The sequence below is a fragment of the Streptomyces sp. NPDC020965 genome (genome assembly GCF_044333555.1).
GTDB lineage: Bacteria > Actinomycetota > Actinomycetes > Streptomycetales > Streptomycetaceae > Streptomyces.
In genome coordinates, this window is record NZ_JBIRRE010000007.1 from 1 (window position 1) to 115343 (window position 115343).

The 115343-nt window shown below is 72.6% G+C and carries 95 protein-coding genes, 1 pseudogene and 1 riboswitch (1 of these 97 running past the window's edge); of the genes and pseudogenes, 47 read left to right on the forward strand and 49 right to left on the reverse strand.

Going from position 1 to position 115343, the window contains the following annotated elements:
• The 3 genes from ACH4S7_RS21430 to ACH4S7_RS21440 form a co-directional block, all read left to right on the forward strand.
• A partial coding sequence (locus tag ACH4S7_RS21430; RefSeq protein WP_398522816.1) for an amino acid adenylation domain-containing protein occupies nt 1-5045 on the forward strand: 5045 nt, incomplete at its 5' end.
• A 20-nt stretch (nt 5046-5065) separates the two neighbouring features.
• The gene (locus ACH4S7_RS21435) at nt 5066-12247 is read left to right on the forward strand and encodes an amino acid adenylation domain-containing protein (RefSeq protein ID WP_398523173.1); all 7182 of its coding nucleotides are present in this window, start codon (nt 5066-5068) and stop codon (nt 12245-12247) included.
• A gap of 50 nt (nt 12248-12297) precedes the next feature.
• Nucleotides 12298-13191: a siderophore-interacting protein gene (locus ACH4S7_RS21440; RefSeq protein ID WP_398522817.1), complete on the forward strand. Its 894-nt coding sequence runs from the start codon at nt 12298-12300 to the stop codon at nt 13189-13191.
• Nucleotides 13192-13663: 472 nt separating this feature from the next.
• Here ACH4S7_RS21440 and ACH4S7_RS21445 read toward each other — a convergent pair whose 3' ends face one another.
• The 4 genes from ACH4S7_RS21445 to ACH4S7_RS21460 form a co-directional block, all read right to left on the reverse strand.
• Nucleotides 13664-14536: a carbohydrate-binding protein gene (locus ACH4S7_RS21445; RefSeq protein WP_398522818.1), complete on the reverse strand. Its 873-nt coding sequence runs from the start codon at nt 14534-14536 to the stop codon at nt 13664-13666.
• A 44-nt stretch (nt 14537-14580) separates the two neighbouring features.
• Entirely contained in the window at nt 14581-15549 is a 969-nt protein-coding gene (locus tag ACH4S7_RS21450; protein ID WP_398522819.1) for an AraC family transcriptional regulator, read from the reverse strand.
• A gap of 303 nt (nt 15550-15852) precedes the next feature.
• Nucleotides 15853-16962: a FecCD family ABC transporter permease gene (locus tag ACH4S7_RS21455; RefSeq protein ID WP_398522820.1), complete on the reverse strand. Its 1110-nt coding sequence runs from the start codon at nt 16960-16962 to the stop codon at nt 15853-15855.
• On the reverse strand, nt 16959-17945 hold the full coding sequence (locus ACH4S7_RS21460) for a FecCD family ABC transporter permease (protein WP_398522821.1): 987 nt from the start codon (nt 17943-17945) through the stop codon (nt 16959-16961). Before ACH4S7_RS21460 ends, ACH4S7_RS21455 begins: the two co-directional genes overlap by 4 nt.
• A gap of 490 nt (nt 17946-18435) precedes the next feature.
• Between ACH4S7_RS21460 and ACH4S7_RS21465 the strand changes: the two genes are divergently transcribed.
• The 4 genes from ACH4S7_RS21465 to ACH4S7_RS21480 all read left to right on the forward strand — a co-directional run bounded on the left by ACH4S7_RS21465 (nt 18436) and on the right by ACH4S7_RS21480 (nt 23054).
• Nucleotides 18436-19281, forward strand: coding sequence for a 2,3-dihydro-2,3-dihydroxybenzoate dehydrogenase (locus tag ACH4S7_RS21465; RefSeq protein WP_398522822.1), 846 nt, complete (start codon nt 18436-18438; stop codon nt 19279-19281).
• Nucleotides 19282-19452: 171 nt separating this feature from the next.
• Entirely contained in the window at nt 19453-20613 is a 1161-nt protein-coding gene (locus ACH4S7_RS21470) for an isochorismate synthase (RefSeq protein ID WP_398523174.1), read from the forward strand.
• Between the two features lie 17 nt (nt 20614-20630).
• Entirely contained in the window at nt 20631-22358 is a 1728-nt protein-coding gene (locus ACH4S7_RS21475) for a (2,3-dihydroxybenzoyl)adenylate synthase (RefSeq protein WP_398523175.1), read from the forward strand.
• A gap of 72 nt (nt 22359-22430) precedes the next feature.
• Nucleotides 22431-23054 carry an isochorismatase family protein gene (locus ACH4S7_RS21480; protein ID WP_398522823.1) on the forward strand — a complete coding sequence of 208 codons (624 nt, stop codon included), beginning with the start codon at nt 22431-22433 and terminating at the stop codon, nt 23052-23054.
• A gap of 810 nt (nt 23055-23864) precedes the next feature.
• On the opposite strand, the gene ACH4S7_RS21485 is transcribed toward ACH4S7_RS21480, so the two are convergent.
• The 6 genes from ACH4S7_RS21485 to ACH4S7_RS21510 all read right to left on the reverse strand — a co-directional run bounded on the left by ACH4S7_RS21485 (nt 23865) and on the right by ACH4S7_RS21510 (nt 30388).
• Nucleotides 23865-24641 (reverse strand): hypothetical protein, encoded by a 777-nt coding sequence (locus ACH4S7_RS21485; RefSeq protein WP_398522824.1) that lies wholly within the window; start codon nt 24639-24641, stop codon nt 23865-23867.
• Complete coding sequence (locus ACH4S7_RS21490) at nt 24625-26436, reverse strand: substrate-binding domain-containing protein (protein WP_398522825.1); 1812 nt, start codon at nt 26434-26436, stop codon at nt 24625-24627. Before ACH4S7_RS21490 ends, ACH4S7_RS21485 begins: the two co-directional genes overlap by 17 nt.
• Complete coding sequence (locus tag ACH4S7_RS21495) at nt 26433-27572, reverse strand: hypothetical protein (RefSeq protein ID WP_398522826.1); 1140 nt, start codon at nt 27570-27572, stop codon at nt 26433-26435. The genes ACH4S7_RS21490 and ACH4S7_RS21495 overlap by 4 nt, the downstream gene beginning before the upstream one ends.
• Nucleotides 27573-27783: 211 nt before the next feature.
• Complete coding sequence (locus ACH4S7_RS21500) at nt 27784-28449, reverse strand: hypothetical protein (RefSeq protein WP_398522827.1); 666 nt, start codon at nt 28447-28449, stop codon at nt 27784-27786.
• A gap of 993 nt (nt 28450-29442) precedes the next feature.
• Nucleotides 29443-30216 (reverse strand): fibronectin type III domain-containing protein, encoded by a 774-nt coding sequence (locus ACH4S7_RS21505; RefSeq protein WP_398522828.1) that lies wholly within the window; start codon nt 30214-30216, stop codon nt 29443-29445.
• 25 nt (nt 30217-30241) lie between these two features.
• Nucleotides 30242-30388 carry a hypothetical protein gene (locus tag ACH4S7_RS21510; RefSeq protein WP_398522829.1) on the reverse strand — a complete coding sequence of 49 codons (147 nt, stop codon included), beginning with the start codon at nt 30386-30388 and terminating at the stop codon, nt 30242-30244.
• Nucleotides 30389-30679: 291 nt separating this feature from the next.
• On the opposite strand from ACH4S7_RS21510, the gene ACH4S7_RS21515 reads away from it, so the two are divergent.
• The gene (locus tag ACH4S7_RS21515; protein WP_398522830.1) at nt 30680-31408 is read left to right on the forward strand and encodes a class I SAM-dependent methyltransferase; all 729 of its coding nucleotides are present in this window, start codon (nt 30680-30682) and stop codon (nt 31406-31408) included.
• Between the two features lie 61 nt (nt 31409-31469).
• Here ACH4S7_RS21515 and ACH4S7_RS21520 read toward each other — a convergent pair whose 3' ends face one another.
• A complete protein-coding gene (locus ACH4S7_RS21520) occupies nt 31470-31967 on the reverse strand; it encodes a nuclear transport factor 2 family protein (RefSeq protein ID WP_398522831.1) in 498 nt (165 codons plus the stop codon).
• Between the two features lie 152 nt (nt 31968-32119).
• Between ACH4S7_RS21520 and ACH4S7_RS21525 the strand changes: the two genes are divergently transcribed.
• On the forward strand, nt 32120-32899 hold the full coding sequence (locus ACH4S7_RS21525) for a TetR/AcrR family transcriptional regulator (protein WP_398522832.1): 780 nt from the start codon (nt 32120-32122) through the stop codon (nt 32897-32899).
• A 112-nt stretch (nt 32900-33011) separates the two neighbouring features.
• Here ACH4S7_RS21525 and ACH4S7_RS21530 read toward each other — a convergent pair whose 3' ends face one another.
• From ACH4S7_RS21530 to ACH4S7_RS21545, 4 genes are read right to left on the reverse strand one after another with little or no spacing between them, the layout of a single operon-like run.
• A complete protein-coding gene (locus ACH4S7_RS21530) occupies nt 33012-34415 on the reverse strand; it encodes an XdhC family protein (RefSeq protein ID WP_398522833.1) in 1404 nt (467 codons plus the stop codon).
• Nucleotides 34416-34470: 55 nt separating this feature from the next.
• A complete protein-coding gene (locus ACH4S7_RS21535; RefSeq protein ID WP_398522834.1) occupies nt 34471-36969 on the reverse strand; it encodes a xanthine dehydrogenase family protein molybdopterin-binding subunit in 2499 nt (832 codons plus the stop codon).
• Between the two features lie 32 nt (nt 36970-37001).
• Nucleotides 37002-37559 (reverse strand): (2Fe-2S)-binding protein, encoded by a 558-nt coding sequence (locus ACH4S7_RS21540; RefSeq protein WP_398522835.1) that lies wholly within the window; start codon nt 37557-37559, stop codon nt 37002-37004.
• Nucleotides 37550-38434 carry an FAD binding domain-containing protein gene (locus ACH4S7_RS21545; protein WP_398522836.1) on the reverse strand — a complete coding sequence of 295 codons (885 nt, stop codon included), beginning with the start codon at nt 38432-38434 and terminating at the stop codon, nt 37550-37552. The genes ACH4S7_RS21540 and ACH4S7_RS21545 overlap by 10 nt, the downstream gene beginning before the upstream one ends.
• Nucleotides 38435-38665: 231 nt before the next feature.
• On the opposite strand from ACH4S7_RS21545, the gene ACH4S7_RS21550 reads away from it, so the two are divergent.
• On the forward strand, nt 38666-40318 hold the full coding sequence (locus ACH4S7_RS21550) for a PucR family transcriptional regulator (RefSeq protein ID WP_398523176.1): 1653 nt from the start codon (nt 38666-38668) through the stop codon (nt 40316-40318).
• A 755-nt stretch (nt 40319-41073) separates the two neighbouring features.
• Here the strand turns inward: ACH4S7_RS21550 and ACH4S7_RS21555 are convergent.
• The 12 genes and pseudogenes from ACH4S7_RS21555 to ACH4S7_RS21610 form a co-directional block, all read right to left on the reverse strand.
• Nucleotides 41074-42720, reverse strand: coding sequence for an ABC transporter ATP-binding protein (locus ACH4S7_RS21555; protein WP_398523177.1), 1647 nt, complete (start codon nt 42718-42720; stop codon nt 41074-41076).
• 59 nt (nt 42721-42779) lie between these two features.
• A complete protein-coding gene (locus tag ACH4S7_RS21560) occupies nt 42780-44501 on the reverse strand; it encodes an ABC transporter ATP-binding protein/permease (RefSeq protein WP_398522837.1) in 1722 nt (573 codons plus the stop codon).
• Nucleotides 44498-44656 (reverse strand): hypothetical protein, encoded by a 159-nt coding sequence (locus ACH4S7_RS21565; protein ID WP_398522838.1) that lies wholly within the window; start codon nt 44654-44656, stop codon nt 44498-44500. The genes ACH4S7_RS21560 and ACH4S7_RS21565 overlap by 4 nt, the downstream gene beginning before the upstream one ends.
• A 14-nt stretch (nt 44657-44670) precedes the next feature.
• Entirely contained in the window at nt 44671-45348 is a 678-nt protein-coding gene (locus ACH4S7_RS21570) for a hypothetical protein (protein ID WP_398522839.1), read from the reverse strand.
• 1179 nt (nt 45349-46527) lie between these two features.
• Nucleotides 46528-47919, reverse strand: a complete 1392-nt coding sequence (locus tag ACH4S7_RS21575) for a YcaO-like family protein (RefSeq protein ID WP_398522840.1) — start codon at nt 47917-47919, stop codon at nt 46528-46530.
• Nucleotides 47916-49619 (reverse strand): CocE/NonD family hydrolase, encoded by a 1704-nt coding sequence (locus ACH4S7_RS21580; protein ID WP_398522841.1) that lies wholly within the window; start codon nt 49617-49619, stop codon nt 47916-47918. Before ACH4S7_RS21580 ends, ACH4S7_RS21575 begins: the two co-directional genes overlap by 4 nt.
• Nucleotides 49606-50553, reverse strand: coding sequence for a hypothetical protein (locus ACH4S7_RS21585; RefSeq protein ID WP_398522842.1), 948 nt, complete (start codon nt 50551-50553; stop codon nt 49606-49608). The genes ACH4S7_RS21580 and ACH4S7_RS21585 overlap by 14 nt, the downstream gene beginning before the upstream one ends.
• 166 nt (nt 50554-50719) lie before the next feature.
• On the reverse strand, nt 50720-50860 hold the full coding sequence (gene amiA, locus ACH4S7_RS21590; protein ID WP_398522843.1) for a streptamidine family RiPP: 141 nt from the start codon (nt 50858-50860) through the stop codon (nt 50720-50722).
• Between the two features lie 126 nt (nt 50861-50986).
• Nucleotides 50987-51803: pseudogene (locus ACH4S7_RS21595) on the reverse strand (ABC transporter ATP-binding protein).
• Nucleotides 51800-52804 carry a FecCD family ABC transporter permease gene (locus tag ACH4S7_RS21600; RefSeq protein WP_398522844.1) on the reverse strand — a complete coding sequence of 335 codons (1005 nt, stop codon included), beginning with the start codon at nt 52802-52804 and terminating at the stop codon, nt 51800-51802. Before ACH4S7_RS21600 ends, ACH4S7_RS21595 begins: the two are co-directional and overlap by 4 nt.
• Nucleotides 52801-53745, reverse strand: a complete 945-nt coding sequence (locus ACH4S7_RS21605; protein ID WP_398522845.1) for a FecCD family ABC transporter permease — start codon at nt 53743-53745, stop codon at nt 52801-52803. The genes ACH4S7_RS21600 and ACH4S7_RS21605 overlap by 4 nt, the downstream gene beginning before the upstream one ends.
• Entirely contained in the window at nt 53742-54716 is a 975-nt protein-coding gene (locus tag ACH4S7_RS21610; RefSeq protein ID WP_398522846.1) for an ABC transporter substrate-binding protein, read from the reverse strand. The genes ACH4S7_RS21605 and ACH4S7_RS21610 overlap by 4 nt, the downstream gene beginning before the upstream one ends.
• An 89-nt stretch (nt 54717-54805) precedes the next feature.
• Between ACH4S7_RS21610 and ACH4S7_RS21615 the strand changes: the two genes are divergently transcribed.
• From ACH4S7_RS21615 to ACH4S7_RS21625, 3 genes are all read left to right on the forward strand, one after another.
• A complete protein-coding gene (locus tag ACH4S7_RS21615; RefSeq protein ID WP_398522847.1) occupies nt 54806-56116 on the forward strand; it encodes a hypothetical protein in 1311 nt (436 codons plus the stop codon).
• A gap of 115 nt (nt 56117-56231) precedes the next feature.
• A complete protein-coding gene (locus tag ACH4S7_RS21620; RefSeq protein ID WP_398522848.1) occupies nt 56232-57083 on the forward strand; it encodes a hypothetical protein in 852 nt (283 codons plus the stop codon).
• A gap of 190 nt (nt 57084-57273) precedes the next feature.
• Nucleotides 57274-57618, forward strand: coding sequence for a hypothetical protein (locus ACH4S7_RS21625; RefSeq protein ID WP_398522849.1), 345 nt, complete (start codon nt 57274-57276; stop codon nt 57616-57618).
• Nucleotides 57619-57801: 183 nt separating this feature from the next.
• On the opposite strand, the gene ACH4S7_RS21630 is transcribed toward ACH4S7_RS21625, so the two are convergent.
• Nucleotides 57802-58632 (reverse strand): GntR family transcriptional regulator, encoded by an 831-nt coding sequence (locus ACH4S7_RS21630; RefSeq protein ID WP_398522850.1) that lies wholly within the window; start codon nt 58630-58632, stop codon nt 57802-57804.
• A gap of 152 nt (nt 58633-58784) precedes the next feature.
• On the opposite strand from ACH4S7_RS21630, the gene ACH4S7_RS21635 reads away from it, so the two are divergent.
• On the forward strand, nt 58785-59630 hold the full coding sequence (locus ACH4S7_RS21635) for a (2Fe-2S)-binding protein (RefSeq protein WP_398522851.1): 846 nt from the start codon (nt 58785-58787) through the stop codon (nt 59628-59630).
• Nucleotides 59631-59890: 260 nt separating this feature from the next.
• Nucleotides 59891-60967 carry a DUF2637 domain-containing protein gene (locus tag ACH4S7_RS21640; protein WP_398522852.1) on the forward strand — a complete coding sequence of 359 codons (1077 nt, stop codon included), beginning with the start codon at nt 59891-59893 and terminating at the stop codon, nt 60965-60967.
• A gap of 40 nt (nt 60968-61007) precedes the next feature.
• On the opposite strand, the gene ACH4S7_RS21645 is transcribed toward ACH4S7_RS21640, so the two are convergent.
• The 4 genes from ACH4S7_RS21645 to ACH4S7_RS21660 form a co-directional block, all read right to left on the reverse strand.
• The gene (locus ACH4S7_RS21645) at nt 61008-61544 is read right to left on the reverse strand and encodes an ATP-binding protein (RefSeq protein ID WP_398522853.1); all 537 of its coding nucleotides are present in this window, start codon (nt 61542-61544) and stop codon (nt 61008-61010) included.
• 194 nt (nt 61545-61738) lie between these two features.
• Complete coding sequence (locus ACH4S7_RS21650; RefSeq protein ID WP_398522854.1) at nt 61739-63481, reverse strand: pyruvate dehydrogenase; 1743 nt, start codon at nt 63479-63481, stop codon at nt 61739-61741.
• 228 nt (nt 63482-63709) lie between these two features.
• The gene (locus ACH4S7_RS21655) at nt 63710-65578 is read right to left on the reverse strand and encodes a protein phosphatase 2C domain-containing protein (RefSeq protein ID WP_398522855.1); all 1869 of its coding nucleotides are present in this window, start codon (nt 65576-65578) and stop codon (nt 63710-63712) included.
• A gap of 109 nt (nt 65579-65687) precedes the next feature.
• A complete protein-coding gene (locus ACH4S7_RS21660; protein WP_398522856.1) occupies nt 65688-66128 on the reverse strand; it encodes a hypothetical protein in 441 nt (146 codons plus the stop codon).
• 292 nt (nt 66129-66420) lie between these two features.
• On the opposite strand from ACH4S7_RS21660, the gene ACH4S7_RS21665 reads away from it, so the two are divergent.
• The 3 genes from ACH4S7_RS21665 (at nt 66421) to ACH4S7_RS21675 (ending at nt 68556) form a co-directional block, all read left to right on the forward strand.
• A complete protein-coding gene (locus ACH4S7_RS21665; protein WP_398522857.1) occupies nt 66421-67362 on the forward strand; it encodes a helix-turn-helix domain-containing protein in 942 nt (313 codons plus the stop codon).
• Between the two features lie 115 nt (nt 67363-67477).
• Nucleotides 67478-67960, forward strand: coding sequence for a DUF456 domain-containing protein (locus ACH4S7_RS21670; RefSeq protein ID WP_398522858.1), 483 nt, complete (start codon nt 67478-67480; stop codon nt 67958-67960).
• Nucleotides 67961-68190: 230 nt separating this feature from the next.
• Entirely contained in the window at nt 68191-68556 is a 366-nt protein-coding gene (locus ACH4S7_RS21675; protein ID WP_398522859.1) for a PPOX class F420-dependent oxidoreductase, read from the forward strand.
• A gap of 208 nt (nt 68557-68764) precedes the next feature.
• On the opposite strand, the gene rsgA is transcribed toward ACH4S7_RS21675, so the two are convergent.
• On the reverse strand, nt 68765-69898 hold the full coding sequence (rsgA, locus tag ACH4S7_RS21680; protein ID WP_398522860.1) for a ribosome small subunit-dependent GTPase A: 1134 nt from the start codon (nt 69896-69898) through the stop codon (nt 68765-68767).
• Between the two features lie 402 nt (nt 69899-70300).
• Complete coding sequence (locus ACH4S7_RS21685; protein WP_398522861.1) at nt 70301-72007, reverse strand: lysyl oxidase family protein; 1707 nt, start codon at nt 72005-72007, stop codon at nt 70301-70303.
• Nucleotides 72008-72385: 378 nt separating this feature from the next.
• On the opposite strand from ACH4S7_RS21685, the gene ACH4S7_RS21690 reads away from it, so the two are divergent.
• Nucleotides 72386-73501 (forward strand): nitrous oxide reductase family maturation protein NosD, encoded by a 1116-nt coding sequence (locus tag ACH4S7_RS21690; protein ID WP_398522862.1) that lies wholly within the window; start codon nt 72386-72388, stop codon nt 73499-73501.
• Nucleotides 73502-74572, forward strand: coding sequence for a methyltransferase (locus tag ACH4S7_RS21695; RefSeq protein WP_398522863.1), 1071 nt, complete (start codon nt 73502-73504; stop codon nt 74570-74572).
• Nucleotides 74573-74661: 89 nt separating this feature from the next.
• Here the strand turns inward: ACH4S7_RS21695 and ACH4S7_RS21700 are convergent, their stop codons facing one another.
• From ACH4S7_RS21700 to ACH4S7_RS21730, 7 genes are read right to left on the reverse strand one after another with little or no spacing between them, the layout of a single operon-like run.
• A complete protein-coding gene (locus tag ACH4S7_RS21700) occupies nt 74662-75012 on the reverse strand; it encodes a TcmI family type II polyketide cyclase (RefSeq protein ID WP_398522864.1) in 351 nt (116 codons plus the stop codon).
• A gap of 19 nt (nt 75013-75031) precedes the next feature.
• Entirely contained in the window at nt 75032-75508 is a 477-nt protein-coding gene (locus tag ACH4S7_RS21705; protein WP_398522865.1) for an SRPBCC family protein, read from the reverse strand.
• A 1-nt stretch (nt 75509) separates the two neighbouring features.
• Entirely contained in the window at nt 75510-75770 is a 261-nt protein-coding gene (locus ACH4S7_RS21710) for an acyl carrier protein (RefSeq protein ID WP_398522866.1), read from the reverse strand.
• Between the two features lie 22 nt (nt 75771-75792).
• Nucleotides 75793-77049 (reverse strand): ketosynthase chain-length factor, encoded by a 1257-nt coding sequence (locus ACH4S7_RS21715; RefSeq protein WP_398522867.1) that lies wholly within the window; start codon nt 77047-77049, stop codon nt 75793-75795.
• 28 nt (nt 77050-77077) lie between these two features.
• Complete coding sequence (locus ACH4S7_RS21720; RefSeq protein ID WP_398522868.1) at nt 77078-78352, reverse strand: beta-ketoacyl-[acyl-carrier-protein] synthase family protein; 1275 nt, start codon at nt 78350-78352, stop codon at nt 77078-77080.
• A complete protein-coding gene (locus ACH4S7_RS21725; RefSeq protein ID WP_398522869.1) occupies nt 78349-78777 on the reverse strand; it encodes a cupin domain-containing protein in 429 nt (142 codons plus the stop codon). The genes ACH4S7_RS21720 and ACH4S7_RS21725 overlap by 4 nt, the downstream gene beginning before the upstream one ends.
• 35 nt (nt 78778-78812) lie before the next feature.
• Nucleotides 78813-79934, reverse strand: coding sequence for a SchA/CurD-like domain-containing protein (locus tag ACH4S7_RS21730; protein ID WP_398522870.1), 1122 nt, complete (start codon nt 79932-79934; stop codon nt 78813-78815).
• 239 nt (nt 79935-80173) lie between these two features.
• Here ACH4S7_RS21730 and ACH4S7_RS21735 point away from each other — a divergent pair, with 239 nt between their 5' ends.
• Complete coding sequence (locus tag ACH4S7_RS21735) at nt 80174-81841, forward strand: FAD-dependent oxidoreductase (RefSeq protein WP_398522871.1); 1668 nt, start codon at nt 80174-80176, stop codon at nt 81839-81841.
• A 211-nt stretch (nt 81842-82052) separates the two neighbouring features.
• Complete coding sequence (locus tag ACH4S7_RS21740) at nt 82053-84722, forward strand: SpoIIE family protein phosphatase (RefSeq protein WP_398522872.1); 2670 nt, start codon at nt 82053-82055, stop codon at nt 84720-84722.
• 290 nt (nt 84723-85012) lie between these two features.
• Here ACH4S7_RS21740 and ACH4S7_RS21745 read toward each other — a convergent pair whose 3' ends face one another.
• On the reverse strand, nt 85013-87283 hold the full coding sequence (locus tag ACH4S7_RS21745) for a protein kinase (RefSeq protein WP_398522873.1): 2271 nt from the start codon (nt 87281-87283) through the stop codon (nt 85013-85015).
• Between the two features lie 12 nt (nt 87284-87295).
• Nucleotides 87296-89800: a PQQ-binding-like beta-propeller repeat protein gene (locus tag ACH4S7_RS21750; protein WP_398522874.1), complete on the reverse strand. Its 2505-nt coding sequence runs from the start codon at nt 89798-89800 to the stop codon at nt 87296-87298.
• A gap of 105 nt (nt 89801-89905) precedes the next feature.
• On the opposite strand from ACH4S7_RS21750, the gene ACH4S7_RS21755 reads away from it, so the two are divergent.
• Both ACH4S7_RS21755 and ACH4S7_RS21760 read left to right on the forward strand, forming a co-directional pair.
• Entirely contained in the window at nt 89906-90517 is a 612-nt protein-coding gene (locus tag ACH4S7_RS21755) for a hypothetical protein (protein ID WP_398522875.1), read from the forward strand.
• A gap of 219 nt (nt 90518-90736) precedes the next feature.
• Nucleotides 90737-90997 (forward strand): hypothetical protein, encoded by a 261-nt coding sequence (locus tag ACH4S7_RS21760; protein ID WP_398522876.1) that lies wholly within the window; start codon nt 90737-90739, stop codon nt 90995-90997.
• A gap of 80 nt (nt 90998-91077) precedes the next feature.
• On the opposite strand, the gene ACH4S7_RS21765 is transcribed toward ACH4S7_RS21760, so the two are convergent.
• Both ACH4S7_RS21765 and ACH4S7_RS21770 read right to left on the reverse strand, forming a co-directional pair.
• Nucleotides 91078-91959, reverse strand: a complete 882-nt coding sequence (locus ACH4S7_RS21765) for an aldo/keto reductase (RefSeq protein ID WP_398522877.1) — start codon at nt 91957-91959, stop codon at nt 91078-91080.
• Nucleotides 91960-92070: 111 nt separating this feature from the next.
• On the reverse strand, nt 92071-92637 hold the full coding sequence (locus ACH4S7_RS21770; protein ID WP_398522878.1) for a histidine phosphatase family protein: 567 nt from the start codon (nt 92635-92637) through the stop codon (nt 92071-92073).
• Between the two features lie 73 nt (nt 92638-92710).
• A riboswitch (cobalamin riboswitch) is annotated at nt 92711-92839 on the forward strand.
• A gap of 37 nt (nt 92840-92876) precedes the next feature.
• Here ACH4S7_RS21770 and ACH4S7_RS21775 point away from each other — a divergent pair.
• Both ACH4S7_RS21775 and ACH4S7_RS21780 read left to right on the forward strand, forming a co-directional pair.
• Nucleotides 92877-93101, forward strand: coding sequence for a CbtB domain-containing protein (locus ACH4S7_RS21775; protein ID WP_398522879.1), 225 nt, complete (start codon nt 92877-92879; stop codon nt 93099-93101).
• A gap of 65 nt (nt 93102-93166) precedes the next feature.
• Nucleotides 93167-93934 (forward strand): CbtA family protein, encoded by a 768-nt coding sequence (locus ACH4S7_RS21780; RefSeq protein WP_398522880.1) that lies wholly within the window; start codon nt 93167-93169, stop codon nt 93932-93934.
• A 51-nt stretch (nt 93935-93985) separates the two neighbouring features.
• Here the strand turns inward: ACH4S7_RS21780 and ACH4S7_RS21785 are convergent, their stop codons facing one another.
• Complete coding sequence (locus ACH4S7_RS21785; protein WP_398522881.1) at nt 93986-95398, reverse strand: hypothetical protein; 1413 nt, start codon at nt 95396-95398, stop codon at nt 93986-93988.
• A gap of 150 nt (nt 95399-95548) precedes the next feature.
• Here ACH4S7_RS21785 and ACH4S7_RS21790 point away from each other — a divergent pair, with 150 nt between their 5' ends.
• On the forward strand, nt 95549-95944 hold the full coding sequence (locus ACH4S7_RS21790) for a VOC family protein (RefSeq protein WP_398522882.1): 396 nt from the start codon (nt 95549-95551) through the stop codon (nt 95942-95944).
• Here ACH4S7_RS21790 and ACH4S7_RS21795 read toward each other — a convergent pair.
• Nucleotides 95884-96612 carry a DUF6597 domain-containing transcriptional factor gene (locus tag ACH4S7_RS21795; protein WP_398522883.1) on the reverse strand — a complete coding sequence of 243 codons (729 nt, stop codon included), beginning with the start codon at nt 96610-96612 and terminating at the stop codon, nt 95884-95886. The genes ACH4S7_RS21790 and ACH4S7_RS21795 overlap by 61 nt on opposite strands.
• Nucleotides 96613-96685: 73 nt before the next feature.
• Nucleotides 96686-97912, reverse strand: a complete 1227-nt coding sequence (locus tag ACH4S7_RS21800) for a YihY/virulence factor BrkB family protein (protein WP_398522884.1) — start codon at nt 97910-97912, stop codon at nt 96686-96688.
• 17 nt (nt 97913-97929) lie between these two features.
• Here ACH4S7_RS21800 and ACH4S7_RS21805 point away from each other — a divergent pair, with 17 nt between their 5' ends.
• The 16 genes from ACH4S7_RS21805 (at nt 97930) to ACH4S7_RS21880 (ending at nt 112758) form a co-directional block, all read left to right on the forward strand.
• On the forward strand, nt 97930-99567 hold the full coding sequence (locus tag ACH4S7_RS21805; protein ID WP_398522885.1) for an acyl-CoA dehydrogenase family protein: 1638 nt from the start codon (nt 97930-97932) through the stop codon (nt 99565-99567).
• A 181-nt stretch (nt 99568-99748) separates the two neighbouring features.
• Nucleotides 99749-100996 carry a GAF domain-containing protein gene (locus tag ACH4S7_RS21810; RefSeq protein ID WP_398522886.1) on the forward strand — a complete coding sequence of 416 codons (1248 nt, stop codon included), beginning with the start codon at nt 99749-99751 and terminating at the stop codon, nt 100994-100996.
• A gap of 95 nt (nt 100997-101091) precedes the next feature.
• The gene (locus tag ACH4S7_RS21815) at nt 101092-101658 is read left to right on the forward strand and encodes a GNAT family N-acetyltransferase (protein WP_398522887.1); all 567 of its coding nucleotides are present in this window, start codon (nt 101092-101094) and stop codon (nt 101656-101658) included.
• A 378-nt stretch (nt 101659-102036) separates the two neighbouring features.
• Nucleotides 102037-102120 (forward strand): putative leader peptide, encoded by an 84-nt coding sequence (locus ACH4S7_RS21820; RefSeq protein WP_398523178.1) that lies wholly within the window; start codon nt 102037-102039, stop codon nt 102118-102120.
• A gap of 187 nt (nt 102121-102307) precedes the next feature.
• Nucleotides 102308-104005, forward strand: a complete 1698-nt coding sequence (locus ACH4S7_RS21825) for a nitrite/sulfite reductase (RefSeq protein WP_398522888.1) — start codon at nt 102308-102310, stop codon at nt 104003-104005.
• Nucleotides 104002-104181: a hypothetical protein gene (locus ACH4S7_RS21830; protein WP_398522889.1), complete on the forward strand. Its 180-nt coding sequence runs from the start codon at nt 104002-104004 to the stop codon at nt 104179-104181. Before ACH4S7_RS21825 ends, ACH4S7_RS21830 begins: the two co-directional genes overlap by 4 nt.
• Nucleotides 104178-104876 carry a phosphoadenylyl-sulfate reductase gene (locus tag ACH4S7_RS21835; protein WP_398522890.1) on the forward strand — a complete coding sequence of 233 codons (699 nt, stop codon included), beginning with the start codon at nt 104178-104180 and terminating at the stop codon, nt 104874-104876. Before ACH4S7_RS21830 ends, ACH4S7_RS21835 begins: the two co-directional genes overlap by 4 nt.
• Before the next feature lie 23 nt (nt 104877-104899).
• A complete protein-coding gene (cysC, locus tag ACH4S7_RS21840) occupies nt 104900-105505 on the forward strand; it encodes an adenylyl-sulfate kinase (RefSeq protein ID WP_398522891.1) in 606 nt (201 codons plus the stop codon).
• Nucleotides 105502-106419 (forward strand): sulfate adenylyltransferase subunit CysD, encoded by a 918-nt coding sequence (gene cysD, locus ACH4S7_RS21845; protein WP_398522892.1) that lies wholly within the window; start codon nt 105502-105504, stop codon nt 106417-106419. The genes cysC and cysD overlap by 4 nt, the downstream gene beginning before the upstream one ends.
• 2 nt (nt 106420-106421) lie before the next feature.
• A complete protein-coding gene (locus ACH4S7_RS21850; protein ID WP_398522893.1) occupies nt 106422-107756 on the forward strand; it encodes a sulfate adenylyltransferase subunit 1 in 1335 nt (444 codons plus the stop codon).
• A 219-nt stretch (nt 107757-107975) separates the two neighbouring features.
• Nucleotides 107976-109085, forward strand: coding sequence for an ABC transporter substrate-binding protein (locus ACH4S7_RS21855; RefSeq protein WP_398522894.1), 1110 nt, complete (start codon nt 107976-107978; stop codon nt 109083-109085).
• An 11-nt stretch (nt 109086-109096) separates the two neighbouring features.
• Complete coding sequence (locus tag ACH4S7_RS21860) at nt 109097-109915, forward strand: ABC transporter ATP-binding protein (protein ID WP_398522895.1); 819 nt, start codon at nt 109097-109099, stop codon at nt 109913-109915.
• Complete coding sequence (locus tag ACH4S7_RS21865) at nt 109902-110807, forward strand: ABC transporter permease (protein ID WP_398522896.1); 906 nt, start codon at nt 109902-109904, stop codon at nt 110805-110807. The genes ACH4S7_RS21860 and ACH4S7_RS21865 overlap by 14 nt, the downstream gene beginning before the upstream one ends.
• Before the next feature lie 7 nt (nt 110808-110814).
• Nucleotides 110815-111621 (forward strand): sirohydrochlorin chelatase, encoded by an 807-nt coding sequence (locus ACH4S7_RS21870; protein ID WP_398522897.1) that lies wholly within the window; start codon nt 110815-110817, stop codon nt 111619-111621.
• A gap of 40 nt (nt 111622-111661) precedes the next feature.
• Nucleotides 111662-112498 (forward strand): aldo/keto reductase, encoded by an 837-nt coding sequence (locus ACH4S7_RS21875; protein WP_398522898.1) that lies wholly within the window; start codon nt 111662-111664, stop codon nt 112496-112498.
• A gap of 68 nt (nt 112499-112566) precedes the next feature.
• Nucleotides 112567-112758 (forward strand): DUF4236 domain-containing protein, encoded by a 192-nt coding sequence (locus ACH4S7_RS21880; protein ID WP_398522899.1) that lies wholly within the window; start codon nt 112567-112569, stop codon nt 112756-112758.
• A 7-nt stretch (nt 112759-112765) separates the two neighbouring features.
• Here the strand turns inward: ACH4S7_RS21880 and ACH4S7_RS21885 are convergent, their stop codons facing one another.
• The gene (locus tag ACH4S7_RS21885) at nt 112766-113332 is read right to left on the reverse strand and encodes a DUF1697 domain-containing protein (RefSeq protein WP_398522900.1); all 567 of its coding nucleotides are present in this window, start codon (nt 113330-113332) and stop codon (nt 112766-112768) included.
• Nucleotides 113333-113422: 90 nt separating this feature from the next.
• Here ACH4S7_RS21885 and ACH4S7_RS21890 point away from each other — a divergent pair, with 90 nt between their 5' ends.
• The 4 genes from ACH4S7_RS21890 to ACH4S7_RS21905 all read left to right on the forward strand — a co-directional run.
• A complete protein-coding gene (locus ACH4S7_RS21890; RefSeq protein WP_398522901.1) occupies nt 113423-114667 on the forward strand; it encodes a helix-turn-helix domain-containing protein in 1245 nt (414 codons plus the stop codon).
• Nucleotides 114668-114755: 88 nt separating this feature from the next.
• Entirely contained in the window at nt 114756-114932 is a 177-nt protein-coding gene (locus ACH4S7_RS21895) for a hypothetical protein (protein ID WP_398522902.1), read from the forward strand.
• Nucleotides 114929-115192, forward strand: coding sequence for a hypothetical protein (locus ACH4S7_RS21900; protein ID WP_398522903.1), 264 nt, complete (start codon nt 114929-114931; stop codon nt 115190-115192). Before ACH4S7_RS21895 ends, ACH4S7_RS21900 begins: the two co-directional genes overlap by 4 nt.
• Before the next feature lie 38 nt (nt 115193-115230).
• Nucleotides 115231-115343, forward strand: partial view of a hypothetical protein gene (locus ACH4S7_RS21905; protein WP_398522904.1) — the 5' portion only. It continues 277 nt past the right edge of the window; only the first 113 of its 390 coding nucleotides appear in the window; it begins with the start codon at nt 115231-115233; its stop codon lies off the right edge, out of view.

Consider the following 115343-nt stretch of genomic DNA (forward strand, 5'->3'; position numbering starts at 1 on the left):
TGATCCCCACCACCATCACCAACCTCCACGCACTCCCCACCAACATCAACGGCAAACTCGACCACAACGCCCTCCCCACCCCCACAACCACCACCCCCCACACCACCCGCACCCCCCGGGATGCCCGTGAGGAGATCGTCGTCGGCATCTTCGCCGAGGCGCTGGGGCTGCCGTCCGTCGGTGTGGAGGACGACTTCTTCCGGCTCGGCGGCCACTCGCTGCTCGCCGCGCGGGCCGTCGGCCGGGTCAGGGCGGCGCTCGGTGTGGAGTGCGGTGTCCGGGATGTGTTCGAGGCGCGGACCGCGGCCGGTCTCGCGGCCCGGCTCGCCGACCGCTCCACCACCGAACGGCCCCCGCTCACCCCCGCCACCCGGCCCGACCGACTCCCCCTCTCCTACGCACAGCGCCGGTTGTGGCTGGCGGACAGCGTGCAGGAGCCGGGGACGACGTACAACGTGCCGTTCGCGGTACGGCTCCGGGGCGCGCTGGACGTGACCGCGCTGGCCACCGCCGTACAGGATCTGGTGAACCGGCACGAGGCGCTGCGTACGGTGTTCGCCGAGCATGACGGCGAGCCGTACCAGCGGGTGCTGGCGGCCGACGAGGCCCGGGTGCCGTTCCTGGTGCGGGAGGTGCCGGCCGGGCGGCTGGCCGCCGAGGCGCTCGCCGCCTGCGCACAGGTCTTCGATCTGGCGGTGGATCTCCCGCTCCGGGTGACCCTGCTGAAGGCCGCCGCCGACGATCACGTACTCGTGCTGCTCCTGCACCACATCGCGACCGACGACTGGTCCACCGGTCCGCTGCTCGGGGATCTGGGCACCGCCTACGCGGCCAGGGCCGAGGGCCGGGCGCCGGAGTTCACCCCGCTGCCCGTCCAGTACGCGGACTACGCCCTCTGGCAGCGCGAACTCCTCGGCGACCCCACCGACACCGCATCGCTCGCCACACGGCAGACCGCCTACTGGCGCGACACCCTCACCGCACTCCCCGAGGAACTCCCCCTCCCCACCGACCGACCACGCCCCGCCATCCCCACCCACGGCGGCGACGTGGTGACCTTCGAGGTGCCCGAGGCGACGGGCCGGGGGCTGGCCCGGATCGCCCGGGAGACCGGCGCGACCATGTTCATGGTGGTCAACGCGGCGGTCGCGACGCTGCTGCACCGGCTCGGCGCGGGCGACGACATCCCGCTCGGGAGCGCTGTCGCGGGCCGGGACGACCAGGCGCTGGACGGACTCGTCGGCTTCTTCCTCAACACCCTCGTGCTGCGGGCCGATCTGTCCGGCGATCCGACCTTCGCCGAGCTGGTGACCCGGGTGCGGGACACGGGGCTCGCCGCGTTCTCGCACGCGGATCTGCCGCTGGAGAGCGTGGCGGAGGCCGTCGGTACGACGCGTTCGCACTCCCGGAGCCCGCTGTTCCAGACGATGGTCACCTACCACTCGGTCGCCACGGAGGTGCGGGAGCTGTTCGGGCTGCCCGCCGAGGAGATACCGGTCGAGGTCGGCGGGTCCAAGTTCGATCTGGAGGTGGCGTTCGGTGCCTCCGAGGACAACGGCCGGATCTCCGGCGGTATCCGGTACGCGACGGATCTGTTCGACCGGTCGACCGCCGAGACGTTGTCGGCGCGGCTGGTGCGGCTGCTGGACGCGGTCGCCGCCGACCCGGCGCTTCCGCTGGCGCGCGTCGAGGTGATGGACGCCGATGAGCGCGGGCGGGTGCTGTACGGGTGGAACGACACGGCCAGGACGCTGGACGGACCGGCCACGCTGGCCGGTCTGGTGGCGGCCGGAGCCGGCGATCTCACCGCCGACGCGCTCGTCTTCGAGGGCGAGCGGCTGTCGCGCGGCGCGTTCGATGAGCGGGTCAACCGGGTGGCCCGGCTGTTGATCGAGAACGGGGTGGGCCCCGAGTCGATCGTCGGCGTGGCGCTGCCCCGGTCGTTCGATCTGTTGGTGGCCGTGCACGCGGTGGTACGGGCGGGCGGCGCCTATCTGCCGCTCGACACCGGGCTCCCGGCCGACCGGCTGGCGTTCATGGCCGAGACGGCGGGACCGGTGTGTGTGCTCACCGACCGGGCCTCGCTCGGCTCGCTGCCCCCGGGTCCTGAGCCGGTGGTGCTGGACGCCCCGGAGGTACGGGAGCGGCTGGCCGCGCTGCCCGGATTCGAGGTGACGGATGTGGACCGGCGGGCGACGCTGCTGCCCCGCCACCCCGCATATGTGATCTTCACTTCCGGGTCCACCGGCCGTCCCAAGGGGGTGCTGGTCGAGCACGCGGCGATCGTCAACCGGCTGCGCTGGATGCAGGGCGCCTACCGTCTCACCCCGGCCGACCGGGTGCTGCACAAGACGCCCGCCGGGTTCGACGTCTCGGTCTGGGAGCTGTTCTGGCCGCTGGCCGAGGGGGTCCCGCTGGTCGTCGCCCGCCCGGACGGGCACGGTGATCCGGAGTATCTCGCCGGGCTCATCCGCGAACAGCACATCAGCGTTCTGCACTTCGTGCCGTCGATGCTCCAGGCGTTCCTGGGCGAGGTGGCCGTGGCGTCCTGCCCGACCCTGCGGCTGGTGGTGTGCAGCGGTGAGGCGCTGAGCGGTGATCTGGTGACGCGTTTCCATGCGTCGGCCGGCCACCACCGGGTCGCGCTGGAGAATCTGTACGGGCCGACCGAGGCGGCCGTCGATGTCACCGCCACCTCGTGCCCGCCGGGCACACTGTCGGCGCCCATCGGTTCGCCCGTCTGGAACACCCGGGTCCAGGTGCTGGACCGGGCGCTGCGGCCGGTCCCGGTCGGGGTCTCCGGTGAGCTGTATCTCGCCGGTGTCCAGCTCGCCCGGGGGTATCTGGCCCGGCCGGGGCTGACCGCCGAACGGTTCGTCGCCGATCCGCACGGCGCCCCCGGCACCCGGATGTACCGCACCGGCGATCTGGCGCGCTGGCGCGCCGACGGGCGGCTGGACTATCTGGGCCGCGCCGATGACCAGGTCAAGTTGCGCGGGTTCCGGATCGAGCTGGGCGAGATCGAGGCGGTGCTCGCGGCGGCGCCGGGGGTGGCCCATGCGGTCGTCGTCGTCCGGGAGGACGTGCCGGGCGTACGGCAGTTGGTGGGCTATGCGGTTCCCGGTGACGGTGCCACGGTCGATCCGGAGGCGCTGCGGCGGCACACGGCGGAGCGGCTGCCGGAGTACATGATCCCGTCGGTCTTCCTGGAGCTGGCGCGGGTGCCGCTGTCGCCCAACGGCAAGCTGGACCGGCGCGCGCTGCCCGCCCCGGTGGCGGTCACCTCGACCAAGCCGCGCCCGACCGGCGACGAGAGCCCGGTCGAGACGCTGACCCGGCTGATGGGTGAGGTGCTCGGACGGCCTTCGGCCGGTCCCGACGACAACTTCTTCGAGCTGGGCGGCGACAGCATCGTCTCCATCCGGCTGGTCAGCCAGGCGCGTAAGGCCGGGCTGACCATCACGGCCCGGCAGATCTTCCAGCAGCCGACACCGGCCGGACTGGCCGCGGTGGCGAAGGGCCGCACCGCGGCACCCGCCCGCCTGGTGGACGACGGGGTCGGACCGCTGCCGCTGCCGCCGATCGCGCACTGGTTCGCCGGTCGTGGCGGCCCGTACGCCCGGTTCTGCCAGGCCCGGTTGATCCGGCTGCCCGCCGGGGTGCGGGAGCGGGATCTCGTCCCGGCGCTCCAGGCCGTGCTCGACCACCACGACGGGTTGCGGCAGCGGCTGACCGTACGCCGGGAGGGGATCTGGACGGCCGAGACCCGGCCGCGTGGCGTGATCGACGCGGGGGCGGTGCTGCGTACGGTCGACGTGACCGGCCTGGACGGTGAGGCGCTGCGCCATCTGATCGCGGCGGAGTCGGACCGGGCGGCCGAACTGCTCGACCCGGTCGCCGGGGACATGGTGCGGGCCGTCCACTTCGACGCCGGCCCCGACCGGCCCGGCAGGCTGCTGCTGGTCGCGCACCACCTGGTGGTCGACGAGGTGTCCTGGCAGATCCTGCTGCCCGATCTACGGGCCGCCTGGGAGGCGGTCGCCGGTGGGCGCGCGCCCGCGCTCGACCCGGTGGGGACCTCGCTGCGCGCCTGGACGACGCATCTGTTGAGCGAGGCGCACTCCGCGCGGCGGGTCGCCGAACTGGAGCACTGGCTGGACGCGGACGTCCACGAGCGGACGCTGACGGCCCGTGCGCTGGACCCGGCGCGGGACACGGTGGCGACCGCGCGGGAGCTGACCGTACGGCTCGCGGCGGATCGCACGGCGCCCCTGCTGGACACCGTGCCGGCCGCGTTCCACGGCACGGTCAACGACACCCTGCTGACCGCGCTGGCGCTGGCCGTCGGCGATTGGGCGGCCCGGCACGGGCGGACGTCGGCCGCGGGTCTCACGGTGGAGCTCGAAGGGCACGGCCGGGAGCAGGAGTTGCTCCCGGACGCCGATCTCACCCGCACCGTCGGCTGGCTGACCAGCCTCTATCCGCTGCGACTCGGCGGTGGGGGCTATGACCCGGCCGCCGTGCTCGCGGGGCGGGAGGACGCCGGGGCCGCGCTGAAGGCGGTCAAGGAACTGCTGCGGGCGGTGCCCGACGGCGGGGTCGGCGCGGGGCTGCTGCGGTATCTCAACGCCGGGACGGCCCGGTTGTTCGACCGGACCGCGCGCCCGGAGATCCTCTGGAACTACCTGGGCCGGCAGACCGCGACCCCCGCGGCTTCGGGCTGGGGTCCGGCCGCGGAGTCGGACGTCCTCGCCGTACAGCCCGATCCGGCGACGCCGCTCTCGCATCCACTGGAGATCACCGCGGAGATCGAGAACGGCCCCGACGGGCCGGAACTCCTCGCCACCCTCGTCTGGGCGGGCGAGGCCCTGCCCCAGGACACGGTCGGCGAACTCGCCGACGGCTGGCTCTCCGCGCTGGACGCCCTGGTGGCGTGGGCGGACGGCGGCACCACCGGCGGTCACACCCCGTCGGACCTCGACCTGGTCGATCTCGACCAGGACCAGATCACCATGCTCGAAGCAATGTGGAGGGACCAGCAGTGACGCAGGCGCGTATCGAGGACATGCTTCCGCTGTCCCCCCTCCAGCAGGGGATGCTGTTCCACTCCGTGTACGACCAGGACGCGACCGACGTCTACACCGTGCAGGTGTCGGTGGCGCTGGCCGGTCCCGTGGACGTCGAGCGGCTGGACCGGGCGGCGGCGGCGCTGCTGCGGCGGCATCCCAATCTGCGGGCCGGGTTCTGGCACGAGGGGGTGCCGCAGCCGGTCCAGTTCGTACCGTCCGAGGTGAAGATCTCGGTGGGTCGGGTGGATGTGTCCGCGGAAACCCGCTACTCCGGGGAGCAGGATGGACGGGCGCGGGCGGAGGCCCTGCGCCGGGTCGAGCGGGACGAGTTGGCCCAGCGGTTCGAGCTGCACCGGCCGCCGCTGCTGCGGCTGGTCCTGGTCCGGCTCGGCGACGGCGACCACCGGCTCGTCGTCACCGTCCATCACATCCTGGTCGACGGCTGGTCGATGCCGCTACTGGTCGGGGATCTGCTGGCGCTGTACGCGAGTGACGGCGACGCCTCCGGGCTCGCGCCGGTCCGCCCGTACCGCGACTATCTGAAGTGGCTCAAGCAGCAGGACGGGCCGGCCGCCGAAGCCGCGTGGCGGGACGCGCTGGCCGGGCTCGACGAGCCCGCGCTGCTCGCGCCCGCCGACCCGGCCCGTACGGCGGTGCGGCCCGGCACGCTCGGTGTCGAGCTGTCGGTGGAGTCGAGTGCCCGGCTGACGGCCACCGCGCGCCGGCTCGGCACCACGCCGAGCACGCTGGTGCAGTGCGCCTGGGGTCTGGTGCTCGGCGCGCTCACCGGTCGGCAGGACGTCGTGTTCGGGCTGACGGTGTCCGGGCGACCGGATGAGATACCCGGCGTCGAGTCGATGGTGGGGCTCTTCATCACGACCGTGCCGGTCCGGCTGGCGATGCGGCCCGAGGAGAGCGTGGAGACGCTGCTGCGCCGGTTCCGGGACGAGCAGAACGACCTCCTCGCCCATCACCACCTGGGGCTGCGGCTGATCCAGAAGCAGGCGGGCGGCGGGGAGCTGTTCGACTCGCTGGTGGTCATCGAGAACTATCCGGTGGACCCCGACGGCCAGCCGGAGCTGACGGACGGGCTGCGGGTCACCGATGTGGAGGCCCGGGACGCCACGCACTATCCGCTGACGCTGGCGGTGTCGTTGGACGACCGGGTCCACTGTGAGCTGGAGTACCGCCGGGACCTCTTCGACGAGCGACGGGCGGGGCTGATCGCCGGCCGGCTGGCGGGAGTGCTGGAGCGGATCACGACGGCCCCGGAGACCGCCGTGGGCGCGCTGGAGCTGCTGGCCCCCGGTGAGCGGGAGCGGCTGCTCGACGGCTGGTGGGGCACGTCCCGGCCGGTGGCGCCCGGCACGGTCGCCGACCGGTTCGCGGAGCGTGCCGCGGTGGCACCGGACGCGACCGCCGTCGTCTCCGGTGCGGAGGCGCTGACCTTCGCCGAACTGGACGAGCGGGCGGCCCGGCTGGCCGCGCTGCTCGCCGCGCGCGGGGTGGGCCCCGAGTCGGTGGTGGCGCTGGCCATTCCGCGCTCGGCCGATTCGGTGGTGGCGATCCTCGCCGTGCTGCGGGCGGGCGGTGCCTATCTGCCGCTCGATCTGGACCATCCGGCGGATCGCCTCGCCTACATGATCGAGGACGCGGGACCGGTCTGCGTGCTGACGACCACGGCCGCCGCGCCGCTGCTGCCGGAGGAGGGCGGTCCGGAGCGGATCGTGCTCGACAGCCCCTGGACGGCGGAGCGGTTGGCCACCTTCGACGGTGTGTTCACCGCGCCCGAGGTGCACCCGGACCATCCGGCGTACGTCATCTACACCTCCGGCTCCACCGGCCGGCCCAAGGGCGTGGTCCTGACCCACGGCGGTCTGTCGAACCTCTACGGCAACCACCTCACGGCGGTGTTCGGTCCGGTGGTCTCCGCCGCCGGCGGACGCCGGCTGCGGGCCCTGCACACCGCGTCGTTCAGCTTCGACACCTCCTGGGAACAGCTCTTCTGGCTGATCGCGGGACATGAACTGCATGTGCTGGACGAGGTGGGACGGCGGGACGCGGAGTTCGTCGTCGGCTATGTGCGGGAACACCGGGTGGACGCGATGGACGTCACGCCGACCTACGCCCAGCAGCTCGTCGCATGGGGCCTGCTGGCCGACGAGCACCACCGGCCGGCGCTGCTGCTGCTCGGCGGGGAGGCGGTGCCGGAGGCGCTCTGGTCCCGGGTGCGGGACGCCAGCGGGGTGATGTCGGTCAATCTCTACGGTCCGACCGAGTACACGGTGGACGCGCTGGGGGCGGATCTCGCGGACAGCGCGACCCCGGTGGTGGGCCGCCCGATCGGGAACACCGGCGCGTATGTGCTGGACGCGGCGCTGCGGCCGACGCCGCCGGGCGCCGTCGGTGAGCTGTATCTGGCCGGCCGGGGCACCGCGCGCGGCTATCTGGGCCGGCACGCGCTGACGGCGGAGCGGTTCGTGGCCGACCCGTACGGTCCGGCTGGTGGTCGGATGTACCGGACGGGCGATCTCGTACGGCTGCGGGCGGACGGCGCGCTGGAGTATCTGGGCCGCGCCGACGACCAGGTGAAGATCCGTGGGTTCCGGATCGAACTCGGGGAGATCGAGAGCGCGCTGGAGGCCCTGGACGGGGTCGGCGCGGCGGCGGTCGTGGTGCGGGAGGACACGCCGGGCGTGCGGCGGCTCGTCGCGTATGTCACGGGTGGGGTCGATCCCGTCGAGGCGCGGGAGCGGCTCGCCGTCTCCCTGCCGGAGTACATGGTCCCGGCCGCCGTCGTCGTCCTGGAGACGCTGCCGACGAACGTCAACGGCAAGCTGGACCGGGCCGCGCTGCCCGCTCCCGTGCTGAGTGGCGCGGTGGGTTCCCGGGCGCCGGGGGACGCCCGGGAGGAGGCGCTCTGCGGGATCTTCGCCGAGGTGCTGGGGCTGGCTTCGGTGGGCGTGGAGGATGACTTCTTCGCGCTGGGCGGGGACAGCATCGTCTCCATCCAGCTCGTGGCGCGGGCCCGTAAGGACAAGCTGGTCCTCACGCCGCGCGATGTGTTCGAGCACCGTACGCCGGCGCGGCTGGCGGTCGCGGCCGGACGGGCGGAGGCCGTGGCGGCGACCCCCCGGGTGTCGGGTCCGCTGGTGACGCTGGACGAGTCCCAGCGGGCCGCGCTGGAGCGGGTGTTCCCGGCGGCGGACGAGGTCCTGCCGCTGTCGCCGCTCCAGGAGGGGCTGTACTTCCACGCGGTCTACGACGACCGGGCGCTCGACGTCTATCTGATGCAGAACTTCCTGGAGCTGCTGCACGCGGTGGACGCCCCGGCGCTGCGCTCGTCGTTCGACGCGCTGCTGCGCCGCCACCCCAATCTGCGCTCCGCGTTCTGGCACGACGGTCTGGACGGGCCGGTGCAGGTGGTGCCGGCCGCGTGGGAGCTGCCGTGGCGGGAGTTGGACCTCACGGGTCTCGACCGGGCCGCGCAGGACGACGCGCTGCGGGAGTTCTCGCTGGCGGACGCGGCGACACGGTTCGATCTGTCGGCGCCGCCGCTGATGCGGGTGACGCTGATCAAGTTCGCGGCCGAGCGGTGGATGCTCTGTGTGACGCAGCACCACATCCTGACCGACGGCTGGTCGGAGTCGCTCTTCTTCGAGGAGCTGTTCGCGCTGTACGGACGGGGCGGTGAGGCGGGTGGGATGCCTCCGGTGACTCCGTACCGCGAGTATCTGCGCTGGCTGGCGGGGACGGACACGGACGCTTCGGCGGTGGCCTGGCGGGATCATCTCTCGGGTCTGGACCAGGCGACGCTGGTGGCGCCGGCCGATCCCACCCGGCAGCCGGTGACGGCCGAGGTGGTGGAGATCGAGCTGACGGAGGAGTTGAGCGACCGGCTGCGGACGTTCGCCCGGGGCAGTGGGGTCACCCTGAACACGGCGCTGTCCACGGCGTGGGCGCTGGCGCTGGCGGGGCTGACGGGCCGGGACGACGTGGTCTTCGGGGCCACGGTCTCCGGGCGGCCCGCCGAGATCGCCGGTGTCGATCAGATGATCGGCATGTTCATGAACACGCTGCCGTTCCGGGTGACGCTGCGGGCGGGCGAGCCGCTGCGGGACCTGCTGGTGCGGGTGCAGCGGGAGCACGCGGCCCTGCTGCCGCACCACTATGTGGGGCTTGGCCGGGTCCAGCAGCTCAGCGGGGTCGGCCAGCTCTTCGACACGCTGTACGTGTTCCGCAACACCCCGCTGGACGACGCGGCGCGGGAGGAGGCGGTGGACCGCCACCAGATCGGCTGGACGCACAGTGTGGACGGCACGCACTATCCGCTGACGCTGGCGGTGACCCCGGAGCGGGCGCTGGAGCTGAGCCTGGCCTACCGGCCGGACCTCTACGACCGGGCGACGGCCGAGCGGCTCGCCGACCGGCTGCTGCTGCTGGTGCGGCAGCTCGCGGACGGCGGGGCCGCGCCGGTCGGCCGGCTGCGGACGCTCGTCGACGGCGAGCGGGCGGAACTCCTCGCCGCCGGCGACGATACGGGGCACGAGATCCCGGACACGACGGTGGTCGAGCTGTTCGGCGCGCAGGCGCGCCGGACGCCCGGCACCACGGCCCTCGTCTTCGACGGCGAGCGGTTGAGCTACGCCGAGCTGGACGAGCGCGCCAACCGGCTGGCGCGGGCGCTGATCGCCCGGGGCGCCGGTCCCGAGCGGGTGGTGGCGCTGGGGCTGCCGCGGTCGGCGGAGTTCGTGGTGGCGCTCTTCGCGGTGTTGAAGACCGGTGCCGCCTATCTGCCGCTGGATCTGGACCACCCGGTGGACCGGCTGGCGACGATGGTCGACGACGCGCGCCCGCTCTGTCTGGTGACGGTGGGGACGGACGCGGTGCGCGACCGGGTGCCCGGTGGCTGCCCGGCGCTGGCGCTGGACGCCCCGGAGACGGTCGCCGAACTGGCGGCGCTCTCCGGTGCACCGGTGGCCGACGGAGAGCTGCTGGCGGCGCGCGACGGCCGCCACCCGGCGTATCTGATCTACACCTCCGGTTCGACCGGCCGCCCCAAGGGCGTGGTGGTGCCCTACTCGGGTCTGACGAACATGCTCCTCAACCACCGGGAGCGGATCTTCGCCCCGGCGGTGGCGCGGGCCGGGGGCCGACGACTGCGGGTCGCGCACACGGTGTCCTTCGCCTTCGACATGTCGTGGGAGGAGTTCTTCTGGCTGGTCGACGGGCACGAGGTGCATGTCATCGGCGAGGAGCTGCGGCTCGACCCGGCCGCGCTGACCGCGCACTACGACCGGGTCGGCATCGATGTCGTCAATGTGACGCCGTCGTACGGGCGGCAGCTCATCGACGCGGGTCTGCTGGACGCGGACCGGCACCGGCCGGTGCTGGTGCTGCTCGGCGGGGAGGCGGTGCCGGACTCGCTCTGGTCGCTGCTGCGGCGGACCGAGGGCACCATCGGCTACAACCTGTACGGCCCGACCGAGTACACGATCAACGCGCTCGGCGCCGATGTCGAGGACAGCGCGGACTCCTGCGTCGGCCGGCCGATCTACAACACCCGGGCGTACATCCTGGACAGCGCGCTGCGGCCGGTACCGGCCGGGGTGCCGGGTGAGCTGTATCTGGCGGGCGCGGGGCTGGCCCGGGGCTACTTCGAACGACCCGCGCTGACGGCCGAACGCTTCGTCGCCGATCCGTTCGGCGCGCCCGGGACGCTGATGTACCGCACGGGCGACCTGGTGCGCAGGCGCCCCGGGGACGCCGACGGCCGGATCGACTATCTGGGCCGTACCGACCACCAGGTGAAGATCCGGGGTTTCCGGATCGAGCTGGGCGAGATCGAGTCGGCGGTGGCGGAGGCCGAGGGGATCGCCGCGGCGGCCGTCGTCGTCCACACGAGCCCGACCGGGGTGAAGCGGCTGGTGGCCTACACCGTCCCGGCGTCGGACGGGTCGGGTGCCGTCGCCGATCCGGCGCGGTTGCGGGCCGCGCTCTCCGCGTCGCTGCCCGAGTACATGGTGCCGTCGTCGTTCGTGGAGCTGGCGGCGCTGCCGCTGACCGTGAACGGCAAGGTGGACCACCGCGCCCTGCCCGCGCCGGAATTCGGCGACGGGGGCGGCGGACGCCCGGCGCGGGATGCCCGCGAGGAGCTGCTCTGCCGGGTCTTCGCCGAGGTGCTGGGTCTGGAGCGGGTCGGCGTCGAGGACAACTTCTTCGAGCTGGGCGGCCATTCGCTGCTCGCGATGCGGCTCGTCGGCCGGATCCGCGCCGAACTCGGTGTCCCGGTCCAGGTGGGTACGGTCATGTCCGCGCCGACGGTCGCCGATGTGGCGGCCCGGATCGGCACCGACTCCCGGCGGGACGCGCTGCGGACGGTGATGCCGCTGCGGGAGCGCGGTGAGCTGCCGCCGCTGTTCTGCTTCCACCCGGCGTCCGGGTTCAGCTGGCAGTACACCGGTCTGCTGCGCTATCTGGAGCCTGGCCGTCCGGTCTACGGGATCCAGTCGCCCGGCCTCGCCGGCGCGCTGCCGGAGGTGGCCGATGTCGCCGCGCTGGCGGAGCTGTACCTGGCGGAGATCCGCGCCGTGCAGCCGGAGGGCCCGTACCACTTCCTGGGCTACTCCTTCGGCGGCACGGTCGCGCACACCCTGGCCGCGCTGCTCCAGGAGCGGGGCGAGGAGGTCGCGTTCCTGGGCCTGCTGGACGCCTATCCGCCGGAGAGCGACGACTGGTCGTATGTCGACGCGCCGGAGTGGCGGGCGGAGCTGGAGCGGGAGGAGAGCGGTTTCCTGCTCTCGGTGGCCGGTCTCGGCGACGGTACGGAGCAGGGCCGTGCGGAGGCCGTCGAGGTGATCCGGGACAGCCAGGGCCTGCTGGCCGGTTTCGACGACGCGCTCCTGAACGCGATCGTGGAGACCAATGTGCACTGCGTACGGCTGCTGTCGCGGAGCCGCACCCGGTCGTACCGGGGCGATGTCCTCTTCTTCACGGCGTCCCGGAGCACTGAGCCGGACGACGAGCCGCTGAAGGTGTGGCCCGCTTATCTGGACGGGACGCTCACCGAGCACGTCCTGGACTGCTCCCACGACGAGTTGATGGATCCCGAGCGGCTGGCGGAGATCGGTCCCGTTCTGGACGCGGCGCTGCGGGGGTCGTGCACACCCGCGAAGTAAGTTATGCAAGGCTTACCTAAGTTCATCCTCTGCAGAAGTGAGTCACCACCGTGGAAACCAGCAAACTGCCGGAGATCGAGGTCGTCTACCACGACATCACCGTGCGCACCCTGGAGGTGCTGCGGGTCACCCGGGTCACCCCCCGGATGCTCCGGGTCACCCTCGGCGGCCCCGAGCTGGCGGGGTTCATCGATCGCTCCCCCGCCGATCACGTGAAGTGCTTCTTCCCCGAGCCGGGCGCCGAACTGCCGGTGCTGCCCCGGATCGCGGACGACGGCGACGGCCTGGAGTTCCCGACCGAGCCGCCCTTCCCGATCTCCCGTGACTACACCACGCGCCGCTACGACGCCGAGGCCGGTGAGCTGGACCTGGACTTCGTCCTGCACGGCAAGGGCGTGGCGTCGGTCTGGGCGGAGCAGGCCCGGCCCGGTCAGAAGCTCGGTGTCGCGGGTCCGCGCGGCTCCATCATGGTGCCGTGGGAGTTCGACTGGTACCTGTTCGCGGGCGACGAGACGGCGATCCCGGCCATCTGCCGGATGCTGGAGGACCTGCCCGATGGCGTACCGGCGAAGGTGTTCCTGCTCGTCGACGACGCGGGCGAGGAACACCCCGTGCCCACCCGCGCCGACGCCGAGATCGTCTGGCTGCACCGCGACGGGCTGGCGCACGGCGACGGCGACCTGATGGAGCAGGCGGTCAAGAGCGTCGAGTTCCTGCCGGGGCAGCCGTTCATCTGGATAGCGGGCGAGGCGGGCGAGTTGAAGCCGATCCGCCGCCATCTCCACCGGGATCTGGGCCTGAACCGCGAGTACACCGACGTGGACGGCTTCTGGAAGCGCGGTGTGGTCAACCTCGACCACCATGAGCCGCAGGACGACGACGATGAAGAAACAGCCGAAACAGCCGATCCCGCCGACACCACAGTCACCGGCGACAACGGCTGAATCGTCCCCGCACTCGGTCGGGCCCGGCTCTCGGGAGGGAAAGCCGGGCCCGACCCCCGAGAGGGGGGAGCCGGCCCGGCGCACGCGGGCCGGAGGGGTCGGTGCCCACCGACGTACCCCTGCCGTACCACCCGATCCTGGCGTGCCGGTCGGTACGGGTCCCCGCCTCGCGAGGCTGACGTGGACGGCGGCGGCGGGGCCGTCCACGGGTCGATGACGGCCCTTGGGCCGTGCCGCGGGCGGGCCGGGTGCGCGGCCCCTGGTCGGAGGTCCCGCGCACCCGCGGTGTCTCTGTCGCGCCGGCCCCTCCGGCCGCCGCGACACCGACACCCACCCCCCTGCATGACGCCGGCTCCCCACACGACACCACATCGTGGGAGCCGGCGTCCCGCGCGGGCGTCCGGGAGTGCCAGCGGCATCCGGCGCCCGCACGCCCTGGGTCGGCCGCGTCACGGTGGAACGTGACCGCGGCTCACTCCGCCCGCCACAGCGCGGGAACCGACGGCGGCTCCCAGCCGGGCTGGGCGACATGGTTCTGGAGGCAGAGATAGCCCCGGCCGCCGTAGGTGGCGCGGGCGCCCGCCGGGTATGACGTGCCCACCACCCAGGTACCGCCGGGCGGAGTCGTGGTGGGGCTCCCGGTCGGGGAGGGTCCGGGCCCCTGCGGCACGTTGAGGACGAAGTCGAACGCCGCCTGCCGGGCACCGCCCGCGTCGCGGACGGACATCAGCAGCCGCGGGTCGAAGAGCGCGTCCGTATTGTTGCGCGGCTCGTTCGGGAAGTAGAGCTGGGTGGTCAGCACGGGCCGGCCGGGGGCCTGGAGCTTGACGTGCAGATGCCGGGTGCGGCCGGGGTAGAGACCGGGGACGATGGTGCTGAGCGTGAACGCGCCCCGTGCGTCGGTGAACTGGTGCCCGCGGAACCGGAAGCCGACGTTGTCGTAGGCTCCGTTGACGTCCGCCTGCCAGAAGTCCAGCAGTACGTTGGCCAGCGGGCGGCAGGCCAGACCGAACACATAGCCGCTGACGGTCAGCCGGGTGCCCGGGGTGCCGGAGTCCACGAGCGATATGCGACGCGGGGAGTTGGGCTTGAAGTACGGCCCCTCCATCTGCGGCGGTGTGGGGTCGTCGCCGTCGTCGCACTCCGGGGTCGGCTCCGGGAGCCGCCCGCTCTCCGTCAGCGTGCGGGCCAGCGCGGGGACACCCATCAGACCGAGGGGCGCCGCCATACCCGCCGCGAGCGCCGCGCGGAGCAGCGTCTTGCGACTGGGGTGCCACGCGCCCTCCCCGCCGCTCCCGACCTCACCGGACCCGACCGGATCTCGGGTGCTGTTCTCGCCGTCCATGCCTGCTCCTCGCACCGTGGGGGGATTCGCGATCGGAATCGAACCTATGCGGGGGCCCCGGGCCGGGCGATGGACGGAAGTCGGTGGTCGTGGTGTATTTCCTCAGGCCAGGGCGTGTTGCGGAACTCCCGTCTGAAGTCCCCGGGGCTCAGACCGGTCTCCCGACGGAAGAAGCGGCAGAAGTAGGCGGAATCGGCTAATCCGACCCGGTCGGCCACCTGTCGTACGGTGAGATCGGTCCGTACGAGCAGCCGTTTCGCCTCATGGGTACGGGCCTCCCGGACCAGTTGGCCCGGGGTGCGCCCGGTGGCCGCCTTGACCGCCTCGGAGAGGTATCCGGAGGTGACGCCGATCCGGTCGGCGCAGGTGCGCACGGACCAGAGCGCCGGATCCGTACCGGCGATGAGCCGCACGAACTCCTCCGCCACCGCGCCGGGCCGGCCGGGCGCGCCCTCCGGGGCCGGGTCGCCGCCGGAGGGCAGCCGGGAGGCGCGGACCACCAGGATGTGCAGCAGCGACCGGAGCACCGTCTCGAACCCCGGGGCCCCGCGCCGGTACTCGTCGTCGAGGTCGGCCAGCAGCCGGCCGGTCCGGTTCTCGGTGGCCGGGTCGAGGCTCAGCCACGGCCGCTCCGCGAGACGGCGCAGCAGCTCGCGGTCCCCGGGGTGGTCGAGCAGGAAGTCCTCGGTGAACAGCACCACCGATCCGTCGAGCCCTTCGACGTCCTCCCAGTGGTGGACCTGCCCGGGGACGAGGACGCACAGGTGCGGCGGTCGCAGCTCCCAGCGGGCCAGGTCGACCACATGGGCGCCGGTGCCCGCGGTGACGTGGACGATCTCGTAGAAGGTGTGCCGGTGCGGGAACGTGGCCCGGGACATCGGCCCGATGGAGTCGAAGCTGCCGACCGCGAACGGCATGGCGTTGGGCAGCGGCACCTCCAGGCGGTGCATGGGGAACACCCCCTCCGGCGGGATCTCGCAGGGCGTCCCGGGGGGCACCGTGGTGCCGCGCATCGCTCGCTCTCCTCACGTTCGGCGCCCCTTCAGGTCCAGACCAGTTGGCGCGCCCACACGATGGCACGCGCGCGGCGGATGCGGAACAGGACGTGAACAGGACATGAGGCCCCCGTGCCGGCGGTGGGCCCCGGTCGCCCTCGGGGAGGGTGACCGGGGCCCGTTCGCCGTGTCCGGGGTGTGCCGGGCGGTCGCTCGGCGGCGGCCCGGTGTGGAGTGCGGGCGGGCGGTCGACGGGGACCCGGTGTGCAGTGCGGGCGGTCGCTCGGCGGCGGCCCGGTCTGAAGCGCGCCGGACGGTCGCTCAGCGGCGACCCGCCCGCCATTCGTGGGTCAGCAGCCACATCAGGTAGAGACCACCGATGGCGGCCGTCATGATGCCGACGGGCAGTTGGATCGGAGCCAGCACCCGCTGGGCGGCGAAGTCGCTGACCGTCAGCAGCAGCGCACCCATCAGCGCGGCCGGGACCAGGGTCACCCCGGCGCTGTGGGTGAGCCGGCGGGCCAACTGGGGAGCGGCGAGGGCGACGAAGGCGATCGGGCCGGCTGCCGCGGTGGCGGTGGCGCAGAGCAGGACCGCCAGCACGATCAGGATCAGGCGGGAGCGCTCGACGGGGACACCGAGGGATTTCGCGGACGCGTCCCCGGCCTCCATCATCCGCAGATGCGGACCGAGCAGCAGACAGGCAGGGAAGAGGACGGCCACGGCGAGCACGGCGGGCAGGAACTGGTCCCAGCCGCGGCCGTTGAGGGAGCCGGTGAGCCAGACGGCGGCGGCCTGCGCCTCGTCCAGCGATGCCTTGATCATGAGGTAGGAGTTGACGGAGCTGAGCAGCGCGCCCGCGGCGATGCCGACGAGGATGAGCCGGTACCCCTGGACGCCGCGCTTGTAGGCGAGCGCGTAGACCACCAGGGCCGTGCCGAGGCCGCCGAACACCGCGCCCACGGCGACCGCGAACGGGCCGCCGCCGAAGACGAGGAGCTGGAGGAGTGCGCCGGTGGCCGCGCCGGTCTCGAAACCGACGATGTCGGGGCTGCCCAGCGGGTTGCGGGCCAGGCTCTGGAAGATGGCGCCGCTGACGCCGAGGGCGGCCCCCACGACGATGCCGACGAGGAGCCGGGGCAGCCGCAGGGTGTTGACGATGTACTCGGTGGCCGGGGTACCGGCGCCCACCAGGGTGCGGACCACATCGACGGCCGAGACGGTGAAGTCGCCGGTGCCGAGGGCGAGCACGGCGACCACCAGCAGCGCCGCGAGCAGCGCGGAACCGGCGACGACGGGGCGCTTGGCGAACCGGAAGCCGACCCGGCCGCCGGCGTACCGCGGCCGCCAGCCGGGGATCAGCTCAGCGGCGGTCGGAACCGGCGCGGCGGTGGGTGACTTCGGCCCGGTGACGGTGTCGGTCGCGCTCATAGCTGGGGCACCTTGCGTGTACGGACGAGGGCGACGAGGACCGGGGCGCCGATGGCGGCGGTGACGATGCCGACGGCCAGTTCGTCGGGCCGGACCACGAGCCGGCCCAGGACATCGGCGCCGAGGAGCAGCGTCGGCGCGAGGACGACGCAGTAGGCGAGGATCCAGCGGTGGTCGGGGCCGGTGATCAACCGGGCGACGTGCGGCACGATCAGGCCGACGAAGCCGACGGGGCCGATGGCGGCCGTGGCGGCGCCGCAGAGCAGGGTCACGGAGAGCACGCCGAGCACCCGGGTGCGCACCACCCGGGCGCCGAGCGCCTTGCCCGCCTCGTCGCCGAGGGCGAGGGCGTTGAGCGAGCCGCTGAGGGAGAGCGCGATCAGGGTGCCGATGACGAGGAAGGGCGCCACCTGCTGGAAGACGGCTCCCTCGCGTCCGGCGAGCGTGCCGACGGCCCACATGCGCAGTTCGCCGAAGGCTTCGTCATCGAGGAAGGTGACGGCGGAGATGCCGGCGATCAGGGTGGCGTTGACGGCGGTTCCGGCGAGGATGAGCCGGACCGGGGACGCGGCGCCCCGGCCGGATGTGCCGAGGACGTAGACCACGACGGCGACGACAACCGCTCCGGCGAAGGCGAACCAGACGTAGCCGAGCAGGCTGGTCACACCGAGCCCGCCGATGGCGATGACGACGGCGGCGGACGCGCCGGACTCGATGCCGAGCAGGCCGGGGTCGGCGAGCGGGTTGCGGGTGAGGGCCTGCATCACGGCTCCGGAGAGGCCGAGGCCGACGCCGACGGCGATACCGAGCAGGGTCCGGGTGAGCCGGTAGTCCTGGACGATGACGGCGTTCTCGGAGCCGTCCGGCGAGAGCAGTCCCGTGACGACGTCCCCGAGGGGGATGGACTTGGCGCCGAGGGCGATGCTGAGGACGGCGACCACCGCGAGCGCGGCGCAGGCGACGAGCAGCCCGGTGAGCCGCACGGCGAGGGTGCGTCGTACGGGGGAACGTTCCTTCGGGGAGCCGACGCCTGGGGCGTCGGGGGCATCGGGGCCCCGGCTTCCGAACCGGCTGTGGGGCCCGTGCCGATCGTGGAGTCCACGCGGATCGCGCGACGCCTGCCGATCGGGCGGGCTCTCCGGGACCACGGAACGGGACGGGCTCTCCGAGCGCTCGGGCCGCTGGGGCTTATCGGGGCTTTCGGCGCCGTGCGGGGCGGGGGGGCTGTGCGGGCCTTGCGGCTCGACCGCCCCCTGGTGCGAGGGGACCGCGACCACTTCACCTTCTCCCAACGGGTCAGGGAAGCTGGGCCTCACCTGGCGAACTAAGGTAAGGCTACCTTAACCAGCCATGGCTAAGTCCGCGCACGGCCCGGCCAGTTCGCCGCCGGGGATCACCTCCATCCCCGCAGCACCCAGGGTGGGCCAACGGGAAAACTTAGGTTAGGCTCACCTAAGAACGAGGAGGATAATCATGCCTGACCACAGATCGCCCAGCGGGGAATTCGCCGGGCGAGTGGCACTCGTCACCGGTGCCGGCCAGGGCATCGGCGCGGCGGTGGCGCATGCGCTCGCCGGGCTCGGCGCCACCGTCGCCGCGACCGACAGGTCCGCCGACACGGTCTCCGCCCTGGCCTCCGCCCTCACCGAGGAGTTCGAGCGGAACCGCGCGGAACACCCGCCCGAGGGTGCCGCCACCGGATCCGTGACCGCCCTCCCGCTCGATGTCACCGACGCCCGCGCGGCGGACGAGACCGTCGACCGGGTCGAGCGCGAACTCGGCCCGATCGACATCCTGGTGAACGTCGCGGGCATCCTCCGCACCGCCCCCGTGCTCGAACTCACCGACGACGACTGGGCCGACACCTTCGCCGTCAACACCACGGGGGTCTTCCACCTGTCCCGCGCCGTGGTCGCCCGGATGACCCCGCGCCGCTCCGGCTGTGTCGTGACCGTCGCCTCCAACGCGGCGGGCATCCCCCGGCCCCGGATGGCCGCCTACGCGGCCTCCAAGGCCGCGGCCGTCATGTTCACCAAATGCCTGGGCCTGGAGAGCGCCCGCGACGGAATCCGCTGCAATGTGGTGGCCCCCGGCTCCACCGACACCCCCATGCAACGCGCCCTGTGGACCGACGAGTCGGCCTCCCGACTGGTCATCGACGGCGACCCGGGGCCCCCGGCCTACCGCACCGGCATCCCGCTGGGCCGGATCGCGGGACCGGAGGACATCGCCGACGCGGTGGTCTTCCTCGCCTCCGACCGGGCCCGGCACATCACCATGCAGGACCTCTACGTCGACGGCGGCGCGACCCTGCGCTGAACGAGCGCCCCCCGCCGGGCGGCGCGGAGCCACGCGGTTTCCGCCACGCGAGCCCCCGAGTCACAGCCCCGGTCCGAGCCCCACCGCGATCTTCCTTCTCATCCCCGCACCCTCACATCGAACAGAGGAGTCCTTGTGTCGACGGCTGCCCACGAAGTCGCCACGCACAAAATGATGGCCGACCACCCGGCGCACCCCGCCGTGGGAGCGGCCACCGCACTTCTCGACGGCTACGGTCCGGACGACCGGTTCATCGCCACCCCGACCCGGACCCTGCTGGCGCGGGGAGTGCGCCGGGCGATACCGCAGGGCGACGCGCCCCTCGCCCGACGGGTGACCGACGCACTGGCCGACTCCCCGTCCGGCGTGGTCGTCGGAGCCATCCCCTTCGACCAGTCGGCACCCCCGGCGCTCGTCCTCCCCGAGTCCGTACGGACCGGGCCGCCGCTCGCCTCCGACCCGCTGATCGCGCTCCCCGTGGCCGGTCCGGCAGGCGCCCGCTGGGACATCCGGCAGGACCCGGAGCCCGAGGTGTACGCCAAGGGCGTGGCCGCCGCGGTCGACCGGATGTGGCAGGGCGAATTCAGCAAGGTCGTCCTCGCCCGCACCCTCGAACTGACCGGCCACGAGCCCCTGGACATCCCCTCGATGCTCCAGCGCCTCGCCCGCCGCGACCCCTCCGGCTACACCTTCGCGCTGCCCACCACACCCGGCCGGACCCTGCTGGGCGCCAGCCCCGAACTGCTGGTCTCGCGCCGGGGCGGTGCCCTCGTCGCCAATCCGCTCGCGGGCTCCACCCCCCGCAGCACCGACCTCGCCGAGGACGTACGGCGGGCCGCCGCACTCCTCCAGTCGGCCAAGGACCTCCATGAGCACGCCGTCGTCGTCGACGCGGTGCACCAGGCCATGGCCCCGTACTGCTCGGAGATCGACGTACCCGCCCGGCCGACGCTGATCAGGACCGCCACCATGTGGCATCTGTCGACCACCGTCACCGGAGCGCTGGACCGACCCGACGCCTCCGCACTGGAGATCGCCTGCGCCCTGCACCCGACGCCCGCCGTCTGTGGCACCCCGACCGAACTCGCCCGCACCGTGATCCGCGAGACCGAACCGTTCGACCGGGGCTTCTTCACCGGGATCGTCGGCTGGGGCGACGCCTCGGGCGACGGCGAATGGGTCGTCACCATCCGCTGCGCCGAGGCGGCGGAGCGGACCCTGCGGCTCTACGCCGGGGCCGGGGTGGTCGCCGCCTCCGAACCCGAGGCGGAGGCCGAGGAGACGGCCGCCAAGTTCCGTACGTTCCTGAACGCTGTGGGAGCAGAGCTGTGAGTACCGACGTCCCCGAGATGACCGCGACACCCCGGCATCTCCACACCGGAACAGCAACCGGACCCGACACCGGGAGAACCACCGGCCCCGATACCCCACCCGAGCCGGTGCGTCGCCCGGCGGCCGGCGACGACCGGGCCCCCGGCTGGCCCGAGGAGTTCGCCGCCCGCTACCGCGCCGCCGGCTGGTGGCGCGGGGAGACCTTCGGGCAGGTGCTGCGCCAACGCGCCGCGGCCCACCCCGACCGGGTGGCCGTGGTCGACCCGGCGGGCGGCCCCGGGGGCGGCCGGCGCACCTGGACCTACCGCGAACTCGACGTCCGCGCCGACCGCCTCGCCGCCGGATTCGTCGCCCGCGGTATCGGCCGGGGCGACAAGGTCGTCGTCCAGCTCCCGAACGTCGCCGAGTTCTTCGAGGTGATCTTCGCGCTCTTCCGGATCGGCGCACTGCCAGTCTTCGCGCTGCCCGCGCACCGCAAGAGCGAGATCGTTTACTTCTGCACCTTCACCGAGGCCGTCGCCTATGTGATCCCCGCCGAGCACGAGGGCTTCGACTACCGGGCCCTCGCGACCGTCGTGCGCGCCCAGGCCCCGGCCCTCAAGCACGTCTTCGTCACGGGGGGCGACGCCGGTTACTTCGAGGACCTGTCCACCGTCCCCGCCGAGCCGATCGGACTACCCCGGCCCGCACCGCACGAGCAGGCGTTCCTCCAGCTCTCCGGCGGCAGTACGGGCGTGCCCAAGCTCATCCCCCGTACCCACGACGACTACATCTACTCGCTGCGCGGCTCCAACGAGATCTGTGGGGTGGACGAGCACAGTGTGTACCTGTGTGTACTGCCGGCCGCGCACAACTTCCCGCTCTCCTCGCCCGGTTCGCTGGGCACCCTGTACGCCGGCGGCCGGGTCGTCCTCTGCCCCCGGCCCGTCCCCGATGTCGCGTTCCAGCTCATCGAGAGCGAAGGCGTCACCATCACCGGTCTCGTCCCGCCCCTCGCGCTGGTGTGGACGGAGGCCGCGCCCCGCACGGCGTACGACCTGAGCAGCCTCGACGTCCTGCTCGTGGGCGGCGCGAAGTTCAGCGAGGAGGCGGCCCGCCGGGTGCGGCCCGCGCTGGGCTGCACCCTTCAGCAGGTGTTCGGCATGGCCGAGGGGCTGGTGAACTACACCCGGCTGGACGATCCGGCCGAGACGATCGTCACCACCCAGGGCCGGCCGATCTCCCCGGACGACGAGATCCGGGTGGTGGACGACGAGGACAACGACCTGCCCGTGGGCCAGACCGGGCACCTGCTGACCCGCGGCCCTTACACCATCCGCGGCTACTGGAACGCCCCAGAGCACAACGCCCGTTCCTTCACCGCCGACGGCTTCTACCGCACCGGTGACGTCGTCCGACTCACGGAGACCGGCCATATCGTCGTCGAGGGCCGTGCCAAGGACCAGATCAACCGCGGTGGCGAGAAGATCGCGGCCGAGGAGGTCGAGAACCACCTCCTCGCCCACCCCGGCGTGCACGACGCCAATGTCGTCGCCGAGCCCGATCCGTACCTCGGCGAACGGACCTGCGCCTATGTGATCCTGCGCGCCGACGCAGAGCCACTCAGGGCTCAGGCCGTCAAGTCCTTCGTACGGGATCGGGGACTGGCCGCCTACAAGGTGCCCGACCGGGTGGTGTTCGTCGACGCCTTCCCGACCACGGGAGTCGGCAAGGTCTCCAAGAACGAACTCCGCGCCCACCTCTGACCCCGTCACCACCACCCGCACCGCCACCGCGCCACGCCTCACGGCTCACGTCACCGAACGGAACCTCTCCTCATGGCCCTGCCCGCCATCGCGCCCTATCCGATGCCCCGGCCGGACGAACTGCCGGCCAACCGGGTCGACTGGAGCGTCGACCCGGCCCGCGCGGTCCTGCTCGTACACGATCTCCAGAACTACTTCCTCTCGGCGTTCGAGCCGGACACCGAACCGGTGACGACCCTGCTGCACCAGGTGGCCAGGCTGCGGAAGGAGGCCGACCGGCTCGGCGTGCCCGTGCTCTACACCGCCCAGCCGGGCGGCCAGACTCCGTCCGAACGCGGGCTCCAGCAAGACTTCTGGGGCCCCGGCCTGCCCGCCGACGCGGACGCCGCCGCCATCGCCGCGCCCGTAGCGCCCGCCCCCGGCGACACCGTGCTCACCAAGTGGAAGTACAGCGCGTTCGTCCGCACCGACCTGCTGGAGCGGCTCCGCGAGCAGGGCCGCGACCAGCTCATCATCACCGGCGTCTACGCGCACATCGGCGTTCTGATGACCGCCTGCGACGCCTGGATGCAGGACATCCAGGCATTCGTGGTCGCCGACGCCATCGCGGACTTCTCCGCCCGCGACCACCGCCAGGCGCTGGAGTGGGCGGCGGGCCGCTGCGCCCGGGTGACGACGGCGGACGCCGTTTTCTGACACCTCCTCTGCCGGGGGGCGGCCGTTCAGCGCGTCCGGCACCCCCCGGCGATGAACCCCCCGCCACCCTGCGGGCAACAACGGCTGACCGTCACAGCCGAACCGCAGGGAGCCCACCGTGTCACCCACCAATCGCCGGAGCGCGCTGCGCGTCCTGACAGGCGCCGTCGCAGGGGCCGGCCTGGGCGGGGGTGGATTCCTCGCGGGCAGCGCATGGCGCCCCGCCTCCGGGACCGCCACCGCCACACCAACCGGACTGCCCTTCGCGTTCCGCACGGGAGGGTTCCGCTGCGCCACGGACGTCCCCGACGAACTGCGGCCCTGGCGGGCACGGCGCGCCCAGCGGAAGGACAAGGCGCCGCACGACGCGGCGGGCGTCCGGATGTTCCGGGCCGGTGGCGAGCTGCACGACCATCCCGTCGGGCAGATCCAGTACGGCCTGGAGAATCTGGCCAGCCACCGGGTCACACCGGACCGGCACTTCCTCCGCCGCGCGCTGGCGCAGGCCGACCGGGTGATCGAGCGACGGCACGAGCGGCGCGGTGCGTGGTTCTTCCCGTACCCCTTCCCGTTCAAGCACGACGTGCACACCGGACTCGACTACGAGGCCCCCTGGTACTCGGGCATGGCACAGGGTGAGGCGCTCAGCCTGTTCTCGCAGCTCGCGCGCTACTCGGGCGTGCCGTCCCGGGACCGGGCGCGGTATCGGCGGGCGGCGGGTGGACTGAGGCGGGGACCTCAGCGGTACGGCGCCGGGGGCGGGCCGGGCGGATCCGGCCGGCCCGCCCCTTCCGGTCACGTCCCCCCACCTCACCGGAAGATCGCCATCGCCTGCACCTCCAGGATCGCTTCCCGTGCGTTCCAGTCCTGGACCTTGCCCAGGCAGCGGGCCGAGAACGCGCCGCCGGGGACCTCGTTCCGCAGGCCCTCCGTCGCACAGGTGACCCGGACCCGCGGCCCCTGGGCCGGATCGTCCGGGTCCCCGTACGGCGCGAGGAGGACCGTGGAGTCCGGGGATTCGCTGATCTTGCGGAAGCGGCCCCGGATCAGCACGAAGTCCTCGATGTCCCGGAGCCGTACGGCCCCCGGCGAGGAGCCGGAGCCGCCCAGCGTCGCCAAGGCGTTGGTCAGGGCCGCGTTGCGGCGCACGCTCTGGTTGACGAGGTCGACATGGACGATGACGTCCTTCGCCTCCAGCACATCCATGATCACGCCGATCACCGAGATCGGCTCGGCCACCTCCAGATACCGGCTGACGATCTCACTGTTGTCCTTGCGCCCGGCACCCGCGCTCACCCCGAAGACCTTGGCGCGGATGCTGCCGTCCGTGGCGTCGCTGGTCCGCTGCTCGACCTCCTTGCGGAGGGCCGCCGCGTAACCGCGCATCTGGTAGTGGTCCATGACCGAACGGTCGTGCAGATAGAAGCAGATGCTGAAGGTGAGGTTGCGGTCCGGCCCGCGCCGGCCCCGGGTGAACCAGGCGAGCGTCACCGACAACAGCAGTACCACCGCGACGATCGCGGTGGCCAGCCACAGCAGCATCCACGGCCACCAGACGCTCCACCACTCCTCAGTGAACACAGCCACGGATCTCCTTGAACGCGCTGAGGAGGGTCTGGGTCCCCGCGTCGACCACCCGGCCGCCGGTCGCCCGCGCCACTCGGTCGAGTTCTCCCCGGTCCGCCTCGCCGAAGCGGATGGCGTACGTACGGACTGCGCGGGCCTCCGGGGAGCGGGCCAGGTGCCGCCGTACGAAGGTGTCCGCGCCGATGCCTGCGTTGTTCCGGCCGTCCGTCATCAGCACGACGGACAGCGGCTGCCCGGGGTGCCGGCGCAGGATCGCCGCCACCTTCTCGTAGGTCTCGTCCAGGCTGGACCAGATCGCGGTGCGATCGGCGAAATCGTCGGGCGCCACCAGGGCCCGCAGCCGAGCCGGATCACCCGGACCCCGGTAGCTCACGCTCCGCTCGTCCAGCACCCGGCCGCCGAAGCGCAGCACGGTGACCGTCTCACCCCGGTGGAAGCGGGCGAACTTCCCGGACCGTGAATCGTCGGCACCGCTCAGCCCGTCGAAGACGGAGCGCAGCCGCCCGATCCGCTCACCCCGCATCGATCCGGAGAAGTCGAGCAGGAAGAGGACTCGGGCGGCCTTCTCGCGACGGGGGTCGCCGTAGTCGGCTAACAGCCGGTCGACGACGGCCTGCTGGTCGGGGAAGTAGAGGGCGTTGCCGATGGGGTCGCGCAGTCCGGGGACGCGGGGCACCTCGGGATCGATCGGCCGGCGCAGCGTGCGCTCCATGATCCGCTTCTGGACGGGAGCGCTCTTCAACCACTCCACCAGCCGGTCGTAGACGGCGCGCCTGGCGGGGTCGAGAAGGAGGAGGGGGTAGTCGGAGAGCATCATCCCGTCCTCGGGGTAGATGATCTCCAGCGGCTGGGTGAGCCTGCCACTCCTGTTGAGGGTCAGGAGTTCGGACTCATGGGTGATCAGGGCGTCGAGGTCGGCGCGGCGGCGGACGAATCCGTCGGCGAGGAGGGCCGGGGAGTTCTCGGTGAGCGTGTGTCCGGCGAGGAAGCCGCGCAGCCGGTCGCAGGAGACGTCGGCCGGCCGGAGGGCGCCTCCGGTGCCCGCCGCTGCGGTCGCGACACCGACCAGCGCGGCGAGTCCGCTGCCGGTGTGGCGGGGGTCGGCCATGCCGAAGGTGAGTGATCCGTCCGCCGCGGCATCGGCGACATCGGCCCAGGAGACGCGTCGGTCGGGGGAGCCGTCCCGGAGCCGCTTCGCCGTGGCGGGCTGCATGCCGATGACGACCGGGGAGCGCATGATGGGCGTGGCGAGGGGTTTCTCGACCTTCCGGCCGGCCGCCGCGAGTCGGAGCTGGACGTAGCGGTCGGAGGACAGCCAGGCGAGATCGTGCTGGTACTTCCCGGGGGCGAGGGCGTTACTGGCCTCGACGGTGCCCCGGTAGTCCATCTCCAGTCGGATGCCGGTCTCCCGGCGCAGGTCCTTCAGCAGGGGTGCCATATCGGCGAGTTCGGAGCCGGCCAGGACACGTAGGGTGACCGGTTTCTGATCGTCGGCGGAGCAGGTGACGATCGTGCCGATGAGCAGTACGGACAGGAGGACGGCGAGCGGACGGGCCGGGTGCCGGGGCCGGATCCGGAGTACCGCGCGGCGGATGTGGCCTCCGGGTGTCGCGCGGCGGGGCCGCTTACCGAGCCTCGCGCGGCGGGGGTGGTCTTCGAGCCTCGTGGGGCGGGGGTGGTCTCCGGGTGTCGCGCGGCGAAGCCGGTTCCCGAGGATCGCCCGCCGGGGTCGGGGGCGGTTCCGGGAGCGACCCCCGGTGGGGTGTCCGCCTCGGTCACGGGGTCGCCCGCTCATGGGGAACCCGCCGCCGGGCAGTCCCCCACGATGGAGATCATCCGTTCCAGGAGGCGGAGTCGGGGCATAGCGGTCCGGGTCTCGTCCCGCACCGACGGGACCGGGATGCGGCGCTCCGTCAGGAACCGGGTGAGCTGGTCGCCCGCGACCTTCCCGGTCGGGTCGAGGATGCGGAAGCCCAGTTCCATCGCGCGCTGCCGCAGTTCGGGGTCGTTGGTGATCAGTTCGCCGAGCCGGTCACCGTCCTTGTTGAGCGCGATGAACTGCGGCTGGGTGACGAATTGGCTGTCGGGGTAGAGCAGTACGCGGTCGGTGTCCAGCTTCCTGGACTCGGCGAGGTACTGGGCCTGGTAGGTGAGGTACTGGTGCTCGTACGCCACCACGACGGGTGCGACACCCTTGCCCTCCGGGGAGATATAGGTCCGGAACACATCGGCGGCGGGAAGTCCCTGTTCCATGAGGGGTTTGATCTGCCGGGCCCGGCGCTCCGCCTCCAGCACCGTCGCCGGTACCTCATTGCCGTCGCCGCGACGGGTGAAGGCGACCAGGGCGAGATAGGTGCCGGCCGAGTTGGCGGTGCAGACGTCGGGGGTCTGGGCGAGCACGCGGTTGTTGTTGGTGATTCCGTACTTGGCGATGCCCAGTTCGGACCATCGGGTGCGGTCGCCGATCCGGTCCAGGAACGCGCGCATGTCGAGTACGTAGTAGAGCGGATCATTCCGGCCGGTGCCCGGCTGGGGTTTCGCGATTCCCTCGGCCGCCAGCGCCCGTGCGTACGCGCGGTAGGTGGCGAGCACGATCGGGCTGACGAACGGCCGGTGAATGGTGGCGAATTCATTGCGGCTCGCGCGTTCGGCGGTGATCAGATCGGCGGCGGGCTGACCGGAGGGAAAGACGAAGTCGTACGACGAGATGTCACGCACCGCGACCTCACGCGAACCCACACTGGTGATATGGATGCGGATATGGTGTTTCAGCAGAATCCGCCGCACTTCGCCGTCTTCGAAGAAGTCCCGTTTGGAGGCCATTTTGCCCTCCAGGGTGATGACCCGTTCAAAGGGGAGCAGGGTGTTCCCGGAGACGGCCAGCGCGGTCACCCCGGTGAGGACGAATGCCAGGGCAGGCAGACAGAACACCAGGAATCCACGCCGGGACCACGGCGACGACGCTTGGCGCCGCACGGTCAGACGTGGCTCTTCGACGACAGGTCTCTCCCCGGTGACCACGAGCGCCTCCCCGATTCCCCCGACGTGGTCGGATCTGTGCCTTACCCCGTGCGCGGCCGTTCGAACGCCTTCCGGCCGGGGTCCCTGACGCGGGGCGCGCGACGGCGGGGCCGCACCGGCGTCACCGGACCCGGTCCGGGGCCGGCCGCTCAGCGACCCCCAGCCGGGCCGCCCACTCCAGGGCGGTGGGCACGCGGCACTCCCGCGGCAGCGGGCTCGGCCCGGACGCGGAGTCCATCAGCTCCTGGAGCGCCGAGGCGTTCACGGTGCCCGCCTCGACCCGGGCCACGAAGCGGTCGGCGGCGGCCCGGTCCCGGTATCCGGCGTCGGCGAAGCAGTCGGCCAGCGACTGGTCGTCGAAGATCCCGGCGTAGCCGTCGCAGGAGGCGGCGAGTCCGTCGTCCTCGACGTAGCCCGGATAGGGGGCGCGGGCCCAGCGGCCCTCCTCCCACCAGTAGAGATAGCCGAGTTCATATCCGTCGTTCAATTCGCGGAGCCGGTCGACGGGCACCCAGTCCGGCGCGTTCACCAGCAGATCGACGGGTTTGTCGCCCCGATAGGTGGTGTCGCTGCAGTCCACGTCCTGACCGTAGAAGATCGCTCTTCCCCCCGAGCGGAGGGCCAGTGTCCAGCCACCGTTGGAATGGGAACAGGACAACTCACGGTCACCGAGCCGGAATACGGGTCGTGCTGTTCTGGTGACGTCGATCAGTACGAGGACGACGGCGCGTTCCCACATCCGCTCGGGCCCGCCAAGCTGTGCGGGAATCGCCGGCTCGTTGGTCATCTCTGTCCCCGTTGTCAACGCTGTGTATTGCTGACCGAACATTCAGTGCTACCGAACCCTACGGCCGAACAGAGCGACGGATCCCCCGGCGAGCACCGGGGTGGAACCGGCACTACCGCCTCCGCCACAGCGTCGAAACACCATGCTCGCACGCTCGTGCAACATTCCCGTTTCCGCCGGGAGTCGCATTGTTTCCGTGTCATGGATATTCATGCAAGGCACCAAAGGGAGATTGTTCGACGGACGGGGGTGATACGTGTCCCGGGCGCGACCGTCCCGGCGGGGACGGCGGCGGGTCCGGTGCGTCCCTTCAGGCGAGCGTGCACACCGTACGTACGGGCCGGGAGTCCCTGTCCGGTGACACCGGCGCACGCCCCTGACAGGCGGCCGGAGACGGCATACGGCGGCCCGTACGTACGGGAGGGGGCGTTCTCGGACTCATGGATTGAACGTAACCCCAGTGCTCGACCCGGTGTTCGCATTTGCTTACCGTTTACCGAACGTCCAGACCTTTCCTGGCTGGAATTCAATGGACATACAAGCAACGGAGGTTGGTATTCCGCCAAGGAACAGCGGAATCCGTCGCCCGGGGGCCCGGTGAACCACGCACCGGGCCCGGTCTCCGACGACCGCCGAAGCCTTGGTCACCGCCTGGGCGCGGGCCCTCCGGCGGACAGTTGGCTCGCCATCGCGCCCGGGGTCCGAAGCGCCCCACCGACGGTCGAACCATCCGGCGCGGAGAACGGCCGAATCCGATAAGCGTCCGGAGTTGGTGACCGCACATGCAACCGTTCCCCCACTCCGTGGCCCCTGCGTCGGGAGTGACGTCGGAAGTGACCCGGGGGCGAGTCGGGACCAGAGGACGCGAACATCTCGCGAGCGACTCGCGAGCGACTCGGGCACGGCTCGGGAACAGATCAGGGGCGAGTCATGGACAGGTCGGGAACGGGCCGGGGGCGGGTCAGCCGACGGCCCGGGGCGACCGGGTACGGCTCAGGAGACGGGCCCGGGAATGGCGCGCGGCGGCTCGGGAGACACCGGTCCCGTGGTGCGGTGGACCACATTGGACCGCTTCCCGTAGCGGAACGCCCGGACCCGGAGGGCGGCCGTCTTCTCCGCCGGCAGGGTGATCAGTCCGGTGGACACGATGTTCTGGTCGAGCACCGCGGCGACCCGGAAGTCCGGCGCGCCGGCGCGCCGGATCTCGACCAGATACCCGTCCTCGTCCCGGGCGTTGTCCTGCCAGCTCAGCTTGACGCCGTTGGCGTGCAGGGCGGTGACGGTCAGCCCGCTCGGCGCGGCGGCGCCACTCCGCGCGCCGCGCACCGAGCCCTGGGACGGGTCCGGACGCCCGTCCGGGAGGCTGCGGAGCTCGGCCCCGTCGTGGTCACTCAGCTGTTCGAGCGTGCTGGGGCCGCCGGCCGGCAGGGTGATGTCCACGGTCCCCGACACCGGTCCGCCATAGGACCGGAGTCGGTAGAAGAAGGGGGTGGCCGGCATCAGATCGGGGTGGGTGTAGTCGGTCCGACCGGGTGGGGCGAACTCCAACACGGTGTACGGCCCCTTCCGCGCGGTGGCGAACTCGACGGCGTGGCCCGCCGCCCCGGGGTCCCGACCGTGCCATCTCAGGGTGATTGCGGTCGGCGAGTCGAGCCGCGCCTCCAGCGTCACCCCGCGCGGCCGGTCCTCCCTGGTGGACGAGTCACCCCCCGTACAGCCGGCGATCATGAGGCACAGCACAGCTCCGGGCACCAAGGCGCGTGTCATACGGATCATCACGGGTGTCACTCGCCTACTTGCGCCGGAACCGGATATCGCTCCACTCGACGGTGGCGGAACACCCGCCGGTGCGGTGGGCGCCGAACTTGTCGTAGCAGCCGCCGGCGACGCTGGGGCGGATCACCGCGGCTCCCGTGAGCGTGGGAGGTGTGCCGTGCATGGTCCACGCCCTTTCAGGGGTCGCACATCGGTGGTGGAGAAACAGACTCGCCCGCCGCACCCACATCGGGCGCTTCCATCGGGCATGGCACACAGCGGTGCCCATCTGGGTCACATACATGAACGTCGAGTCGATGGATGAACATTGTCTGGAAATCAGGACGCTAGAACCCCCACGCACAGTGCGTCAAGAAGTGGGTTCCGGCCCCGAACAGGCCAGTTCAAAGGGTGGACGGCGGCGGATTGGTGGACTACGGAGCCCCGGTCCCACGCGGGCCGTACGCTGAGGACGGTGTTCACCTCCTCGGGCCCCACCCTCCGCGAACTCGCCGTCCAGGCGCTCTCCTCCATCGAGCACGGCTACGACCTGCTGGCCCCGAAGTTCGACGCGACCCCGTTCCGCACGGCTGACCGCATCCTCGATCCGATGAGCGACGCACTCCGCCCGCTCGGCCCCTTCCACCGGGGGATCGATATCTGCTGCGGCACCGGCGCGGGCGTCGGAATGCTGCGCCGGCTGTGCGACGAGCGGGTCACCGGCGTGGACCTCAGCGCCGGGATGCTCGACCGGGCGCGCGCCGCCGTGACGGACCAGCCGGAGGGGCCACCCGTCGACTGGGTACGCGCCGACGCCCGCGCCCTCCCCTTCAGCGGCGCCTTCGACCTGGCCACCAGCCTGGGCGCGTTCGGCCACTTCCTGCCCGAGGAACGCCCCGCCCTCTTCGCGGGCGTCCACCGGGCACTGTGCCCCGGTGGCCTCTTCGTCTTCCCGCTGCCCGCTCCGCCCCGGGTCGGCTCACGGCTCTACTGGACGCTCTGGGGATTCGATGCGGCGATGCGGGTACGGAACGCGGTCTGGCATCCCACCTTCGTCATGTACTACCGCACCTTCCGGCTCGCTCCGGTGCGGGAGGAGCTGGTCCGGACGGGGTTCACGGTGGAGCTGCGCCCCCTGGAGGCACTGGGCCGACGACCGGACGGCAGCCCCAACTGCCTCCTGGTGGTGGCGCGGCGCCTCTAGCGCGTGCTCCCTCAGGAGCGGAAGCGGTACGGGCCGCGGCAGTACGGGCGGAAGCGGTACGTCACTCCGTGCGGGCGGGGGCGCCATCCGTGTCGGCGGGGAGCGCGCGGGTGAGCAGCCGGGCCTCGCGCAGCCGCCCGTCAGGAGTGAACCGCCCGAAGAAGCAGACCTCAGTGGCGGTGGGCTGCTTACGCATCCGCGCATACAGCGTGTACCGGGCGGCGATCAGATCCCCGCTCGCCAGTGCCTCATGGACCTCCACCCGGCCGGCGATCAGGTTCTTGCGCACCGGGCGGACGTGTGCGACGAGCTTTTCCCGGTCGATCCGGTTGCCGTCGGCGAACTGGACGAACCCCGGCGCGTGGTAGCGGTCGACCACGGTGCCGGGGTCCTCCTCGCCGCGCAGGATGTCATCGGTGAACGAGGTCAGGAAGTCGGCGATGAACCGACTCGGGTCGTTCGTGAGGGCGTTGCCGGTGCCATCGCTGGCATCGGGTCCATCGGTGGCATCGGTGGCATCGGGTCCATCGGGTCCATCGGGTCCACGAAGGGGATTCATGACGCTCCCAGCAGGCTCGGGGCCGGACCGGCTCCCCCCACCGCGCGGCAACGACGACGGCGGCGGCGGTCACTGTCACCGCGGACCACCGGGGGGATCCTTGACACGTCGTAAGATATGCCCGCTGCAATAATTCTGACAAGGTGTAAGAGATGTCCTCAGCGTCACCCCATCCGGAGCCCCGGCGCCAACCACAGCCGGAGCAGCCGGAGCAGCCGGAGCAGCGAGCACCGTCCCAGCCGCGGCCCCGCCGCCCCCGGGCCGACGCCCGCCGCAGCAGGGCGGCGGTCCTGGACGCGGCGGTCCGGCTCCTGGACGCCCGGCCCGACGCCAGCGTCGAGGCCATCGCCACCGCCGCCGGCGTGACCCGCCAGACCGTCTACGCCCACTTCCCCTCGCGCGAAGGGTTGTTGTCGGCTGTCGCCGACCTCCTCACCGAAGAGGCGGTCGCCGCGATGGACGCCGCCGACCTCGACGCTGGTACGGCCACGGAAGCGCTGCTGCGGCTGCTCGAAGCCAGCGGCCGGGCGGCCCGGCGCCACCCCGTCCTGCTCCGGACGATCGCCGCGCTGCCGATGGACCCGGGGGCCGACCAAGAGCGGCACGCACCGGTCGCCGAACGGCTGCGGCGGGTGATCCAACGGGGTCGGGAGAGCGGTGAGTTCGACCGCGCGCTCCCCGCCGACTGGCTGGTCGCGGCCACCGTCGCCCTCGGGCACGCCGCCGCAGCGGAGGGCGACGCGGGCCGGATGTCCGGCGACGCGGCGGCGGCGGCGCTCCACACCAGTCTGCTCCGGGTGTTCGGTGCGGCCGGGTCCCCCGCCCACCGTGGGGAAGTGACAGTGGGCCATGAGAACCCGGCCCCAACGAGCCCGTCGGCCGCTGAGCCCCGCCATGAGAACCCGGCCCCGGCGCGCCCGACAACCGATTAATCAACGGAGGGTCGCTCGCCGGCCAACCTCGTTGGGAGACACAGCGGGACAGAGCGGCGGTGACGGTGTCTCTCTCTTCCCCCCGGCCGGGGGGACGCGGAAGGAGGCGGTGTCAGGCCACCGATCCGATCCGGCCCGGCGCCGGGCGCGGCCCGTCGTGGTGGATCGGGGTGTGCGCGCCCGCGAGGGAGACACCACTGCCCCCACGGCGGTCGGCGACGATCTCCGCCGCGATGGAGAGCGCGGTCTCCTCGGGGGTACGGGCGCCGAGGTCGAGCCCGATGGGACTGCGCAGCCGGGCGAGTTCGCGTTCGGTGACTCCGGCCTCGCGCAGCCGCCGGACCCGGTCGTCATGGGTGCGGCGGGAACCCATCGCCCCGATGTACGCGACGGGGAGCCGCAGGGCCGTCCGCAACAGCGGCAGGTCGAACTTGGAGTCGTGGGTGAGGACGCAGAGCACCGTACGGGAGTCGGTCGCGGTGGCCGCGAGGTAGCGGTGCGGCCAGTCGACGGCGATCTCGTCGGCGTCGGGGAAGCGGGCCCGGGTCGCGAAGACCGGCCGGGCGTCGCAGACGGTGACGTGGTGGCCGAGGAACTTGCCGACCCGTACCAGCGCGGCGGCGAAGTCCACGGCACCGAAGACGATCATGCGTGGGGGCGGGACGCTGGACTCCACGAACAGGGTGAGGGGCCTGCCGCAGCGACTGCCGTCGGCACCGACACCGACCGCCTCCGTACGCCCGCTGTCGAGCAGTGCGCCGGCCTCGGCCACGGCGGTGCGGTCGAGCGCGGGGCCCCCGCCGAGGGTGCCCTCGTACCCGCCTCCGGGCCGTACGAGCAGGGCTCGGCCGAGGAGTTCGGCGGGACCGTCGACGACGCGGACCAGGGCGGCGGTCTCCCGGCGCGCGGCGGCGGCGATGGCGGCGACGGAGACGGCGGCGGCCCCCGTGACGCCTTCCCGGGCCTGCCCCGACGCGCCTTCCGTGACCTGATCCTTCGAGACCACGCCTTCCGTGACCTGACCCGCCGGGGCCCGGCCCTCCGCGACCGGGCCTTCACCGACCTGACCCGCCGCGCCCGCCGTGGCCCGGCCCTCCGTCGCCGCGCCCGCCGTCACGACACCCCGGGTGGCCGCGGTCGATATACCCGCGCCCTCGGCGACCGCGGTCGATATACCCGCGCCCAGCACCGGCGTCACCAGGACCTCGATCTCCCCACCGCACATCAGGCCGACGGCGAACGCGTCCCCCTCGCCGTCCCCCTCACCTTCTCCGCCGACCTCGCCGAAGCGTTCGCGCACGGTCCGGCCGTCCACCAGGGCCTGCCGGCACAGCTCGTACACCGCGCCCTCGACACACCCCCCGGAGACCGACCCGATCACCGCCCCCGCACCGTCCACCGCCAGCGCGGCGCCCGGTCGCCGGGGCGCGCTGCCGGTGACGGAGACCACCGTGGCGACGGCGAACGCGCGGCCCTGCCCGACCCACCGGTGCAGTTCTTCGGCGATGTCCAGCATCTCGCTCTCCTCGTGGATTGCTTGCGCCCCGCGCGCCGGAGCGAGTTCGGACGGTTCAGGTGCCGGTGAGGTGCTCGGGCCGTACCGGCGCCTTGGTGAGGTCCAGCCCGGTCGCGGCCCGGATGGCCGCGATGACGGCCGGGGTGGACGACAGGGTGGGCGCCTCGCCGACGCCCCGGAGCCCGTACGGCGCGTGCGGGTCGGCGAGTTCGAGCACATCGACGGGGATGACCGGTGTGTCCAGGATCGTGGGGATCAGATAGTCCGTGAAGGACGGGTTCCGCACCTTCGCCGTCATCGGATCGATGATGATCTCCTCCATCACCGCCACTCCCAGGCCCTGGGTGGTGCCGCCCTGGATCTGGCCGACGACGGAGAGCGGGTTGATCGCCTTGCCGACGTCCTGCGCACAGGCCAGTTCCACGACCTTCACCAGGCCCAGTTCGGTGTCGACCTCCACGACCGCCCGGTGCGCGGCGAAGGAGTACTGGATATGGCCGTCGCCCTGGCCGGTGACCCGGTCCAGCGGGTCGGTCGTCCGGGGCCGCCACTCCCGCTCCACCTCGACCACCTCGTCCGCCAGCACCTCGACCAGATCGGCGAGCACCTCGCCACCGTCGGTGACAACCTTGCCACCTTCGAGCAGCAGTTCGGCAGTGGCCCAGGCGGGATGGCGGTGGCCGAACCTGCGGCGCCCCAGCTCCAGCACCCGATCACGGACGATGCCGCAGGAGTGTTTGATCGCGCCGCCGGTGACATAGGTCTGTCGGGACGCGGAGGTGGAACCGGCCGAGCCGACCCGGGTGTCGGCGGGCTCGATGGTGACCTGGGTGACGCCCAGTTCGGTACGGGCGATCTGGGCGTGGACGGTGACTCCGCCCTGGCCGACCTCCGCCATCGCGGTGTGCACGGTCGCGACCGGCCGGCCGCCGACGACCTCCATCCGCACCCGGGCGGTGGAGTAGTCGTCGAACCCCTCCGAGAAGCCGACGTTCTTGATGCCGACGGCGTAGCCGACGCCTCGGACGACGCCCTCGCCGTGGGTGGTGTTGGAGAGTCCGCCGGGCAGCGCACGGACGTCCGTCACCCCGTCCGCGCGCTCCCACTGGCGCTCCGGGGGCAGCGGGCGGGCCTTGACCCGGCGCAGCAGTTCGGCGACGGGCGCCGGCGAGTCGACGCGCTGTCCCGTGGGCATGATCGTGCCCTGGCTCATGGCGTTGCGCTGCCGGAACTCGACCGGGTCCAGGCCGAGTTCGGCGGCGACCTTGTCCATCTGGGCCTCGTAGGCGAAACACGCCTGCACCGCGCCGAAGCCGCGCATCGCGCCGCAGGGCGGGTTGTTGGTGTAGAGCGCGAGGGATTCGATGGCGACGTCGTCCACGACGTACGGGCCGATGCCCAGGGAGGCGGCGTTGCCGACGACCGCGGGCGACGCGGAGGCGTAGGCGCCGCCGTCGAGGACGATCCGGCAGGTCACATGGGTGAGTTTGCCGTCGCGGGTGGCGCCGTGCTCGTAGCGGAGTCGGGCCGGGTGGCGGTGGACATGGCCGAAGAAGGACTCGAACCGGTTGTAGACCATTTTGACGGGTTTACCGGTGCGCAGCGCGAGAAGGCAGGCGTGGATCTGCATCGACAGGTCCTCGCGTCCGCCGAACGCGCCGCCGACACCGGAGAGGGTCATCCGCACCTTCTCCTCGGGCAGTCCGAGGACGGGCGCGATCTGGCGGCGGTCGGAGTGCAGCCACTGCGTGGCCACGTACAGCTCCACACCGCCGTCCTCGGCGGGGACGGCGAGTCCGGACTCGGGCCCGAGGAACGCCTGGTCCTGCATCCCGAAGACGTACTCGCCCGTGACGATCACATCGGCGCGTGCCGCCGCAGCGGTGGCGTCGCCGCGGACGATCGGCTGGCGGTGCAGGATGTTCGGGTGCGGTACATGCCCGCTGTAGTGGTCGGTCCGGTTCTCGTGGACGAGGACCGCGCCGGGTGCGGTGGCCGACGCCTCGTCGGTGATCAGCGGCAGTTCCGCGTAGTCGACCCTGATCCTGGCGGCGGCGCGGCGGGCGGTCTCGGGGTGGTCGGCGGCGACCAGGGCGACCGGTTCGCCGTGGTGGCGGACCTTGCCGTGGGCGAGTACGGGGGTGTCCTGGATCTCCAGCCCGTACGTGGTCACCGCCGTGGGCAGATCGTCATGGGTGAGCACGGCGTGGACGCCGGGGGTGGCCAGGGCCTCGGTGATGTCGATGGAGCGGATGGTGGCGTGGGCGACGGTGGAGCGGAGCGTATGGCCCCAGATCATGTCCTCGTGCCACATGTCGGAGGAGTAGGCGAACTCTCCGGTGACCTTGAGGGTGCCGTCGGGGCGCCGGGTGGACTCGCCGATGCCGCCCCTGGTGCCGGCCGACTGGGTGAGGCCGGCCGGTGTACCGGTGGCCCCGAATCCTCCGGTGCCGGGCCCCACTCGAACACCGGATCCCGCCCCGGTGCCGGTGCCCGCTCGCATACCGGATCCCGCCCCGGTGCCGGGGCCCGATCCCGCTCGGACGCCGGTCATGGGCTCGCCTTCGATTCCGTTACCGGTAGCGGTCATCGGGGGGTCGCCTCCGACTGGCGCGTGGCGGCGAGCCGGACCGCTTCGAGGATCTTCTCGTAGCCGGTGCAGCGGCAGAGGTTGCCGGACAGCGCCTCGCGGATGTCGTCGTCGGACGGCCGGGCGTTCCGCTCCAGCAGATCGTCGGCGGCGACGAGCAACCCCGGGGTGCAGAAGCCGCACTGGACCGCCCCGGCGTCGATGAAGGCCCGCTGGACCGGCGCCAGGGCGCTCCGGGCCCCTTCGGGGGTCCAGCGGCGCGCCTCCTCCGGTGAGGTGCCCGTCGCGCCGTCGGCGTCGCGGCGCCGGGCGTGGTCGGCGAGGCCCTCGACGGTGACGATCTCGCGCCCCTCGGCCTGTCCGGCGGCCACGAGGCAGGCACAGACCGGCACACCGTCCATCCGGACCGTGCAGGAACCGCACTCGCCCTGCTCACAGGCGTTCTTCGAGCCGGGCAGGCCCATCCGCTCCCGCAGGACGTAGAGGAGGCTCTCGCCCTCCCACACGTCGTCGGCCTCCTGCGGACGGCCGTTGACGGTGAAGTTCACCCGCATGGTGTGCCCCTCTCCTCGCGGTACGACTGCCAGGTCCACAGCAGGGTGCGGCGGGCCATGACGCCGACGGCGTGCCGCCGGTACCGCGCGGTGCCGCGGACGTCGTCGATCGGATTGCACCCGGCCGACGCCAGCTCGGCGAACTGCCGGGCGATCGACGGGGTGATGGTCTGCCGGCTCTCCCAGAACCCGCCGTCTTCGAGCGCGGCGTTCAGGAATTCCTCGGCGACCGTGGCCCGGACCGGGGTCGGGGCCGCGGAGCCGATCCCGGTGCGGACCGTACGCGTGGCGGGGTGCAGCGCGAGTCCGAAGGCGCAGACGGCGATCACCATGGCGTTGCGGGTGCCGACCTTCGCGTACTGCTGCGGCCCGTCGGCCCGGGGGATGTGCACGGCCCTGATCAGCTCGTCGGTGGCGAGGGCGTTGCGCTTCACCCCGGTGTAGAAGTCGTCGATGGCGATCCGGCGGCTGCCGCGCACCGACGCCACCTCGACCTCCGCGCCCGAGGCCAGCAGCGCGGGGTGGGCGTCACCGGCCGGGGACGCGGTGCCGAGATTGCCGCCGACGCCGCCCCGGTTGCGGATCTGCGGGGAGGCGACGGTGTGCGAGGCGAGCGCCAGCCCCGGCAGCTCGGCCCGGAGCCGCTCCATGATCTGGCTGTACGGGACGGAGGCGCCGAGCCGCACGGTGTCCGCGCCCACCTCCCACTCGCCCAGCTCATCGATCCGGTTGAGGTCCATGAGGTACGCGGGGCGGCGGTGGTCGAAATTGATCTCGACCATCACATCCGTACCGCCCGCGATGGGCACGGCGGTGGGGTGCGCGGCCTTGGCGGCGAGCGCCTCCTCCCAGCTTGCGGGCCGAAGGAAGTACATGCGGACTCTCTTCGTCGTACGGCTGATCCCGAGACAGGCCCTATTACACAAGTGTGGGCTCCATCGGGTGCAGTCACCGAAACCATGAAGGAGTTGGCTGGTCGCCACGGTCATCTTGTAGATTCGAACGAAAGACGGGACTCGGTGACCTCACTGTTTTTCCATACAGTTTTTCCCTGAAGGCCATGGCCAGGGGCCATGGGCGGCAACGAGATGATCGGCGGCGACCGGATGCGGCTGCGCGCACTGCTGGAGAACGACGCGCTGGGGCTGCGGCTGCTGGGCGGCGACGATGAGTTGGACCGCGGTGTACGCGGAGTGATGACGACGGACCTCAAGGACCCCAGTCGTTATCTCTCCGGCGGCGAGCTGGTGCTCTCCGGACTCGCCTGGCGACGGTCCGCGGCGGACTCCGAACCCTTCGTGAGGATCCTGGTGGCCGCGCAGGTCGCCGGGCTCGCGGCGGGCGAGGCGGAGCTGGGCGCGGTCCCCGACGATCTGGTCGAGGCGTGTGCGAAGCACCGGCTGCCGCTGTTCGCGGTCCATGAGTCCGTCGCCTTCGCGACGATCACGGAGTACGTCGTCCGGCAGGTCTCCGGCGAGCGGGCCGGTGACCTCGCGGCCGTCGTGGACCGGCACCGACGGCTGATGACCTCGGGCCCGGCGGGCGGCGGACCCGAGGTGGTCCTCGATCTGCTCGGCTCCGATCTGGACCTACGGGCCTGGGTGCTCTCGCCGACGGGGCGCCGGATCGCGGGCGATGAACTGCCCGCCGGCGTGGCCAAGGCACTGGCGGGCGAGCACCTGGCGGCCACCCGCGCCGGCCGGCGTCCGCCGCACCGGGCGACGGTCGACTCCACCGCGTACTCACTCTTCCCGATCGACGCCGGCGGGCGGACGGCCGCCACCGGGCCCCGGGACGTCCGGGAGAGCGTGCTCTCCGACTGGCTGCTGGCGGTCGAGGCGGACGCGGGCGACTGGCCCGAGGCCCGGCTCGACCTGCTCCAGGGCGTGACCCAGTTGATCGCCGTGGAACGCGACCGCCGCGAGGCCGCCCGTACGGTGCGCCGCAGGCTCGCCCAGGAGGTGCTGGAGCTGGTCCAGACGGGCGCGGCCCCCGCGGAGATCGCGGCCCGCCTGCGGGTGGCGGCACCGGTGCTGCTGCCGGGGTTGGGGGCCGCGCCGCACTGGCAGGTCGTGGTCGCCCGGGTGGACTGGGCCCCCGGCGGCGCCGGTATCGACGCGGGCCCGGTGGCGCAGTCGCTGCTGGAGGAGATCCTGGTGGCCCCCGAGGCGGCCGACCGGATCGCGGTCGCGCACAGCGGTGACGAGGCCGTCGCCCTGGTCCCGCTGCCGTCGTCGTCACCGGAGGACGGCACCATCGACGAGGGGCTGCACGCGGACGCACTGCTCGCGGCCGTACGGGACCCGCTCGCGGCGGGTCTCGGCGACGACGGCCGGCTGACGCTCGGTGTCAGCGCGGCGGTCAGCTCGGCCGACGGGCTGCGCGGCGCCCTGGAGGAGGCCCGGCACGCCCGCCGCGTGGCGGCGGCCCGGCCGGGCCGGGTCTGCGCGGCGGGCCACCACGAGCTGGCCTCGCACGTACTGCTGCTCCCGTTCGTCCCGGACGACGTACGGCGGGCGTTCACGGCGAGACTGCTGGATCCGCTGCGGGAGTACGACCAGCGGCACCGCGCGGAGCTGATTCCGACGCTGGAGGCGTTCCTGGAGAGCGACGGGTCGTGGACGCGGTGCGCGACCCGACTGCATCTGCATGTGAACACGCTGCGGTACCGGGTGGGCCGGATCGAACAGCTGACGGGCCGTGATCTGTCCCGGCTTGAGGACAAGCTGGACTTCTTCCTGGCGCTGCGGATGAGCTGACGGCCCCGCGCCGCGCGGGCCTCGGCAGCGGGATCGGGGCGCTCAGTCCCCCTCCCGACACCAACCGAACCGAGCCCGGACCCCCGCACCGAACCCGCCCCCACGCCACGCCACTCGTCCGGGCCCCACCCCGCAAGGCCGAAACAACGACGGGGGCAGGACCACGGCATGGTCGGCGCCGGCGCCGGGACGGCCACGCGGATGAGCCGACGGCCCCGCACCGCGCGGGCCTCGGGACCGGGATAGGGGCGCTCAGTCCCCCTCCCGACACCAGCCAAACCGAGCCCGAGACCAGGACCGAGCGCCCCGCTACCGACACCAGCCGAGCCGGACCCCGCGCACCGGACCCGCCTCCACGCCACGCCAGGCCACTCGTGCGGAGCGGACCCCGCAAGGCCGAAACGGCGACGGGGGCAGGACCACGGCATGGTCGGAGTCAGGGCCGGGACAGCCGCGCGGATGAGCCGACGGCCCCGCACCGCGCGGGCCTCGGGACCGGGATAGGGGCGCTCAGTCCCCCTCCCGACACCAGCCAAACCGAGCCCGAGACCAGGACCGAGCGCCCCGCTACCGACACCAGCCGAGCCGGACCCCGCGCACCGGACCCGCCTCCACGCCACGCCAGGCCACTCGTGCGGAGCGGACCCCGCGCGCCGGCCGAAGCCGACCGGACGCGAACCCCCGCCCCGGAGAGCCCGCCGAACCCGGCCGATTCCGACCGGGCCGACCGGGCTCTCCGAGCCGGACGAGCGCCCCTACTCCCGCCCCAGCACCCGCGCGAACGCGCCACCGCTCGCCGTCAGCTCCTCCCAGGTGCCCTGCTGGGCGATCCGGCCCGCTTCCAGGACCGCGATCCGCCCCGCCCTGCGCACCGTCGCCGCCCGGTGCGCTATCACCACCGTCGTGCACCCGGGCAGCGCCGCCGTCACCTCCGCGTCGCCCACCCCGTCGAGCTGCCCCGTCGTCTCGTCCAGCACCAGCACCCTCGGGCGGGTCAGCAGCGCCCGCGCCAGGGCGACCCGGGCCCGCTGCCCGCCCGACAGCGTCGCGCCCCGCTCGCCCACCGCCGTGGCGTACCCGTCCGGCAGGGCGTGGGCGATCCGGTCGACGCCCGTCGCCGACGCCACCGCGCGCAGTTCGGCCTCGGTCGCCCCGGGCGCGCCCAGCCGCAGGTTCTCCGCCAGCGTGCCGTGGAACAGCGGCGCGTCCTGACCGACCACGGCCACCGTCCGCCGCAGCTCCCGCTCGGACACGTCCCGTACGTCCACGGCCGCGCCGCCCTCCGTGACCAGTTCCACCGTCCCGTCCCCCGGGTCCCAGAACCGTGCCAGCAGGTGCGCGCACGTCGATTTGCCCGCCCCGGACGCCCCCACCAGCGCGACCGTCTGCCCGGCCCGCACCCAGAGGTCGAGCCCGTCGAGCACGGGCTCCCCGCCGTAGTCGAAGCGGACCCCCCGGAGCCGTACCCCCAGCGGTCCGTCCGGCACCGGGCGTGGTGTCGCGGGTTCGGGGGCGCCCGCCGGGGCTCCGGCCGCCGCCCCCACCCGGGCCGCTGCCGCTCGCAGACCCCCGGCGCGGCCCAGCGCGGCGGCCGATTCGGCGACCGGCGCGAGCACCCCCAGCGCCAGCGCCATCGCGGCCGGCGCCCACGCTCCGGTCATGGTGTGCGCGGCCACGGCGACCACACCGATCACCGCCGCCACCACCAGCAGGTCACGGACGGCGGCCGTGTCCGCCTCCCACGACTGTTCGGCCTGCTGGGCGTCGCCGAGGCGCCGGCCGTGCGCCCGGAGCCGCTCGCGGCGGCGCTCAAGACCGCCGAAGGTGAGCAGTTCCCGCAGCCCGTCGACGCTGTCCACCGTCTCGGCGGAGAGGTCAGCGGCCGCCGCCCGGGTCGCGGCCCCGCGCACCGCGTGCCCCTTCCCGTCCAGCAGCGGTACGAGGGCCAACAGCGCGGCGGCGGGGAGCACGGCGACAAGCAGCCGGGGCTCGACCACCGCGAGCGCCACCGAGCCACCGCCGAACACGACGCCCGACGCGAGGAGTTGGGCGACGGCGTGCGCGTAGAAGAACTCCAGGGCCTCCACGTCCCCCAGCGCCGCCGAAGCGAGGTCCCCACTGCGCCGCCCGGCGACTCGCGCGGGGGCGCTGCGGGCCAGTCCGTCGAAGACGCGGACGCGCAGTTCAGCGAGGACCCGGTAGGCGAGATCGTGCGAGAGGTCCATCTCCCACCAGGTCGCGAACGCGCGAACCAGAACGAGCCCGGCGAGCGCGGCGAGGACGGCCGCGCCGGGCGCGGTCCGTGCCAGCACCGCCGTGCCGACGGTGTGCGCGGCGAGCGTGATCAGGGCGACCAGCGCCGCCTGCCCGACGAGCGCGGCGAGGAAGGTCCGTACGGTCATGCTCCGGTGCGCCGCGAGTACGGGCAGCAGGGCGCGCAGGGCGCCGGTGGCGGACGCGTTCACGCGGCCCTCACCGCCTCCGCGAGCCGTGCGTACACACCGTCGCCGGCGAGTAGGGCGGCGTGGTCGCCGACCGCCTCCACCCGCCCGCCGTCGAGCACGACGATCCGGTCCGCGTGCTCGACGGCGGCGATGCGGTGCGCGACCACGAGGCAGGTGCGGCCGTGGGCCGCCCGCAGCAGCTCCTTGACGATGCCCGCCTCCCGGCGTTCGTCGACGGCGCTGGTCGCTTCGTCCAGCACCAGGACGGGCGCGTCCGCGAGCAGCGCCCGCGCCAGGGCCAGCCGTTGCCGTTGGCCGCCGGAGAGGGTCGAGCCGCGTTCGCCGATCACGGTCGCGTAGCCGCCGGGCAGCCGGAGGATCTCCTCGTGCAGTCCGGCCGCGCGGGCGGCGGTGTGCAGCGCGTCGTCCGTCGCGTCCGGCCGTGCGAGCCGCAGGTTGTCGGCGACGGAGGCGTGGAAGAGATAGGTCTCCTGGGAGACGACCGCGATTCCGCGCCGCAGTGAGTCGAGGCTGTACGCGGTGGTGGGGACGCCGTCCACGAGGACGCGTCCGGTGTCGGGGTCGCTCTGCCGCAGCAGCAGTCCGAGGAGGGTCGACTTGCCGGCGCCGGAGGGTCCGACGATCGCGGTGGTCAGCCCGGCCGGGGCGGTGAAACCGACCCCGTCGAGCGCGGGCCGCCGGGCTCCCTGGTGGGTGAAGCCCACCTGGTCGAAGCGGACTTCGGGGGCGGACCGCCAGGCGGCGGGCCACTCGCCGTCGTCGGGAACTCCGCCGTCCGCCGTCCGCAGCGCGGCGATCCCGTCGGCGGCCGAGACGCCCAGATAGCCGGAGTGCCATTCGCGGGACAGGTCGCGCACGGGTCGGAAGCACTCGGACGTCAGCATCAGGACCACGTAGGTGCCGGTGGCCGTGGTCGCACCGGACGCGGCGGAGGCGCAGGCCACCAGGGCGGCGGCCACCGTCCCGCCCTGGACGGCCAGATCGGTGATTCCGGTGTCCACGAGCGAGACCCGCAGCTTGGCGACGGTCGCCCGGTGCAGTTCGCCCGAGCGCTCCGCCAGCCGCGCCCGGGTCCGGCCGACCGACCCGGTCGCGCGAAGTGTGGGCATCCCCTGGAGGGCCTCCAGGTAGTCGGCGGAGAGTGCCTCGTACGCGCCCCAGTGCTGCTGACCGCGCCGGGCCAGCAGCCGGTCCCACCAGCGGGGCGCGCAGAGGGCGAGGAGGAGGGCGGGGGCCAGTGCGGCAGCGGCCCAGGGTGCGACGAAGCCCACGGCGATCAGCAGGGGGATCGGCAGGGCGCAGGTGATCAGGGCCTGCGGCAGATAGCGCGACACATAGGCGTCCACGCCCTCCACTCCGTCCACGAGGGTCGCCCGCACGGCGCCGGCGCGCGCCCCGGCGCTCCGGGGCGGGCCGGTCCGCCCCAGTTGGACGAGGAGTTCGTCGCGGAGTCCGATCCGTACGGCGGACCCGGCCGCGACGGCGATCCGCCGCTGCCAGCGGGCGAGCAGCGCCCGGACGGCGACGGTCGCGACCACGGCGCCGAGCAGCGCGGGCAGTCCCGCCGTCTCACCGCGCGCGATCCGGGCCAGGGCCAGGGCGAGCAGTACGGCCTGGGCGAGATGGGTGAGGGCGACGGCGCCCAGCAGCGCGGTCGCGGTGAGGAGGGATCGGCGGGCGATCCGGGCCGCCCGCAGCAGCTCCGGGTGGAGCATCATGAGGTCACTTCTTCTCTTCCGATGGCGAGCCCGTGCAGGATCCAGTCGCGGCCCGGGGGCTCGCCGAGCGCGGCCCCGAGGTCGGCGCCCTGCCAGGCGCCGACCGGCCGGGAGAGCAGTCCCAGTCGGGTGGCGGCGAGTTGGGCGGCGCCCACGCCATGGCCGGCGATCAGGTGGTCGCGGAGTATCCGGGCGGGGGTGGCGTCGGACGGGCAGCCGTAGGCGAGGAGGACGGCACCGGCACCGGCGAGCCAGCCCTGTCCGGCGGCCCAGTGGGCGAGGGTGGGCAGGACCTCACCGGTGGCGAGGAACCGCAACCCGCGACCCGAACCACCCGGGGCACCCGAACCGTCCCGGCCACCGCCACCGTCACTCGGCCCACCTGAGCCGTCACCGCCACCCGGGGCACTTGGCCCACCCGGCCCACCTGAGCCGTCCCGGCCACCACCAGCGCCACCCAGGGCACCCGGGGCACCCGAGCCGTCAAGGCCACCACCGGCGCCACCGTCACGACCACCGCCACCGCCGCGGTCATCGCCACCGCCGCGGTCATCGCCACCGCCGCGGTCCCGGCCACCACCACCGTCGCGGTCACCCAGCCCACCCGAGCCGTCACCGCCACCCGGCCCACCTGAGCCGTCCCGGCCACCACCAGCGCCACCGTCACGACCACCACCGGCGCCAGCGTCACGACGACCGCCACCGTCACGACCACCGCCACCGCCACCGTCACCGCCACCGCCACCGCCACCGCCACCGCCACCGCCACCGCCACCGCCACCGCCACGGTCACCGTCACGGTCACGATCATCGGCACCGTTGTCAGGGCCGTCAGCAGGGCCGTCATCGTCACCGTCCGGTACGAGCAGCCCCGGTTCCGCCCCGCCGACCGCCAGACACCAGCGCGGGCCGCCGCCGGCCGCCGATTCGCAGGCCCCCACTGACTCACCGGCGCCCGCCGACTCGGCGGCCCTGAGCACTTCCCGGAGCGCGCGCCGCGTGGGCCGGGCCGACGATCCGAGCAGACCGGGATCGGCGCTGCGACGGCGCAGGATGACGGATGCGGGCACGACGGACCGCCCCGACAGGCGCCAACTCCCCCTGGCGGAGGCCGCCGCGGAGAGCTCCGAGAGGACGTGCCACGCCTCGACGAGATCGCGAGGCGTACCGCCGGGCGGACCAGGCTCCCGGGCCGGCGTCCGGGCCGGCGCGCACGACCCCCACCCGGACCCGCGCGCCGGGTCCGGCGTCCAAGCCCCTGGCTCCCCTTCTCCGATGAGCCGTACCACCGCGACGGGTACACACCACGCGTCCCGGGGCCGCCCGGACGGACCGGCCGCCTCCCCCGGGCCCCGGCGCGGATGGGGACCGGACGACACCCGGTCCCACCGCGCGCTACCCGCCCGTACGGCCTCCGGGGCACTCGCCCCGGCCCGCCGGGCGACCGCGGTCCCGTCCGCGGGGCGTACGGGACCAGACCCACCGCTACCCGGCCACGAGGGCGCCCCCGCAGCCGCCATCCCGCCCATGACATGCCCCGCGTCCAGCAGCACCAGCGGCCACCCGCGGTGCCCGTAGTGGGACACCGTCCGCCGCGCGTCCACCTCCAGGACCGCGAACACCCCGGCCGGTACGGGGTCCGGGGCCGGGCCCAACCGGTGGAGGCGGTGGGTCCGGGGGTCGTACGCGTACTCCCCCGGCCGTACGCCCAAACCCGCGCCCCCGCCCGGACCCACCGCACCCACCGCACCCACCAGCAGTCGTATCCCCACCGGATGGAGCGCCCCCGCCGACGGCACCCCCCGCAACCGCCCCCCGGCGACGGTCAGCCGGAGCAGCCGGTCCAGTGCGGCCGGGACCGGGAGGGGTTCACCCGGGTGGGCCGTCGGCGTCGGCACCGGGAAGTCCCGGCCCGGCCGTTCCGTAGAACGCGCCCTGGCCAGCGCCTCCCGCACCCGTACCGCACCCGCCGGCGAGGCCGTCGTGGGCAGCGGGGTGATCGGCGATATCGACATGTCTCCCGCCCTCACATGTGCGGCGGCGGCGCGAGCGTGAAATCTGCCGGTCCGCGCGGCGGTGCCGTCCGCCACCCCCGCTCCACGGCGGCCCGGCCGAAGCGCGGCGAGCCGAAGTACCCGAAGGCGGCCGGTGCGTTCGGTATCAGGCCCGGTACCAGGACCCGGGCCACCCGCAACGGCGTCTCCGCGACGTCCTCGGTCGTCAGATCGAGGGTGATCACCCGGTGCCCGGCGGCGGCGAGCCGGGTGTCGAGCAGCGCACGGCTTCCCGGCGCCACGGCGTCGATGGGCACCACGCCCAGCGCGGGCCGGGTGAAGCGCCGGGCGAACGGGGCCATCCGAGGGTCGAGCCACACCTGCACATGCGCCCCCAGATCGCGTACGGCCCCGAAGTCCGGCCCGCAGTCGTCGAGATAACGGCGGTCGGTCCGGTGATCGAGGTAGAGCCCGCGCGCCAGCATCCCGGCCTCGATCGCGCGGAACACCCATCCGTCGGCATCGATGGCGCCCTGGGTGAAGACCCAGGTGTGCACGGCTTCCAGCACCGCTTTCCGGGCCGCGTCGGCGGGGTCGTACCGACAGGCGAAGCCCGCCGCGTACACACCGCGCACCGGATCGTGCGCCAGCGCGGCGACACAGGGCGCGAACTCGGACTCCATCTCGACCAGGCTGATCTCCAGTCCGCAGCCTTCGAGATCGCGGTCGAGCCCGGGTACGGAGGCGGGGTCGATGCCCCGCGCCGGGCCGTCCAGATGCCACCACAGCTCCAGCGCGTCCCGCTCCACGACTTCGAGCAGCCCGCGCTCCACCGCGTCGGCGAGGCCCTGACCGGTGGCGATGCCGGCGTAGTTGAGGTGGTGGGTCCGGGGCAGGTCCCGTAGCGCGCCCTGTCGCCAGTTGAGATGGGTGAGCGCGACGGGGGCCCAGCACTCCGCCCCGTACCCCTCCGCATCCGGGGCGCCCTCCCGGGCCCGTACCCAGAGGGCGGGGGTGTCGGCGGTCAGCGGCCGGTAGGCGAATCCCGCCCGCTCGTACTGCCACTCCGCGTAGGACGGCAGCTCACCCGGCCCGTACACCGTCCCGCCCTCGGCGCGGAGTTCGGCGGCGGTGGCGCGGCGCGGCGCGCCGGGTGCCCCCGGCGGCGGGAGCCGGTTGCCGCAGTACCGCTCGACGGCCTCGGCGATCGCCGCGACCCGGGCGCCCTCCGGATCGCCGAACGTCGTCCCGAGGGAGACCCGGTCGGCGGGCCAGGCCCCGAAGCGCCGCGCCTCGGAGACATCGGCGGTGAGGGCGGTGTAGCGGGGCGGCGCTCCCGGTGGATGGGGCACGGGGGCCACGGCGCGGATCAGCCCGCAGACGGGGTCCACGAGGGAGTCGTAGGTCAGCGGGGCGACGGTCATGTGCATATCTCCTGTACGAGGGATACGGGCGCCACCCGGGCGGCGCGGTCCGCGGTGTCCTGAGCGCCCCTGGCGCCCGCGGTGTCCAGGGCGCCCGCGGTGTCCAGGGCGCCCGCGGTGTCCAGGGCGCCCCGCGTGGTGAGCGACAGCCCGCCGCCCATCCGTACGGTCCGGCGCGACGGCCGCAGCCGGGTCGCGGCCACCGGGTTCTCGCCGGTGTGCGGGTTGCGGGCGTGCGCCGGGAAGTGGTGCCCGGCGATCTCGACCCGCAGCCGGGTGCCGGCGCCGATGCGCCGTGCGAGATATCCGAGCGGGACGGTGAACTCGTGGTAGGCGTCGGCCGGATCGTCCCTCCGTACGGCGCCGAGGGCGAGTGGTTCGGCCCGGCCGTCCGGATCGAGGGCGGTGAGCCGGACGAACCAGTCGGCGACGGGTGTGTCGGCGGCGGCGCAGAGCCGCGCCGCCGCGCCACCGAGGAGGTCGAGGGGCCGGGGCAGCGGCGGAGTCAGCAGGACGGTGCGGTCCGGGGTGTGGCGGGGGTCCAGGTCCAGTCGGTCCGAGCGGACGGGCCGGTCGGGGTCGGCGACGAAGTGCTGGCCGTGCCGGAGCCGGAGCCCGGTACGGGTGCCGAACTCCCACCCGGTGGTGGGTCCTTCACCGGCCGGGGAGAACCAGTGCTCGCTGCCGCCCAGTGCGACCGCACCCCGCGCGCCCGGCGCCAGGGCGCCGGCCAGTGCGGCGCGGGCCCAGCGGATGTACAGCTCGCCGAGGTTGAGCCGGTGCCCCCGGCGGGCCTCCGGGGCCGGGTCTGCGGTCAGTCCGTGTCCCCACGGTCCGAGCAGTAGCCGCGCCGGGCCGCCCCAGCCGCGCCACAGGCGCAGGGTGTCCGCCGCGAACGGGTCACGGGTGCCGCCGACCGCCAGCAGCGGCGGGCGGGCCGTCGCCCCCCGCAGCACGATCCGGTCGCGGTGACAGGCGTCCCAGACGCCGGGCCAGGAGGGCATCCGACGGCCCAGCCGGTCGGGGAGGTCGCCGATGGGGAGGTGTTCCAGCAGCCAGGGGTCTTCGGTGAGTGCCTTGTCGAGTGCGGTCGGGTCGGAGTCGGGGCGGTCGCCGTGCGCGGCCCACCATCCGGCGCGGCCGAGCAGCCGTTCCACCCCGGAGGGTTCGCGGGCGACCTCGGCGGGACCGATGGCGGGGACGGCCGCGATGACCGCGTCGGGTCGGGTGCCGGGCCCGGGTGCCGGGGTGGTGTCGTCGCCGACGGCCGCGACGAGGGCGCAGTACGCCGCGTACGAGGCACCGGCGGCGACCACACGGCCGTCGCACCAGCCCTGTTCGCGGACCCAGCGCAGGGTGGCGGCGCCGTCGGCGGCCTCGGATCGGTAGGGGTGCCAGTCGCCTTCGGAGCCGTACCGGCCCCGGACGTCCTGGACGACGGCGGCGAACCCGTGCCCGGCCCAGGCGCGCGCCTCGGCGCGGTGGTGCCGGGAGTCGTAGGGCGTACGGATGACGACAGCGGGGAAGGTGCCGCGCCGGTCCGGGAGTTGGATCTCGGTGGCCAGCCGGGCGCCGTCGGCGGGCACCTGGGCGACGGTCCGCACGATCGGCCAGGTGCCGCCGCACCGGGCGCGACCGGACGACGGGGTCGCCCCCGCACGCCGCCCGTGGGCGGTCGCGCCGGATTCACCCGCGGGCATCGACGGTCCCCCCGGTCGCCGTCCGGTCCCGGCGCGACTCGGGGGCCAGCCCGTAGGGACCGGCCGGGTGCGGAGCCACCGTCGGCACCGGGAGCACCGGATGGGTGGTGACCGTCAGATCCCGCAGGTCGATCCGGCCGAGCAGACGGCGGCGGCGCGCGCCGCCCGCCCAGGCGACCAGCTCCCGCATGAGCAGTCCGACGGTCAGCGCCGCCGAAGCGGCCGAGTGCCCCGGTCCGGTGTCCGGGGTGGGCGACCCCGCCCAGTAGGCGGCGAGTTCGCGGTACGCGGGGGTCGCCGCGAGCCTCCGCAGCCGTACGTCGGCGGATGTGACGTCGCCGGGTTCGGCGGCCAGCGGTTCGAGCCAGGTCTGTGCGCCCTCCCGGTGGCAGCGCAGCCAGGCGACGCCCCGTTCCGGCAGCCGGTCGGCCGCGTCCCAGAGGCCGGGCGGTACGGGTGAGTCGAGGCACCAGACGGCGGCGGTCGGCGGCCCGTCGCCGGTGAGCGCGGTGAGGTGCTCCGGCGACACGGCCCGTACCCGGGCGCCGCCGTCCCGCGCGCACCGCGCGAGGGGCTCCGTGAGCACGGGGTCGCCGATGAGCAGAACACGGCGTCCGGCGAGCGACCCGGCGCCGGTGCCGGTGCCGTGATCGGCGCCGCGATCGGCGCCGGTACGGACATCGGCGTCGGCGTCGGCGTCGGTACAGGTCAGATAGCCGGCCGCCGCGAAGGCCGCGGTCAGTCGGGCGAGTTCAGGGCCGGGGTCGGGCGTCGGAGCGGCGCCGGTCGTGCCGCTCAGCCGGGCGAGGAGTGCCTCCTCGCTCACGCCTCCTGTGTCGACGCGGAGGAACTCTCCGTCGGGGGTCCGGACCGCGAGCCCCCCGCCGGGGACGGCGACGAGGGCGACGCCGGGGGCGAGTCGCACGGTGGGCACGAGAGTTGCTCCTCATGGGACGGGAGTGACGAAGAACAGTGGATGGAACGGATGAAACGGATGGAACGAAGGGGACGGATGAAACGAGGGGGACGGAGAGGGCCCGCCCGGGGAGCCGATTCCGGACGGGCCCGACGCGGCGTGGGTTACCGCGGGATCCGCGTGCCTACTTCGCGGCGTCGGTGTCGACGTCGGCGATCACGGCGTCGTCGAAGGGGTTCTCGACGAGCGCGTTGGAGTGGGTGGCGGACAGGTGCGCGAGCTGACCCTGCTCGGCGATCGGGCTGAACACCTTGTGCTGCTCCATGAGTCGTTCTCCGTTCGTGAAGTCGATGTCACGCGAGGACCCGCGATGACATGCGGTGAAAGGGATGTGCTTGAAAAGGGATGTGCCATGCGCCACCGGCCACAACCCGGCGTCGCACCACCGACCTTAATGAATATGATTTTCATTCCGCAAGCCCTTGAGGCTCCGGGATCGGGTGATCCGGGTAACAGACGGGCCAGCCGCCCTCCGGATCGCGCCCCACCCGGCCCACCACACCCAGCACATCGGCCAGCAGCCCAGGGGTGACGACCTCGGCCGGTGGCCCGTCGGCGGCCACCTCGCCCGCGCGCAACGCCACGATCCGGTCCGCGAACCGGGCGGCGTGGCCCAGATCGTGAAGGACCATCACCACCGTCAGCCCCCGCTCCGCCCGCAGCCGCGCGACCGTGCGCAGCACCTCCAGTTGGTGGCGCAGATCGAGGTAGGTGGTGGGCTCGTCCAGCAGCAGGACCCGAGTGTCCTGCGCGAGCGCCATCGCGAGCCGCACCCGCTGTCGCTCACCCCCCGACAGCGCGTCGACGGGACGGTCCGCCCAGTCGGCGACCCCCACGTCCGCCATGGCCCGCCGGGACACCGCGTCGTCGCCGTCCCGGAGCATCCCGAGCGGCCCCCGGTCGGCGTACCGCCCCTGCCGCACCAGTTGACGTACGGTCATGCCCGGTACGCCCGGTGCCGACTGGTGCAGCAGCGCGACCCTGCGGGCCGCCCGCCGGCGCGAGAGGCGGGCGAGGTCGTCCCCGCCGAGGAGGACCCGCCCGGCCCCCGGGCTCAGCAGTCCGGCACAGAGCCGCAACAGGGTGCTCTTGCCGCAGCCGTTGAGACCGACGAGCGCCACCAGCTCGCCGTCCGCCACCGTCAGGTCGACGCCCCTGAGCACCGGGCGCCCCGGGTAGCCGAACCGCACCCCCGTCACCTGGATCATGTCTCCTCCTTCACCGAACGGCGGGCCACCACGAGCAGCAGCACCGCCCCCACACAGGTCGTCAGCGCGCCGGTCGGCACGCTCAGCCGGTCGGCGTCGAGCGCCTCGGCCAGCAGCCGGGAGAGCCACTGGGACGCCGCGTCGGCACCGCAGACCACTGAGGCACCGATGAGGGCGGCGCCGGGCAGCGCCCGCCGCAGGTCGGCGCCGAAGACGGCGAAGGCGAGATGCGGGACCAGCAGCCCCACGAATCCCAGCGCCCCCACGGCCGAGACCGCGCCCGCCGTCAGCGCGACCGCGCACACCAGGGCCAGCGAACGGGCCCGACCGGTCCGCAACCCGACCGCCGCCGCCTGCTCCTCGCCGCAGCGCAGCAGGGTCAGCGGGGCGGCGAGCGACCACGCGGCCAGCGCCCAGACCAGCGCCCAGGGCCAGAGCGGGGCCCAGTGCTCCCACACCCGGCCCTCCGTGGAGCCGACCAGCCACTGCACCACGCTGCCCAGTTCACCGGGCGCCACCAGCAGCACCATCGCCGTCAGACCGGAGAGCACCGCCGAGACGAGCACCCCGTACACCGCCGTCCGCGCCGGATCGCCCTGCTCGCGCCCGGTCAGCAGCCAGAGCAGTCCCGCGCCGGCGAATCCGCCGACGCACGCGGCGGCCACCACGGCGGCGGGCGAGTCCCAGCCGGCGAGGCCGAGCCCGGTGGCCGCGACGGCGCCAAGCACCGCGCCGGGCGTGACCCCGGTGACCTCGGGTCCGGCCAGCGGATTGCGCAGCGCGGACTGGAGGACGGTGCCGGCCAGCCCCAGGCTCGCGCCCGCGACCAGCGCCACCAGCGCCCGGGGCAGCCGGAGGTTGAGCACCACATGGCGGGCCAGCGGGTCACCGCCCCCGGACAGCACCTCCACCACCCCCAGCGGTCCGACCGACCGGCCGGCGACGAGGTCGGCGCAGCCCACCAGCAGGACGAGCGGTATCAGCCACCACAGCCGGCTCACCGGCGCGCTCCCTTCCACTTGAGCAGGGCGACCCCCACGGGCACGCCGAGCAGCGCGGTCCACGCCCCCACCGGGGTCTCGATCGGCGCGAGCGCCAGCCGGGCGGGCAGATCCGCACAGGCGACGATCACCGCACCCCACGCCGCCGACCAGGGCAGCCACCGCACCGCGTCGGCGTCGGGACGCAGCCGCCGGGCGAGCTGCGGCGCGAGGAAGCCGACCCAGGCGACGGGTCCGCAGACGGCGACGACGGGGGCGATCAGCAGCACGGAGATGCCCAGGGCGGCGACCCGGGCGCGACGCACCCGTACGCCCAGCGCCCGTGCGTCGTCGTCGCCGAGCCGCAGGACGGAGAGCACCGGGGCGCAGCACACCAGCGCGGGCACGGCGATGACGAGCCACGGCCAGAGCCCGGTCACATCGCCCCAGGTCCGCGCGGAGAGACTGCCCAGCAGATAGCGGTAGATGAGCTGGAGGTCGAGCTGGTCGGCCAGCACCATCAGCACCAGCAGGGCGGCCTGGAGCGCGGCGGCGACGGCGGCCCCGGTGAGCAGGACGGCCGTCGGCCCGCGCCCGAATCCGGCCGCGAGCAGGGTCAGCAGGCCCCCGGCCGCCGCGCCGCCGATGGCGAGCAGCGGCTGCACGGCGAGGGGTATGGAGACGGCGAGCACCAGCGGGGCGGCGACCCCGAGCGCGGCGCCGGACGAGACGCCGAGCATCTCGGGCACGGCCAGCGGATTGCGCAGCGCCTCCTGGAGGACGAGCCCGGCCGCGCCGAGACAGGCTCCGGCGATCAGCGCAAGGACCAGCCGGGGCAGCCGGAGTTCGGTGACGACGAAGTCACCGGCGAGCTCCGGCAGCGGGACGTACGGGGTGCCGAGGCTGAGGCCGCAGACCGCCACCGCCAGCAGTCCGCACACCAGGATCGGTTGACGACTCACCTCAGCCGGGCCGTGGCCTCGTCGAGGACGATGCCGAGCGAGCGGGTGCCCCGCCCCTTCGCCCAGACCTCGGAGTCGACCTCGTGCACGCTGCCGCTGCGGACGGCCGGGATGCGCGACCAGAGCGGGTTCTCGGCCAGCTTCTCGGAGAGCTTGCCGTCCGCGCCGCCGAACGAGAGCGTCTCGACGAAGAGCACGTCCACGTCCCGGGCGAGGATCTCCTCCATGCTGTAGGAGCCGTCCACGCCCCGGCTCTGCCACGGGTAGTGGGCGATCTTCGGGAGGAGTCCGGCGGCGACGTCGTTCCCGGGAGTGGCGACGCCGAAGTTCTCGTCGCTGCCGAAGATGACGAGGGCGGTCTTCCCGCTCCGCTCGCCCTCGGCGCGGGCGAGCTTGGACCGGAAGGCGCGTTCCGCCGTCTCGCCCTGACCGGTGCGGCCGGTGAGGGCGGCCAGATCGCGGAGGTAGCCGACGCTGTCCTGCCAGCGGGCGGGCTGTACGGGCCAGAAGGTCGTGGCGCCCCGGAGCGCGGGGGCGAGCTTGCCGTGGGTGTCCTTCAGGCCGATGACGAGATCCGGCCGGTACGACAGGATCGCCTCCGCCTCGGGGCTCAGGAACCCGCCGGGGACGACGGGGATCTTCGCGGCCTTCGCCGGCCCCAGGAAGCGGGGGTGGGCGAGGAGGCGGGAGTTGGTGGCGACCGGGGTCATGCCCAGCTCGGCCAGCATGTCGTCGCAGAGGGCGACCAGGCAGACGACGCGGCGGGGTGGCCGGGGGGTGGAGACGGTGACGCCGCGGGTGTCGGTGATCTCCCGGGCAGCGGTAATGGTTTTTACGGATATGTCCGTCTTCCCATCCGCCTCACCCGCCCCTCCCCCTCCCTCGTCGGTGGCCCCGCAGCCAACGAGCAGGGTTCCCAGCACCGCGGCGGCGGTCCAGCGTCGGACGGTCATCAGCGCTCTGCGCGACATGGATTCTCTCGATTCAGCTCGGCGACTCAGTGAGCCACATGATAATCATTACCAATAAGGTCTTGTTTCAGCCACCCCCTGGAGTCGCCATGCCGGACACGAAGACACCCGACCTCCGACTGCTCGTCGCCGACCAAGTGGCCGGTTCCATACGGGTCCTGGCCCTCCCGGACGGGCGCGAGACGGGCCGGATCGAGGGCCGTCACCTGGCCGAGCACGCCGGATTCCTGGCCCTGCCCGGGGCCCGTACCGCCTTCGTCGACGAGTTGGCGGGGGAGCTGGTCGTGCTCGACCCGTACGGTCCCGACGCCGGCCGCCCGCTCGTCGAATCGACCGCTCCGGTGGCGACACCCGCCGAACATCTGGCCGCCGACCCCTCCGGCCGGCTGCTCGCGGTCACCACCGGCCTCGGGCGGAACGACGAGGCGTGGAGCGATCTGCTGACCGTCGTGGACCGCGCGGCGGTGACCGGACGGCGATCGGTGCGGGTGCGGACGCGCCGCGGTGAGCCGGGCGTGACGATCCTGCCGGGCGGCCCGGGCACCCCCGGCCCGCACAGCTCGCCCGACTCACGCGGCACACTTGACTCCCCCGGCCCGCAGGACGCGTTGGTCGTGCTGCGGCACCGCGAACCCGGATCGCTCACCGCGTACCGGTACGCCGATCTGCTGGCCGCCGCGCCGTCCTGCCCGCCCGCCGAACCCGCCCACGAGCTGCGGCTCCCGGACGACGACGGACACGGCGACGCCTACGACCCGGTCACCGGACGGCTGTTCGCTGCGGCGGGGTCGGGCGTCCACCGCGCCCACCGCGAGGGCGCACTTCTCGTCCCCGACGAACCGCTCCCCTGGGCCGGTCCGGGCCGCGGCTACTACCTGCGTCTTGACCCGGTGCGGCGGACGCTCTGGTCCTGTGTGCGCGGCGGACCGGCCGACCCCGGGCGCTGGCCGGAGTGGTCCAACGACGCCTGGTGGCACCGGATCGACAACGGCCGCACCGGCCGGCTGTCACTCGGCCCCGGGCTCGTCTTCCGGCTCGCGGTCGCCGCCAACCGGCTCGCGTACGCCCGGGTCCACCCCGACGGCGACGAACTCGTCCTGCTCTCCGACACCCCCGACGGCCCCCGGGTCACCGAGCGGCTGCCGCTGCCCGCGATGGACGGCGCCCCGCGCCCCGGCGGCACTCCCTGGGACGGGGTGCAGCGCCGGGCCATCGCCGCGTCACCCGGCGCCGACACGGTCGCCGTGACCCGGGGCGGCCATGGCGAGATCCATCTGTTCACCCCGTACGGTCCGCCCGCACCGACGACGATCTCCCTCCCCACCCCGCTCGACGAGGGCGGTCATCTCGCGTTGATCTCCCCCGGCGACGGGGCCCATCGGGACACCGTCGGCCGATGACCGTTTGTGAATTAATTCACCTGAACCCTTGGCCCCGCGGGCCCATCCGTGCTGAGATGCGATCTACTCAAAGCTCAATGGCGTGCTCGGGGAGGGCGTAGTGGCGCATACCGCCATGTCTGGTTCCGGAACCACAGCAGGTGACGATCCCCTCCAGACCGCGGTATGGCGGCTGCGCTCGCGCGGCTGCTGGACCGACGCGGCGGCACTCCTGGCACATCGCGCGACGGAGCCCGCCGCGGCACTGGAACGGGCCGGACTGCTGGTCGAACGCTGTCTGTTCACCGGCGACGGCTGGGCGGCCGCGGAGGACGCGCTGCGCACGGCGGAGGCCGTCGCCCGGGACGACGAGGAGCGCGGCGGAGCCGCCGGCGAACGCGGCAGACTGGCGTACGCCGCGACCCTCCTGGGGGTACGGGACCGGGCCGACGAGGCCCGGGCCGCGCTCGGGCGGGCGGCGGCGCTGCTCGCCCCCGGTTCGCCGGGACGGCCACTGCTGGACTTCCGCCGTGGGCTGGTCGCCGAGCACATCGCCGACTCACCACCGGCCGCCCGCGCCGCCTACCGCCGCGCCCACGACGGCGCCATCGCGCACGACGACCCCCTGCTGCTCTCCTTCACCTGGCGCCACCAGGCCGGACTGGCGCTGCGGGAGGGCGAGTTGGCGGAGGCGCGGCACGGGTTCTCGGAGTCGCTGCGGATCCGGGTCGAGCTGGGCTATCTGATCGGTACGGCGCCCGCCCTCGCCGCGCTCGCGGACTGCGAGCCGGAGCCGGAGGCGAGCCGGCTGCGGGCCGAGGCGGGCAGGCTGTTCCGGCTGTTGGGCGGGGTGCCGGTCTGGCTCACGAGCCAACTGGCCCTCCCGGCCCAGCCCACACACCCGGACACCCGCCCGTCCCAGTCCCGGCCCACGACACCGGGCGCCGCCCCCGGCCCATCGCCGGCGGAGCCGGAGCCCGCCGCGTAGGGCCTGCCCCACCGATCAGGCCGGATCAGCCCGGATCAGCGAACGGGGCCTGGCTCACGGGGCGTCCCAGGGATCGGGACGTGGGGTCACCCCGGGCCCGCGGGGGCCGAGGCACAGGGCTTCCCCAGGCCCTTGGCGCTGAGTATCCGTACTCATGCCTGCCGCCCACGTGTGAGACAGGCTGACCGCCATGCACGAGACGGGCACGACGGGAGACGGTGCCGGCTGGTACCAGCGCATACGGCGCGCCGACGCCCCGGTGGCGGTGTTGATCGGAGTGGGGGACGTTCTGCTGTGCGGGGTGCTCCTCATGCTGGTCATCGCCTCGGGGATCACCTTTGGTGCGCCGGATGAGACCCAGCAGGCGGAGATCGCAGCCACCAACCGGCTGGCCGAGGGGCTCTACTTCGGCTGGCTCGCGGGCGGGCTGCTCTTGTTCGGCCTGTTCCGTCTGCGTCGTACGGTTCTCACCCACCTGGTGTGCATGGTCGTCCCCCCGGCCGCGCTCCTCGCCCACCTCGCCGGGGCCGGGTGACGAGCACTCTGCCGGGCTCTGGGGCCCAGAAGACTGCCGGGCGCTGAGCCATCCTGCCGGCGAACCGCGGGGACGTCCACGGGACTCAGGGCAGTGAGAGGGCTCGCGCCCCCCTGAGTGCCGGTCCACCCGCCCCCCGGCTGGGGGTGCTCTTCGGCTTCTTGGTCCGGTGGTGGGAGCCCCTCAGGCGTCCGGGGCCGCGAAGTGGTCGCGGATCACCGCGCGTACCGCCGTCTGGTCCTGGTCGATCAGCGCGTCCAGCAGCGCCAGATGTTCGGCCGCATCGGCCACCAGGTCGGCGCGGCCGACGCCGGCTGCCGGCGGGGGCCACTGGGAGCGGCGGTGGAGGTCCTCGGCGATCGCGACCAGTTGGTCGTTGCCCGAGAGGGAGAGCATCGCGCGGTGGAAGGCGCGGTCCGCCTCCGCGTACTCCGTCCGGTCGCCCCCGGCCGCCGTCACCGCCGTCGCCGCCGCCAGCGGGCGCAGCTCGGCCCAGGCTGCGGCGGGGACCGTACGGGCCAGCCGGAGCAGGACGGGGGCCTCGATCAGGGCGCGCACCTCGGCGAGTTCGGCGAGTTCCCGGGTGGTCCGGACGGTGACCCGGAAGCCCCGGTTGGGCACGACCTCGACCGCGCCCTCGGCGGCCAGCCGCTGCATCGCCTCGCGGACCGGCGTGGCCGAGACGCCGAAGCGCTCACCGAGCGCCGGGGCGGAGTAGACCTCGCCGGGGGTCAGTTCGCCGTCGAGGAGGGCGGTGCGCAGGGCCTGGAGGATCTGCCCGCGCACCGAGTGCCGTTGGACGGTGCGGGCCGGGGCCGGGGGAGTCCGGTGCGGGGCGTGCTCGGCGCGGGCCGGTCCGGGCACCCGGGTCCGCCCCTGGGCGGTACGGGCTCTGGGCGGGCCGGGCGCGTACGGCTCCGGGCGCGCGACGGACGAGGGATACGGGCCGGAGGGGGAGTACGGGCCGGACGGCGGCCGCGGCACCGCGGGGTCCCGCGCTCGGTTCTGCTCCACTCGGGTCCTCCTTCGCCGGGCTTCCCGGGCCGCGGCGGTCGTTCCCCGGGCCCAGGATGCACGATAGGCGGACCCGACCTCCACTTCCCACATCGACCGCTTCAGGTAAGGTAAGCCTTACCTTTTGCGCTCGCGATTCGGTGGTCCCCGGCATGACACTCCCCACGCTGCCGCCCGCTCCGGCCTCGCCCGTCGAGGACTCCTACACACGCCTGTCCGAGGTCTTCCCGAGCCTGCGCGTCCGTGAGCTGAGAGCCGGCGAGCGGATGCCCGTGGGCGACGGCTGGGCCGGCGCCGCCGAACTGGCCCGCGGCGGACCGGCGCTGGACGCCTTCCTCGCCTGGGACAGCGCCCAGATCGTGCGCGACCACGGCGTGCCGGCCCGCCCCAATGTCGTAGCCGGCTTCGGTCTGCACCGCTATGCCTGGCCCTCCTGCCTGCTGGTCACCCTGCCCTGGTTCCTGCGTCGCCGGGTCCCCAGGGTCCCGCCCGAGCACGTCGCCTACCAGCGGACGCTCGGTCTGATGACGGTCCGCGTCACCGAGTTCGCCTGCCTGCCGGGCGATCCCGCCGCCCGACTGCCCGGCGCCCGGGTGGTACCGGACGAGGAGGCACTGCGCGCGGAGGTGCGCACCGCGGTGGCCGAGCTCATCGGGCCGCTGCTGGAGGGGTTCGGCCCCCGGATGCGGCGCGGCCGGCGGGCCCTCTGGAGCATGGCGACGGACGAAGTGGTCGAGGGGCTCTGGCATATCGGGAATCTGCTCGGCGAGGGCGCGCGGGCCATGGCGGAGCTGGAAGAACTCCTGCCCGGCACCACCACACCGTACGTGGGCAGGCCGGGCTTCCGCGTCTTGACGGGGCCTCAGGGCGAGTCGGTACCCACCCGCGACCGAGCAAGCTGCTGCCTGTTCTATACACTTCGGCCCGATGACACTTGTGTCACCTGTCCCCGGACCGGTGACACCGATCGGCTGGCGCGACTCCTGCCGGGTGCGTGACATCCACCGGAGACGACGGAGTCGGGGCAATCGGGGCGGGGACCGTGGTCACGCTCCGGATGTCACACCGTCCATCCGGGTGATATAAATCGTACGCAACTCTCTCTGCCCATACGGCAGTTCGAGTCAAACCCACCTGTCCGTATGCCGTATGGCCCCTTTGGCGTTCTCTTGCCACGAAACCCCCTGGGATCGCCGGGACTTCGGTCACTATGGCGGCCGAAAAGCCCTACCGCGATGCAGATGCAAGGGACACCAAGATGAACATATCGCTTACCTGGCTGCTACCCGGCGGCGTGATGCTCGTGGGAGTCCTGGTCGCGCTCGCGGTGGTCGCCCGCGGCAAGAAGGTCGCCAGCAAGGCCGAGCCCGAGGACTCCTGGGAGCGCAGCGAGGACCGCCGCAGGCGCAAAGAGGCCATGTACGCCACGGCCTCCTACGTCCTCCTCTTCTGCTGCGCCGCGGTGGCCGCCGCGCTCTCCTTCCACGGTCTGGTCGGCTTCGGCCGGCAGAACCTGAACCTCTCCGGTGGCTGGGAGTACCTGGTCCCGTTCGGGCTCGACGGCGCCGCGATGTTCTGCTCGGTGCTCGCCGTCCGGGAGGCCAGTCACGGTGACGCGGCGCTCGGCTCCCGTCTGCTGGTGTGGACCTTCGCCGGTGCCGCCGCCTGGTTCAACTGGGTGCACGCACCGCGCGGCATCGACCACGCCGGTGCCCCGCACTTCTTCGCCGGCATGTCGCTGTCGGCCGCCGTGCTCTTCGACCGGGCGCTCAAGCAGACCCGCCGGGCCGCGCTCCGCGAGCAGGGCCTGGTGCCCCGCCCGCTGCCGCAGATCCGGATCGTCCGCTGGCTGCGCGCGCCCAGGGAGACCTTCAACGCCTGGTCGCTGATGCTGCTTGAGGGTGTCCGCACGCTGGACGAGGCCGTCGAGGAGGTCCGCGAGGACCGTCAGACGAAGAAGGAGAGCCGGATGCGCACCCGGGACCAGGCGAAGCTGGACCGTGCGCGGATCAAGGCGCTCAACCGGCAGCACCGCGCCTGGGGCCGTGGCCGGGTCGTCCGTGAGCCGGAGCTGCCCGCCCTGAGCTCGGGCTCCGCGGGTGGCGGTGGTGGTGGAGCGCAGGCCCTGACGGAGGGCTCGAAACCCGTCGCGGAGCCTGCCATAGAAACCGGACCGCTGCCTCCTCAGTCTCGGCCCTCTCTCCCGTCCGCGACCTCGGCCTTCGGCAGTGAGCCGATCACCGTCGATCTCACCGCCGAGGACGACACCCAGACGCTGCCGCGACTGGACTCGTTGGAGCGCAAGCTGAAGGATCTGGAGCGGCAGTACGGCTGATCCAGACCGAGCCGCTAAGCCGGCATCACACACATCAGCGTCACGAAAGGCCGGCCCGGGACTCCCGGGCCGGCCTTTCGTACAGCTCGAACCAGATCACCTTGCCGACGCCCTGCGTCCGCACGCCCCACGAGTCCGCGAGGTTCTGCACCAGCACCAGCCCTCGGCCGTGCGCGTCGAGGACATCGGGCATATCGAGCTGGCCGCTCGGCGGAACCGGCGCCAGCGGCAGACCGGCCATGAAGTCCCGCACCTCGACGCGGAGCGTGGAGGAGGCGACCGTCGCCGTGACGACGGCGCCGTGGTCCGTGTGGACCAGGGCGTTGGTCACCAGCTCGCTCGCCAGCAACTGCGCCACGTCAGCCGTATCGGGACCGCCCCACTGACGCAGCAGATCCCGCAGCACCCTGCGCACCTCGGGCACCGCCTTCAGGTCGGCGCAGCCCAGTCGCCGGTGCCGGGGGCCGCCGTGCTGTGGCGATCCCGGTGGTCCACCACGCCCGCCGTGGCCACCACGCCCACCGGGCCGGCTGTGTCCGCCCGTGCCGGGCCCGGCTCCTCCCTGACGTCCTGTCATATCCCCACCCACGTGTCGGACGCATGTCACGACTCTGTGTCGAACACTCTCAGGAGAGGCTTGCCCCCTGAGGCGCGCACCACGCATCCGAAAGGGCGGGGCGTGTCGGTGGGCGGCGGTTTGTCATACCGGATGCCGATGGCCGCTACGCCCGTTGCCGGACCGGGTCGTCCACCTCCGGGCGGTGGGCCGGCTCAGGGCCTCGGCACGTTACGGAGGTTGGAGCGGGCCATCTGAACCATGCGCCCCACCCCGCCGTCGAGCACCATCTTGCTGGCGGAGAGCGCGAACCCGGTCACCATCTCGGCGCTGATCTTGGGCGGGATGGAGAGCGCATTGGGGTCGGTGACCACGTCGACCAGGGCCGGCCCCCGGTGCTTGAAGGCGTCCTTGAGCGCGCCCGCGAGCTGCCTCGGCTTCTCGACCCGTACCCCGAAGGCGCCGGCCGCCCGTGCGACGGCGGCGAAGTCCGGGTTCTTGTTGGTCGTTCCGTACGACGGCAGCCCGGCGACGAGCATCTCCAGCTCCACCATCCCGAGGGACGAGTTGTTGAAGAGGACGATCTTCACCGGGAGGTCGTACTGGACCAGGGTGAGGAAGTCACCCATCAGCATGGTGAAACCGCCGTCGCCGGAGAGCGAGACGACCTGGCGGTCCCGGTCCACGAACTGGGCGCCGATGGCCTGGGGCAGGGCGTTCGCCATGGAGCCGTGGCTGAAGGACCCGATGATGCGACGGCGGCCGTTGGGCGAGAGGTAGCGGGCGGCCCAGACATTGCACATGCCCGTGTCGACGGTGAACACGGCGTCGTCAGCGGCGAGGTCGTCCAGGACGGACGCCACGTACTCCGGGTGGATCGGCACATGCTTGTCGACCTTGCGGGTGTACGCCTTGATCACGCCCTCCAGCGCGTCGGCGTGCTTCTTCAGCATCTTGTCGAGGAAGCGGCGGTCCGTCTTCGCCCGCACCCGCGGGATCAGACAGCGCAGCGTCTCCCGCACATCGCCCCAGATCGCGAGGTCCAGTTTGGAGCGGCGGCCGAGGTTCTCCGGGCGCACATCGACCTGCGCGATGGTCACGTCGTCGGGGAGGAAGGCGTTGTACGGGAAGTCCGTGCCGAGCAGGATCAGCAGATCGCACTCGTGGGTGGCCTCGTACGCCGCGCCGTAGCCGAGCAGACCGCTCATGCCGACGTCGTACGGATTGTCGTACTGGATCCACTCCTTGCCGCGCAGCGCGTGCCCGACCGGGGACTTGACGCGTTCGGCGAACTCCATCACCTCGGCGTGCGCGCCCGCCGTGCCGCTGCCGCAGAAGAGGGTGACCCGGTCGGCGTCGTCGATCATCCGGATCAATTTGTCGATCTCGGTGTCCCCGGGGCGCACGGTGGGCCGGGTGGTCACCAGCGCGTGTTCGATCGACTTCTCGGGGGCGGCGGCGGAGGCGATGTCACCGGGCAGGGAGACGACGCTGACGCCGCTGCGGCCGATCGCGTTCTGGATGGCCGTCTGGAGCAGGCGGGGCATCTGCTTCGGGTTGGAGATCAGTTCGCTGTAGTGCGAGCACTCCCGGAAGAGCTGATCGGGATGGGTCTCCTGGAAGTAGCCGAGGCCGATCTCGCTGGACGGGATCTGCGAGGCGAGGGCGAGCACAGGGGCCATGGAGCGGTGCGCGTCGTACAGGCCGTTGATGAGGTGGAGGTTGCCGGGGCCGCAGGAACCGGCGCAGGCCGTGAGCTTCCCGGTGATCTGGGCCTCGGCGCCGGCCGCGAAGGCCGCGGTCTCCTCGTGCCTGACCTGGATCCAGTCGATGGCGGAGTTCCGGCGGATGGCGTCGACCACGGGGTTGAGACTGTCGCCGACGACCCCGTACAGACGCTGGACGCCGGCGCGGACGAGAATGTCGACGAACTGCTCCGCGACGTTCTGCTTGGCCATGGGGTGCGCACCCTTTCTCGGTGGGACGGCCTGAACGTCCATCAACCCATGGCCGGCGTCTTTCCGCCTCTCAGACCGTGTCTGACGGATCTTCCTGGGCTCGCGTGCCCTCCACCGGCTTCCCGTCACCCTCCGGAACCGTCCGCCACCCCTTCGGCCGCTCCGTCACTCCCCGTGATCCGACCCGTTCGGCCGCTCCTTCGCCCCCCGCGGTCGCGGCCTCGGCGATCACGCCTCCCAGACGGCCGCCGCCGTGCGGTCCGCCGCGTACCCCGCCACCCGGAGCTGGGTGTCGGCGAGGAAGTCGGCGAGATCGGGTGGGCCGTCGGAGGTGGTCCAGCGTTCCGCCAGCTCGGCGGCGAGTGTGCTCTCCCCGCGCATCGGATCGGCGAGACCCGGACCGCAGAGCAGCAGGGTGTCCCCCGGACGGGCGACGGAGGCGCGGAACCGGAACGGCTCGGTGCGGGGCGGTGTCCCCGGCGGTGCGCTGTGCGGATCCGACAGCGCGGCCGGGGCCTGGGCCGCCGCCGTGCCGAGGACCGTGGTGACGTCGCCGGGAGTGCGTACGGGCGCCCCGGGGTCCGCGCCCGCGGAGTCCGCGAAGCAGGGGGGCGCGCCGCCTGCTGGTCCGCCGGTGCGGGGATCCGCCTCCGGTAGGGCGGGCTCGATGTCGTGCCACACACCGTCGCGGAGCCGGAAGAGCCCCCCGGGGCCGACACCGAAGAAGACCCGGGTGCGGCACTCCGGGTCGCCGGAGAGCAGCAGACAGCGCAGACCCGCCGTGTACTCCCCCGGTGCCACCCCCAGCTCGGCGGCGGTCGCGCGCAGCTTGCCGAAGGCGCGGCCGGTGAGCCGGTGCAGACCGGACCTGAGGTCGCCGCGGCGCCCGGCCCTGAGGTCGTCGGAGAGCCGGGCGTGGCTGCGCCCGACGGCGCCGCCGATCCACCGGCAGGCGTCGTCGGCGGCGAGCCGGCCGATGTGGTCGCCCCGGCTGCCGCTGGCGACCGCGACGAGCACCAGGGTGGCGTCCCCCGTGCCGAAGCGCGCGGTGAGGATGGCGTCCCGGCGTGGTTCCCCCTGGTGCCGCGCGGCGTCGCCCCGGGCGGAGACGGCGCGCAGGGTGGCGGAGCCGTAGTGGGCGCCGTCGAGGACGGTGTCGGGGACCAGCCGGTCGAGCGCGCCGGGGTCGGCTGCGGGGAGGGTCGCCGGCTCGGGCTCGTGGGCGGGCGGACCGGCGCCGAAGTGGCGGGGGCGATGAGCACGCGCCGGGCCGGGCGGGGGCGCCGCCACCCGGTCGGGGACGGCCCGTACGGGCACGGCGTCCCGTGGCACGGCGTCCGTCGGTTCCGTCGGTACGGAGTGGGCCGGTACAGAGTCCGTCGGCGCGGTGCGCGGCGGTTCCGTCGGCGCGGAGTCGGTCGGTACGGCGTCCCGTGGCACGGCGTCGGCCGGTTCGGCGCGCGCGGACGCCTGCGGGTACGCGAACTCCACGGGCGGTTCCCAAGGGGCGCGCGATCGGAGCGGACTCGCGGCGGGCGCGGGGGTGTCCCGGCGGTCGGCGACGGACCGTCCGGCGAGATCAGCGAGTGCCAGGGTCGCCCCGCCAGGTCGGGCCACCGGCTCCGGGCCCTGAGCCGGACCCGGCTCGGAGTGCCGGTCGGGCTGTTCCGGTACCCGTGGCGCGACCGACGAGACCGGGAGCTGCGAGGCGTACGCCCGTACGGGGGAGCCGGATTCGCCGGGCCACCCCGGCGTGTCGGGCGAGCCCGGGGGCCAGCTCTCCTCGGCGCGGCCGACCGCCTCCGGCGCCCAGGGATCATCGAGTGGTCCCGCTGCCGGATCGGCGTCCCACCACGCTCGGGGGCGGGTCGGCGCCGGCGCCCAGGGATCATCGAGTGGTCCCGCTGCCGGATCGGCGTCCCACCACGCTCGGGGGCGGGTCGGCGCCGGCGCCTCCGGCGCACTCGGGATCACCGCGTCCGACACCGACTCAAAGCGGGCGTCAAGGGTGTCGCCCGGCCTCGCCGTCGGACCCGTGTCCAGGGCCGACGCCTCGTAAAGCCGGTCCCACCAGTCGTCTTCGCCCTGCTGGCTCATGTCACTTATTGTCCACCGCGGAGGCGGGTTGAAAACGGGGCCGGCCGAAAAGCTATAAGCGGACCGTGACACGCCCCCGCACCCCAAGGGGACGGGGAGACGGACCGGTTCAGGCTGCCGGGGGTGTCGGTGCCGTGCGTCCCCGCGCCGATACCAGGACCGCGACCACGGCCGGGAGGGCGACGGCCAGCACCGTCAGCGGCACCCAGACCACGGGCCACGGACTGGCGTCCTTCGGCTCATGGGTGAGGAACGAGATGAGCATCAGTACCGAGACGGGAGTGCCCACGGCGAACCCCGCCCACGCGGCGGGCACCCGCACCTTCCCCAGCAGGGCACCGGCCGCGACCAGCACGACGGCCAGCGCGACGACGCCCAGCACCGAGACCGGGCTGGTCTCGTCGATCTCGCCCGGCTCGGCGCGGTTGCGCAGGTCCCAGGGGATGAAGAGCGCGTAAGCCCCGGCGCTCACACCGGCCGCGACCAGAGCGGCGCCGATGCGGCGCCCGGTCGACGGATGGGGGGCCGCGGGAGGGTGCTGCTGCCGCATGTGGTTCTGTCCTGTCCTGCCGAAAGCGTGGGCGCCCCCGGTCCGGCACCGCGAACGGGCCCGGGAGGGGCGGAGGGAGCACGGGTCCATTTCCGCATGGGGTCGGACCGTGTGTCATGAGTCGTCGTACTCAGATGCGAAGCCGTGGCAGTTGCCCGCGTCCGTCCCGCGGAACCGTGTTGATCGGCACAATCACCGGGAGGGACGGGAGACACGGGAGTGACGGGGTATCCGGGCGAAGACCGGCGTCGATCCCGGGAGATGATGTACGCGGGGCGATGGAAGGGGTCCGGTGCTGGGAGCGATTGGTCTCGACGAGAGGCAGGAGTCCGCGTACCGCGCCTTGGTCGCGCTGGGGGCGGCGGAGGTCGCCGATATCGCGCACCGGCTCGCCTTGCCGGAGACCGATACCGAACGGACCCTGCGCCGGCTGGAGCGGCAGGGGCTCGCCGCGCGGTCGTCCGCGCGGTCCGGGCGGTGGGTGGCGGCTCCGCCCGGAGTGGCGCTCGGGGCCCTCCTCACCCAGCAGCGGCAGGAGCTGGACCAGGCCGAACGGGCTGCGGCCACCCTCGCCCAGCAGTATCGGGTCGAGGCCGCCGACGCCGCCGCGCACGATCTGGTCGAGGTGGTGACGGGTGAGAGCGCGGTCGCGCACCGGTTCGCCCAACTCCAACTGGGCGCGACGGACGAGGTCTGCGCGCTGGTCAGCGGCGCGGAGCGGCGTCCCGATGCGCGGACGGGCGCGGACCACCGTGTCGTGATCGAGCGCGACGCGCTCTGTGCGCCCGGTACGGCCGCCGCGCTCGGGCGCGATGAGCAGCTCCGGGTGGTGGACCGGGTGCCGAGCGCGCTGGTCGTGGCCGACCGGGCGCTGGCGATGGTCCCGCTGACCACGCCGGGCGCGGAGCCCGCCGCGCTGGTCGTGCACGCGAGCGGACTGCTTGAGTCACTGCTCGGCCTCTTCGAAGCGGTGTGGCGGGAGGCGATGCCGCTGCGGCTGACGACGGCCGGGTGCGAGGAGGTGGTGTCCGGTCCCGACGCCACCGACCTGGAGATCCTCTCCCTGCTGCTCGCCGGGATGACGGATGCCCGCGTCGCGAAGCGGCTGGACCTGGGGCTGCGGACCGTGCAGCGCCGGGTGAAGGGGTTGATGGAGCTGACCGGGGTGACCACCCGGCTACAGCTCGGCTGGCACGCGTACGCGAAGGGCTGGGTGGCCCGCGACCCGGCGTAGGACGTGCGGCGGGAGTTCCACGGTCGGGAATCCACGCGGGCTCCCAGGGCCCGCGTGGGCTTCGGCGCCGCGCCCGCGACCTGCGCGGACGCCCCGCATCCGGCACGCTGGACAGATGGGCGCATGGCAGCTCCTGCTGGTCGGCCTGGTGATGCTGCTGGGTCTCGTCGGGGTGCTGGTGCCCGGCGTGCCCGGGAGGTGGCTGGTGTGGGCGGCGATGCTCTGGTGGTCGCTGCACGAGCAGTCCGGGCTCGCCTGGGTGCTGCTGGTCGCCGCCACGGCGGTGCTGCTGGTCGATCAGGCCGTGGTGTGGCTGCTGCCGCCCCGACGGCTGCGCGGGGTGGGCATCACCCGGCGGATGGCGGCGTTCGCCGGTGCCGGGGCGGTCGTCGGCTTCTTCGTGCTGCCGGTGGTGGGGGCGATACCGGGCTTCATCGGGGGTATCTACGGTACCGAGCGGCACCGGCTCGGCGGGCACGGACCCGCGCTGGCCTCCACCCGCGCGGTGATGCGGGCGGCGGGTACGAGCGTGCTGGTGGAGCTGTTCGCCTGTCTGCTGGTGGCGGGGGCGTGGCTGGGCGCTGTGGTGTGGGGCTGACCCCGAGTCGGCCGCTTTCGCCCGGTCCTCCCCCTGGCCCTCTCCCCCGGCCTCTTCCTGCGGCCCCACGGCGGGCTCGTCCCCGGCCGTCCCCGGCCCCTCGGTGGACTCGTCCTCGGCGCGTTCCCTCACCGCGCGCGGCGGGGCGGGGGCGCGGCGATCCGCCCCGCACGGCGGTCCGATGCGTGGGGCCGATGCGTTGGCGGGGGCGGGCGTGTGAGGCTTCCCGTATGACCGAATTCAGTGAGGCCGAGCGCGGCTACCTCTCGTCCCAGCGGCTCGGCCGTCTCGCGACCGTCGACCCGAAGGGCCAGCCGCAGGCGAACCCGGTCGCTTTCTTCCCCCAGCACGACGGAACGATCCTGATCGGGGGTCACTCCCTGGCGACGACGAAGAAGTGGCGCAACCTCCAGACCAATCCGAAGGTGGCGCTGGTGGTGGACGACGTCATCAGCCTCAGCCCGTGGAAGGTGCGCGGGGTGGACATCCGGGGGGAGGCCGAACTGCTGACGGGCCGGCACGAACTGGGCGCCTCCGTCAGTGAGGGGCTGATCCGGATCCACCCGAGGAAGATCCACAGCTGGGGTCTGGAGTGAGAGGCGCGGGTGGGGGCGCCGACAGAGAGCCGGCACCCCCTCCCGCCACCCCCACACGTCAACCGTCAACCCGCCCGTACCCCGGGCCCGGCCAGCATCCCCGGTGGTCCGGGCACCCCCGACACCGCCGGCCCCGACACCTCCGGCCCCGAGAGTGGAACCGACAGCAGCGGCGTCGGCCGGTCCGCCCGCGCGGAGAGCCTGGAGATCACCGCGCCCGCCCGCGCTTGGCCTCCATCGCCGCCCGCCCCTGGGCCCCCTTGCGCTTCCACTCCTTGCGGAGTTCGGCCCGCGCCCGCGCGTCCGTCTTGGCGACGATGTGCCGGTTCTCCCGCAGCAGCTTGCGGTAGCTCTCCAGCCGCCGCTCCCCCAGCGTGCCGTCATCGGCCGCCGCGAGCACCGCGCAGCCCGGCTCCGCTTCATGGGCGCAGTCGTGGAAACGGCACTCCGCGGCCAGTTCCTCGATCTCGGCGAAGACCTGCCCGACGCCGGTCCCGGCGTCCCAGAGTCCGACGCCCCGCAGCCCCGGGGTGTCGATGAGCACTCCTCCGCCGGGCAGTACGAGGAGGTTACGGGTGGTGGTGGTGTGACGCCCCTTGCCGTCGACGTCGCGGGCGGCCTGCACCTCCATCACCTCCGTACCGAGCAGGCTGTTGGCGAGGGTGGACTTGCCCGCGCCGGAGACGCCGAGCAGCACGGTCGTCCCGTCGGAGACGACCGCGGCGAGGACGTCCAGACCTTCACCGGTCAGGGAACTCACCGGCAGTACGGGGACACCGGGGGCCGTGGTCTCCACATCCCGTACGAGGTGGGAGAGCCCGGTGGCGTCCGGCACCAGATCGGCCTTGGTGAGCACGACGGTGGGTCGTGCCCCGCTCTGCCAGGCGAGTGCGAGGAACCGTTCGATCCGTCCGAGGTCCAGTTCGACGGCGAGCGAGACCGCGATGACGGCGTGGTCGACGTTGGCGGCGAGGATCTGTCCCTCGGAGCGCTTGGAGGAGGTGGAGCGCACGAAGGCGGTCCGGCGCGGCAGGTACTCGCGTACGAAGAGGGGGTCGCCGGCGCTGTCGACGGCGGCCCAGTCACCGGTGCAGATGACCCGCAGGGGATCGTGCGGGGTGACGAACGCGGTGTCGGCGCGGACGGTCCCGGCCGCGGTGGCGATATCGCAGTGTCCCCGGTCGACCCGTACGACCCGGCCGGGCAACAGGCCCTGGGCGGCGTACGGGGCGAACTCCGCGGCCCAGCCGTCGTCCCAGCCGTAGGGGGCAAGGGCGTGCTGCGCTCGGGAGGAAGGAGCGGAACCGGAGGAAAGAGTGGTGGTGCGAGAAGTGTGGAACAAGGGAGACCCTTCACAGGGTGGTCTCCGACCGGCGCGCTCGATGCGCGCGGTTTCTGGTTGGTCAGCCGGAGAGCACAGGGGTGGGAACGATGAACTTCTGATCGCGGGCAGCGCCCGTCACCGTGACCGTCATCACTGTCCTCACCTCCTGTTTCCTCATCGAGCCGGGAGCCCGGCAACCCGGGGATCCAGCGACCGACGAACCGATCGAATCAATGCACCAGCAGCGCGGGGGACGGTGCGTGGCCCTGTCTCCCGGCTGAACGAGAAGAAGGTTAACCCCGCTCCGGGAGCGCGCGCCAACCATTTACCGATGGGCCCCCGCCCGCCGATACCGGGGCCTCCGGCCACACGCTGTCGTGTGGCCGGAGGCCCCGGTCCGGTGCAGCAGGGACAGGAGGATCAGCGGGACCGGACCAGTCCGTGCGGCGGCGCGGTGACCGTGCGGGCACCCGGCTTACCGCCCAGCACGACCTTGCGGAGCGAGGTGTTGTTCTTGAGGTTGGTCTCGTGCAGCTTCTTGTCCGGGTTGGCGACCACCTGGATGAAGTAGGTCCCGTTCGGCACGTCCGTGATGTCGAAGGACTGGCCGGGCAGGTACCCGTCATAGGTGTCGCCGTTGCCGACCTCCAGGGACTGTCGGACCGAGAGGGAGTCCTCCTGACCGCAGGCGGAGCCCAGGTCGGTGTTGGACGGGTGCCAGTTGGCGTTCTTCACCGTGTAGTCGACGGCGTCGGTGTTGGCCAGGCAGAACGCCTCCTTGTCGCTGCGCACGACTTCCTTCTGGTCGGCCTTGAGCAGTCGGTAGGCGGCGAAGTCGGTGAAGTGCCAGTGCATATGGCCCTCGCGCGGGTCCCACTCCATGGTGCCGCTGGGCGCATAGCCGATCTGCTTGCCCTGGGCGTCGTAGAAGTACTGGTAGGCGTCCATCAGGCCCTTGCCCGGCCTGCGGAACCCGTCCACGACCAGGGGCGCGGGGCCCGCGTTCCAGGTGGTGCTGGCGAAGGCCAGGTGGTCCCGGCCGGGGGCCTCGCCCTCCGCACCCTTGGAGATGAAGATGTCCCAGGCGGGCAGGGCGCGGAGATCGGGCTTGGGCGTATTCGCCGGTACGCCCGCGCGGCCGGTCGGGCGCTGTGCCGCGGGCTTCAGCGCGGGCTTGGACCGGGAACCGTCCCTGCGTCCCGGCCCGTCACCCGCCGCGGCCGCGACGCGGGCCTTCTTGAGGGCGTACGGCAGGGCGGGCGGCGCCGAGGTGCCGATGCTGTGGCCCTTCAGGTGCTTCTGGCCGAGACCGTCCCGCACGGCGGGCGCCGCGTGGCCCCCGTGACCGCCGTGGCCCCCGTGTCCGGCGTGGGCCGACCCCCCGCGAGTCGGCTCCTCCGGGGACTTCGGGGGTGTCCGCACGGTCACCTTGACCGTCCGGGGCTTGTCCGCCATGCCGAAGAAGTCGCGGTACGGCTTGGTGACGGAGACCTTCGCCGTGTACTCGCCGTCCGGCACATCGACCGGGGTGGAGTAGAAGCCCTGGTAGGTGTTGGCGGCCCAGCCCTTCTCCAGGCCCCACACCGAACCGAGGTTGAAGGGCTGGGTGGGGCAGCCCTCCGGATACTTCGAGGTGGCCGGGGCGTCCGGACGGACCCGGCCGGCCGCGTTGTTCGGGCAGAAGGGTTCCTTCTTGGTGGCGACGGTCCGGCCGGCCGAGTCGGTGAGGGTGACCTGGATGAAGTCCCGCAGGCTGGAGAAGTCCTTCACCATGCCTGCCGGGAGGGTCCTGGTGCGGACCTTCTTGCCCTCCCTGATGATCTGACGGGCGACCACGGGGTGCTGGTAGGACTGCCGGGTCACCTTGAACTCGAAGGGCCCGCCGTCGGTCGTGAGATAGGTCCCGAGGTCCAGATAGACGCCGGACGGTTCCCCCGGTTCCCCCTCGCTCCGGTCGAGCACCACGGAGTCGGATGCGGCGATCAGGCCGAGCTTCGGCGCGGTCGCGGCGGTCGCGGCGATGACCCCGGCGGCGGGCGCGGTGGCGGCGATGCCCGCGACGACGGTGAGTGCCGCGGAGGCGGCGAGACCGGAACGCCACAAACGGTTGCGGTGAATTCTGCTCATTTTTCCTCATTGACGAGTGCCACTGAACAGGGAATCGAACAAACGGCGCACGGTTGGTCAGCCCTTGCCGGGAACTTTCGGCGAAGGAACCGCCGCCTACTTCACCAGAGCGTCAGCGGCTGACTGTGGGTTGTCTGTGTCCGCCCGATCCGCCGATCGTTGTCCGGAAAGTGATGGCGTGACATAGAACAAGCCGTGATAACACGGTTCCACCGCCACTGATCACGAGAGTGTGCTACGAGGCCGACCGCGGACATGGGCGGCACACGGATGAAGTGACCGCGGGCCGGAGCGCGGGAGCACGGGGCCGGGGCGCCGAGGGTGCCCATCCGCGCACTCCATGTGGCGAGCCTCCATGATCGCCCATATTTTCGGCTCATGACCTCACGACAAAAACCACAGACAACACATAAGCGGCAGAGATGGCAGCTCGGCTGTCTGCTGGGGGTGGCCGTCACCCTGGCCTCCGGTCTGGGTGCCGCCGCCCCGGAGACGGCCGCCGGGGCGCACTCACCCACCCGGCACACCGTGCGTCCGGGCGAGTCCGTCCAGGCCGCGGTCGACGCCGCCGCCCCCGGCGACACCGTCGTGCTCTCGCCCGGCACCTACCGCGAATCCGTCCTCATCACCAAGGACGGGCTGAAGCTGCGCGGCGCCGGCCCCGACACCGTCCTCACCCCGCCCCCCACCGGCTCCCCGGCCCCGCACGGCTGCGCCCGCGACGGACACGGCATCTGTGTCCTGGGCACCGGCGCCGACCTCGCCGAACGGGTCTCCATCCGCTCGCTGACCCTGCGCGGCTTCCGGCAGCACGGGCTGTGGGCCTCCCGTACCGAACGGCTCTCCGTCCAGCGGGTGACCGCCGAGAAGAACGGCGTCTGGGGCATCGCGCAGCAGCGGTCCACCCGGTCGTCCCTCCGGGGCAACACCGCAACGGGCAACGGCGACGCGGGTCTCTTCGTCGCCAACGCCGTCGACGCGGAGGGCGGCGCCACCGACACCGGCGGCACGCTGATCGCGGACAACCGGCTGACCGGAAACCGGATCGGCGTCACCGTCCGGCGGGTCAGGAACCTCACCGTCCGTACCAATGAGATCTCCGGCAACTGCGCCGGACTCTTCATCGTCGGCGACGAGTCGAAGCCCGCGGCCGGCGCGCTGACCGTCCGCGGCAACACGATCCGGCAGAACAACAGGCTCTGTCCGGCCACCCCCCGGCTGCCCGCCATCCAGGGCTCCGGGATCGTCCTCACCGGCTCCGAGGCCAGCGTCATCCGGGACAACCGGATCCTCGACAACGTGGGCTCCGCGCCCATGTCCGGCGGCATCGTCCTCGTCCAGAGCTTCGTGGGCGCGGCCAACACGGACAACGTCATCGAGAACAACGAGGTACGGGGCAATGCCACGGCCGACCTGGTCCACCGGGGCGGCGGCACCGGCAACCGGTTCACCCGCAACGACTGCAAGTCCTCCGAACCCGCAGGGATGTGCTGAATGACCACCCTAGGTACCCGCCCCACCCAGCCCGCCCCCGCCGACGCCACCCCGCCGCCGGGGATGCGGCTGCGGGAACTCGTCTTCGGTGCCGCCTGCGCCGCCGCCGTGCGCGCCGCCGCCCGGCTCAAGGTGGCCGACGCGCTCGGCGACGTACCCGCCAGCGCCGAGAAGCTCGCCGTGGCCGTGTCCACCGAACCCCAGCCGCTGCGCCGGCTGCTGCGCGCCCTGTCCTGCTACGGCGTCTTCGAGGAGCGCCCGGACGGCACCTTCGGGCACACCGAGATGTCCCGGCTGCTCCGCGAGGACGACCCCGGGAGCCTGCGCGCCATCGCCCTGTGGTGCACCGAGCCGTGGACGTGGGCCGCCTGGCCCCAACTGGACGACGCCGTGCGCACCGGCGACAACGTCTTCCAGGAGCTCTACGGCAAGGGCTTCTTCGAGTATCTGCACCAGGACGCGCCGGACTCCGCCCGGGTGTTCAACCAGGCCATGACCACCTCCAGCAAGCAGTCCGCCCTGGACGTCGCCGAGCTGCTCGATCTCACGGGCGTCGCCTCGGTCGCCGACATCGGCGGGGGCCAGGGGCATGTGCTGGCGAGCCTGCTGGAGAAGCACCCGACCGTCCGGGGCACCCTGCTCGACCTCCCCGACGTGGTCGCCAAGGCCGATCCCCGGCTGCGCGACGGCGGCGAACTGGCCGACCGGGTCACGATCGTGCCCGGGGACTGCCGCCGTGCGATCCCGGTGGACGCCGATCTCTACATCATCAAGAACATCCTGGAGTGGGACGACGAGAGCACCCGCGCCACCCTGGGCCATGTGGTCGCCGCGGCCCGCCCCGGCGCCCGGGTCGTCGTGATCGAGAACCTGGTCGACGACACCCCGTCGATGAAGTTCACCACCGCCATGGACCTCCTGCTGCTGCTCAATGTGGGCGGCGCCAAGCACACCCGGCAGAGCATGGTGGACCGGCTGACCCGGGCGGGCCTGCCGCCGGGTGAGATCCGGCCGGTCAACGCCTATCTGCACGCCTTCGAGTCCGTCGTACCGGCCGCCGTGCCCGCGTGAGGCCGACCCGGTCGCGGAGAACGCCCCGGGTCCCTCCGCGCGGAGGGACCCGGGGCGTTCTCGTACCCGCTCTCGTCGGCTCTCGGGGCCTACCGGTCGCGTTCCCAGAGGTAGAACCGGCGGGCCATCGCATCATCGGGACCGCGCCAGGTCTCCGGGTCGTACGGACGGATGAACTCGGTCAGCCGGTCGCTGAGGTCGCGGAACTCCGAGTGTTCCGTCACCTTCCTGATCGCCGGCCCCGGCGGCCGGTCGGCCTCGATCAGATGGAGGTAGACGTCACCGAACTGGAAGAGGCTTCGGCGGGTGACGCCGACGAGGTGCGGGAGTTCACCGCCGTCGGAGTTGGCGAACAGCTTCGCGATGCCGTCGGCCGAATCGGGGGCCATCCGGGCCACGATCAGCGTCTGGTGCGGGGTGGGGCTCGGGGCAGCGCTCATGAGGGGCCGTCCTTCCCGCTCAGTTGACGGGGGCGCCCGCGCGGCGCTCCCGGTCACGCTGCTCGATCTTGTCCCGGATGAGCGCGAGCTGGACCTTGGAGTTGCGGTTGATGTTGTCGGTCATCCACGCGTCGTCGACGGGGGCGTCCGGCTTCATGGCGAAGTCCTGCCGCCAGAACAGCCGGGTGCCGCCGGGGACCTCCGCGTACTCCCAGCGGATGTTCATGTGCTGGAACGGCCCGGTCTCCACGCGGCGCGCGGTGACCGTGCGGCTGTCGCGGTCGGGGGTGCGTTCCGAGACCCAGCTCCAGACCGTGCCGTTGTCGTCGGGGTGCATGGTCAGCCGGAAGGTGGTGGTGTCCCCCTGCCGGTCCAGCACCTCCACCGCCGCGTACTCGCTGAACAGCTTGGTCCAGTTCTCCAGGTCGTTGGTGATCTCCCAGACGAGGTCCAGGGGCGCCGCGACGACGATCTCGTTCTCGGTGTGTCCGGGCACGTCAGGCTCCGCTCTTGGTCAGGGTGTTGTTGACGAGGTCGAGGAATTCACGCGGGGTCTTGCACTTCTCCGCGTCGGCCGGCATGGGGCTGCCGTGCCGGTTCTCCAGGGTGGCGACGATGCCGAGCAGGCCCAGCGAGTCCAGGCCGAAGTCCTCGAAGGGGCGGTCCAGGTGGTCACGGAGGTCGTCGGGCTGGACCGTGATCCCGGCGTTCTGCCGCATCAGGGCGGCGAGGCCGTCCGGGGTCAGTACGTCTGACATGGTGTTTCTCCTTTGTGAGCGGTTAATCGGGGGCCGTGCCGCGTACGACCAGCGCCGCGTTCGACCCCATGAGCCCCCGGCTGAGCACCAGTGCCGTACGCAGCGGCACCCGGCGGGCGTTGCCGGTCACGACGTCGATGTCGTGGCAGACGTCGAAGACGTTCGGCGTCGGCGGGACGATCCCGTGCTCCATCGCCAGGACTGCGGCGGCCACATCGAGCACCGGCCCGCCGCAGTAGGCCCGGCCGATACCGGTCTTCGGGGCCGTCACCGGCACCCGACGGCCGTGCGGACCGAGGGCGTCGGAGATCGCGAGCGCCTCGGCGCGGTCGGCCTCCGGCACCCCGAGGGCGTCGGCGAAGACCACGTCGATCTCCTCCGGCGCGCAGTCGGCCTCCGCCAGCGCGCCCCGGATCGCGCGGGCCAGCCCCTCCCGGGACTCCGCCCACCGGGAGGGCCCGGTGAAGGTGGCCGCGTGCCCGGCGATCCGGCCGCGCGGCCGGGCACCGCGCCGGAGGGCCGCCGCCTCCTCCTCGACCACGAGCATCGCGCCGCCCTCGGCGGGCACGAACCCGCACGCCTCCGCCGTGAAGGGCCGGTAGGCACGGGCGGGGTCGTCGCTGGTGCTCAGGTCCTCGTAGCCGAGCTGGCAGACGACCGAGTAGGGCGCGAGGGGCGCCTCGGCGGAGCCGACGACGACGGCACCGGTGCCGCGCGCGATGGCGCGGGACGCGTGTGCGAAGGCGTCGAGACCACCGGCCTCGTCGCTGCACACCACCGAGCAGGGGCCCTTGAAGCCGCCCCGGATGGATATCTGGCCGGTGCTGGCCGCGTAGAACCAGGCGATCGACTGGTACGGGCCGACGAAGCGGGAGCTCTTGCCCCAGAGCGCCTGGAGTTCGCGCTGGCCGAATTCGCCGCCGCCGGAGCCGGCCGCGGTCACCACACCGACGTCGAACGGCGAGTCCTCGTAGTCCGCGCGCCCGAGCCGGGCGTCGGCGAGCGCGAGATCGGCCGCCGCCATCGCGAAGTGGGTGAAGCGGTCGGTCTGGACGAGGAACCGTTCCTCGACCATCGTGCCCGGGTCGAGGTCGCGCACCTCGCCGCCGACGCGCAGCGGCAGATGGGCGCAGCCCTCGCGGGTGACGCGGTCGAGGACGCTGATGCCCTCGTGGGTGGATTTCCAGAAGACGTCGGCGCCGATGCCGTTGGGGGCGATGACACCGAGGCCGGTGATGACGGTGGGCTGTGCGCGCCCGGTGGTACGGGAGCGGGTCATGGCGCCCTCCCATCGGTATGGGGGCCGGTCATCGGGACCTGCCGGTTCGCTGGGGCCTGGTCATGACGACCGCGGACTGGAATCCGCCGAACCCGCTGCCGACCGAGAGCACCCTGCGCAGCTTCCGGGCGCGGGCGGTGCGCGGCACGTAGTCCAGGTCGCATTCGGGGTCCGGGGTCTCGTAGTTGGCCGTCGGCGGCACCACCTGGCGGTCCATGGCGAGGACGCAGGCGACGAGTTCGATGGCACCGATGGCGCCGAGGGAGTGGCCCACCATGGATTTGATGGAGCTCATGGGCACCCGATAGGCGTGGTCGCCGAGGGACCGCTTCACGGCGGCGGTCTCGTGCCGGTCGTTCTGCTTGGTCCCCGAACCGTGCGCGTTGACGTAGTCGATGGTCGAGCTGTCGACGCGGGCGTGGTCGAGGGCGACCCGGATGGCGTGGGCCATCTCCAGGCCCTCGGGGGTGAGACCGGTCATGTGGTAGGCGTTGCCGAAGGTGGCGTACCCGCTGATCTCGCAGTACACGGTGGCGCCGCGGGCCCGGGCGTGCTCCAGCTCCTCCAGGACGAGGACGGCGCCGCCCTCGCCCATGACGAACCCGTCGCGGTGGGCGTCGAACGGGCGGGAGGCGTGCTCGGGGTCGTCGTTGTTGGGCGAGGTCGCCTTGATCGCGTCGAAGCAGGCGACCGTGATCGGGGAGATCGGCGAGTCGGAGGCGCCCGCGACACAGATGTCGGCACGGCCGTCCTCGATGGTGTGGAAGGCGTAGCCGACCGCGTCGAGTCCGGAGGTGCAGCCGGTGGAGACCGTCTGCACCGGGCCGTGGGCGCCGATCTGTTCGGCGACCGCCGACGCGAGGGTGCTCGGGGAGAAGGCGCGGTGCAGATGGGCCCCGGCCGGCCGGTGGTCGACGTCCCAGCGGGTGCCGGTCGCGGAGACGGCGACGTAGTCGTTCTCCAGGCGAGTGGTACCGCCGACGGCGGTGCCGAGGGACACCCCGATGCGCCACGGGTCCTCCTGTTCGGGGTCGAGCCCCGCGTCCCGTATCGCCTCCCGGGCCGCGACCAGCGCGAACTGGATGTACCGGTCCGAGCGGGCCACCTGCTCCGGGTCGAGTCCGTGCTCGGCCGGGTCGAAGTCGACCTCGGCGGCTATCCGGGAGCGGAATCCCTCCGGGTTGAAGAGGGTGATGCCCCGGGTCGCCGTCCGGCCGTTCTCCAGCAGGTCCCAGAAGGCCGGGGCGCCGACACCGCCGGGGGCGACGACGCCGACCCCGGTGACCGCCACCCGCCGCTTCACGACACTGCCCCCGAGCGTTCCGGGGGCCCGCCCTGGGCGACGGCTTCCTCGGTGTCGACGTGTCCCAGTTCGGGGCGGGGCGCCAGCGGGCCGAGGTGGAAGACCATCCGGGCCTCCACCGTGCCGGTGTTGCGGAACCGGTGGCGCACGTCGATGGGGATCAGCAGGCCCTGATCGGGGCGCATCGTGTGGGTCACCCCGTCCAGGTCAACCTCCAGGAGGCCGTTGACCACGTAGACGAACTCCTCGGAGTACGGGTGGTAGTGCTCGGCGATGCTCTCCCCGGGCCCCACGATCGCGAGACCCATGAAGCCGCTGGTGGCGCCGACGGCGGTCGGGGTGAGCATGGCGCGCAGATCGCCGCCGCGCCGGGTGTTGGGCTTGGTTTCGCTGAGGTCGACGATGCGTGGGCTGTGCGTGGTCATGCTTCCTCCAGTCGACGGCGGTGCCGTTCGAGGGGTCAGGACTCGGGTGCCGCGTACCGGTCGGTGATCAGTTGCATGTCGGAGCGGGCGAGGAAGCGCGCGGTCTCCGTGTCGGCGCCCAGCTCCAACTTCTCGCCGTCGACGAGGAGCTTGCCGAGGACCGCGGACTTGCGCGGGCCCTGGACGCCGAGCGCGACGGACGGATAGGCGTCGAGCGGTCCGCTCAGGTCGAGCAGCCGGACGACGATGTCGTCCCGCTGGAAGACGGTACTGCCCACGATCGGATTGCGGGGATCGTCGGCGGCGGCCTCGTCCTGCTGGGAGAGGAAGCGGGCGACGGCGAGTCCGCACTCCTCCTTGGCCTGGTAGAACAGCGCGTGCCGGTTGACGTCGTCGGATCCACGTCCGCCGGAGGTGACGTGGTGCACGGCGGGCAGGGCTGCGCGGGTGAAGAAGAGCCGGGCCGAGTTGGGGTCGTCCAGGTCCCGGTCCCGCTCCAGGTACGGGTTGATGGCGTCCTCGACGGCCCGTACCTCTGGCTGCCGGGCGACGTGCCGCAGGGCGGCCATCAGATCGCCCTGCACCTCGATGGCCCGCACCACGCGGTTGCCCTGCATGAAGAGCGAGGTGCGGCGCAGCCGGGTCTGGTCGTCGACCCGGGCGGCCGGTGAGGTGTACCCGGCGAGGATCTTCGCCACCCGCTGCTCGCTGCCGGGCTTGACGGTGAAGGTGAGTGCGTGGCGGACGACTCCGTCCCCGACCCGGGGAGCGGCCTGGAGTCCGGCCCTGAGCTGTTCGGGTGTCACGCTGAACGCCTGGCCGGTCTCCCGCAGCACGCTGAACCGCAGGGACCTGGTGTCCCGTACGCAACTGTGCAGCGGCATGACCGTCTCGACGTGCTCCTCGCTGTTGACCCAGGCGAGGAACGGCGGGGCGCTCTCCCACTCGCTGGTGATCAGCCACTGCGAGGGGTTCTCGATCGACTGGCAGAGCTGGTCACTGATGTGGCCCGGCACCGACGCGACATGGTTCCGCATGTGCTCGTACGCGTCCAGGAACTGCTTCTGCGCCCCGTCGTAGAGATCCAGCAGCAGCATGACCCGCAGCCTGGAGCCGTCGAAGGCGGATTGCGATATCCGTTCCGACAAGGTGGTCATCCCTGTTCACACTCCTTAGCGACCGTGCCGCCGCCACAGACATGGCCGGTCGTCGGTCATCGGTGGAATCCGCGCCGGGGGCGGTGGTCGGCCGTCCCGCGGATGCGCGTGATCGCCCCTCGTGGCGCGGGGCGCTCCCGTGAACCGATCGTGATCCGGTACCACGTCCGGCGCGAGAGCTGAGCACCATGCGGGTGAATGGGCGGGGCAACGGCTTCCCTGACGGGCACACAGACGGCATGGAAGGGAACCCGCTACGAAGGCAGAGCGCACCAGTGAACGCAGAGCACGCACACCACCGGGTACCGGTCCTCATCGTGGGCGGGTCCCTGGTCGGCCTGACCACCTCGATGTTCCTCAGCCGTCACGGCGTCGGGCATCTGCTCGTGGAGAAACACGCGGGCACCTCGCACCATCCGCGCGGACGGGGCATCAACGTCCGTTCGATGGAACTGTTCCGGGTGGCGGGGGTGGAGCGGGAGATCCGCGAGGCCGCCGCCGTCCTGGCGGACAATCACGGCATCCTCCAGGCGGGCTCGCTGACCGGCGACGACCAGGAGTGGCTGTTCAAGGAGATCGACCCGGGGGGCGGGCTGGCCCGGATCAGTCCGTCCGGCTGGTGCCTGTGCAGCCAGAACGACATCGAGCCGGTTCTCGCGGCCCGGTCCCGGGAGCACGGGGCCGATCTGCGCTTCGGCACCGAACTGCACTCCTTCGAGCAGGACGGGACGGGGGTCACCGCCCTGATCGAGGACCGGGCGTCCGGGGAGCGGAGCACGGTCCGCGCGGAGTACCTGATCGCGGCGGACGGGCCGCGCAGCCCGGTCCGGGAGGAGCTGCGGATCGGCCAGAGCGGCAACGGCGAGCTGTTCCACAACGTGAGTCTGACGTTCACCTCGCGGGGACTCGCCGCGATCGTGGGCGACCGGCGTTTCATCGTCTGCTATCTGACATCGCCCGGCGGGGACGGGGCCCTGCTGCCGGTGGACAACGCGGAGCGCTGGGTGTTCCACGCGCCCTGGCACCCGGAGGACGGCGAGAGTCTGGACGATTTCACCGACGACCGCTGCCGGGAGCACATCCGGCGGGCGGTCGGCGCCCCGGACCTCGATGTGGAGATCACCGGGAAGGCCCCCTGGCACGCCGCCGAACGGGTGGCGCGGCGTTACTCGGCCGGGCGGGTCTTCCTCGCCGGTGACTCGGCCCACGAGATGTCCCCGACCGGCGCCTTCGGTTCGAACACGGGCATCCAGGACGCGCACAACCTGGCCTGGAAGCTGGCCGCCGTGCTGAACGGCTGGGCGGGCCCGGCGCTGCTCGACACCTACGGCGAGGAGCGGCTTCCGGTGGCCAGGGCGACGAGCGAGCGCGCGTCGGCCCGTTCGGCGGAACACAGTCATCCCGGTTATGCGCCGCCGATCACGCCCGGTGGCCGCGGTGGCGGGATCCTCACGGTCGCCATGGGCTACGGCTACCCGCGGGGCGCCGTCTACGGCGTGGAGCAGACCCGCCCGGTCGTCCCCGACCGGCTGGAACTGTCGGGCGAGCCGGGCACCCGGGCGCCGCACCTCTGGCTGACCCGGGCGGGCGAACGCCTCTCCACGCTCGATCTGTACGAGCGGGCGCCGGTGCTGCTCTGCGGGGACGGCGGCGTCTGGCGGGACGCGGCGCACAAGGCCACAGCGCGACTGTCCGTACCGCTGGACGTGTATGCGATCGGTGACGGCCCGCTGGCGGACCTGGTCCCGGAGGAGGGCACGGACTGGGCGGCGGCGCACGGGACGACTCCCGAGGGCGCCGTCCTCGTACGCCCGGACGGGTTCGTCGCCTGGCGGTCGCCCGGCTATGTGCCGGACCCGGAGGCGGCGGTCGCTGACGCGCTGACGCAGGTGCTGCGGCTGGGTTGACGCGGGGCCGGGCGGGGGGGGCGGGGCCGCGAGCCCCCCGCCCCCGCGTCCCCGCGATTCCGTGCCTTCTGCACCTTCCGTACGGGGCGTCCGACGGTCACCCGTGCGAGGTGAGCCGCGACGAGATTTGCGCGAACGCGTCGCGCCCGCGACTTCCGCGTTCTACGGTGCGCGGATAGCCCACCGTATACGGGAGGTGTAGAAAGAGGACATGGCGGCACGTTACGGTCGCCCGCGGTCGGTTCTGCACATGCGAACCGTCGCAGGCCAGGTCTTTCTCCTCCAAGTGGCGATCGTGTTGCTGCTCGTCGCGGCGGGCATCGTCGCGCTCGTCCTCCAGTCACACGCGGCCAGTGAACGCGAGGCGGTCAACCGTTCCGTCTCCGTCGCACAGACCTTCGCCAGCTCACCCGGTATGGAGGCCGCGCTCAAGAGCCCGGATCCGACCGCGATCCTCCAGCCGAGCGCACGGAACGCCCGGGAGCGCTCGCACGTCGACTTCATCACCGTGGTGAGCCCCGACGGCACCCGCTACACCCACCCCCTGCCCAACCGGATCGGCAAGAAGTTCATCGGCGACCTCCGGCCCGTCCTCGCCGGCGAGGTCGTCACCGAGAAGATCAACGGCACGCTGGGCCCCCTGGTGCAGGCCACCGTCCCGGTCTTCGGCGCCGACCGCACGGTCATCGGCGCGGTATCGGCCGGGGTCACCCTGGAGCGGGTCAGCGGTGTCGTGGAGGACCAGCTCCCGCTGCTCTTCGGCGCGGCGGCCGGAGTGCTGCTGCTCACCACCGGCGGCACCGCCCTGGTCACCGGCCGGCTGCGCCGCCAGACGCACGGCCTGGGGCCCGTGGAGATGACCAGGATGTACGAGCACCACGACGCGGTCCTGCACGCCGTACGGGAGGGCGTCCTCATCGTCGGCGGCGACGGGCGGCTGCTGCTCGCCAACGACGAGGCGCGCCGATTGCTCGATCTGCCGCCCACGGTCGAGGGCCGCCAGGTCACCGAGTTGGGACTCGATCCGGAGACCGCGCGGCTGCTGGCCTCCGGCCGGGTCATCACCGACGAGGTGCACCGGGTCGGAGACCGTCTGCTGGCCGTGAACCAGCGCCCCACCGACCAGGCCGGCGGACCGCCCGGCAGCGTCGCGACGCTCCGGGACACCACCGAACTCCAGGCCCTCAGCGGCCAGGCCGATGTGGCCCAGGGCCGGCTCAAATTGCTGTACGACGCGGGCACGGAGATCGGCACCACCCTGGACGTGGTGCGCACCTGTGAGGAGCTGGTGGAGTTCACCATCGGCCGGTTCGCCGACTTCACCACCGTCGACCTGGTGGACGCGGTCCTGCGCGGCGAGGAGCCGACGTCGACCGGCGCCGGCGCCGCCATGCGGCGGATCGCCGCTGGCGGCGTGGGGGACGACACCCCGCACTTCCGGCTCGGCACCACCATCCACTACCTGCCCACCACCCGGATGGGCGCCGGCCTCGGCAAGGGCGAGGCGATCCTGGAACCGGACCTCGGCGCCTACGACGGCTGGGAGCAGCAGTCGCCGGAGCGGGCGGCACGGCTGGTGGAGTCCGGGTTCCACTCGATGATCGCGGTACCGCTGCGGGCCCGGGGCGCGATTCTGGGCGTGGCGATGTTCTGGCGCTCGGAGCGGCCCGAGGCGTTCGACGAGGAGGACCGCTCCCTGTCGGAGGAGTTGGTGGCCCGCGCGGCGGTGAGTGTCGACAATGCCCGCCGCTTCTCGCGCGAGCACGCCATGGCGGTCACCCTCCAGCGGAGTCTGCTGCCGCGCGGCCTGCCGGAGCAGAACGCCATCGATGCCGCCTACCGCTACCGTCCGGCGCAGGCCGGGCTCGGCGGGGTGGGCGGGGTCGGCGGCGACTGGTTCGACATCATCCCGCTGCCGGGCGGGCGGGTGGCGCTGGTGGTGGGCGATGTGGTGGGCCACGGTCTGCACGCCGCCGCCACCATGGGCCGGCTGCGGACGGCGGTGCACAACTTCTCCACCCTGGACCTGCCGCCCGACGAACTGCTGTGGCATCTGGACGAACTGGTCGCCCGGCTGGACCAGGACGAGGCGAGCGGGGGCGAGGCGCAGGTCACCGGCGCGACCTGCCTCTACACGATCTACGACCCGGCCTCCGGGCGCTGCGCGATGGCGCGGGCCGGTCATGTCCAGCCGGTGGTGCTCCGACCGGACGGCACCGCGGTCTTCGCGGACATCCCCGGCGGACCGCCGCTCGGCCTGGGCGGGCTGCCGTTCGAGACCCTGGAGCTGGACCTCCCGGCCGGGAGCAGTCTGGTGCTGTACACGGACGGCCTGGTCGAGGACCGGGACCGGGACATCGACGAGGGCATGGCCGTGCTGCGGAACACGATCGCGGGCCGGCCGGACCGTACGCCCGAGGAGATCTGCGAGGTGGTGCTCCACGCGCTGCTGCCGGCCCGGCCGCGCGACGATATCGCCCTGCTGGTCGGCCGTACCCGGGTGCTCGACGCCTCGCATGTGGCCGGGTGGGAGGTGCCGTCCGACCCGTCGGCGGTCGGCGAGGTCCGCTCGGCGGTGGCCCGTACCCTCGCGGAGTGGGGGCTGGAGGACGAGGCGTTCACGACCGAGCTGATCCTGAGCGAACTGGTCACCAACGCGATCCGCTACGCCGACGGCCCGATCCAGGTGCGACTGATCCGGGACCGGGCGCTGATCTGCGAGGTGTCGGACCACAGCAGCACCTCGCCGCATCTGCGGCAGGCGGCGACCACCGACGAGGGCGGGCGGGGGCTGTTCCTGGTGGCGCAGTTCGCGGACCGGTGGGGGACGCGGTACACCCCGGTGGGGAAGGTGATCTGGACGGAGCAGCCGCTGCCGTGACGGCGCGGCGCCCGGACAGGGCCTAGGGAGTGTCTTCAAAGTAGCGTCGTCCGCCCGGAGGGCGGGGCTGGCGGGGTCTGGTGCATGGGGTCTCCCCAGGCCCCCAAGGGCCGAGGGGACGGATCCCAAGGCGGAGGATGGGGGCACCTCCCGGCCGGAGGCTGGGGGAGAGTCAATGCGGTGTATTGGCGACTGACGACAACGCAGGGTGGGGGTCCCCCCAGGCCCGCAGGGCCCAGGGGGCGTGCTTGCCAGGGCACGGCAGCCAGACGGGACTTTGAAGACACGACCTAGTCGGGGGCGGGTAGATAGCCGGACACCACTGTCCCGTCCGAGAAGGTGATGTAGAGGATCCCGCCGACGGCGAGGCATTCGCCGTTGGCGAGCAGTTCGTCCGTCTGCCAGTCCTTCGGTCCGGGGAATTCGGTGGTGCGGTCCTCCCCGGACGCCATGGCGAACGCCGTGACCTGCGCGCCGTTGACCCCGATGAGACGGTCGTCCGCGAAGTACAGCGGTCCGGGCCGGCCATCCAGATATCTCAGCGATTTCGACCACAGGGTCCGTCCGGTGGCCATGTTGTGGACGGAGGTGGTCTTTCCGTCGCCGATCGCCAGCAGGCCACCGGGGCCGAGCGCGGGGCCCGACGCCACCTGGCGGCCCCGACCGATCACCGAACGGCGCTTCAGTGTGCGGGCGTCCAGGATGTGCACACCGCCCTGTTCGTCGGCGCCCACGCACACCAGCCGGCCCTCCCGCACCCGCCCCCCTTCGCAGTCGACGCCGTCGCTGTCGACCCGGCCACCCCCGGTGCGGGCGTCGAAGGAGATCAGCCCCTGGCGCCGGGGCACATAGACACGGCCCTCGGCGACCAGGGGGTGCTGGGGGCCTCCGGAGAGCCGGACCCGCCACAGCTCCCGCCCGCCGTCGACGCCGTCTCCCTCCCCGGTACCCAGCTTCCGCGCGATGAGCAGTCCGGAGTCGTCGCTGTCGGAGAGACCCGCGTAGACGGAGTACATGACCCCGTCGACCGTCTCCGCGCCGCCCATGTGGCGGCCGGGCGGCGGATCGTGATGGACGACCCGTTCGCCGTCGCTGACGCGGAACCCGTCCGTCCCCCGGGCGCCGTTGACGTACGCCACGCCCGCGACGACGGCGAGGTTGGCGGGGGAGGCACCGGGGCCCGGAGCACCGCGATGGAACCAGAGCTGACGGCCGTAGTCAGCGTCCAGGGCGGTCAGCCCACCGCCCTCGCTCGCGCACAACAGGATCGTGCCGTCGAGCGCGCACGGCCCGGTCCCGGGCTGGGCCCGGCCCGTCCAGGGGGACCAGTTGGTGGGGCGGTGCAGCCGGGAGACGGCGCCTTTCCCGAAGTCCCTCGGCCGTCCTTCCCCGGTGTACGGGGCGAGATGGGCGGGCAGGACGGCGGCGGGCCGCTTCGGCGGGGACTTCCCCCGGTCGTCGGCCGAGACGACCAGCACCGCCGCGGTGACGCTCAGCACCGCCAGCGCCGCGATCAGCGCCCGGCGCGGTTTCCGCCGTACAAGCCGGGGCGTGCTCCCCAGCGGAACGTCGCCCCGCAGCGTCGGCGCGTGCGGGACCGGCGCGTCCCGGTCACCGGTGGTCAGCTGTGCCAGGAGCACCGCACCACAGCGCCGGGCCGCCTCCTCGTGGTCGGCGATCAGCGTCCGCACACCGGGCGGCCAGGGGAACGCGCCGGCTGGAACCGCCCACTGACCGGCGATCCACTCCGGAGTGGCCCGGCCGGCGGGACGGGCGCGCAGACAGCGCCCGAGCACGGGGCGCAGCCCGGGGGGCACCTCGCTCAGGAGCGCCGCGGTCCGTCCGTCGTCCTGCCGGGCCGTCCGGGGGTCGCCGATGGCGGCGATATCGGCGATCTCGAAGGGGATCCGACCCGTGGCGGCGAAGTACAGGCACGAGCCGAGCGAGAACACATCGGTGGCGGCCGTGAGGGCCTGCCGGCCGGCGAGCTGCTCCGGTGCCATGAAGCTCGGCGTCCCCACCACGGCCCCCGCCCGGGTCAGGGCCGAGGCGTCGAAGGCGCGGGCGATCCCGAAGTCGATGAGCCGGGGACCGGTGGCGGAGAGCAGGATGTTGGCGGGTTTGAGGTCCCGGTGCAGCAGTCCGGCCCCGTGCACCCCGCGCAGGGCGTCGGCGAGCGCGGCGCCCAGCGCCCGGACCGCCGGTTCGTCCAGCGGCCCGCTCCGGCCGACCGCTTCCGCGAGCGACGGGCCCGGTACGTACGCGGTGGCCAGCCAGGGGTCCTCGTCATCGGCCCGGCCGTCCACCAGGGCGGCCGTGTACGGGGAGCGTACGGCGCGGGCGGCGGCGTACTCCCGGGCGAACCGGCGCCGGAAGCGGCTGTCCAGCTCCAGGTCCCCGCGGATGGTCTTCACCGCGACCATGCGCGCCGGGTCGGCGGTGGGGGCCAGGGCGTGACAGGCCAGATGCACCTCGCCCATGCCGCCGCTGCCGAGCCGGGCGAGCAGCCGGTAGGGGCCGACCAGCCGGGGCGGGTGTTCCGGGGGGAAGGGTTCCAGCACGGTGGTATCCGCTCACTCCGGCAGGGGTACGGAGACGATGGTCCCCTTGTCGTAGACGATCAGGACGGCGTCTCCCAGCGGGATCATGACGGGGGGTCTGATCTCCCGCGCCAGGTTCAGTCCCCGGACCCGGTCGTACCGCTCCTCCGGGCGTGGTCCGGGCGCGCCGGCCACCGGCACCACGCGTGCCCGCCCCGGACGCCCGTCCGCCGTCAGCGGGATGACGTGCAGGGCCGAGTGGTCCGCGTACACGACGGCATCACCGACGATCATCGGATCGGTGACCACCTGGTCGGCGCCGGACGGCAGGGGGGAGGTGCCCGCGCTGGCGGAGAGCGGATAACGGCCGCGCTCCGCGCCGGTGCGCGGATCGAGCAGGACCACCACACCGGGCACCTTCTCGTCCACTCCGAGGTCCGGGTCCGCCGCGGCGCCCGGGGCGAGCACGACCGCGATCCGGTCGTCCACCGCGGCGAGCCGGCTCAGATAGCCCATCGGCGGTCCCTTCGGCGCCATCGGTCGGCCGACCGGCTGGAGGGTGGTGGCGTCGAGCCGGTGCAGGACCGGGCTGGTCGCCCTGTCCTCCTGGTGCGAGCAGAAGGCGGCCCGTCCCGTGACCGCCAGCGTGTCGCACCCCTTCGCCTCGCTCGCCGCCTGGCCGCGGGCGGCGCCCGTGCGGCCGTCGTAGGAGACCAGGCCCCCATCGCTCAGCGCGTGGACGAGGCCGTCGGCGTACGCGACGGGTTCGAAGTCCAGCAGCTCCGCCCGCGCGTACTCCTGCGCGGAGAGCGCCCTCGTCCACAGCTCCCGGCCGTCCGACAGGGCGAAGGCCGTCATCGAGAGGCGCGGAGTCACCCCGGGCGCGTCCTGCTTCGGCGAGGTCACGGTGAAGACCATGCCGTCGCCGACCAGCGGACGGGACCGGACGGCCAGCGCGCCCGCCGACTCCCGCTCCCAGCGGAGCTTCCCGGTGCGCGCGTCGCGCGCCTGGAGCCAGCCGTCCGTGCTGAGGACGACATTCCGGCCGTGGACCGTCGGTTGGCTGCTCTGGGCCGGGAAGACCTGGAGTCCCGTCGGGCTGATGTACGAATCCGTACCGGGGTCGTAGCTGCCGATGGTCCACAGCCGCCGTCCATCGGCGGGGTCCAGCGCGGTGTAGGTGCCGTCGGTGAGGCGGCAGACGAGCACCTTCGTCCCCGCGGCGCAGCCCAGCGCGGGTCCGGCCAGCCGGCCGCGCCACGGCCGCCAGCCGGGCGGGGTGCCGGCCGGTCCCCGCGGCAGGACGCGGGAGGAATCGGCGGTGCCCCGGTCGTCGACGCCCGCCGGCAGTGCCACGGGGCCGCGCGCCGGCGGCGCGGAGTCCGTACCGTCCCGCCAGGGGCCGGCCCGCCAGAGCCAGGTGCCCGCGCCGACCACCGACACCAGCGCGAGGATCAGGGCCAGGGCCACGCGGCGGCGCTGTCCCCGGCTGCCGGGCGGGGGCTCGTGCCCCACCTCCGAAGCCTCCGAAACCCCTGAAGGCCGGTCCACCGAGGGCTCGTTCCGCACCTCGGGCGATCGGGGAGCCATGGCCGCGTCCCGGTCCGGGGGCCCGGGGGCCGGGAGCGGCACCGCCGCGGCGCACACCTCCCGGGCCTCGCGCCGGTACTCCTCGACGTGTTCCCGCACGGGGACCGGCCAGCCGCCCCACCGGGTGCCCGCACCCCACCGCTCCGCCAGCTCGTCGGGCCGGGGGCGGCGGGCCGGAACCGGGTCCAGGCAGCGCCCGATGATGTCCCTGAGCCCCTCGGGCACCGCGTCGAGCGCCGGCGCCCCCTGGGCGATCCGGTGCTGTACGGCGGCGGCCGGTCCATCGCCGAAGGGCTTCACCCCGGTCGCCGCGAAGCACAGCAGCGCGCCCAGGCTGAACACGTCCGATCCGGAGGTCACCGTCCGGCTGTCCCGCAACTGCTCCGGGGACATGAAGTCGGGGGTGCCGAGGAGTACCCCGCCCTCGCTCGTCACCTGCGTGGTCGTCCCGGATATCCGGGCGAGACCGAAGTCGATGAGGAGGGCACGGTCGCGGTCGAGCAGCACATTTCCGGGCTTGACGTCCCGGTGGACGATCCCGGCCGTGTGCAATTCGGCGAGCGCCAGGGCGAGATCGGCGCCCAGGGCCCGGACCGCGTCCTCCGGGAACGGACCGCAGCGCCGGAGCGCGGCACCCAGGGTGGGCCCCGCGATGTAGCGGGTGGCCAGCCACGGCGGGTCGGCGTCCGCGTCGGCGGCCACCGGCATGGCGGTACAGGGGCCGCGCACTGTGCCGGCCAGCTCCGTCTCCCGCCGGAACCGGTCGCGGAAGGACGGGTCGTCCACCAGATGGGGACGCATCGTCTTCACGGCCACCAGCGCGTCCGGCTGATGCTCGCCGTCGCGGCGGCCGAGGTACACATCGCCCATCCCGCCGCCGCCGAGCCGGGCGAGAATCGCATACGGACCGATCCGCCGCGGGGACATGGCACCGAGCGGTCTCAGCACGTGCCCACCCCTTCTCCATGGCCTCCCGCCGAGGGGACGCCATCGTACGCTCTGATCAACATGGCGCACACGGAGACGGGTTGGCGCCTCCGGAGAAGGGGACGCATGGCGGACATCGGGGCACTGTACGGAGCGGTCGGAGCGCTCGTCGGCGCCGGGCTCACCGCTCTCGGCGGGGTCTACGGACCCCTGCGACTGCACCGGCGGCAGACTGAGGAGCAGGAGAGCGAGAAACTGGCCCTCTGGCGGGAGGCCGAGACCGCCCGACTCCTGCTGATCAGGGTGACGAGCCGGGCCTGGCTCGACGCGCTGGACCGCGCCGTCCAGGAGCTCGAAGCCCACCGCCCCATGGATCTGGAGCGGTTCGACGAGGAGACCGTGCGGCTCGGCCAGGAGGCGTACCGGGCGGGCATCGACCTGCGGACCGACTCGGTCGACGTGCCCCGCGAGCTGATCGCCGTGCCCCGGGGAGCGGGCGACGGGGACGCGCTGGCCACCGACGCCCGTTCCCAACTGCTGGGCCATCTGCGGGAGAGCAACCGCCTGATACGGGCCGAGGTCCTGCGCCACTCCGCCGACGGCGGATCCCGCGCACGCACCGTGGCCCCGGAGACCCTCGCGGCACTGGAGCGGACCCGGGAGGCGCGCGCCACCGTGAACCGCCTGCTCCGCGCGCGCGAGGGCGAGCTCAACGGTGAAGTGGTGCGGCCCGGCTGACGAACCGTCCGGCAGCGAGGGCGCCCGGGGTATCGGCGGGACCACTCCCGATGTGATGATCATTTACTTCCTGGCAGGCACTTTACTTGCCCTTGACCCGATGGCAAGCTGATCATCACTTCGGCCCGCGCGGCGATGTTTCCCCCAACTCCCCTGCCCTCAGGGCTGGTTGACATGCGCGGGTGCGGAGAGCCTGAGGTCCCCAGAAACGGAGAGCTGATGTTCCGTCGTGTACGCAGTGCGGGTGTAGTGGTGGCGATGGCGGCCGGTATGGCCCTGGCACTGTCGGGCGGTACCGCCCACGCCCAGGAGCGGGAGCCCCGCTCCGGTGGCCTGCTCAACATCACCGGGCCGCTGATCGTGACCGGTGACATCGACCTGATCGAGGACGTGTTCGAGCACATCAGCGTGCCGATCCTCGGACAGGCGGTGCACCAGATGTACGACTGGGCGAAGTTCGAGGGCATCCTGAAGCGCTGACCCCACCCCTTGGCGTCGGCGGCCTCCTGGATACCGGGGGCCGCCGACGCTCCCTCACCCGGCGAGCCCGTCGCCGGGGTTCAGACGCCTACCCCGCCGGAGGGCCCCAGCCGGTCCAGACGCTCCCGGTGTACCGGGGTCAGCCGGAGATCGGCCGCGGCCACGTTCTCCTCCAGATGGTCGAGCCGGCCGGTGCCGGGGATCGGGAGAATGACCGGGGAGTGGTCGAGCAGCCACGCGAGCGCGACCTGCGCCGGGGTCGCGTCGAGTTCCGCCGCCACCGCGGCCAGCTCGGCCGCTCCGCCCGAAGCCGCTCCGCCCGAAGCCGCCCCGCCCGGAGCCGCTTCGGCGACCGGCCGCCACGGCAGGAACGCGATCCCCGCCGCCTCGCAGGCCGCGAGTACGGGCTCGTGCTCGCGGTCCACCACGCTGTACCGGTTCTGCACGCTCGCGACCTCGACGATCCGCCGCGCCTGGTCGAGTTCGGTGACGGTGATCTCGGACAGCCCGATCAGTCCGATCTTGCCCGCGGTCTGGAGTTCCCGCAGCGCGCCGAGCTGGTCGGCGAGGGGGGTCTCCGGATCGATGCGGTGCAGTTGCAGCAGGTCGAGCCGGTCGACGCGCAGTCGGCGCAGGGCGTGGTCGACCTGGTCGCGCAGGACGTCGGGCCGTGCGTCGAGCTTCCACTGGGCGGTGGGACTCGATCGCGCAATGCCCACCTTCGTGGTGATGAGCAGCCCGTCCGGGTACGGGTACAGGGCCTCGGCGAGCAGTTCCTCGTTGGCGCCCCCGCCGTACATGTGCGCGGTGTCGATCAGCGTGACGCCCAACTCGACGGCGCGCCTGGCGATGTTCAGTGAGGTTTCCCGATCGGGGCCGGGCTCGGTCGGCAGTCGCATGGCTCCGAAGCCGAGCCGCCGTACGCCGAGCTCTCCCCCGATGTGGAACGTGGTCGATGTCATCTATCGTCTTCCCCTCATTCAACGGCACACGCTAACAACGCCGTTGGACCGGGAGCCGGCATTTGATGGCCCGGGGGCCGTTCCGGGTCGGTGGACTCCGTCGCCGCACGCTCACCCGCCCCCGGGGGCGGACCCGCACCGGAGGTTCCAGCGGTTGAGGCGGCCCGAGAGGCGCGTCAGGGTGAGCGGGGCGACGTCCAGCCGCCAGAAGGTCTCCAGGGGCAGGTCCAGCGCCCGGACGGTCGTCGCGCGGACGACCCCCGGCTCCACCACCGCCACCACATGGCCGGGGTCCAGCGAATCCAGCCACGCCCCCACCCGCCCGCACAACTCCCGCAGGGACTCCCCGCCGTGCGGCGCCGCCGAAGGGTCGCTGAGCCAGCGGGAGACGGCGGCGGGCTCCGCCGCGCTCACCTCGTCCAGGGTCCGGCCGTGCCAGGTGCCCATGGCGCAGTCGGCGGGCGCCGGTACCCGCTCCGGTCGCAGGCCCAGCGCCGTCGCCGTCTCGCGGCAGCGGCGGGAGGGGCCGGTCAGCGCCCGGTCCGGGCGCGGCAGCGCGCCCGCGGCGGCCCCGGCGGCACGCAGGCCCGGTCCGTCGAGTCCCTCATCGCCCCCGAAGCGCGCCTCCCGCAGCGCGCTCGTGGTCGCCGGTGAGACCAGTGTCAGCCGTACCGTCATATCCGCCCCTTCCGTCAGGCCCCCCCCGGGGGCCGTTGTTTTCGGCCATCCCACGCCATGGCGGCCCCCGCCCTCAAGCGGTACGGTCGCGTGTACATGACGAAGGTGTGACGGAAGTCCGGTGCGAATCCGGCACGGTCGCGCCACTGTGTACCCGTATCTCCGCGGGAAGTCAGACCCGGCACCCTCGTCTTCACGGCACCACGAACGGGACGCGTGTTCCCTCTGGAGGTTCTGCCATGGCCCAGTCCGCCGCATCGGCGTCCGTGTCACCGACCGCACCGGCGATCGTCCCCGTATCGCTCAAGGAGATCGCGCCCTGGGCCGTCTTCACCGGCGTCCTGGCACTGATCCTGCTCTACTTCGTCGGCGCCGAGCAGGGCGCCACCTCGCTCATCTCGGGCGAAAGCGTGCACGAATGGGTGCACGACGGCCGCCATCTCCTCGGCTTCCCCTGCCACTGAGACAGCACCACTGAGGCACGACCACTCAGCACCCGTCTCATCGACATCGCCCAGGGGAACCATCCATGAACTCCATATCCGTCAGAGCCCTGCTCGTCCGCGGCATGGTCGCGGGCCTGATCGCCGGCGCCGTCGCCCTGGCCGTCGCGTACTTCCTCGGAGAGGGCCCGGTCGACGCGGCCATCGCCTTCGAGGAGGCCAACAGCCATGAGCACGGCGGCGAGGAGCTGGTCAGCCGGACCATGCAGTCCACCGCCGGACTCGCCACCGGTCTGCTGGTCTTCGGCGTCGCCGTCGGTGGCGTCGCGGCGCTCGCCACCTGTGTCGCCCTCGGCCGCGTCGGCCGGTTCGGTCCGCGCGCGACGGCCGCGCTGGTCGCCCTCGGCGCGCTGCTGGCCGTGTACGTCGTGCCGTATCTGAAGTATCCGCCGAATCCGCCGGCCGTCGGCGACCCGGACACCATCGGCGAACGCACGACCGTGTACTTCCTGATGGTCGTGCTCAGCGTGCTGCTCGCGGTGGCCGCGGTGATCCTGGGGAAGCGGCTCGCCCCCCGGCTGGGGAACTGGCACGCGACGGCCGTGGCGGGAGCGGCGTTCGTCGTCGCCGTGGGGATCGCCTTCGCGTTCCTGCCGTCGTACAACGAGGTGCCGAAGGGCTTCCCCGCCTCGGTGGTCTGGGAGTTCCGGCTGTCGACGCTCGCGATCCAGGCGACCCTGTGGACGGTCTTCGGGCTGGTCTTCGGCGAACTGACCGAGCGACTCCTCGTGCCAAGGGCCGCCCCGCGCGACGGCGCGAGCACGGCGCGGCGCGCGACGGCCGCCAGGAGCTGAACCGAGGCCGCCGCCCCCACCGGTCCGATCCGTCCGGTGGGGGCTCCGGCGTCAGTCGGCGTACGAGACGGTGACCGCGTCCGGCGCCTGCCCCGCCGCGCCGACGCACCGCGCGGTCGAACCCACGGCCGTGGTGGGCAGCTTGCTGACGACCAGGGTCAGACACCGGCCGAGCGCCCGCTGTCCGTAGTAGTTCGGATGGAGCAGCTCGCGCTCCTCGTCGGCGGGCAGTCCGGCCCTCGTACGGGGCAGATAGCGGGCCCACTCGGCCCGCGCGGCGGTCGGTCTGACGATGGTGCCGTCGGCGGCGAAGGAGGTCTGGAGGGGGTCCTTGCCACAGACCTGGTGCCCTTCGAGCAGCCGGCCGAGGTCCACGAAGTCCGCACCGGCCCGCTGGGCGGCCTTCTTGATCTCGGTGTTGAGGGCGGGGCCCGCCCCGGTGCCGAGCCAGCTCAGATCGCGGTTGTAGAAGGGGCAGCCGTACGCGCTCCAGCGGTCCCAGCTGTTCTCGTCGTGCGCGGCGGTGGTGGTGGGGTCGCCGGTGGCGAGGGGCAGCGGGTAGGACTGCACGACGATCCTCGGGGTGACACCGCTCTCCTTGACCGCCTCCCTGACGGCCTGGACGGCCTTCACCACCTTGTCGCCGACCGTCCGCGTCCGCTCGGCCACCGGGGTGGTGATCGCCGCGTCGGTCGAGCAGTACCGATTGTTCTGCCAGGCGTCGGCGCACGCCTTCATGGTCTTGATGAGCTGGACGTCGTCCCCGCCGACGGAGAGGACGACGGTCCTGACGGTGTGCCCGACCGCCAGCTTCCGCACCTGTTCGAGCTGCGCCTCGCTGTTTCCGACGGCCCGGGAGAGCTGTTCGGCCTCCGTACCGGAACAGGCGATGTTGACGTGCGTGGCGGTGGCGTCCACGATCTCGGCGGCGACCGAGCGCCGGCAGTCGGCGGTGTAGATCTTGTCCAGGCCGAGGCCCGACGCCGTCACCCGGTCGGTGGCGTCCCGCAGGGCCTGGGGGACGCCACCGAAGTTCTTGAGGCCCTCGGCGTTGCCGAGCCAGCGGGCGCCCTCACCGGAGAGGAAGCTGTCGCCCATGGTGACGATCGCGTCGGGCTTCGCCTCGGTGGGGGCCGGCGTCGGAGCCGACGTAGGAGCCGACGTAGGAGCCGACGAGGAGGGTACGGGGTCCGGGTCGGGCACCGGGGTCGTGGCGGGCGGGGATGTCACGGTGGCCGCCGGCGTGACGGCGGGCACCGGCGTGCCGTCGGGTGGAGACGGCTCAGCGGGCAGCGGCGTCGCGTCGGACGAGGGCTCCGCGGCGGGGGTGGTCGGCGGCGGGGGTTCCTCCAGCGCCACGGCGGTGGCGGCCGGGAGCACGGCGAGCGCGCACAGCACGGCGGCGGCGGTACGGAACCGGTGTCCGCCGCGACGGGCCGTGGGTCGGGTGGGGCGCGTGGTCATCAGTGGGTCCTTCCGCTGGTGCGTCCCCCTCCCAGTGATCTTGCGGCCGGAATCACGCCGCCACGCCTGCCGGGGCGCGAGATCACCCGTACGGCACGAGGTCCGATTCGTTCAAGACGCACGTACCGATCCCGGCCTAGGTTGGAGCCCATGACCCCACGACTCGACGCGATCGGCATCGCCACCGCCGACATGGCCGCCTCCCTGGCCTTCTACCGACGTCTCGGCCTGGACATCCCGGCCGAATCCGATACCGCCCCGCATGTGGAGTGCACCCTGCCGAACGGGCTGCGGCTGCTCTGGGACACCGAGGACGTCGTCCGCTCCTTCGACCCGACCTGGACCAAGCCCGGTGTCGGCGAGGAACGCGTCGGGCTCGCGTTCCGCTGCGACAGCGCCGCCGAGGTCGACGCGGTCCACGCCGACCTCGTCGACGCCGGCTACCAGAGCCATCTGAAGCCGTGGGACGCCTTCTGGGGCCAGCGCTACGCGGTCGTGCTGGACCCCGACGGCTGCGGTGTCCAGCTCTTCGCCGACACCGCGTAGGCGCTCAGCGTCGTACCGGCCAGTTCGCGCGTCTCCCGGGCGAGATGCGCCTGGTCGGCACAGCCCGCGGCGAGCGCGGCGGCGGCGTACGGCATCCCGTCCCGGACGTACCCCAGCGCCCGCTGGAGCCGCAGCACCCGGGCCAGTGTCTTGGGTCCGTAGCCGAAGGCGTCCAGGGAGCGGCGGTGCAACTGACGCGCACCGAGCCCGACCGCGTCCGCCACCGCGGCGACGGTGCGGCCCGCGTCCAGGAGGCGTACGACCTCTCCGAGCAGCGGGGCGGGGCCGTCGGGCGCGGCGGCGGCCCGGTGCAGGGCGATCTCCTCCAGCGCGGCGGCGGGGTCGGCGGCGGCGTCGACCCGCTCGGCGAGCCGGCGCGCCACGGCCCCGCCCCAGAGCTGTCCGGCCTCGACCCGCAGATCGCGGAGTTCCCTGGCGGGTACGCCGAGGAGGGCGGGGGCGGTGCCGGGGGCGAACCGCACCCCGGCGTACGGGGTACCGGTGGGGGCGCCGGAGGTCTTGGCGCGGGTGTCGGGCCCGGCGACGAGAAGGCGGCCGGGGGTCCAGACGAGGTCCATACAGCCGTCGGGGATGACGGGGTGGCCACGGGACGCGGTGTTCTGCCAGACGACGGCGGAGCGGAGCAGCGAGGGCCGTTCCTGGTACATGCGCCCGAGGCTAACCCGAAAGGCCCTCGCGCCCGTACACCCGTACGGTGGCCGCCCCCGGTCGGCGAGGGGCTCAGTCCCGGTCGTGCGGCGGGTCCGGGCGGTCGCGCGGTGACTTGTGGTCGTGGTGGTGCTCGCGGCCCGCGTGCAGCCGGGACTTCACATCGTCCGGCGGCAGGAAGCGGGACCACCGCTCCGGGAACTCCGACGGCATATCGCCGGAGCCGCCGTCCCGGTAGTAGTCCCCGTAGAAGTCGTCGTCCTCGTCGTCGTCATCGTCGTCATCACCATCGTCGTCGAAGAGGTGCGCCGCCCTGGCCCGCGCCAGCGTCTGCGCCGCCTGGGCCGCCCGCATGCGCTCATTCGCCTCGCGGGCCGCCGCCGTGGCCACCGACGGCCAGACGCGGTCGATCGCGGCGTTCACGGCCGCGCCGACCAGGACGGCGAAGGCGGAGATGCCGATCCACAGCAGGACCGCGATGGGTGCGGCGAGCGAGCCGTAGATCGTGGGGCCCTCGACCATTCCGGTGAGGTAGATCCGGAGCAGGAAGCTGCCGAACACCCACATCCCGAGGGCCACCAGCGCCCCGGGGACGTCCTCGATCCAGGGGGACCTGACCGGGACCGACACATGGTAGAGCGTGGTCAGGAACGCGATGGAGAGGGTGCTGACGACCGGCCAGTACAGGATGGTGACGACCGTGGTGCCCCAGGGCATCAGCTCCACCACCCGGTCGGGGCCGACCACCGCGAGCGGCAGCACCACCGCGCCGATCAGCAGCGCGACGAGATAGAGCAGGAAGGCGAGCAGCCGGGTCGCGACGATGCCGCGCTGGCCGTCGAGGCCGTACATGACCGTGATCGTGTCGATGAAGACGTTCACCGCGCGCGATCCGGACCAGAGGGCGATGGCGAAGCCGATGGAGATCAGATCCGGCCGGCCGCCGTGTGTGACGTCCTCCAGCAGCGGTTTGGCGATGTCATTGACGCCCCGGTCGGAGAGGACCGTGCCGACCGCGTTGAGGATGTTCGTCTCGATCGAGGCGACCGTGGTGGTGTCGGTCCAGTTGTCCACGTAGCCCAGCAGCCCGAGCAGGCCCATCATCAGCGGCGGCAGCGACAGCAGCGTGAAGAAGGCCGCCTCGGCGGCGAGACCGAGGATGCGGTACTCGATGCACGAGTTGACCGTGTCCTTCAGAAGCAGCCATGTCATCTTCCGCTTCGAGACGTTGCGGTAGAGGACTCGGGCTCGATGGAGCCGACCCGACGGCCGCTCGGGTGTTTCATTTGCTGCCTGCACCTCCTTACCGTATCCGCATGGCAGCTGACACCCACACAGTGACCAACCAGGCTCCGCCCCTGGTGGGGTACGACGTCTACTCCTCCGACCGGGTTCTCACCGAGGCGGTCGAGCGGCACGTCGCACCGGAGGATCTCGATGCGGCCCGGGTCGAGCTGACCGGCCTGGGCCGGACTTCCGGTTCGGCCCAGGCCCAGGAATGGGGAAGCCAGGCGAATGAGAATCCGCCGAAGCTGCGGACGCACGACCGGTACGGGAACCGGATCGACGAAGTCGAGTTCCATCCGGCCTGGCACCGGCTGCTCGGCCACGCCGTCACATCGGGCCTGACCGACGCGTGGAGCACCCCGTCCGGACATGTGCGGCGGGCGGCCGGCTTCCTGGTGTGGACCCAGGCGGAGGCCGGGCACGCCTGTCCGCTCTCGATGACGCACGCCGCCGTGCCCGCACTGCGCGCCGATCCGGCGCTGGCCGCGGAGTGGGAGCCCCGGCTGACCTCGCGGGTGTACGCGAGGGAGCTGCTGCCGCCGGCCGCCAAGGCCGGGAATCTCTTCGGCATGGGCATGACGGAGAAGCAGGGCGGCAGCGATGTCCGGACGAATACGACCGCCGCCCGGCCGCTCGACGGCGACGGCGGCGAGTACGTCCTCACCGGGCACAAGTGGTTCTGTTCCGCGCCGATGTCCGACGGCTTCCTGGTCCTCGCCCAGGCCCCCGGGGGACTGACCTGCTTCCTGGTGCCCCGGGTGCTCGCGGACGGCACCAGGAACGTCTTCCGCATCCAGCGGCTCAAGGACAAACTCGGCAACCGGTCGAACGCCTCCGGCGAGGTCGAGTTCGACGGGACCTGGGCGCGGCGGGTCGGCGACGAGGGCCGGGGGGTGCGCACCATCATCGAGATGGTGGCGGCCACCCGACTGGACTGTGTGATCGGATCGGCCGCGCTGATCCGGCAGTCGGTGGCGCAGGCCGTCCACCACACCGCGTACCGCTCGGCCTTCGGCGGGCCGCTGATCGACAAACCGCTGATGCGCAACGTACTCGCCGATCTCGCGCTGGAGTCGGAGGCCGCGACGGTGCTGGGGCTGCGGCTGGCGGCCGGGTACGACAGCGACACCGAGGACGAGCGGGCGTTTCTGCGGCTCGCCGTGCCCACCGCCAAGTACTGGGTGACGAAACGGTGCACCCCGACGGTGGCCGAGGCCCTCGAATGCCTCGGCGGCAACGGCTACGTCGAGGAGTCGGGGCTGCCCCGGCTACTGCGCGAGACACCGCTCAACTCGATCTGGGAGGGCTCGGGCAATGTCCAGGCGCTGGACGTGCTGCGGGCGCTCCAGCGCGAGCCGCGCGCGCTCAACGCCTTCCTCCAGGAGGTCGGTCTGGCGCGCGGTGCGGACCACCGGCTGGACCGGGCGATCAAGGATCTGCTCACCGAGCTGGCGGATCTCAGCGGCATCGAGGCGCGGGCGCGCCGGCTGGTGGAGCGGATGGCGCTGGTGCTCCAGGGGTCGCTGCTGGTGCGCTGGGCGCCGCCGGAGGTGGCCGACGCGTTCTGCGCCTCCCGGCTGGGCGGCGACTGGGGCGCGGCCTTCGGCACCCTGCCGCACACGCTCGCGCTGGAGCCGATCGTGGAGCGGGCCCGCGCCGTGGTGTGAGCCGTCGGCCGGGGCCCTGGCGCGGCGCCGTCCCGTCGTAGACGATCATGCTCGGGGTGGTGCTGCGCCGACACGGCACCACCCCTCGCGCTGTTCACCTTCGTACACGCGCACAGTTCTGCGCGAGGGTTGCAAGGGGTTGCAGCCCTGCGCCGTATCGCCTGCTCAGGAGGGGTTTCGCGTGCAGATCGGACCGATTGACCCGGCCGGCGTCGCCGTCGTGGACACGATGATCGCCACCCGGCCACCGGCGGGGGTACGGGAGCCTTCGCCGGGCGCGGGCCGGCCGCCGGGCCGGCCGCGGGCGGACATCGCCGCGTCCTGGCACCGACTGCTGAACCAGGGCCTCGATCCCGACGAGGAGCGCCGGACCGAACCACTCCCCCGGGTCGAGACGGAGCGGCGCAGATACGTTACGCCGCTGCGTGAGGTGCTCCCGACCCTGCGGGACGGATTGGTGCCGATCGCGGAGGCCGCACAGCATGTCATGGTCGTCACCGACGCCGACGGGCGGCTCCTGTGGCGGGAGGGGGAGGCGGCCGTGCTGCGCAAGGCCGACGCGCACGGCTTCGTCCTCGGCGCGGACCTCACCGAGAAGTCCATCGGCACCAACGCGGCGGGCACGGTGCTGGTGATCCGGCGCCCGCTCCAGGTGCACGCCACCGAGCACTTCCTCTCCGCCCATCAGACCTGGACCTGCGCCGGAGCTCCGCTCACCGACCCGCGGGACGGGCGACTGATCGGTGTCGTCACCGTCAGCGGTCCGGCGTCGACCGTGCATCCGGCGACGCTCGCCCTGGTCACCTCGGTCGCCCGGCTCGCCGAGGCCGAGCTGCGGCACCGGCATCTCGCCGCGCTGGACCGGCTGCGCGGGGTGGCGTCCCCGCTGCTCGGCCGGCTGACCGGCCGGGCGCTGGCCGTGGACGCGGACGGCTGGCCCGCTGCGGTGATCGGGATGCCCCCGCCCGGCCGGCTGCCGCTGCCCGGGCGGATCGCCGACGGGCGCTGCTGGCTGCCGTCGCTGGGGATGTGCGCGGTGGAGCCGCTGCCGGGCGGCTGGCTGGTGCGGGTGGACGAGCCGCCGAAGCGGTGCGCGGGGGCCACCACCCGGGTCGTACTGGATCTGAGCGTGCCGCGCCGGGCGTCGGTGACGGTCTCCGGCGACGCGGGGAGCTGGACGCAGGAACTGAGCCCGCGCCACGCCGACCTGCTGTACGCGATGGCGCTGCACCGGGAAGGGCTGACCGCGGCGCAGTTGGCGGAGGACGTCTTCGACGATCCGACGCGTACGGTCACGGTCCGGGCGGAGATGTCCCGGTTGCGACGGCATCTGGCCCAGGTGCTGGCGAGCCGTCCGTACCGGTTCGCGGAGGGGGTCGAGGTGGAGGTGGCGAGGGTGATCCGACAGGGGCCGCCACCGGCGCCCTGACCGACACCGTCAACGCCCTGACCAGGACCGCAGTGACCGGCATCGCACCCGGTCAGGCTAGGGATCAAGCACCCCGACGTGATTCCCTGACGCGTATGAGCATCACCGTGACCACATGGTCCCTGGAGCAGACCTCCCCCGCCGATCTGCGGCCCGCCGCAGCCCCGGCCGGCGAGGTGCAGATCATTCGTGCCGAGATCCCCTCCCCCGAATTCAGCCGATTCCTGTACACGGCGGTGGGCGGGGACGTGCGGTGGACCGACCGGCTCGGGATGACCTACCCGCAGTGGGAGGAGACGCTCGGCAGGCCGGGCGTGGAGACCTGGGTCGCGTACGAGAGGGGCACGCCGGCCGGGTACGCGGAGATCGAGGCGCAGGACGAGGGGTCGGTGGAGATCGTCTACTTCGGCCTGATCCCGGCGTTCCGGGGACGGCGGATCGGCGGCCATCTGCTCTCGTACGCCGTGGCCAGGGCATGGGACCTGGCTGAGCGCCGGCCGGAGCTGGCAGCCACGAAGCGGGTCTGGCTGCACACCTGCTCGCTCGACGGCCCGCACGCGATGGACAACTATCTGCGGCGCGGCTTCCGGCTCTTCGACACCAAGGTCGAGGACGAGCAGGAGAAGACCGCCCCCGGCCCCTGGCCCGGCGCCCACGCCTGACACCGCCAACACGCCGCTGCCAACGCCGCCACCGCCACCGCCACCGCCACCGCCACCGCCGATAATCGCCGACGCGGCCGGCCAACTCCGCCCCACGAGCGGGCCAAGCGCGGACCAACCCCGGCGCGGGCGCACCCCGCCCGAACCGCCCGTGGGGCGCCCCCAGTCCGCCCCTCGGCACGCCCCGGCCCGAGCCCGGCCCGCCTCCGAGCACGCCCCCATCACGCCCCCGGAGCGAACTGTTCGGTGCCTCTTAGTCGAGGCACCGAACAGTACCGGCCACCCGTTCAACCACACTCGTCTCACGATCCGGGACACACTCGTCCAGTATCTGGATAATGGTGGACTGACGTCCGATCGCCGTGACACGCTTCCGTCATGTCTGAAGCTGGAATTGCCTTGGTGAGTCGACGCCACGTCGACCTCTGCCGCATGTCCAGCGCCATCTGTCCCGGCTGCTGACAGCCCAGCGCAGCCGAGCATTTCCAGTATTTCCACCGCGTTCTCCGCGGTTCCCGATCCGATCCCCTGAGCTCCCCGACTCATCCGATCGTCAGATCACCCCGTTCACCCGTCAGCGCACCGCCGCGCCTCCGTGCGAGTGTGCGGATCAGAGCCGCCCTCCCGCAGTCTCGAAGGACATACCGCCATGGCCGCCACCCCGGAAAAGCCCGCACCCGCCGCGCCTCGCCGCCGAGTTGGACGCCACCGCGGCGAGGGACAGTGGGCCGTTGGCCACATGACGCCCCTGAACGCCAACGAGCAGGCGAAGAGAGACGACGACGGTCTCAATGTGCGGACACGCATTGAGACGATCTACTCCCAGCGCGGTTTCGACTCCATCGACGGCGCCGACCTGCGTGGCCGGATGCGGTGGTGGGGTCTCTACACCCAGCGCAAGCCCGGTATCGACGGCGGGAAGACCGCCATCCTGGAGCCGGAGGAGCTGGACGACAAGTACTTCATGATGCGCGTCCGCATCGACGGCGGCCGGCTGACGACCGAACAGCTCCGGGTCATCGGCGAGATCTCCCAGGAGTTCGCGCGCGGCACCGCCGACATCACCGACCGGCAGAACGTCCAGTACCACTGGATCCGGATCGAGGACGTGCCGGAGATCTGGCGGCGACTCGAAGCCGTCGGCCTCTCCACCACCGAGGCGTGCGGCGACACCCCCCGGGTGATCCTCGGTTCGCCCGTCGCGGGCATCGCCGAGGACGAGATCATCGACGGCACCCCCGCCGTGGACGAGATCTACCGCCGTATCGTCGGCAACAAGGACTTCTCCAACCTGCCCCGCAAGTTCAAGTCCGCGATCTCCGGCTCGCCGCTGCTGGACGTGGCGCACGAGATCAACGACATCGCCTTCGTCGGCGTCAACCACCCCGAGCACGGGCCCGGATTCGACGTCTGGGTCGGCGGCGGACTCTCCACCAACCCCAAGATCGGCGTACGACTGGGGACTTGGGTCCCGCTGGACGACGTACCCGATGTCTACGAGGGCGTCATCTCGATCTTCCGCGACTACGGCTACCGCCGGCTGCGGACCCGCGCCCGGCTGAAGTTCCTGGTCGCCGACTGGGGTCCGGAGAAGTTCCGCCAGATCCTCCAGGACGAGTATCTGCACCGGAAGCTCGCCGACGGGCCCGCGCCCGAACAGCCCCTCCAGGAGTGGCGCGACCACGTCGGGGTGCACCGCCAGCGGGACGGCCGGTTCTACGTCGGCTTCGCACCGCGCGTCGGACGCGTGGACGGCGCCACCCTCACCAAGATCGCCGAACTGGCCGACGCCCACGGCTCGGGCCGCCTGCGGACCACCGCCGAGCAGAAGATGATCGTGCTCGACATCGAGGAGTCCCAGGTCGACTCGATCGTCGCCGGTCTTGAGGCACTCGACCTGACCGTACGGCCGTCTCCCTTCCGGCGCGGCACGATGGCCTGCACCGGCATCGAGTTCTGCAAGCTGGCGATCGTCGAGACCAAGGCGCGCGGCGCGTCCCTGATCGACGAACTGGAGCGCCGTATCCCCGAGTTCGACCAGCCGATCACCATCAACATCAACGGCTGCCCCAACGCCTGCGCCCGGATCCAGGTCGCGGACATCGGCCTCAAGGGACAGCTCGTCCTGGACGACGACGGCAAGCAGGTCGAGGGCTTCCAGGTGCACCTCGGCGGCGCCCTGGGCCTGGAGCCCGGCTTCGGCCGCAAGGTGCGCGGACTGAAGGTCACATCGGCGGGGCTCCCCGACTACGTCGAGCGCGTGCTGCGCCGCTTCCAGGAGCAGCGCGAGGACGGCGAGCGCTTCGCCACCTGGGCCGCGCGGGCCTCCGAGGAGGCCCTCTCATGAGCGAGCGCGCCGCCCCCTTCTACTGCCCCTACTGCGGCGACGAGGACCTGCGTCCGAACGAACAGGGCCACGGCGCCTGGGAATGCGCGGCCTGCAATCGAGCCTTCCAGTTGAAGTTCCTCGGGTTGCTCACCCGGGGACTCCGTCGCGACGACGCTGGAGGGGAAGAGATATGACCGTCACCCGAACCACGGATCTCAGAGAACTCGCCGAGCGGGCCGGACAGGAACTGGAGGACGCCGACGCCCTGGCCATCCTCACCTGGGCCACCGACACCTTCGGGCCGCGCTTCTGCGTCACCTCGTCCATGGAGGACGCGGTCGTCGCCCACCTCGCCTCCCGCGCGCGGCCCGGGGTCGATGTCGTCTTCCTCGACACCGGCTACCACTTCCCCGAGACGATCGGGACCCGGGACGCCGTCGAGGCCGTGATGGACGTCAACCTCATCACCCTCACCCCGCGCCGGACCGTGGCCGAGCAGGACGCGGAGCACGGCCCCCGGCTCCATGACCGGGACCCCGACCTGTGCTGCGCCCTGCGCAAGGTCCAGCCGCTGGAGCAGGGCCTGACCGGGTACGACGCCTGGGCGACGGGACTGCGCCGGGACGAGTCCCCGACCCGGGCCAACACGCCCGTCGTCGGCTGGGACGAGCGGCGGGGGAAGGTCAAGGTCTCGCCGATCGCCCGCTGGACCCAGGACGACGTGGACGCATACGTCGCCGAACACGGCGTCCTCACCAATCCGCTGCTGATGGACGACTACGCCTCCGTGGGCTGCGCGCCCTGCACCCGCCGGGTCCTGGCGGGCGAGGACGCGCGGGCCGGCCGCTGGGCCGGCCGGGGCAAGACGGAATGCGGACTGCACGGCTGATGACGACTCTGGGAGACAACGACATGACTGGGGCCACCATCTGGCTCACCGGTCTGCCGAGCGCCGGCAAGACCACGATCGCCTACGCGCTGGCCGACCGGCTGCGCGCCGACGGTCGGCGCACCGAGGTGCTCGACGGCGACGAGATCCGCGAGTTCCTCTCCGCCGGACTCGGCTTCGGCCGGGCGGACCGGCACACCAATGTGCAGCGGATCGGCTTCGTCGCCGAACTGCTGGCGTCACACGGGGTGACGGTCCTGGTGCCGGTGATCGCGCCGTACGCGGACAGCCGCGAGGCGGTACGGAAGCGGCACGCCGCCGCGGGCACCCCGTACCTCGAAGTGCATGTCGCGACGCCGGTCGAGGTCTGCTCGGAACGCGATGTGAAGGGGCTCTACGCCAAGCAGGCGGCCGGCGAGATCAGCGGTCTGACGGGGGTGGACGACCCGTACGAGGAGCCGACCTCCCCGGATCTGCGGATCGAGTCGCAGCACCAGACCGTCGAGGAGTCGGCAGCAGCGGTCCACGCGCTGCTCGCCACCGTTCCTACTCCTCAGCACACGACCACCACGACACCCGCACCTCCGCGCCGTGCGGGCGGAGAAGCTCACGAAAGGGGTACAGCATGACCACCGTCGTCGATAGCCCCTACGCCCTCTCCCACCTCGACGCCCTCGAATCCGAGGCCGTACACATCTTCCGCGAGGTGGCGGGCGAGTTCGAGCGGCCGGTGATCCTGTTCTCCGGTGGCAAGGATTCCATCGTCATGCTCCATCTCGCGCTGAAGGCGTTCGCGCCCGCCGCGATCCCGTTCTCCTTGCTGCATGTGGACACCGGGCACAACTTCCCCGAGGTCCTCACCTACCGCGACCGTACGGTCGAGCGCCACGGGCTGCGGCTCCATGTGGCCTCCGTACAGGAGTACATCGACGCCGGGACGTTGCGGGAGCGCCCCGACGGTACCCGCAATCCGTTGCAGACCGTGCCCCTGACCGAGGCGATCCAGCGGCACCGGTTCGACGCGGTCTTCGGCGGCGGGCGGCGGGACGAGGAGAAGGCGCGCGCCAAGGAGCGGGTGTTCTCGCTGCGGGACGAGTTCTCGCAGTGGGATCCGCGCCGGCAGCGCCCCGAGCTGTGGCAGCTCTACAACGGCCGGCACGCCCCCGGCGAGCACGTCCGGGTCTTCCCGCTCTCCAACTGGACCGAACTCGACGTCTGGCAGTACATCGAGCGGGAGAAGATCGAGCTGCCGGACATCTACTTCGCCCATGAGCGCCAGGTGTTCCAGCGCGCCGGCATGTGGCTGACGGCGGGCGACTGGGGCGGCCCGAAGGAGTCCGAGCGGGTGGAGACCCGGCTCATCCGCTACCGCACCGTCGGGGATATGTCCTGCACCGGAGCCGTGGACTCGGATGCCACCACGCTCGACGCGGTGATCGCCGAGATCGCCGCCTCCCGGCTCACCGAGCGGGGTGCCACCCGCGCCGACGACAAGATGTCCGAGGCCGCGATGGAAGACCGCAAGCGCGAAGGGTACTTCTAGGGATGACCACCACCACCGAGCAACTCTCGGCGACGACCCTGCTGCGTTTCGCGACCGCTGGTTCCGTGGACGACGGCAAGTCCACCCTGGTGGGCCGGCTGCTGCACGATTCCAAGTCGGTGCTGACGGACCAGTTGGAGGCCGTGGCGCACGCCTCCCTCTCACGGGGTCAGGAGACGCCTGACCTGGCGCTGCTGACGGACGGTCTGCGGGCCGAGCGGGAGCAGGGCATCACCATCGACGTGGCGTACCGCTACTTCGCCACGGCGCAGCGCCGTTTCATCCTGGCCGACACCCCCGGGCACGTGCAGTACACCCGGAACATGGTGACGGGCGCGTCCACGGCCGAGCTGGCGGTGGTCCTGGTCGACGCGCGCAACGGCGTGGTGGAGCAGACCCGCCGTCATGCCGCCGTCGCCGCGCTGCTGCGGGTCCCGCACGTCGTGCTGGCCGTCAACAAGATGGACCTGGTCGAGTACGCGGAGCCCGTCTTCGCCGCCATCGCCGAGGAGTTCACCGCGTACGCGTCCGAGCTGGGCGTACCGGAGATCACGGCGATCCCGATCTCGGCGCTCGCCGGGGACAATGTGGTGGAGCCGTCCGCGAACATGGACTGGTACGGCGGGCCGACGGTGCTGGAGCATCTGGAGACGGTCCCGGTCAGCCATGATCTGACCGGTTGCCACGCCCGGCTCCCGGTGCAGTACGTCATCCGCCCGCAGACCACCGAGCATCCGGACTACCGGGGGTACGCGGGACAGATCGCGGCCGGTACCTTCCGGGTCGGTGAGCCGGTGACCGTACTGCCGTCCGGCCGTACGTCGACGGTGGCCGGGATCGATCTGCTCGGTCACGCGGTGGACATCGCCTGGACCCCGCAGTCCGTCACCCTGCTGCTGGCGGACGACATCGACGTATCGCGTGGTGATCTGATCGTGCCGAGCGGTGATGCGCCGGCGACCACGCAGGACATCGAGGCGACGGTCTGTCATGTCGCCGACCAGCCGCTGAAGGTGGGCCAGCGGGTGCTGCTGAAGCACACGACCCGCACGGTCAAGGCGATCGTGAAGGAGATTCCGTCGCGGCTGACGCTGGACGATCTCTCACAGCACCCGCTCCCGGGGCAGCTCGTCGCCAATGACATCGGTCTTGTGACCGTGCGGACCGCGGAGCCGCTCGCGCTCGACTCGTACGCCGACTCCCGGCGTACCGGCTCTTTTCTCCTGATCGACCCGGCCGACGGCACCACGCTGGCGGCCGGTATGGCGGGCGACTCGTTCGCCTCCGTGACCAAGGCCGTGCAGGCCACCGATGACGACGCGGAATGGGATTTCTGATGACCGATGTGTTCGCCACCTTCGCGAAGGAGGGCGGCCGAGTGGGCAGCGGCACCCTCGGCGCGGGGTCGGGGGGTGTCGTGCGATGTGCGCGATGACCCGTTCGCCCCGGATCCGGATCCAGCTCCACCCGTCTCACGCGCGAAGACAGAGACCAGCCGACTTCCCCGCCACGCCTTATGGACGTGATCGCCGGGGCCTACGAGAGGAACCCCTCCCGTGCTCGCCACCCGTACCACCCTGCGCCGCGGTGCCGCCGCGGCCGCCGCTCTGCCGCTGCTGATCGGCGCGGTCGCCTCCTGCGGTTACGGCTCGGAGTCCAAGGACGACGACAAGGTCGCGCCGGTCGCCAAGGGCGAGAAGCTCTCCGCCGCGACCGTGAAGCTCGGCTACTTCCCCAACCTGACCCACGCCACCGCTCTCGTCGGTGAGCAGGAGGGCATCCTCCAGAAGGAGTTGGGCGGCACTCAGATCCAGTCCACCACCTTCAACGCCGGTCCCTCCGAGATCGAGGCGCTGAACGCGGGCTCGATCGACATCGGCTTCATCGGCCCCTCCCCCGCCATCAACGGCTTCACCAAGTCCAAGGGCAAGAATCTGCGGATCGTCGCGGGGTCCGCGTCCGGTGGCGTGAAGCTGGTGGTCAACCCCAAGAAGATCAAGACGCTGGACGATCTCAAGGGCAAGAAGATCGCCACACCGCAGGTCGGCAACACCCAGGACGTGGCGTTCCTCAACTGGATAGCCGAGAAGGGCTGGAAGGCCGACGCCCAGAGCGGCAAGGGTGATGTCTCCGTCGTCCGCACGGACAACAAGATCACCCCGGACGCCTACAAGTCCGGTTCCATCGACGGCGCCTGGGTGCCGGAGCCGACCGCGTCCCGCCTGGTGAAGCAGGGCGCCAAGGTGCTGCTGGACGAATCGACGCTGTGGCCGGACAAGAAGTTCGTGATCACCCACATCATCGTGTCGCAGAAGTTCCTCAAGGATCACCCTGACGTGGTCGAGGCCGTGGTGCGCGGGTCCGTGAAGACCAATGCGTGGATCAACGCCAACCCGGACCGGGCGAAGGTGTCCGCGAACGCCAAGCTGAAGGCGCTCACCGGCAAGGACCTGCCCGCCGACATCATCGACCCGGCGTGGCAGTCGATCCAGTTCATCGACGACCCGCTGGCCTCCACGCTGCAGGCGCAGGCGGACCACGCGGTGAAGGCCGGTCTGCTGAAGGAGCCCGATCTGAAGGGCATCTACGACCTGCGTCAGCTGAACAAGGTCCTGAAGGCGGAGTCGAAGCCCGAGGTCGCCGATGCCGGACTCGGCGTCAAGTAACCCCGTACGAGATGAGATCCCAGGAGGTGACGACCATGGCCCACACCCTGACCAAGGATCAGGCCACCGGCCGTACGACGGCCGGGCACGCCGCCCGTATCGAGCATGTCTCGAAGTCCTTCGCGGGACCCGGTGGGCGGCAGCTCGTCCTGGACGACATCACCCTTGATGTCGCTCCGGGCGAGTTCGTCACCCTCCTGGGGGCCTCGGGGTGCGGAAAGTCCACCCTGCTCAATCTGGTGGCGGGGTTGGACGCCCCCACCGCGGGGTCCATCGAGACCCCCGGCGGGCGGCCCGCGCTGATGTTCCAGGAACACGCCCTGTTCCCGTGGCTGACGGCGGGCAAGAACATCGAACTCGCGCTGCGGCTGCGCGGGGTCGCCAAGGCGGAGCGGCGGGCGGAGGCCGAACGGCTGCTGGAGCTGGTTCGGCTGGGCGGCGCCTTCAAGAAGAAGGTGCATGAGCTGTCGGGCGGGATGCGGCAGCGGGTCGCGCTGGCGCGGGCGCTCGCCCAGGACAGTCAACTACTGCTGATGGACGAGCCGTTCGCGGCGTTGGACGCCATCACCCGGGACGTGCTGCACGATGAGCTGACCCGGATCTGGCGGGAGACCGAACTCTCGGTGCTCTTCGTCACGCACAACGTCCGCGAGGCCGTACGGCTGGCCGAACGGGTGATCCTGCTGTCGTCGCGGCCGGGCCGGATCGCCCGGGAGTGGACGGTCGGCATCGAGCAGCCGCGCCGGATCGAGGACGCCGCCGTGGCGGAGCTGTCCGTCGAGATCACCGAAGAACTGCGTGGGGAGATCCGCCGACATGGCCAGCACTGACACCTCGGCCGACAGCAAGGCCAAGGACGGTTCACCCGGCGATCTCGCCGGTCTGGAGGCCGGTCTCGACGCGCTGGACGTGGTGCACTCCCACCGCACCCCGTTCCGCGAGACGCTGCTGCGGAAGGTGCTGCCGCCGATCGTGGCGGTGGCGCTGGTGGTCGTCGTCTGGCAGACGCTCGTCTGGGCGGAGGTCACGGACGAGGGCAGCCTGCCCGCGCCTTCCGCCGTATGGGACAGCGTGTCCGACATGTGGATGCGCGGCACTCTCCTTGAGGTGGTGTGGACCAGCGTCTCGCGCGGTCTCCTCGGCTTCCTGCTGGCGCTCGCCATCGGTACGCCGCTGGGTCTGCTGGTCGCCCGGGTGAAGTTCGTCCGGGCCGCGATCGGACCGATCCTCTCCGGCCTCCAGTCGCTGCCGTCGGTCGCCTGGGTGCCGCCCGCCGTGATCTGGCTCGGGCTGAACAACCAGATGATGTACGCGGTGATCCTGCTCGGCGCCGTCCCGTCGATCGCCAACGGGCTGGTCTCCGGGGTCGATCAGGTGCCGCCGCTGTTCCTGCGGGCGGGCCGCACGATGGGTGCCACGGGGCTCAAGGGCACCTGGTTCATCGTGATGCCGGCCGCGCTGCCGGGCTATGTGGCCGGTCTCAAGCAGGGCTGGGCGTTCTCGTGGCGCTCGCTGATGGCCGCGGAGATCATCGCCTCGTCGCCCGATCTGGGGCTCGGTCTCGGGCAGTTGCTGGAGAACGGCCGCAGCAACTCCGATATGCCCGGGGTGTTCCTGGCGATCCTGCTGATCCTGCTCGTCGGTATCGCCATCGATCTGCTGATCTTCAGCCCGCTGGAGCGCGCGGTTCTGCGGGGCCGCGGTCTCCTCGTCAAGAACTGAGCCCTCCATGCGCCCTCCCGTCCTCCTCCTCGTCGCCCACGGCAGCCGCGATCCCCGGCACGCCGCGACCGTCCACGCGCTGGTGCGCGGGGTGCGGTCGCTACGTCCCGGGCTGCGGATCGAGACCGGATTCCTGGACTTCAACGCGCCGTCGGTGCCGAGAGTGCTGGAACGGCTCGCGGCCGAGGCCGGGCCGGCGCGCGGCACGGGGGACGGGGGTGCGGGCCGAGCCGTGGAGGTGATCGCGCTGCCCCTGCTGTTGACCCGCGCCTTCCATGCCAAGTCGGACATCCCGGCCGTCCTGGGCGAGGCCGCGGCGCGACTGCCGCGGCTCCGCGTCCACCAGGCCGAGGTGCTGGGCCCCTCCCCCCTGCTGCTCGCCGCCGTGGAGCGGCGGCTGTGGGCGGCGGGGCTCCGCCCGTCCGACCGGCGCTCGACGGGGCTCGTACTGGCCTCGGCGGGCTCCACAGACCCGGAGGCGATCGCGGCGATCGCAGACATGGCGCGGGAGCTGAGGCACACCGGTTGGTGTGCCGTGCGACCCGCGTTCGCCTCCGCCTCACTGCCACGGACCGAGTCCGTGGTCCGCGCCCTGCGCGCGGACGGCTGCGCCCGGGTGGCGGTGGCGCCGTATGTCATCGCCCCCGGCCGGCTCCCGGACCGGATCGCGGAGGGCGCGCGGGAGGCCGATGTGCTGGCCGATGTGCTGGGTCCGTCCCCGGAGCTGGGCCGGCTGGTGCTGGAGCGATACGACCAGGCCAGGGTGGCGTCCCGGGTGCCGGCCCTGGGCCAGGTCGCCGGAGTCCCGGCCTGACCCCGGCAGAACCTCCCGCCGAGGCGGTACGGTCGGAAACATGTTCGATGAAACGCTCCTGCTCGGTGGCGAGCTGCCCGTACGGCGGCTGGGCTACGGCACCGCGCAGCTGACCGGCCCCGGGTACTGGGGGCCGCGCGGAGAGCGGGCCGACGCCGTCGCCGTACTGCGCCGGGCCGTCGAACGGGGCGTCACCCTCATCGACACCGCCGACAACTACGGTCCGGGCCTCGCGGAGGAACTGGTCGCCGAGGCCCTCTTCCCGTATCCGCCGGACGTCGTCGTCGCCACCAAGGGCGGCGTCGTACGGACCGGTGACAGTGCCTGGCACACCGACGGGCGGCCGGAGCGGCTGCGGGCGATGTGCGAGGCGAGTCTGCGGCGGCTGCGCCGGGAGACCGTCGACCTCTACCAGCTCCACCGGATCGACCCGGAGGTGCCGCTCGCGGACCAGCTCGGGACGCTCGTGGAACTGCGCGACGAGGGCAAGATCCGCCATATCGGACTGGACTCGGTCACCGTCGACCAGCTCACCCGGGCGCGGGCGCTGGCCCCCATCGCCTCCGTACAGAACCGGTTCAACCTGACCGACCGGGAATCGGCCGACGTGCTCGCCGCCTGTGAGGCGGCGGGGCTGGCCTTCCTGCCCTGGTTCCCGCTGGCCAACGGGGCCCTGACGGGCGGGGCCGACGAGGCGCTCGACGCGGTGGCGGCGGCCCACGGGGCGAGCCGGGGCCGGCTCGCGCTGGCCTGGCTGCTGCACCGGTCCCCCGTACTCTGTCCGACACCGGGCACGGGGTCGCTCGCGCATCTGGAGGAGAACCTCGACGCGTCGGCGATCCGGCTCGGCGAGCGGGAACTGCGCGCGCTGCGGTGACACTCCCGTAGCCCTACTGTGACGGACGCGGAGCGCTCCGAACGCACTATCGAGGGAAGGAGGTCGACATGTCGTTCTACTACCACAAGCGCATCACGGTGATCCCGAAGCTGCTGCACCTGAACATCAGCTCGCACGGCTGGTCATGGACGCTCGGCGGTCGCCGGGCCCATGTCACCCGGGACCGGCACGGCCGCAGCAGCACGGCGGTCCGGCTCCCCGGCGGCTTCACCTGGCGCCGGCGCTCCCGCCGCCACTGAGCCCCGCTCAGCCGGTGGGGTTCGTCAGGTCGGTCAGCTCGGCCAGCCTGCGGACGGTGTTCCAGTTCCGGCTGGTGGCGACGGTGCCCTTCAACAGGGCCGGCCTGGCGAGCACATCGGCGAGCCGGGAGCGCCCGAGCCCGTCCGGCGCGTACAGATACAGCGCCCGGTCCCCGAGCCGGAACGCCTCCGGCGCGAACTCCGCCGCGTCCACCGCGGCGAACCGCGCCGGGGTGACCGGCGCCGAGAAGTAGGTGACATGGAGCTGCCGCCCCTCCAGCTCGGCGGCCGGGAACGGACAGTCGTCCACGATCGCCCGTAGATACGCCCCGTCACGTACGAGACAGTCGACGGCGAACCCGAACCGCCCCGCGATGGCCCGCTCCAGGTCGGCGGCGAGTGCCTGTTCGCCGTCATCCGTATCGGTGCTGAAGACGGCGTTACCGCTCTGGAGATGCGTGGCGACATCCGTATGCCCCAGCTCGCTCAGCACCTCGCGCAGCTCGGCCATGGGGACCTTCTTGTGACCGCCCACATTGATCCCGCGCAGCAGCGCGGCGTACCTCGTCGCCATGGGGTCACCCTAGGACCTGGACGGGCGCACGCGGCTCCCCCCTCCGGCGTACGCTCGATCGCACTGCTACCCCACTGTCAGGGAGCGTCGATGACGGACCTGCCCAAAGACCTGGTGAACCTTTCCGACGAACTGACCACTGGCGAACGCGTCCGCATAATCAGAGAACGACGGGGACTGAGCCGCCCCGTGCTGGCCGGACTGGTCGGCCGGTCGCCGGACTGGCTGAAGAAGATCGAAGGCGGCGGGCGGGAGCTGCGGTCACTCCCGATGCTGATCAGGCTCGCACACGTTCTCCGAGTGGACGATCTTTCCAAACTGACCGGGGACAGAACAGCGATCCCCGTCGCGCAATGGGGGAAGCTCTCCCACGCCTCGGTGCCCGCGCTGAGGGACGCCATCCACGCCTCGTTCCTCCGCCGGTCCGTCTATGAACTGGGGTCCGTTGACGAACTGGCCGGGAGAGTCCGCCAGACCTGGGCCACCTGGCATACGTCGACGCACCAGCGGACCGAAGTCGGCGCGGTGCTGCCGGATCTTCTGACCGCCTGCCATGCGGCGGTCAAGAGCTCCGAAGGCGGCGTGCGGCGCCAGGCGTACGGGGCGATGGCCGAGGCGTACGCGCTGGCTCAGCAATTCGCCGCGCACACCACGGAGCCCGAGCTGTACTGGATCACGGTGGACCGGGCGCGTATGGCCGCGGAGGAGTCCGACGACCCCGTACTACTCGCCTCGGCCGCGTGGATCGTGGGCAATGGTCTTCGGGACAGTGGCCATACCGAGGAGGCCCTTCGGCTGGTGTCCGAGGCCGCGAGCATGTTGCGCGACCAACTTGAGCACGGTTCGGACATCCTGCGCGGCACATTCGGCGCCTTGTGCCTCCATGCGGCGGTCACCGCGGCGAAGGAGGGACGCGAGGGGGATGCTTGGCACTGGTGGGACGAAGCCGCTGCCACCGCCAGGAAGGCCCCCGCGTACGTCCACCCCTGGACGATGTTCGGTACGGGCAACGTGGCCGTCCACGCCGTGTCCATCGGTGTCGACCTGCGGACTCCGGGCGCCGCGCTGCGTCAGGCGTCGAACACCGCTCCGGAGTCCATCCCCTCGGTCGAACGCCGCTCCCGTCTCTTTCTGGACGCCGCCCGCTCCGAGTACGCCAGGAAGGAGCACGCGGGGTCGCTGCACTACCTGCGAAAGGCGGTGGAGACATCGCCCGAGGCCGTGCGTTACGTCCCCTCCGGCCGTCGCCTCGCCGCCGACCTGGCGCTGCACGCACCCGCGACGATCCGCTCCGATGCGCAGGAACTCGCGTCGTCCGTGGGAGCCGCCGCGTAACCCGTGACGCAGGGGGACAGCCTGTCCCCCTCGTCCGACCATCCGCCTCATATCGTCCTGTGCTCCGGATAAGGGACGGAGAGAGACGATGCCGGACAACGAGGCACCCCCGACCACCACACGGACCGACCCACCTCCCGAAGGGGAATCACCTCTGCCGTCGCAGGGCTCTCCCCGCTCCGACGACTCTCCCACCCTTCTCGCCCTGCGGGAGCGGGTGCGGGAGGTCAATGAGGACCACGAGCACTGGCGGGGGCTGGCGTGACGCGTCTCAGTGTGCCGCTCGCCCTGGCGGTGGGGGCCGCCGAGACGCAATCACGGTGCCACCTCGCCCGACTCATGAGGTTCCTGACGGTCAGTTCTCGCGAACTCCGCGTCCTGCGGAGCGAGTTACGGCGGCTGGAGAGCGATGCCGAGTTCGCCGCCGCATGGCGCGCGGAGCTGGCCGAGGGGTGGCGGCGCGTCGAGTTCGACAGGGCGCTCGACAACGTCCTCCGCGCCGGGCCCAACGGCGACCGTGCATGACGGCCCCCGCCGGACCGAGGCACGAGTACCACTGTGCCGTGATCGCCGAAGGGGCCGTGTACGGCACCGGTGAGCGCGTGGCCGTCGTGCTCGGCACCTGCCGGACCATCTCGCCCAAGCTGGCGCTCCGCTGGCTGCGCGGGCAGGCGCT

Bases quoted from the DNA above. Each gene is read 5' to 3' on its own strand.
- ACH4S7_RS21435 (WP_398523173.1), top strand. From the start codon at position 5,066: ATGCTTCCGCTGTCCCCCCTCCAGCAGGGGATGCTGTTCCACTCCGTG.
- ACH4S7_RS21445 (WP_398522818.1), bottom strand. From the start codon at position 14,536: ATGGACGGCGAGAACAGCACCCGAGATCCGGTCGGGTCCGGTGAGGTC.
- ACH4S7_RS21450 (WP_398522819.1), bottom strand. From the start codon at position 15,549: ATGCGCGGCACCACGGTGCCCCCCGGGACGCCCTGCGAGATCCCGCCG.
- ACH4S7_RS21455 (WP_398522820.1), bottom strand. From the start codon at position 16,962: ATGAGCGCGACCGACACCGTCACCGGGCCGAAGTCACCCACCGCCGCG.
- ACH4S7_RS21465 (WP_398522822.1), top strand. From the start codon at position 18,436: ATGCCTGACCACAGATCGCCCAGCGGGGAATTCGCCGGGCGAGTGGCA.
- ACH4S7_RS21470 (WP_398523174.1), top strand. From the start codon at position 19,453: ATGATGGCCGACCACCCGGCGCACCCCGCCGTGGGAGCGGCCACCGCA.
- ACH4S7_RS21475 (WP_398523175.1), top strand. From the start codon at position 20,631: ATGACCGCGACACCCCGGCATCTCCACACCGGAACAGCAACCGGACCC.
- ACH4S7_RS21480 (WP_398522823.1), top strand. From the start codon at position 22,431: ATGGCCCTGCCCGCCATCGCGCCCTATCCGATGCCCCGGCCGGACGAA.
- ACH4S7_RS21490 (WP_398522825.1), bottom strand. From the start codon at position 26,436: ATGAGCGGGCGACCCCGTGACCGAGGCGGACACCCCACCGGGGGTCGC.
- ACH4S7_RS21500 (WP_398522827.1), bottom strand. From the start codon at position 28,449: ATGACCAACGAGCCGGCGATTCCCGCACAGCTTGGCGGGCCCGAGCGG.
- ACH4S7_RS21505 (WP_398522828.1), bottom strand. From the start codon at position 30,216: ATGACACGCGCCTTGGTGCCCGGAGCTGTGCTGTGCCTCATGATCGCC.
- ACH4S7_RS21510 (WP_398522829.1), bottom strand. From the start codon at position 30,388: ATGCACGGCACACCTCCCACGCTCACGGGAGCCGCGGTGATCCGCCCC.
- ACH4S7_RS21520 (WP_398522831.1), bottom strand. From the start codon at position 31,967: ATGAATCCCCTTCGTGGACCCGATGGACCCGATGGACCCGATGCCACC.
- ACH4S7_RS21525 (WP_398522832.1), top strand. From the start codon at position 32,120: ATGTCCTCAGCGTCACCCCATCCGGAGCCCCGGCGCCAACCACAGCCG.
- ACH4S7_RS21530 (WP_398522833.1), bottom strand. From the start codon at position 34,415: ATGCTGGACATCGCCGAAGAACTGCACCGGTGGGTCGGGCAGGGCCGC.
- ACH4S7_RS21535 (WP_398522834.1), bottom strand. From the start codon at position 36,969: ATGACCGGCGTCCGAGCGGGATCGGGCCCCGGCACCGGGGCGGGATCC.
- ACH4S7_RS21540 (WP_398522835.1), bottom strand. From the start codon at position 37,559: ATGCGGGTGAACTTCACCGTCAACGGCCGTCCGCAGGAGGCCGACGAC.
- ACH4S7_RS21545 (WP_398522836.1), bottom strand. From the start codon at position 38,434: ATGTACTTCCTTCGGCCCGCAAGCTGGGAGGAGGCGCTCGCCGCCAAG.
- ACH4S7_RS21550 (WP_398523176.1), top strand. From the start codon at position 38,666: ATGCGGCTGCGCGCACTGCTGGAGAACGACGCGCTGGGGCTGCGGCTG.
- ACH4S7_RS21555 (WP_398523177.1), bottom strand. From the start codon at position 42,720: ATGACCGTACGGACCTTCCTCGCCGCGCTCGTCGGGCAGGCGGCGCTG.
- ACH4S7_RS21560 (WP_398522837.1), bottom strand. From the start codon at position 44,501: ATGATGCTCCACCCGGAGCTGCTGCGGGCGGCCCGGATCGCCCGCCGA.
- ACH4S7_RS21570 (WP_398522839.1), bottom strand. From the start codon at position 45,348: ATGACGGCCCTGCTGACGGCCCTGACAACGGTGCCGATGATCGTGACC.
- ACH4S7_RS21575 (WP_398522840.1), bottom strand. From the start codon at position 47,919: ATGACCGTCGCCCCGCTGACCTACGACTCCCTCGTGGACCCCGTCTGC.
- ACH4S7_RS21580 (WP_398522841.1), bottom strand. From the start codon at position 49,619: ATGCCCGCGGGTGAATCCGGCGCGACCGCCCACGGGCGGCGTGCGGGG.
- amiA (WP_398522843.1), bottom strand. From the start codon at position 50,860: ATGGAGCAGCACAAGGTGTTCAGCCCGATCGCCGAGCAGGGTCAGCTC.
- ACH4S7_RS21610 (WP_398522846.1), bottom strand. From the start codon at position 54,716: ATGTCGCGCAGAGCGCTGATGACCGTCCGACGCTGGACCGCCGCCGCG.
- ACH4S7_RS21615 (WP_398522847.1), top strand. From the start codon at position 54,806: ATGCCGGACACGAAGACACCCGACCTCCGACTGCTCGTCGCCGACCAA.
- ACH4S7_RS21620 (WP_398522848.1), top strand. From the start codon at position 56,232: ATGTCTGGTTCCGGAACCACAGCAGGTGACGATCCCCTCCAGACCGCG.
- ACH4S7_RS21625 (WP_398522849.1), top strand. From the start codon at position 57,274: ATGCACGAGACGGGCACGACGGGAGACGGTGCCGGCTGGTACCAGCGC.
- ACH4S7_RS21635 (WP_398522851.1), top strand. From the start codon at position 58,785: ATGACACTCCCCACGCTGCCGCCCGCTCCGGCCTCGCCCGTCGAGGAC.
- ACH4S7_RS21640 (WP_398522852.1), top strand. From the start codon at position 59,891: ATGAACATATCGCTTACCTGGCTGCTACCCGGCGGCGTGATGCTCGTG.
- ACH4S7_RS21645 (WP_398522853.1), bottom strand. From the start codon at position 61,544: ATGACAGGACGTCAGGGAGGAGCCGGGCCCGGCACGGGCGGACACAGC.
- ACH4S7_RS21650 (WP_398522854.1), bottom strand. From the start codon at position 63,481: ATGGCCAAGCAGAACGTCGCGGAGCAGTTCGTCGACATTCTCGTCCGC.
- ACH4S7_RS21655 (WP_398522855.1), bottom strand. From the start codon at position 65,578: ATGAGCCAGCAGGGCGAAGACGACTGGTGGGACCGGCTTTACGAGGCG.
- ACH4S7_RS21660 (WP_398522856.1), bottom strand. From the start codon at position 66,128: ATGCGGCAGCAGCACCCTCCCGCGGCCCCCCATCCGTCGACCGGGCGC.
- ACH4S7_RS21670 (WP_398522858.1), top strand. From the start codon at position 67,478: ATGGGCGCATGGCAGCTCCTGCTGGTCGGCCTGGTGATGCTGCTGGGT.
- ACH4S7_RS21675 (WP_398522859.1), top strand. From the start codon at position 68,191: ATGACCGAATTCAGTGAGGCCGAGCGCGGCTACCTCTCGTCCCAGCGG.
- ACH4S7_RS21685 (WP_398522861.1), bottom strand. From the start codon at position 72,007: ATGAGCAGAATTCACCGCAACCGTTTGTGGCGTTCCGGTCTCGCCGCC.
- ACH4S7_RS21690 (WP_398522862.1), top strand. From the start codon at position 72,386: ATGACCTCACGACAAAAACCACAGACAACACATAAGCGGCAGAGATGG.
- ACH4S7_RS21695 (WP_398522863.1), top strand. From the start codon at position 73,502: ATGACCACCCTAGGTACCCGCCCCACCCAGCCCGCCCCCGCCGACGCC.
- ACH4S7_RS21700 (WP_398522864.1), bottom strand. From the start codon at position 75,012: ATGAGCGCTGCCCCGAGCCCCACCCCGCACCAGACGCTGATCGTGGCC.
- ACH4S7_RS21710 (WP_398522866.1), bottom strand. From the start codon at position 75,770: ATGTCAGACGTACTGACCCCGGACGGCCTCGCCGCCCTGATGCGGCAG.
- ACH4S7_RS21715 (WP_398522867.1), bottom strand. From the start codon at position 77,049: ATGACCCGCTCCCGTACCACCGGGCGCGCACAGCCCACCGTCATCACC.
- ACH4S7_RS21725 (WP_398522869.1), bottom strand. From the start codon at position 78,777: ATGACCACGCACAGCCCACGCATCGTCGACCTCAGCGAAACCAAGCCC.
- ACH4S7_RS21730 (WP_398522870.1), bottom strand. From the start codon at position 79,934: ATGACCACCTTGTCGGAACGGATATCGCAATCCGCCTTCGACGGCTCC.
- ACH4S7_RS21735 (WP_398522871.1), top strand. From the start codon at position 80,174: ATGGAAGGGAACCCGCTACGAAGGCAGAGCGCACCAGTGAACGCAGAG.
- ACH4S7_RS21740 (WP_398522872.1), top strand. From the start codon at position 82,053: ATGGCGGCACGTTACGGTCGCCCGCGGTCGGTTCTGCACATGCGAACC.
- ACH4S7_RS21755 (WP_398522875.1), top strand. From the start codon at position 89,906: ATGGCGGACATCGGGGCACTGTACGGAGCGGTCGGAGCGCTCGTCGGC.
- ACH4S7_RS21760 (WP_398522876.1), top strand. From the start codon at position 90,737: ATGTTCCGTCGTGTACGCAGTGCGGGTGTAGTGGTGGCGATGGCGGCC.
- ACH4S7_RS21765 (WP_398522877.1), bottom strand. From the start codon at position 91,959: ATGACATCGACCACGTTCCACATCGGGGGAGAGCTCGGCGTACGGCGG.
- ACH4S7_RS21770 (WP_398522878.1), bottom strand. From the start codon at position 92,637: ATGACGGTACGGCTGACACTGGTCTCACCGGCGACCACGAGCGCGCTG.
- ACH4S7_RS21775 (WP_398522879.1), top strand. From the start codon at position 92,877: ATGGCCCAGTCCGCCGCATCGGCGTCCGTGTCACCGACCGCACCGGCG.
- ACH4S7_RS21780 (WP_398522880.1), top strand. From the start codon at position 93,167: ATGAACTCCATATCCGTCAGAGCCCTGCTCGTCCGCGGCATGGTCGCG.
- ACH4S7_RS21785 (WP_398522881.1), bottom strand. From the start codon at position 95,398: ATGACCACGCGCCCCACCCGACCCACGGCCCGTCGCGGCGGACACCGG.
- ACH4S7_RS21790 (WP_398522882.1), top strand. From the start codon at position 95,549: ATGACCCCACGACTCGACGCGATCGGCATCGCCACCGCCGACATGGCC.
- ACH4S7_RS21795 (WP_398522883.1), bottom strand. From the start codon at position 96,612: ATGTACCAGGAACGGCCCTCGCTGCTCCGCTCCGCCGTCGTCTGGCAG.
- ACH4S7_RS21805 (WP_398522885.1), top strand. From the start codon at position 97,930: ATGGCAGCTGACACCCACACAGTGACCAACCAGGCTCCGCCCCTGGTG.
- ACH4S7_RS21815 (WP_398522887.1), top strand. From the start codon at position 101,092: ATGAGCATCACCGTGACCACATGGTCCCTGGAGCAGACCTCCCCCGCC.
- ACH4S7_RS21820 (WP_398523178.1), top strand. From the start codon at position 102,037: ATGTCTGAAGCTGGAATTGCCTTGGTGAGTCGACGCCACGTCGACCTC.
- ACH4S7_RS21825 (WP_398522888.1), top strand. From the start codon at position 102,308: ATGGCCGCCACCCCGGAAAAGCCCGCACCCGCCGCGCCTCGCCGCCGA.
- ACH4S7_RS21830 (WP_398522889.1), top strand. From the start codon at position 104,002: ATGAGCGAGCGCGCCGCCCCCTTCTACTGCCCCTACTGCGGCGACGAG.
- ACH4S7_RS21835 (WP_398522890.1), top strand. From the start codon at position 104,178: ATGACCGTCACCCGAACCACGGATCTCAGAGAACTCGCCGAGCGGGCC.
- cysC (WP_398522891.1), top strand. From the start codon at position 104,900: ATGACTGGGGCCACCATCTGGCTCACCGGTCTGCCGAGCGCCGGCAAG.
- cysD (WP_398522892.1), top strand. From the start codon at position 105,502: ATGACCACCGTCGTCGATAGCCCCTACGCCCTCTCCCACCTCGACGCC.
- ACH4S7_RS21850 (WP_398522893.1), top strand. From the start codon at position 106,422: ATGACCACCACCACCGAGCAACTCTCGGCGACGACCCTGCTGCGTTTC.
- ACH4S7_RS21860 (WP_398522895.1), top strand. From the start codon at position 109,097: ATGAGATCCCAGGAGGTGACGACCATGGCCCACACCCTGACCAAGGAT.
- ACH4S7_RS21865 (WP_398522896.1), top strand. From the start codon at position 109,902: ATGGCCAGCACTGACACCTCGGCCGACAGCAAGGCCAAGGACGGTTCA.
- ACH4S7_RS21870 (WP_398522897.1), top strand. From the start codon at position 110,815: ATGCGCCCTCCCGTCCTCCTCCTCGTCGCCCACGGCAGCCGCGATCCC.
- ACH4S7_RS21875 (WP_398522898.1), top strand. From the start codon at position 111,662: ATGTTCGATGAAACGCTCCTGCTCGGTGGCGAGCTGCCCGTACGGCGG.
- ACH4S7_RS21880 (WP_398522899.1), top strand. From the start codon at position 112,567: ATGTCGTTCTACTACCACAAGCGCATCACGGTGATCCCGAAGCTGCTG.
- ACH4S7_RS21885 (WP_398522900.1), bottom strand. From the start codon at position 113,332: ATGGCGACGAGGTACGCCGCGCTGCTGCGCGGGATCAATGTGGGCGGT.
- ACH4S7_RS21890 (WP_398522901.1), top strand. From the start codon at position 113,423: ATGACGGACCTGCCCAAAGACCTGGTGAACCTTTCCGACGAACTGACC.
- ACH4S7_RS21895 (WP_398522902.1), top strand. From the start codon at position 114,756: ATGCCGGACAACGAGGCACCCCCGACCACCACACGGACCGACCCACCT.